This window comes from Flavobacterium sp. UBA7680 (assembly GCF_002482975.1).
In the GTDB taxonomy this organism is placed as follows: domain Bacteria; phylum Bacteroidota; class Bacteroidia; order Flavobacteriales; family Flavobacteriaceae; genus Flavobacterium.
The window spans coordinates 921-81,821 of record NZ_DLHA01000024.1 but is presented as its reverse complement, the minus strand read 5'-3'; the positions used below and the strand labels follow the sequence as shown (position 1 = coordinate 81,821).

The 80,901-nt window shown below is 32.4% G+C and carries 70 protein-coding genes and 1 tRNA gene; 39 read left to right on the top strand and 32 right to left on the bottom strand.

All coding sequences use genetic code 11. From position 1 onward, the window contains the following. Together groEL and B3C18_RS09635 are read left to right on the top strand one after the other, a co-directional pair. Window positions 1-1,131 (top strand): chaperonin GroEL (gene groEL / locus B3C18_RS09640; protein ID WP_291146034.1); only part of this gene is annotated, 1,131 nt, incomplete at its 5' end. Between the two features lie 296 nt (window positions 1,132-1,427). Beyond that, window positions 1,428-2,630, top strand: a complete 1,203-nt coding sequence (locus tag B3C18_RS09635; protein WP_291146031.1) for an ectonucleotide pyrophosphatase/phosphodiesterase — start codon at window positions 1,428-1,430, stop codon at window positions 2,628-2,630. 405 nt (window positions 2,631-3,035) lie between these two features. On the opposite strand, the gene B3C18_RS09630 is transcribed toward B3C18_RS09635, so the two are convergent. From B3C18_RS09630 to B3C18_RS09615, 4 genes are all read right to left on the bottom strand, one after another. Then, entirely contained in the window at window positions 3,036-3,875 is an 840-nt protein-coding gene (locus tag B3C18_RS09630) for an oxidoreductase (RefSeq protein ID WP_291146028.1), read from the bottom strand. 91 nt (window positions 3,876-3,966) lie between these two features. Continuing rightward, window positions 3,967-4,875, bottom strand: a complete 909-nt coding sequence (locus B3C18_RS09625; RefSeq protein WP_291146025.1) for a helix-turn-helix domain-containing protein — start codon at window positions 4,873-4,875, stop codon at window positions 3,967-3,969. A gap of 488 nt (window positions 4,876-5,363) precedes the next feature. Next, complete coding sequence (locus B3C18_RS09620) at window positions 5,364-6,893, bottom strand: SulP family inorganic anion transporter (RefSeq protein ID WP_291146022.1); 1,530 nt, start codon at window positions 6,891-6,893, stop codon at window positions 5,364-5,366. A 234-nt stretch (window positions 6,894-7,127) separates the two neighbouring features. Next, entirely contained in the window at window positions 7,128-7,340 is a 213-nt protein-coding gene (locus B3C18_RS09615; RefSeq protein ID WP_053472125.1) for a hypothetical protein, read from the bottom strand. Window positions 7,341-7,765: 425 nt separating this feature from the next. On the opposite strand from B3C18_RS09615, the gene B3C18_RS09610 reads away from it, so the two are divergent. From B3C18_RS09610 to B3C18_RS09595, 4 genes are all read left to right on the top strand, one after another. Further along, the gene (locus B3C18_RS09610) at window positions 7,766-8,764 is read left to right on the top strand and encodes a sensor histidine kinase (RefSeq protein WP_291146017.1); all 999 of its coding nucleotides are present in this window, start codon (window positions 7,766-7,768) and stop codon (window positions 8,762-8,764) included. Beyond that, entirely contained in the window at window positions 8,737-9,447 is a 711-nt protein-coding gene (locus tag B3C18_RS09605) for a LytR/AlgR family response regulator transcription factor (RefSeq protein WP_291146014.1), read from the top strand. Before B3C18_RS09610 ends, B3C18_RS09605 begins: the two co-directional genes overlap by 28 nt. A 284-nt stretch (window positions 9,448-9,731) precedes the next feature. Then, window positions 9,732-11,141 (top strand): hypothetical protein, encoded by a 1,410-nt coding sequence (locus B3C18_RS09600; protein WP_291146012.1) that lies wholly within the window; start codon window positions 9,732-9,734, stop codon window positions 11,139-11,141. 156 nt (window positions 11,142-11,297) lie between these two features. Continuing rightward, window positions 11,298-12,071 carry a hypothetical protein gene (locus B3C18_RS09595; RefSeq protein WP_291146009.1) on the top strand — a complete coding sequence of 258 codons (774 nt, stop codon included), beginning with the start codon at window positions 11,298-11,300 and terminating at the stop codon, window positions 12,069-12,071. A 90-nt stretch (window positions 12,072-12,161) separates the two neighbouring features. On the opposite strand, the gene B3C18_RS09590 is transcribed toward B3C18_RS09595, so the two are convergent. Further along, complete coding sequence (locus B3C18_RS09590; RefSeq protein WP_291146006.1) at window positions 12,162-12,587, bottom strand: DoxX family protein; 426 nt, start codon at window positions 12,585-12,587, stop codon at window positions 12,162-12,164. Between the two features lie 277 nt (window positions 12,588-12,864). Between B3C18_RS09590 and B3C18_RS09585 the strand changes: the two genes are divergently transcribed. Next, window positions 12,865-13,332, top strand: a complete 468-nt coding sequence (locus B3C18_RS09585) for a hypothetical protein (RefSeq protein WP_291146003.1) — start codon at window positions 12,865-12,867, stop codon at window positions 13,330-13,332. 245 nt (window positions 13,333-13,577) lie between these two features. Here B3C18_RS09585 and B3C18_RS09580 read toward each other — a convergent pair whose 3' ends face one another. Beyond that, a complete protein-coding gene (locus tag B3C18_RS09580; RefSeq protein ID WP_291145999.1) occupies window positions 13,578-13,970 on the bottom strand; it encodes a hypothetical protein in 393 nt (130 codons plus the stop codon). Between the two features lie 95 nt (window positions 13,971-14,065). Here B3C18_RS09580 and B3C18_RS09575 point away from each other — a divergent pair, with 95 nt between their 5' ends. The 8 genes from B3C18_RS09575 (at window position 14,066) to B3C18_RS09540 (ending at window position 21,457) form a co-directional block, all read left to right on the top strand. Further along, entirely contained in the window at window positions 14,066-14,296 is a 231-nt protein-coding gene (locus tag B3C18_RS09575; protein WP_291145996.1) for a hypothetical protein, read from the top strand. Between the two features lie 410 nt (window positions 14,297-14,706). Then, window positions 14,707-15,939 (top strand): TMEM143 family protein, encoded by a 1,233-nt coding sequence (locus B3C18_RS09570; protein ID WP_291145993.1) that lies wholly within the window; start codon window positions 14,707-14,709, stop codon window positions 15,937-15,939. 5 nt (window positions 15,940-15,944) lie between these two features. Beyond that, complete coding sequence (locus tag B3C18_RS09565) at window positions 15,945-16,250, top strand: hypothetical protein (RefSeq protein ID WP_291145991.1); 306 nt, start codon at window positions 15,945-15,947, stop codon at window positions 16,248-16,250. A gap of 56 nt (window positions 16,251-16,306) precedes the next feature. Further along, window positions 16,307-16,771 carry a DUF962 domain-containing protein gene (locus B3C18_RS09560; RefSeq protein WP_291145988.1) on the top strand — a complete coding sequence of 155 codons (465 nt, stop codon included), beginning with the start codon at window positions 16,307-16,309 and terminating at the stop codon, window positions 16,769-16,771. Between the two features lie 7 nt (window positions 16,772-16,778). Then, on the top strand, window positions 16,779-17,648 hold the full coding sequence (locus tag B3C18_RS09555) for a class I SAM-dependent methyltransferase (protein WP_291145985.1): 870 nt from the start codon (window positions 16,779-16,781) through the stop codon (window positions 17,646-17,648). Window positions 17,649-17,821: 173 nt separating this feature from the next. Beyond that, window positions 17,822-19,663, top strand: coding sequence for a TlpA disulfide reductase family protein (locus tag B3C18_RS09550; protein WP_291145982.1), 1,842 nt, complete (start codon window positions 17,822-17,824; stop codon window positions 19,661-19,663). A gap of 113 nt (window positions 19,664-19,776) precedes the next feature. After that, window positions 19,777-20,457 (top strand): metal-dependent hydrolase, encoded by a 681-nt coding sequence (locus B3C18_RS09545; protein ID WP_291145978.1) that lies wholly within the window; start codon window positions 19,777-19,779, stop codon window positions 20,455-20,457. Window positions 20,458-20,608: 151 nt separating this feature from the next. Beyond that, complete coding sequence (locus B3C18_RS09540; protein ID WP_291145969.1) at window positions 20,609-21,457, top strand: alpha/beta fold hydrolase; 849 nt, start codon at window positions 20,609-20,611, stop codon at window positions 21,455-21,457. Between the two features lie 126 nt (window positions 21,458-21,583). On the opposite strand, the gene B3C18_RS09535 is transcribed toward B3C18_RS09540, so the two are convergent. The 3 genes from B3C18_RS09535 to B3C18_RS09525 all read right to left on the bottom strand — a co-directional run bounded on the left by B3C18_RS09535 (window position 21,584) and on the right by B3C18_RS09525 (window position 24,655). Beyond that, the gene (locus B3C18_RS09535) at window positions 21,584-22,384 is read right to left on the bottom strand and encodes a zinc-dependent peptidase (RefSeq protein WP_291145966.1); all 801 of its coding nucleotides are present in this window, start codon (window positions 22,382-22,384) and stop codon (window positions 21,584-21,586) included. 115 nt (window positions 22,385-22,499) lie between these two features. Beyond that, window positions 22,500-23,645, bottom strand: a complete 1,146-nt coding sequence (locus B3C18_RS09530; RefSeq protein ID WP_291145963.1) for an acyltransferase family protein — start codon at window positions 23,643-23,645, stop codon at window positions 22,500-22,502. Window positions 23,646-23,746: 101 nt separating this feature from the next. Next, the gene (locus B3C18_RS09525) at window positions 23,747-24,655 is read right to left on the bottom strand and encodes a LytR/AlgR family response regulator transcription factor (protein WP_291145959.1); all 909 of its coding nucleotides are present in this window, start codon (window positions 24,653-24,655) and stop codon (window positions 23,747-23,749) included. A 243-nt stretch (window positions 24,656-24,898) separates the two neighbouring features. Between B3C18_RS09525 and B3C18_RS09520 the strand changes: the two genes are divergently transcribed. The 8 genes from B3C18_RS09520 to B3C18_RS09485 all read left to right on the top strand — a co-directional run bounded on the left by B3C18_RS09520 (window position 24,899) and on the right by B3C18_RS09485 (window position 37,923). Further along, entirely contained in the window at window positions 24,899-25,528 is a 630-nt protein-coding gene (locus tag B3C18_RS09520; protein ID WP_291145956.1) for a hypothetical protein, read from the top strand. Between the two features lie 121 nt (window positions 25,529-25,649). Beyond that, window positions 25,650-26,252 (top strand): dihydrofolate reductase family protein, encoded by a 603-nt coding sequence (locus B3C18_RS09515; protein WP_291145952.1) that lies wholly within the window; start codon window positions 25,650-25,652, stop codon window positions 26,250-26,252. 31 nt (window positions 26,253-26,283) lie between these two features. Beyond that, the gene (locus B3C18_RS09510) at window positions 26,284-26,478 is read left to right on the top strand and encodes a hypothetical protein (protein ID WP_291145949.1); all 195 of its coding nucleotides are present in this window, start codon (window positions 26,284-26,286) and stop codon (window positions 26,476-26,478) included. Window positions 26,479-26,669: 191 nt separating this feature from the next. Beyond that, complete coding sequence (locus tag B3C18_RS09505) at window positions 26,670-26,933, top strand: hypothetical protein (RefSeq protein WP_291145946.1); 264 nt, start codon at window positions 26,670-26,672, stop codon at window positions 26,931-26,933. A 1-nt stretch (window position 26,934) separates the two neighbouring features. Further along, a complete protein-coding gene (locus B3C18_RS09500; protein WP_291145943.1) occupies window positions 26,935-28,284 on the top strand; it encodes a tetratricopeptide repeat protein in 1,350 nt (449 codons plus the stop codon). Window positions 28,285-28,646: 362 nt separating this feature from the next. Continuing rightward, window positions 28,647-34,754, top strand: a complete 6,108-nt coding sequence (locus B3C18_RS09495; protein ID WP_291145940.1) for a M4 family metallopeptidase — start codon at window positions 28,647-28,649, stop codon at window positions 34,752-34,754. A gap of 77 nt (window positions 34,755-34,831) precedes the next feature. Then, a complete protein-coding gene (locus B3C18_RS09490) occupies window positions 34,832-35,470 on the top strand; it encodes a porin family protein (protein ID WP_291145937.1) in 639 nt (212 codons plus the stop codon). A 236-nt stretch (window positions 35,471-35,706) separates the two neighbouring features. Continuing rightward, complete coding sequence (locus tag B3C18_RS09485; protein ID WP_291145934.1) at window positions 35,707-37,923, top strand: FG-GAP repeat domain-containing protein; 2,217 nt, start codon at window positions 35,707-35,709, stop codon at window positions 37,921-37,923. 301 nt (window positions 37,924-38,224) lie between these two features. Here the strand turns inward: B3C18_RS09485 and B3C18_RS09480 are convergent, their stop codons facing one another. After that, window positions 38,225-40,684 carry a toll/interleukin-1 receptor domain-containing protein gene (locus tag B3C18_RS09480; RefSeq protein WP_291145931.1) on the bottom strand — a complete coding sequence of 820 codons (2,460 nt, stop codon included), beginning with the start codon at window positions 40,682-40,684 and terminating at the stop codon, window positions 38,225-38,227. 458 nt (window positions 40,685-41,142) lie between these two features. Here B3C18_RS09480 and B3C18_RS09475 point away from each other — a divergent pair, with 458 nt between their 5' ends. From B3C18_RS09475 to B3C18_RS09455, 5 genes are all read left to right on the top strand, one after another. Beyond that, window positions 41,143-42,261 (top strand): hypothetical protein, encoded by a 1,119-nt coding sequence (locus B3C18_RS09475; protein WP_291145928.1) that lies wholly within the window; start codon window positions 41,143-41,145, stop codon window positions 42,259-42,261. Between the two features lie 6 nt (window positions 42,262-42,267). Next, window positions 42,268-43,044 carry a hypothetical protein gene (locus tag B3C18_RS09470; protein WP_291145925.1) on the top strand — a complete coding sequence of 259 codons (777 nt, stop codon included), beginning with the start codon at window positions 42,268-42,270 and terminating at the stop codon, window positions 43,042-43,044. 126 nt (window positions 43,045-43,170) lie between these two features. Beyond that, on the top strand, window positions 43,171-44,028 hold the full coding sequence (locus B3C18_RS09465) for a hypothetical protein (RefSeq protein ID WP_291145921.1): 858 nt from the start codon (window positions 43,171-43,173) through the stop codon (window positions 44,026-44,028). Window positions 44,029-44,057: 29 nt separating this feature from the next. Continuing rightward, a complete protein-coding gene (locus B3C18_RS09460; RefSeq protein WP_291145918.1) occupies window positions 44,058-44,327 on the top strand; it encodes a hypothetical protein in 270 nt (89 codons plus the stop codon). 63 nt (window positions 44,328-44,390) lie between these two features. Then, window positions 44,391-45,548 carry a hypothetical protein gene (locus tag B3C18_RS09455; protein ID WP_291145915.1) on the top strand — a complete coding sequence of 386 codons (1,158 nt, stop codon included), beginning with the start codon at window positions 44,391-44,393 and terminating at the stop codon, window positions 45,546-45,548. 77 nt (window positions 45,549-45,625) lie between these two features. Here B3C18_RS09455 and B3C18_RS09450 read toward each other — a convergent pair whose 3' ends face one another. Together B3C18_RS09450 and B3C18_RS09445 are read right to left on the bottom strand one after the other, a co-directional pair. Then, window positions 45,626-46,870: a relaxase/mobilization nuclease domain-containing protein gene (locus tag B3C18_RS09450; protein ID WP_291145912.1), complete on the bottom strand. Its 1,245-nt coding sequence runs from the start codon at window positions 46,868-46,870 to the stop codon at window positions 45,626-45,628. Then, a complete protein-coding gene (locus tag B3C18_RS09445; protein WP_291145908.1) occupies window positions 46,858-47,250 on the bottom strand; it encodes a plasmid mobilization protein in 393 nt (130 codons plus the stop codon). The genes B3C18_RS09450 and B3C18_RS09445 overlap by 13 nt, the downstream gene beginning before the upstream one ends. A gap of 853 nt (window positions 47,251-48,103) precedes the next feature. On the opposite strand from B3C18_RS09445, the gene B3C18_RS09440 reads away from it, so the two are divergent. After that, window positions 48,104-50,791 (top strand): KAP family P-loop NTPase fold protein, encoded by a 2,688-nt coding sequence (locus B3C18_RS09440; protein WP_291145905.1) that lies wholly within the window; start codon window positions 48,104-48,106, stop codon window positions 50,789-50,791. A 131-nt stretch (window positions 50,792-50,922) separates the two neighbouring features. On the opposite strand, the gene B3C18_RS09435 is transcribed toward B3C18_RS09440, so the two are convergent. After that, window positions 50,923-51,336, bottom strand: a complete 414-nt coding sequence (locus B3C18_RS09435; RefSeq protein ID WP_291145903.1) for a helix-turn-helix domain-containing protein — start codon at window positions 51,334-51,336, stop codon at window positions 50,923-50,925. Window positions 51,337-51,509: 173 nt separating this feature from the next. Here B3C18_RS09435 and B3C18_RS09430 point away from each other — a divergent pair, with 173 nt between their 5' ends. From B3C18_RS09430 to B3C18_RS09410, 5 genes are all read left to right on the top strand, one after another. Continuing rightward, window positions 51,510-52,364: a hypothetical protein gene (locus B3C18_RS09430; protein ID WP_291145900.1), complete on the top strand. Its 855-nt coding sequence runs from the start codon at window positions 51,510-51,512 to the stop codon at window positions 52,362-52,364. Between the two features lie 13 nt (window positions 52,365-52,377). Further along, on the top strand, window positions 52,378-52,716 hold the full coding sequence (locus B3C18_RS09425) for a hypothetical protein (protein ID WP_291145898.1): 339 nt from the start codon (window positions 52,378-52,380) through the stop codon (window positions 52,714-52,716). Window positions 52,717-52,744: 28 nt separating this feature from the next. Then, a complete protein-coding gene (locus B3C18_RS09420; protein ID WP_109192068.1) occupies window positions 52,745-53,062 on the top strand; it encodes a hypothetical protein in 318 nt (105 codons plus the stop codon). Between the two features lie 274 nt (window positions 53,063-53,336). After that, window positions 53,337-53,627, top strand: coding sequence for a hypothetical protein (locus tag B3C18_RS09415; protein WP_291145893.1), 291 nt, complete (start codon window positions 53,337-53,339; stop codon window positions 53,625-53,627). Next, window positions 53,524-55,086: a recombinase family protein gene (locus B3C18_RS09410; protein ID WP_291146043.1), complete on the top strand. Its 1,563-nt coding sequence runs from the start codon at window positions 53,524-53,526 to the stop codon at window positions 55,084-55,086. The genes B3C18_RS09415 and B3C18_RS09410 overlap by 104 nt, the downstream gene beginning before the upstream one ends. Here B3C18_RS09410 and B3C18_RS09405 read toward each other — a convergent pair. The 15 genes from B3C18_RS09405 to B3C18_RS09335 form a co-directional block, all read right to left on the bottom strand. Then, window positions 55,040-55,113: transfer RNA gene (locus tag B3C18_RS09405), tRNA-Arg, on the bottom strand. The genes B3C18_RS09410 and B3C18_RS09405 overlap by 47 nt on opposite strands. 80 nt (window positions 55,114-55,193) lie before the next feature. Next, the gene (locus tag B3C18_RS09400) at window positions 55,194-55,643 is read right to left on the bottom strand and encodes a GatB/YqeY domain-containing protein (protein ID WP_073488902.1); all 450 of its coding nucleotides are present in this window, start codon (window positions 55,641-55,643) and stop codon (window positions 55,194-55,196) included. 267 nt (window positions 55,644-55,910) lie between these two features. Then, complete coding sequence (gene ftsZ, locus B3C18_RS09395; RefSeq protein WP_291145881.1) at window positions 55,911-57,893, bottom strand: cell division protein FtsZ; 1,983 nt, start codon at window positions 57,891-57,893, stop codon at window positions 55,911-55,913. Window positions 57,894-57,985: 92 nt separating this feature from the next. Continuing rightward, window positions 57,986-59,392 (bottom strand): cell division protein FtsA, encoded by a 1,407-nt coding sequence (gene ftsA, locus B3C18_RS09390; protein WP_053472098.1) that lies wholly within the window; start codon window positions 59,390-59,392, stop codon window positions 57,986-57,988. A gap of 6 nt (window positions 59,393-59,398) precedes the next feature. Beyond that, window positions 59,399-60,121: a cell division protein FtsQ/DivIB gene (locus B3C18_RS09385; protein ID WP_056204843.1), complete on the bottom strand. Its 723-nt coding sequence runs from the start codon at window positions 60,119-60,121 to the stop codon at window positions 59,399-59,401. Continuing rightward, on the bottom strand, window positions 60,108-61,457 hold the full coding sequence (gene murC / locus B3C18_RS09380; RefSeq protein WP_291145878.1) for a UDP-N-acetylmuramate--L-alanine ligase: 1,350 nt from the start codon (window positions 61,455-61,457) through the stop codon (window positions 60,108-60,110). The genes B3C18_RS09385 and murC overlap by 14 nt, the downstream gene beginning before the upstream one ends. Window positions 61,458-61,645: 188 nt before the next feature. Continuing rightward, complete coding sequence (gene murG / locus B3C18_RS09375) at window positions 61,646-62,734, bottom strand: undecaprenyldiphospho-muramoylpentapeptide beta-N-acetylglucosaminyltransferase (protein ID WP_291145875.1); 1,089 nt, start codon at window positions 62,732-62,734, stop codon at window positions 61,646-61,648. Between the two features lie 37 nt (window positions 62,735-62,771). Further along, window positions 62,772-64,091, bottom strand: coding sequence for an FtsW/RodA/SpoVE family cell cycle protein (locus B3C18_RS09370; RefSeq protein ID WP_291145872.1), 1,320 nt, complete (start codon window positions 64,089-64,091; stop codon window positions 62,772-62,774). A 122-nt stretch (window positions 64,092-64,213) separates the two neighbouring features. Beyond that, complete coding sequence (murD, locus tag B3C18_RS09365; RefSeq protein ID WP_291145869.1) at window positions 64,214-65,545, bottom strand: UDP-N-acetylmuramoyl-L-alanine--D-glutamate ligase; 1,332 nt, start codon at window positions 65,543-65,545, stop codon at window positions 64,214-64,216. Beyond that, window positions 65,546-66,778: a phospho-N-acetylmuramoyl-pentapeptide-transferase gene (gene mraY, locus B3C18_RS09360; protein WP_056204827.1), complete on the bottom strand. Its 1,233-nt coding sequence runs from the start codon at window positions 66,776-66,778 to the stop codon at window positions 65,546-65,548. Window positions 66,779-66,879: 101 nt separating this feature from the next. Continuing rightward, complete coding sequence (locus B3C18_RS09355) at window positions 66,880-68,343, bottom strand: UDP-N-acetylmuramoyl-L-alanyl-D-glutamate--2,6-diaminopimelate ligase (protein WP_291145864.1); 1,464 nt, start codon at window positions 68,341-68,343, stop codon at window positions 66,880-66,882. Further along, on the bottom strand, window positions 68,340-70,358 hold the full coding sequence (locus B3C18_RS09350) for a penicillin-binding transpeptidase domain-containing protein (protein ID WP_291145860.1): 2,019 nt from the start codon (window positions 70,356-70,358) through the stop codon (window positions 68,340-68,342). The genes B3C18_RS09355 and B3C18_RS09350 overlap by 4 nt, the downstream gene beginning before the upstream one ends. Beyond that, window positions 70,349-70,696: an FtsL-like putative cell division protein gene (locus tag B3C18_RS09345; protein ID WP_053472090.1), complete on the bottom strand. Its 348-nt coding sequence runs from the start codon at window positions 70,694-70,696 to the stop codon at window positions 70,349-70,351. Before B3C18_RS09345 ends, B3C18_RS09350 begins: the two co-directional genes overlap by 10 nt. 18 nt (window positions 70,697-70,714) lie before the next feature. After that, window positions 70,715-71,623 carry a 16S rRNA (cytosine(1402)-N(4))-methyltransferase RsmH gene (gene rsmH / locus B3C18_RS09340; protein ID WP_291145856.1) on the bottom strand — a complete coding sequence of 303 codons (909 nt, stop codon included), beginning with the start codon at window positions 71,621-71,623 and terminating at the stop codon, window positions 70,715-70,717. Further along, window positions 71,598-72,071 (bottom strand): division/cell wall cluster transcriptional repressor MraZ, encoded by a 474-nt coding sequence (locus tag B3C18_RS09335; protein ID WP_053472089.1) that lies wholly within the window; start codon window positions 72,069-72,071, stop codon window positions 71,598-71,600. Before B3C18_RS09335 ends, rsmH begins: the two co-directional genes overlap by 26 nt. A 378-nt stretch (window positions 72,072-72,449) precedes the next feature. On the opposite strand from B3C18_RS09335, the gene B3C18_RS09330 reads away from it, so the two are divergent. From B3C18_RS09330 to B3C18_RS09320, 3 genes are read left to right on the top strand one after another with little or no spacing between them, the layout of a single operon-like run. Continuing rightward, a complete protein-coding gene (locus B3C18_RS09330; protein WP_291145849.1) occupies window positions 72,450-73,214 on the top strand; it encodes an alpha/beta fold hydrolase in 765 nt (254 codons plus the stop codon). A 42-nt stretch (window positions 73,215-73,256) separates the two neighbouring features. After that, complete coding sequence (gene yihA / locus B3C18_RS09325) at window positions 73,257-73,883, top strand: ribosome biogenesis GTP-binding protein YihA/YsxC (protein ID WP_291145846.1); 627 nt, start codon at window positions 73,257-73,259, stop codon at window positions 73,881-73,883. Beyond that, complete coding sequence (locus B3C18_RS09320; RefSeq protein ID WP_291145843.1) at window positions 73,880-74,476, top strand: hypothetical protein; 597 nt, start codon at window positions 73,880-73,882, stop codon at window positions 74,474-74,476. The genes yihA and B3C18_RS09320 overlap by 4 nt, the downstream gene beginning before the upstream one ends. 82 nt (window positions 74,477-74,558) lie before the next feature. On the opposite strand, the gene gldC is transcribed toward B3C18_RS09320, so the two are convergent. Together gldC and gldB are read right to left on the bottom strand one after the other, a co-directional pair. Next, entirely contained in the window at window positions 74,559-74,894 is a 336-nt protein-coding gene (gene gldC, locus B3C18_RS09315) for a gliding motility protein GldC (protein ID WP_056204799.1), read from the bottom strand. Continuing rightward, window positions 74,894-75,847 carry a gliding motility lipoprotein GldB gene (gene gldB / locus B3C18_RS09310; RefSeq protein ID WP_291145838.1) on the bottom strand — a complete coding sequence of 318 codons (954 nt, stop codon included), beginning with the start codon at window positions 75,845-75,847 and terminating at the stop codon, window positions 74,894-74,896. Before gldB ends, gldC begins: the two co-directional genes overlap by 1 nt. Window positions 75,848-75,948: 101 nt before the next feature. On the opposite strand from gldB, the gene nadE reads away from it, so the two are divergent. Further along, a complete protein-coding gene (gene nadE, locus B3C18_RS09305; RefSeq protein WP_291145836.1) occupies window positions 75,949-76,755 on the top strand; it encodes an NAD(+) synthase in 807 nt (268 codons plus the stop codon). 92 nt (window positions 76,756-76,847) lie between these two features. After that, window positions 76,848-77,477, top strand: a complete 630-nt coding sequence (locus B3C18_RS09300; RefSeq protein WP_026730588.1) for a response regulator transcription factor — start codon at window positions 76,848-76,850, stop codon at window positions 77,475-77,477. On the opposite strand, the gene dnaG is transcribed toward B3C18_RS09300, so the two are convergent. After that, the gene (dnaG, locus tag B3C18_RS09295) at window positions 77,474-79,537 is read right to left on the bottom strand and encodes a DNA primase (RefSeq protein WP_173972093.1); all 2,064 of its coding nucleotides are present in this window, start codon (window positions 79,535-79,537) and stop codon (window positions 77,474-77,476) included. The genes B3C18_RS09300 and dnaG overlap by 4 nt on opposite strands. 127 nt (window positions 79,538-79,664) lie before the next feature. Then, window positions 79,665-80,717: a hypothetical protein gene (locus B3C18_RS09290; protein ID WP_291145813.1), complete on the bottom strand. Its 1,053-nt coding sequence runs from the start codon at window positions 80,715-80,717 to the stop codon at window positions 79,665-79,667. Between the last annotated feature and the right edge of the window lie 184 nt (window positions 80,718-80,901).

The window sequence follows — 80,901 nt, the reverse complement described above, 5'->3', positions numbered from 1 at the left end:
GCAAAAGTTGGAAAAGAAGGAGTTATTACTGTTGAAGAAGCTAAAGGAACTGATACTTTCGTTGACGTTGTTGAAGGAATGCAGTTTGACAGAGGATATCTTTCTCCTTATTTCGTAACAAATCCAGAGAAAATGGAAGTTGAATTAGACTCTCCATACATCTTATTATACGACAAAAAAGTTTCTTCTTTAAAAGAACTTTTACCAGTTTTAGAGCCAGTTGCTCAATCAGGAAAACCATTATTGATTATCGCTGAAGATGTTGACGGAGAAGCTTTATCTACTTTAGTAGTAAACAAATTAAGAGGTGCTCTTAAAATTGCTGCTGTAAAAGCTCCAGGTTTTGGAGACAGAAGAAAAGCAATGTTAGAAGATATCGCAATCTTAACTGGTGGAACTGTAATTTCTGAAGAAAGAGGTTATACACTTGAAAATACAACTATCGAAATGTTAGGAAACGCAAAAAGAGTTTCTATCGATAAAGACAATACAACTATCGTAAGTGGTGCTGGTGAAGCAGATATCATCAAAAACCGTGTAAACCAAATTAAAGGTCAGATGGAAACTACAACATCTGATTATGATAAAGAAAAATTACAAGAGCGTTTGGCTAAATTAGCTGGCGGTGTTGCAGTTCTTTATGTTGGTGCAGCTTCTGAAGTTGAAATGAAAGAGAAAAAAGACAGAGTTGATGATGCTTTACACGCAACTCGTGCTGCTGTTGAAGAAGGAATTGTTGCTGGTGGTGGTGTTGCTTTATTAAGAGCAAAAGCTGCGTTAGCAAATCTTAAAGCTGATAACGCTGACGAAGCAACCGGAATCCAGATTGTTTCTCGTGCAGTTGAGTCTCCATTAAGAACTATTGTTGAAAATGCAGGTCTTGAAGGTTCTGTAGTTGTTGCTAAAGTTTCTGAAGGTTCAGGTGATTTTGGATACAATGCTAAAACTGACGAATATGTAGATATGCTTACAGCTGGAATTATCGATCCTAAAAAAGTAACTCGTGTAGCTCTTGAAAATGCTGCATCTGTTTCTGGAATGATCTTAACTACAGAATGTGCATTAATTGATATTAAAGAAGAAAGCGCTGGCGGAATGCCAATGGGCGGCGGTATGCCAGGAATGATGTAATCGTTCTTTTCTTAAAACTTAAAACGCCAGATGAATGTCTGGCGTTTTTTTGTTTTTGTTTGCCACGAATTACACGAATTTTCACGAATTATTTTTTTTAGCCACAGATTAAAAGAATTAAAAAGATTATAATCTGTGAAAATCCTTTTAATCTGTGGCAAACTTTTTTTACACAAAGCATTCGTGAAAATTCGTGTAATTCGTGGCAAACCTTTTTATTTTAAGATTGTTTAACATTCTGTTTTTGCTGTTAAAAACTGTTATAAGTAAATTTGTGAATTCAATAAAATTCAATAATGAAAAAGCATTTTACCTCACTCCTATCTTTAGTTTTTCTTTCGCTTTCTTTTGTTTTACAAGCACAATCTAATAAAGACGCTTATGTAGTTTTAGTCTCTATGGATGGATTCCGCTGGGATTATCAAAAGCAATTTAATCTTCAAAATTTAAAGCAAATTGCAAAAGAAGGCGTTCATGCAAAATCAATGAAACCTTCTTATCCAAGTAAAACTTTCCCCAATCATTATTCTATTGTAACGGGACTTTATCCAGATCATCATGGCATCATTAATAATGTTTTTTATGATGCATCACTAAATGAATCGTTTTCATTATCATCAAAAGCAAAAAATGATTCTCGTTTTTATGGAGGAAACCCTATTTGGAATGTAGCTGAGCAGCAAGGTGTAAAAGCTGCGTCATTCTTTTGGCCGGGATCTGATATTGACAAAAGAAATCCAAGTTATTTTAAAAATTACGATAATAAAATTCCGTATGGAGCGAGAATCGATACCGTTTTAAAATGGTTACAGCTTCCAGAAAAACAACGTCCGCATTTGGTGACTTTATATTTTGATGAACCAGATCATACAGGACATAATTTTGGTCCGCTTTCTCCCGAAAACAAAAAAATGGTCATTAAAATGGATTCTATTATGGGAGAATTGTCTAAAAAATTAGATCAATTAGCCATCGGAAAACAAATCAATTTAATTATTGTTTCAGATCACGGAATGGCCGATATCAGCAATGATAAAAAAGTAGCTGTTTTAGATTATATAAAACCGGAATGGCTGGGTTATAAAGACGTAATTAATCCAATTATGAGTCTTCAGGCAAAATCAGGTTTTCAGGATTCAATCGCAAAAGCTCTAAAAAAAGTACCGCATATTAAGTTTTGGAAATCAACCGAAGTTCCGAAGAGATTACATTATGGAACAAATCCGCGAGTTCATGATTTTGTTATTGAAGCAGATAAAGGATGGAGTTTAGTTGGTAAAGAAAGTACACATATAAATGGCGGTACGCATGGTTATGACAATGATGACAAAGATATGCATGCTATTTTTTATGCGAAAGGGCCAGCTTTTAAAGTAGATAAATCAGTAAAAACATTTCAAAATGTTTCCGTTTATCCTTTAATCGCTCATATTTTAGGCTTGCAGATTGATCAGGTTGATGGGAAATTGAGTGATGTGAAATCGATGCTAATTAGATAATGTGCCAATTTGAAAATTAGATAATTTTTGAATTAATTTAATACGACCCAATTTTCTGTAGAGACGCATAGCAGTGCGTCTAACGCAACGTAATCACAATATTTGATATACGAAACGTAGACGCACTGCTGTGCGTCTCTACGGAAAATTGGAATCTATTTATTTTTCCCAATCATTAAAAATCAATTGCCTCCAGTTTTAACTGGAGGTTTATTTTATAAAATACACAAAAGGCTTTAGCCGAACTTTAAAGTTTTGGCTAAAGCCTTTTGCTTTGCTTTATTTATCCCTCCAGATAAATCTGGAGGCAATTGAAATTAGAAATCATTACAACAATCTAACTTCAGAATTAACTAATTCAAAAATTATCTAATTTTCAAATTGGCAGATTCTCTCATTGTCAAATTAAAATCCAGTTGATACCGAAACTGATTTCCATTGTTCCAATTCACTTTGAACACTTGCTATTTTTTGATTCGCCATATTGTAGGCATCCTCTCCTAAAAACAAATGTAACGGTGGATTTTGATCCTGACTTGCTTTAATTAAAGCTTCTGCTAATTTTACAGGATCTCCAGGCTGATTTCCGTTGATATCATCTTTGTGAGCGCTTTCAGATTCTCTTACGTTTTTGTATTCAGCTATTGGATTTTCTGGCAATAATAAAGAACTATCTTTTAAGAAATCTGTTCTAAAATAACCCGGATAAACGATAGTAGCGTGAACTCCAAAAGGCTTAATTTCTGCAGATAAAGATTCTGTTAAACCTGCAACAGCAAATTTTGTAGAGCAGTAAATTCCCCATCCCGGAAATTCTCCGTAATAACCACCAACAGAAGAAATATTAAAAATGTGTCCAGATCTCGCAGCACGCATATACGGCATTGTATTTCTGATCACATTCAGTAATCCGAAAACATTTACTTCGTAATTTTTTCTTGATTCTGCATCAGTTAATTCTTCTAATGTTCCTAATAAACCATAACCTGCATTGTTTACTAAAACATCAATTGTTTTAAAATGGCTTACAGCTAATTCAATTGCATTTTTAACGCTTTTCTCATTAACTAAATCCATTTCAAGAGGAAGAAAATTTTCTGATGGATTTCCTAATACTTTTACTAAAGATTCCTGACTTCTTGATGTTGCTGCTACTTTGAAACCTTCTGCCAATAATTTTTTAGCTAATTCTAATCCAAGTCCTTTTGAAGCACCTGTGATAAACCAAACTTTGTTATGTCCCATGATTTTAAATTTTTACGTTTTAATTACAGGACAAAGGTATAAGCGAAGTGCTTCTGGAAAATTAAAGTAATCAAGCAAGAAGTTACAAAAATCAAACAATTTCAGTTAAACGATAGTTTTTAGGTGAAACCTGAACATTTTTTTTGAAGAAATTGATAAAATGTGACAATTCTTCGAAGCCTAAGCACCATGCAATTTCATTAATATTCCAATTGGTTTGTTTGAGCAGAATCATCGCTTCCTGAACAATTCTTTCAGAAATTATCTGAGAAGTTGTTTTTCCTGTGGTTTCTTTTAATGCTTTATTCAAATGATTCACATGCACATTTAACTGACTTGCATATTCTGAAGGTGAACGAAAATTAACTTGCTGCGTAATCGATTCAATCGGAAACTGGCGTTCCAGTAATTCTAAAAACAATGAAGAAATTCGGATTGTCGCGTTTGATTTACTGTATAATGAAGTAGTTACAGTTTGAGTTTTGAGTGCAAGATGAATAATTTCGAAAACCAAATTTCGGAGTACGTCATATTTAAAAGCGTAATCAGAATTGATTTCGTCAAACATTCTTAAATAAACTATTTTTAAAGATTCGGCCAATTCCATAGAAATCGGAACTATCGGATTTCCGCCGGGCTGGAATAATGGATATTCTTTTAAATTGCCATATTGACTAAAAAAAGCATCAGTAAAAATGCAGAAAAATCCGGTTTGGTTTTCATCAACTTGTTCCCAATTATACGGAATCTGCGGATTGGCAAAAAACAAAGCTTGATCTTCAATAACCGATATCTTATCGGCATAATGCACTTTGTTTTTTCCGATGATCAAACTGATTTTATAAAAGTCTTTTCGAGTATACGGAAATGGTTTACAGATGCTTCCAACAAAATCATCCAATTTAAAAACATTAAAATGTCCGATTTCTTTTTTAAGATTCTCGGGCATTCCGTTTACTTTGATTGTGTAAAAATCTTCTAAGGTTTCTGTTAGTTTCATTTTACAAAGTTACGAAAATCAAACAAATTAGATAATTTGAGAATTAGAAAATTGAGGTAATCGTTTAACGCAATGCATATCCGTAGAGACGCACAGCAGTGCGTCTACGTCGCGTATATCAAATATTGTGGTATACGTTGCGTGAGCACTGCTGTGCGCCTCTACAGAAAATTGGAATGTTTAAATTGTCAATTTCTTAATCAATCATATAATGAATCGAGTGTCACCCTGAGCGAAGTCGAAGGGCGTTCCAATTAGCACGTGGGCTTCGACTTCGCTCAGCCTGACAATCTTTAGGCAATTTTTGATAATTAAAAATAAGATAATGATACCCGCAACGCATATCCATAGAGGCGCACAGCAGTGCGTCTACGTTTCGTATATCAAATATTGTGGTTACGTTGCGTGAGACGCACTGCTGTGCGTCTCTACAGAAAATTGGGACGGGAAAATTAATTCCACAATTAATAATTCACAATTCACCATTATTAAGACACTACTTTGTACGTAGGATCTTCAATTACATTGACATTAATAACAGCATCGGCATTTTTAAGTAATTGTCTGCAGTCTGGGCTTAAATGCTGTAATTCGATGGTTTTATTTTCCTGATTGTATTTTTTGGTGAGATTGTTTAAAGCTTCAATTGCCGACATATCAGAAACGCGGCTTTCTTTAAAATCAATAATTACATGATTTGGATCGTTTTGTGCATCAAATTTTTCTAAAAAAGCAGTTATAGAACCGAAGAATAACGGGCCGTAAATTTCATAATGTTTTACTCCGTTTTCATCGATAAAATGTCTCGCACGAATTCTTTTGGCACTTTCCCAGGCAAAAACCAAAGCCGAAATGATTACGCCAATTAAAACCGCCAAAGCCAAATTGTGCAATACAATTGTTATTAAGGCGACCAGAATTCCGACGAAAATATCGTGTTTTGGCATCTTGTTAATAATCCTGAAACTTGCCCATTCAAAAGTGGTAATCGCCACCATCATCATAACGCCGACTAAAGCTGACATTGGCAATTTTCCAATTACAGGCGCTCCAAAAAGTATAATCATTAAAATCGTCAAAGACGCAATAATTCCAGAAAGTCTTGCTCTTGAACCTGCACCAAGATTCACTAAAGTCTGTGCAATCATTGGACAGCCTCCCATTCCGTAGAAAAAACCGTTTAAAATATTCGAACTTCCCTGTGCAATACATTCTCGATTGCTATTGCCACGCGTTCCGGTAATTTCGTCGACTAAATTCAGCGTAAGCAAACCTTCAGTCAAACCAACAGCCGCAACAATAACAGAATAGGGAAATATTATTTTTAAAGTTTCAAAAGAAATTGGAATATTCGGAATATGAAATGGAGGAAATCCGCCTTGAACTGAAGCAATATCTTCGACTGTTTTGGTTTCGATATTAAACACAATTACCAAAGCAAAAACAATCATAATAGCAACCAAAGATGCTGGAACTGCTTTTGTGATTTTAGGAAAAACCAAAACAATCGCAACCGTAAGTGCAACTAAACCCAGCATAATATACAAAGGCGTTCCCTGAAGCCAGGAAACCTGACCGTTTACCATAGTTTTAAACTGCTCTAACTGCGACATAAAAATGACAACAGCCAAACCGTTTACAAAACCAAACATTACGGGCTGCGGCACTAAACGAATAAATTTTCCGAGTTTGAAAAGTCCTATACATATTTGCACGACACCGCCAAGTGCGACGGCCGCAAAAACATATTCAATTCCGTGCGATTTCATTAAGGCAATCAAAACGATTACCGTTGCTCCTGCTCCACCCGAAATCATTCCGGGTCTTCCGCCAAAAACTGCCGTAACTAATCCGGCAATAAAAGCAGCGTATAATCCAACTAAAGGTGGAAAACCGGCCAAAATTGCAAACGACAAAGATTCTGGAATCATCGTCATGGCGACAGTAAATCCGGCTAAAATTTCATTTTTATAATTGACCTTTTGGGTAAAATCGAAGAGTTGGAAAGCTTTTTTCATAAGGCACAAATGTAGAAAATAATGCCCAAATAGAATTAACCTTCTCTAGTGGAAAAAGTATTTACAAGAAATCGAACAGTATGCTAACAAAACTGTTTTAAAAGAAAAACGAAAACCGAAAGTATGAAACTTATCATTTTATTTGTTTAATTTTTAGAATGAATTATTACACAAAACTATTTATAAACTGATATATTCAGCTGCGTATTTCTACCTGTTTTGTTTAATAAAATGTTAATCTAAACGAATACAGGTATAACCAAGACAATTAACATAATCGATAATATTATCGCAATGCAATTCAACGCCTTCTACACGCAGTATTTTGTCGCAGTCTTCGAGGTCAAAATTGATTTTATAATCCGGAAACTGAGTCTGGATAACGGCGGTGACATAATTTTTGTCTGATTCTTTGCAGACGTTTGTTTTAAAAATTTCAACAACCATAATTATTAATTTAATTTTTAAACTGTGGGATTAATTTCGTTGAAAAAGATATAAGATGTTCTAATTCTGGCGTAAAGCAATAATCGTAGGTAGCGGCGGATTTAAATTCCGGCTGATTCAGCTCATAAACGCCTTTTAAATTTGAGGTGTTTAAATTTAAGTAAAAACTTTCAGTATTTGATTTTGTTTCTGCGGAAATTCCACTGTTTTGAAATTCGTTTTGAAATAAAAAATACTGCGACAAAATAAAATCCATGTCTTTTTTGGTTTTAGAGGATAATTAAATTCGAAGTCAAAAATACTTTAGAGTTACCTATTATAATAGGATATTTATACCAACGGCGTATCATTTATACGAATGGCGTTTGTATAAAATATTATCCTCAAATAGCTATGAACTATAATATTAAACTATTTTTGCCTTCATGAAAATCCTCAAAATTTACCAAAACTTTTTTCTAAGAAACCTCATCGTGCATACCTTCATACTTATGGTAATTTTTGCCTGTGTATATGATGAACTTCGTTTAGCTGGTCATGACTTTTGTTATATGATCACTAAAATTGCAATAGGATATTTTCCTTGTATTCTCTGGATTACTGTTTTTAATCTTTTTATAATCAAACGATTATTATTCAAAAAAAAGGTCAAAATATTCTTTCTGCTGTTTTTAACGTATTGGACTTCTTTTTACTTTTTCATTAATTGGTTTTTTCCTTTAGTTGGTTTCGGAAATTTTAAAACCCTGCAGATATTATCGCTGCTTATCAACGGAATGTTTTTCTATTTTATTCATGTTGTGATTACGAAAAAGATCATGGATGCTGATAAAGACATTATGAATTTCAAGTCTGAACTTTCATTTTTAAAGCAACAACTCAATCCGCATTTTTTATTGAATGCTATGAATAATCTTTACGGAGAAGCATTGTCTGAACCGGATAAAGTTCCAGACAGAATACTGAATCTTTCAGATTTACTGCGTTACCAAATTGAAGCTACTAAAAAGGATTATGTTTTAGTTGCAGAAGAAATTGCTTTCGTTAAAAAATACATTGAATATTACTCTTTTAGAAATGATCGTTTGAATATTACCCAGAATTTTGAAGGTGATTTTGATGAAATCGAGATTCCGCCTTTATTCTTTTTACCTTTGGTAGAAAATGCGGTTAAATTTTCTGCCGAAACTCCAATGCCTTTTATTGAATTAGATTTAAAAGTAAAATCACGAAATTTGACTTTTATTATTAAAAACAATTATCTCGAATCCGGATCACGGCTTTCGGGCACCAGAATTGGAATTGAAAATCTAAAAAGACGCTTAGAGGTTTATCGCTTAAGACATGATTTAAGCTGCGAAAAAGAGAAAAATATGTTTGTTGTAAAATTAAGTATATGGCACTTACCTACCGCTGTCTTATAGTCGACGACGAATCGCCGGCGCACAAAGCGCTTGCCTCACATATTTCAAAGTTTGACGAACTGGAACATTCCGGAAGTGCTTTTAGTGGTATGGAAGCCCTAAAACTGCTTAACGCCAACCAATATGATATTATTTTTCTGGACATTAATATGCCTGTAATTTCGGGTGTCGAATTAATGGAACTTCAGCCTAATAGACCGCTCACGATTGTCACAACAGCTTATTCTGATTTTGCACTTTCGGCTTATCAAAACGATGCGATCGATTATTTACTAAAACCTATTTCACCCGATAAATTTGCTAAAGCAATCGAAAAAGCTAAAACCTATTTTTCCGGCAACAGTCTGAAAAAAGAAAATAATACCAGCGCAAAAAACCTTTCTTACCGCCTAAACGGACAAACGATCGACATGCCGCTTTGCGATATTATTTATATCGAAAGTCTTGGCAACTACATGAAACTTTACTGCACAAAACTTAATTTACCACATATTGTTTATGGTTCGCTGTCGAGCATTGCCTCAGAAATTGATAGCACGAGTTTTGTTCAAGTGCATCGCTCTTTTATTGTAAACGTAAACAAAATCTCTGCTGTTACGTTTAAAAATCTTACTATGTCTAACGGGGAAATTATTCCTGTTGGAAGGAAATACCAGATTTTACTGGATGGTTTTTTGAAGTAGTCTTTTTTTTGTTTAACGAATTATGTAAAAACCTCAACTAAAATTAGTTGAGGTTTTTTTTTATTTTTTTTTAATAATAAAAAACCGTATAAATACGCAGCGTCGTTTTGTGGAATTTTGGTAATCTTGCTTAAACAAATGTTAAATAAAAAAGTCATACATCAAATCATATTTTAAAAAGCTTTAGTCCTAAGCGTTAAAGAATTTTTAGATAATTTCAATTACGAACCAAATCAACTTTAATGATTATGAAAACCAAGATATTCCTCCTAACAATTATATTTATGAATATCCTAATAGCTCATTCACAGGATGATGGTAGCCTAAAAAGGTTTGCAAAAAGAAATAAGGAGATTTTATCTTTAAATGCGATTGTTGCTGATAAAACCTACTATTCACAAGCTATTTTAGAATATCAAGTTATTAAAAAGATAATTGAAAAACATAGCCAATTAGATACAATCTCTCTTAAGGATATCAATGATAATAAGCATAAAAAAAATGAATACATACAAGTTTCATTATTACCATTTTTAACTCAAAAACAGTCCGATTCCATTGGATTAAGACCATGTAAATATATACTCCCTAAAAAGGTAAAGGATTTAAAAAGTGGGTTCCAATTTAGACATTATTTATTCCGGGGTGAAAATAAAACAGCTTTGCAGGCTTTTGGAATCATAAATAACGAATTCAATAAAAATGATTTATATGTTGTTATCGATTATATACAATATCAGGACTGCAGTTGCTCCGAGCTACCCAAAATTAGATATGCCGTAGGAGTTCGTTCTGAATTTAAAATATCGGGAATGAGCCTTAATAAAGGTAAAGATCCTAAAATAAACAATCTTAATATTGAAAAATTAGCCGCAAATGTTGAATTTGACAAATTAAAAGTAGACATTTCAATGAAAACTATAGGGGTTACAGGAAAACTTGCTAGATTAAATATCCCAAATAATACTTCATTTAATGTGCAGGCCTATGGAGAATATGTAAAGACAATTGATTTTATAAGAAACTCAATTGACAATGATAGTGTTACAGTACAACCCGAAATTATTCCTGTTATGGATGAATATAGAACTTCAATCTCAGATATTAATACATCCGCATTTGATGAAATTTTTGAAATTCAAAATCGCTATAAAAAATACTTAAAAAAATTAGAAAAAGACAGCAATGATCCAATCATTGATTCAATTAATAAAGTATTAAAAACTTCTTTACTAAAAGAAGTAGCAGAAAAAAACGACAAAAGGGAACAGTTAACTTCAATTGAGAAAGATCTTAGAAGTTTATCGAGATATCAAAGTATACTTAGATTTATTTCACCTAGAGAACCCATTACTAAAACCATAATTAAACCTATTCCTAATGATACTAACAAGACAAATAGCGAGGTAAAGTTTGACTACAATTCATTAAAAAAAGATTACAACGATGCGATAAATCTTATACCAAAAAATAAAAAAGAAGCAAGAGTAAGTTTAATGAGAATTTACAATATCAAAGACAATTATGGAAATGCTTTTGAGATATTAAATTTACTTGGCAATGATGAGTTAACAACTGAGAAGATTGTTGATATAATTCTTCGAAGTTATAGATGGCTACTTAATCCTGATACAATTAATAATTTAAAAAATAGTCAAACAAAAAGAAATAGTCAGTGGAATATAATACCTTAAAATTCTTTATTTATAAAACATTTGTAATAAAATGCGAATTGCTCATGCCTTCTTTTTTTACTTTCAATTACTAAAACTTTATAATTGACAGACCATACAACTTCCCAGTAAATTACAGAACAACAACAAAAATATAAAGAAGAACAAATAGAAAGGATGAGAAGTTTTGTCAAAGGTTCTAAAGATATATCCGGAGACCTTATAACAAGAATTTTCTCTCTCTCAGATGAGTATGTTATATATGAAATAAAAACACCTCATATTTCAGATAGTATAAAAATACAGATTGACACAATCATTGAAGAAGATAAAATTTTAATTGAGAGATTCGACAAGATTAGATTAAAATACAATCAAGTAAAAGGTTTATTATATAAAGTCAATGATGACACCTCTTTAAAAACAAGGATTGCACATATTCTTTCACAAGGATTAACTGCTGATACAGACTCATGCAATACAGAATTTGATAATCTTATTTATGAAATAAATATAAATTATCGTGATCAGTTTAATCATCGTTTGAGTTATATTGTAACAATAATGATATTAACCTTAATAAGCATATCAGTATCGGTTGTAATACATTGTAATAATTATTCAAATCATTTATCGATAATTAACGAGATGATTTATTTAATATCAGCTGGATGTTTAGGTGGATTTATATCTGTTTCGAGAAGATTGAATGCGATGATATTTGAAAAAGACGTGCATCGTGCTATCTATGTCATATATGGCATTGAACGGATCTTCATATCGGTTGTAGGTTCAATTATAATATACTTCAGTATTAAATCAAATCTGATATTTGGTTTAGTAAACGAGCTTGATAAACCGATCTACGGCTTTATTGTGTTTGGAGTTTTAGCTGGCTTTAGTGAAACTTTAATTCCAAATCTTTTAATAAAATTAGAAAACGATCAATAAAATAAAACTCTTAATTAGGAGAATATTGTAATGAAAAATATGATATGCTAAAATCAATATTTGCAGACAGCAATATTAAATACGGCATTTCTATTGTTGAATAATTTCTTTTCTAAAATACCCAATCGCCCCAGTCGACCACAAAGCCAGGAAAATCAAAACAGGCTGAAAAAACAATCTTATTAAACGCGCTTGATCTGTGTCGAGTCCGAAGGCGGGAGTTTGGTTTAAATATTGGGCGATATTACCCGGAAAAACCAACACATAAAATACAGCCAGTGCAATGCCTGCAAATACTTTATATTTTGTTAGAAACAGCATACTAAGTCCTAAAGCTATTTCAACAACTCCGGAAAGAATTACAACAAGATCCTTGTCAAGCGGAACCCAATTTGGAACCTGTGCCTGAAAATCGGCTCTTTGAAAAGTAAAATGTCCTATCGCTGCCGTAATCATAAAAAGCCCTAATAGAACTCTAAAGAAATTTTGGATTTTAGTTGTGTGTATATTTTTCATCTGTATTGTATACTTTATGTTATAGTCTCTATAAAAATGTTTATTCAAATTTATAACATTAAGCCCAAAACCGTTTTCTACATTTTTAACTTATGGGTTATCTAATATCCATGTTTAAAATTCAATTTTGCATACAAAGCAGTTATTTCAAAAGTTCAAAAAGTATGAATTCATTCAGGAAATCATATTCTTCAAAAAAAATACACATTCAAAATAATTTTCTTACATAAATAATTACCTTAGCGTACTAAGAAATGTTAATATAATTTGTTAGAAAATGTCCATTTTTAATTTCCTTTTTAAAAAATCAGATTTACAATGTCCCAGATGTCTTGGGAAAGGTTTTGTTGATTGGGATGATATCAGGCGTTTAAACAAACTATTAAAATGGGTTCCGGCTCCTTGCGCTTACTGCAATGGTTCGGGAAAAACTACTCCCGAAATGCTTTCAAAAGTTCCTGTAGATATAACGTACCTCACTATTGACTTACCAGAATCGGAAATTGAAAAAATAAAAAATGGAGACGAAGAAACGTTGGAAAAAGGAAGACAAAAAGAACTTTTTTTAGAAAATCTTATACAATATGCGCAGGATCATTATCTAAACAAAAACATGGATGCTGAAACTATTGCAGATTTATACCTTCGTACCGAAAGTGAAAATGCTCAATTTTCGATAGAAAAAGAAAACTTAATACAATACATTCAGCAGATAATCGAGTTAAAAAAATCCGAACTCAATTAGAGAAACCTTTGTTTCTTTGCCTCTCTGCCTCTTTGAACCTAAAAAAAACCTAAAAACAGGTATAAATACGCATTGCCAGAATTTTAATAAGTAGTAAAATTGCAAGGAATAATTTTTTCTTTTAGAATATAGTCTTCCGCAAGGAAACTTGTAAATTTTGTCAATTTTTTTGGAACAAGAAAGTGAGATTTCGTATCGCTGGTAACGATTAGAAATCTCACTTTTTCTTTTATTAGTGCTTTTTACTATTGATTGTTTTGTTTAAAAGCAGCAATCTGTTCATCCTGATGCTGAATAATCTTTTTCAGACTTTCAATTGTTTCCTTTCTGGCTTCAGCCAGATCTTTGTAGTTAATTTCGTGTTCCGCAGCCCTTTCCGTCTTTTTATAAACTTCACCTTTTTCGCGCAAAACATTCAGTTTAATCATGTCTCCCTCGCCGGTTAAAAGCCATTCTATGTCAATATCCGTATATTTTTTTAAGATATTCTCTAATTTGTCTACACCTATCGTTTTATTATGTTTTAACTGGCTCGCAAAAGAACCGTTAGACATACCCACCACTTTTTCAAAGGCACCCACTCTAATACCTCTGTAATCTAAATACTGTTTGATCCTGTTTATAGTATTTTCTGCCATAATGCGTCATTTTTATTTATAGAAATAATCTAATTTATACTCATTCTTAAGAAATATCTTACTATATTTGTCTTACTTTTAATACAAATTAAGCAATGAGCAAAAATATAAAATCTAAGCCAAGTTACAATCAAGATGTGTTAAAGATTATTAAAGAAAAACATGGTTATTCTTACGATTATATTCGTAAATCGATTCGAGGGGATCGTGTAGGCATTATTTGTGATCTAATAAAGGCAGAATATAAGAGGCTTGACAACGAATATAAGATCTTGAGAGAGAGTCAGTCCAATAGATTAAAAAAAGAAATAAACAGTAATAAATAAAGAGTATAAAGTATAAAATAATTTGGATCAAGATTTACCAAAAAGACGACCCAGCTTTTTTCTCCGGAAGCAAACAAAAACTTGAAATAGAAGAACCATAACTCTCACTCTCTGTATTTAAGTTATGTAATGGGCCAACAAGCATCTATTTATGCAATAGATACAATATTAGTTATGCAGCTGATCCTGGCATAATCTAATGTATTCCCCTAAGAAACTAAGCCGTAAAGAAATATCTTTGCGGCTTTTGTTTTTATCAAAATAAGCAAACCTGCAAAGCGTCTGAAAATCTGCATGCCAAAGCATTCTAATTTTATAAATCTTTTAGTAATAATCAATCGTTGAATTATTTACAACCTTTGTACCTTTGCGCTTCCACGCCAAAAAACAAATTAAAGCCCTGGATCGATATGACTCGAGAACATTATATTCCGTTTAATAAAGAATTTTTACTCGAACAGCAAATTGCAGCTTTCGCCGATGACAAACAAAAGGTTGATGATTTTAAAAAGTTATTCGATATTATCGAGCATTATTATCATTATGAATCTTTTAATCTTAACCGAAACTTAAAGCAAAACTACGCACTTTACGATCCGGATTTGAGCGAAAAAGAACGTGAAGATTTTATTGGTAAAAGTGATTTTTCTGTTTTTAAAGAAACACTGCTTACTGTTTTAGAACGTGGCAATTATTACAGAATCGATCAGGAAACTTTAAAAGAAGCTTTTACAGAATCTGATTTAATAGGCTTAAATCTGGCAATTGATTTTCATGCTTTTAAGGATTACGAATTGTACGTTCGCGGTCACCATAAAGCAAAAGAAACAGTCAAGAAATATTATTTCTGGAAGAAAGAAGTTGAAATCGAATATTATGATCGTGTTCTTATTTACCTCAATTACAGCGACGCCGATTATTTGACTCAGAAAAAAGTCAAGTTGGGAAAAATGCCAATTGATCCGGGATCTATTGCTTTAAAGATTTTTAAGCGCGTTCCTAAAAACGATCTCGAAACGATTTTTCCAAATGCAATTCCAAAAATGTCTTTAAAAGACAAACTGTTACTTTGGGTTCCGGGAGTTTTTGGAGGTATTTCATTATTAAGTGCCAAAGTAATTCCTGCCTTAATAAACATGTACAATGCTTATGAAACTGGAGAAACTATCGATTTACTGAACAGTAAAACTTCCTTAAATCAAGGTTTAATTGCTTTAGGAATTTTATCTGCTTACTGCTTTCGCCAATACAATAATTTCATAAACAAGAAAATCAGATATTCTAAAATGCTTTCAGACAGTTTGTATTTTAAAAATGTCGGAAACAACAGCGGTGCCTTTTATTCTCTTTTAAATTCATCTGAAGAAGAAGCTTTAAAAGAAACTATTTTAGCTTATACTTTTTTAAATAAAAGCCAAAATCCATTAACGGCCCAAGAACTTGATTCTCAAATTGAGTCCTGGTTTGCCTCTCAATTAAATACTGAATTAGATTTTGATGTAAACGATGCTTTACTAAAATTAAAAACCATTGGTTTAGGAATAGAAACTAACGGAAAATGGGGAGTTATTCCGTTAAATGAAGCGCTTGTTACAATCGATGAATTATGGGATAACGTTTTTGAGTATAATGTGACCAAATAATATAAATGAATAAATTAAAGCCTTTTTCCATTTCTATAATATTGCTTTTTGTATCTGCTTTTATAATGTCTAAAAGTACACAGCAATTTAGATATGTTGATAAATGGAGATGGCTTTATCATGTTGGGTGGATTTCATGTTATACTTTTCAAATTATTTCTTTGGTTTTATCTTTTATGTTTCTAATTTTTGTTTTGAAAAAAGATTTCAATTTAAACATAAAATATAAATTCATTTGGATTGCTCTCGGCTTATTCCCCATTTTATTTTGGTTACTAATTACGGTTTTTATTGTTGGTTTTAAGATGTAATAAAAGCTTCGGTTTTTTTTACTAGATTTACGTTAACTAACCTTAAAACCACAAAAATGAGAACTCTAGATCAATGGTTTGCAGAATATGCCGTAAGTCATCAAAACCCAAAAAACAAAGCCATACATTATATTTGTGTTCCGGCAATTTACTTTTCTATTGTTGGATTATTAATGAGTATTCCCAGCGGTATTATTGCCAATACTTTAAAACTAAATGCGCCAATTATCGAAAATTGGGCTTTTGTGGTTTTACTTTTTGTTCTTGTTTTCTACATTAGACTTTCCATTTCAATGGCCTTAAAAATTGCCATTCTTTCAGGAATTTGTTTAGTTGTTAATTATTATATCGGGCAGATTTTTCCGTTATGGATATTCTCTATTGGCGTATTTGTAATCGCTTGGATCGGGCAGTTTTACGGACATAATATCGAAGGCAAAAAACCATCATTCCTAAAAGATCTTCAGTTTTTATTAATTGGCCCGGCTTGGGTTGTTGAAAATTTGTTTTCAAGAAAATAATTTTATCATGAAAGCAGAAAAAACAAGCAGAACGGCACAATACATGGCCTTCTTTAGAGCTTTAGAAACAGCGCGCAATATAAACGACAGATTATTTTCAGATCCCTATGCGATACATTTTTTGGATTCTAAATTGAGACTGGCCGTTTGTTTATCTAAATATTCGATTGTTTCAAAATACATCAGTAATACAATTAACAAAAAGATTCCCGGTGCTTTTTCTTCGGGAATTGCCAGAACAAAATATATTGATGAATTACTTCAAACTGCCATTTCAAATGGTGCAGAACAAGTCATTATATTAGGAGCTGGTTTTGATACCAGAGCGGTGCGTCTTGATTTTTTAAAAACAATTCCGGTAATTGAAATCGATCACCCCAATACTTCTAATTTTAAAGCAGAAATCTATAAAAGCCGTATTGGTCAAATTCCTGAAAATGTACGTTTTCTCCAAATTGATTTTAATAAACAAAGCCTAGATGAATTAGCAATAGAACACAATTTAGATTTTTCTAAACCTACCGCCGTAATATGGGAAGGCGTAACAAATTATTTAACCGAAGAAGCTGTAAAAAGTACCTTTTCTTTCATTTCTAAATTTGCAAAAAACAGTTATGTCATATTTACTTATGTACATAAAGATATACTTAGCAAACCTGAATCTTTTTTAGGCGGCAAAAAACTTTTAGAAGATCTTGAAAAATTAGAAGAGCATTGGACTTTTGGTTTTATTCCCGATGAATTACCGGCGTATTTAAATCAGTTTGACATGCAGCTTTTAGAAGATTTAGGAGCGAATGAATATCGTCAAAAATTTCTTCCTGAGCGGGCTGAAAAAGGATATGAGTTTTACAGAACTGTTTTTGCATCAAAATAAATTCAAACTATTGCTTATTAAACATTTTACTCTTAAAAAACAAAATCATTTTTTTCTTCTCACAGATAATTTCTGCTAATATTTTCTTAATAAAAAATCAATACAAGGAGCAATATATACATTTGTAATTCGTTAACTATTTAAGAAATAAACTAACCAAAAACCACAAACGAATGAAAAAAATCACCATTTTGTTATTCTTTGCTCTAATTAGCAATGCATTTTCTCAAAACGGAAAAATCTATTTAAAAAACTCCAAATATACAGCAGGTGCCCCAAACACTTATGTGTACGAACCACCAACAGGTTTAGTAATAGAAACTAGCTCTAAAGCTAATATTCTATATGCTTCTGATGATGATTCTGGTGTAGATATAAGTCCATTAAAGAAAAGTGAAAAGGGCTATGAATTTACTGCAAAAGTTCCAGATGCTACCAGAACAATTTTAGTCGTAATAAGCGATTTACAAAAAATTGCAGACAACAATAATAAAAAAGGATATACATTATATTTTAAAACACAAAATGAGTCTGAATTAGGCAAAACGCTGGCGAAAGAAATCTTCCTGCGCTATTATGGCATTTCCTTATTAAAACTAGATCTGGATGAAAAATCAGAAAATCTAGTTCTTGAATATGAAGCTTTATTCAAAAAATATCCTGATTTAAAAAATGATAATGTTTACATGAATTATCTGTACCTGCTGGAAAGCGTTAACAAAGAACAGGCTAAGACTGAAACATTAGCTTTTGCTGAAAGATGCCTAAAGAAAAATACTGAAACTAGTTTAGTTAATGCCTATTATATATATGAAAGACAGGGTATGACAGCAGAAGCAGAAAAAATTAAAAAGGATATATTTAGCAGATACCCAAATGGAGAAATGCAAAAAAACACCTTTATTCGAGATTTTATGAATCATCCTGATAAGAATGAAGCTTATGTTTTAAAATCAATAAATACTTTTAAAACAAGATTTAAAGATAATTCTAAAAGATCTATAAGTTATTTATATCAAAGTTTAGCACGCATATATCTGGATAAAAAAGATCTTGAAAAAGCAAAATCAATCGAGCCTTATTTAATTAATCCCTCAAGCCTTTATAACGACATGGCCTGGGATTTATCCGGAGGATCCTTTAAAGCTCCCGGTAAAGATCTTGACTTTGCTGCAAAGCTTTCTCAAAGATCATTAGCCCTTTTGGAAAAAAACAAAAAAGAAAATTTTTATACTGAATATCAAGGTTTATATAATATGTATGCAGATACATACGCTCATATACTTTATAAAAAAGGTAAATATGAAGAAGCATTTACTTATCAGGACAGTTTAAGAAAAGTTGACGGATTAGATTCTAACGGTAAAGAATGCTACTTAGCCATTCTTGAAAAAGTTAAAAGCCAAGGAGAAGTTAAAGAATATATTGAAAATGAAATCAACAGAAATACAGTTCCTCCTGCAATATTCATTTCTAAATTAAAAGAAATATATGTTGCACAAAATCTTCCTCTTGACGGATATGAGAAATTTAAAGAAAAGGCAGATCAAAACCTTAAAGCGGCCAGAGCGAAAAATATACTGGAGACTTTTGGTACTACCACAGCAACTGATTTTGCACTGAAAAACATGGACGGAAAAGAAGTCAAGCTTTCAGATTACAGAGGCAAAGTTGTAGTACTTGATTTTTGGGCAACTTGGTGCGGTCCTTGTAAAGCTTCTTTCCCTAAAATGCAGGACTTAGTTACACAATACAAAGACAAGGATGTTGCTTTTTTATTTATAAATACTTGGGAAAATAAAAAAGAAGATGAAGTTTTAAAAAACGTTACAAATTATATAACGGAAAAAAAATACGATTTTAATGTTGTTTTTGATTCTAAATCTGAAGTGGTGGCTAATTACAAAATAAAGGGAATACCAACTTCTATTCTTATTGGAAAAGATGGAAATATTCTATTTTCAGGTCATGCTAACGGTGGTTTAGGAGAAATGATCGATGAGGAATTAAAATAGATTTACTCTAAATATTAAAGGCTAAAATGCGTAGTAAAACAACTACGCATTTTTTATTGGTATCTTTATTGAACTAAAAATCAATTGATTATTAATTCTAAAAAACATATATTATGAAACTAACGTATTACGGTCATTCTTGTTTTTCTGTTTTTGCGAATGAAAAACATCTCCTCTTCGATCCTTTTATTACGCCAAACGAATTAGCAAAACACATTAACGTTGACGAAATAAAGGCTGATTATATTTTTATTTCGCATGCGCATTACGACCATATTCTGGATGTGGAAAGAATTGCAAAAAACACCGGAGCGAAGGTTTTGGGAAATTTTGAAATTTACAACTGGCTCTTAAAAAACGGAATCGAAAACGCACATCCAATTAATCCGGGCGGGAAATTCAGTTTTGATTTTGGAACTGTAAAATGTGTGATTGCACAGCATCCAAGCAGTTTTATGGATGGAACTTATGGCGGAATTGCAACTGGTTTTGTACTCACAACCGTTGATGGAAATTTCTATTACAGCGGCGACACGGCGTTGACTTTAGACATGAAACTGATTCCGAAATTTACTAAACTTGATTTTGCCGTTTTCCCAATTGGCGACGGATTAACAATGGGAATTGAAGAAGCAATTGAAGCTTCAAAACTGGTTGAAGTTGATAAAATTTTAGGCGTCCATTATGACACTTTTGGTTTCATCAAAATGGATCATGAAAAAGCTTTAAGCGATTTTAAAAATGCAAATCTCCATCTTTATTTACCTAAAATTGGCGACACAATTGAGATATAATATTTTCTATATTTCGTAAAAACATCATTTTTTAGCGAAATAAAAATAGAAAGATAATGGCTCAAATCCTGTAAAGGTTTGATTTGTAAATAAAATTTTCAAAGGCATTAAAATTGTTTAGTAATTCATTATTAACCAAAAACTTAAAGCAATGAGCACAAAAATAAACGCTTCAAATTCAGAAACTCAGTTTGCCGAACTTTCAGGCCGAACAATCGCTTACAGATCAATTGGCGAGGGAAATCCAATTATTTTAATTAACCGCTTTAGAGGAATACTTGATACCTGGGATCCGTTATTTTTGGATCTTCTTGCAGAAAAACATCAGGTTATTACTTTTGATTATTCGGGAATTGGGTATTCAACAGGAACACTTCCAACAGATATTAAAGAAGTGACCAAAGATGTAAAAGATCTTGCCGACTTCTTAAAAATCAAAAGCGCCATTTTAATGGGCTGGTCGTATGGCGGATTGGTCACACAAGCCGCAACACACCAATATCCCGAATTGGCAACCCATACAATTTTATTAGGAACTGGCCCAATAGGGAAAAGAGTTGTACCGCTTGAACAATCTTTTCTGGACCATGCTTTAAAACCAATAAATGATTTTGAAGATGAAGTTATACTTTTCTTCGAACCAGAGTCTGAAGAAAGCAGAAAAGCCGCAAAAGCTTCTCACGACCGAATTGCTAAAAGAATTGATGTTTCTAAAATTCCTTCGACAATGGAGACTTTTCAATTGTATTTTGCCGGAGGTGAAGGCGCCGCCGAAGACAAAGATAATTTTAGAGATAAATTAAAAACGACAAAAACACCAATTTTAATAATTTCCGGAGATCACGATACTAGTTTTGCTGTAGAAAATTGGTATCCGCTGACCAAACAGCTTCCAACATCACAGTTAATTGTTCTGCCGCAAACAGGGCATGCTCCTCAGCATCAAAATATTCCACTGGTAGTAAATTACATCGATAATTTTTTACAGAATACGAAATAGATTTCCGGAAATTTCTTTTGAAAACAGGTGTCCTAGCCCAGACAGAAACGGCATCCTTTTGTGGCGGGGTTCGCCGCAAAAGATATAGTGTATGGCTGGATTAGCTCCTAAAAATTAAGCAGACGTTTAAGCTTCTTCTTTAAAGTTAATCATAGCTTTTACATGTTCATATAACTTCGGAAATTCTTTTTTAAAGATTTCCGGAGTTTCAAAAAAATGTTCCAGAATCACAGCAAGAAATTCAAATTTATTGGTGTAGGCATAATCTCTAAAATAGTGCTTTTCCTTAAGCTGATTGGTTAAATTTTCATCGTCAAAATACTTTCCGATTTCAGTAAATTCATCATAGAAAATAACGGCTCCCGGATCTGAACTTTTTCTGGAATAAAAATGCAGCACATGTCCAAACTCATGAAGTCCAAGGTTGATATTGTCTTTTGTTTGATGTCCGCTCAAAAAATCTTCCCACGAAAAAACGACTGCTTTCATCCTTGGGTTATATTCTCCTTTATGATATTCATCATTTATAGTTGAATAATATGCAGACGGATAAACGATAATGTTTTCAAATAATTCGAGGAGATAATTTCGCATTCCAAAAGTCAGCATTATGTAAGTTCCGGCAATGATTAATTTCATTTCCTGAGTAACGTCTGTATCTTTTCCGATGAAATTATAGCGTTTAATAAAACTTTTTACACGGTGTTCAAAATAGCTTTTCTTTTTATCAGAAAGGTTTAAATAATATGAAAATTCACGACGCAGGATTGCTTTGTCCTGAGGTTCTAATTTATTTAAAACCGGATACCAAAATAAAAATAAGGGTTTGTTGAACATTAATAAATAAGCCGGTTCAATAATCCTGAAAACAATTATTAAAATAAATGCTCCACCAAATAAAATTGCTATAAAAAGTAGAAAAAGCATTGTTTTAATTTCAGTTTTGAAACAGAAAACTTTGTTGATCTCTGCGTTGCTAAAATAGAAATTAAAAATTGAGAATTCGTGTTTTTTTCTTTTCTAAAAAACACGAATAGCTATATTAAATAATTTTCTTAACTCCGGGAATTAATAAAATAAGTGATCCAAATATAAAACTTACTATAACTATTAATGGCGCTGCAGCCAAAAGTTTTATTGCAGGTTCAACTGCCCAGTTTCTTAACGCGAGCGTAAAACCAACAATTACTAATGGATGAAAAATATAGACCGCAAAACTGCTGCGTGATAATTTAGTAAGCATTACAGAAGATTCATTCCATCTTTTTTTTCCTTTAATTAATAATGTTGTTAGTATAGAAATACCAATACATTGTTCCCAAACTGCATACAATAATGCCTCCCAATGAAAACCTCCGGAAAACCAGGAAGAAGGTGTATTAAGATTAAATTTGATGATAAAAAATATCGGAAAAAGCAGTAAACATGCTTTTTTTAGATCTCTGCCGGCTTTATCAGAAAGTTTATCCAACCAATTGTTTTTGGCAGCCAGTAATCCAACAATAAATAAGGCGATATACTGCGGAAAATGTCCTAATTGAAATCCGACCGGTTCAAGAACCCATCCGACGGGAAAAATAATTCTAACTAAAAAACTGATGATTCCCAGTATTACTGCAAACCATAATATGGTACAGGTTTTTGGCACTTCTACAGATTTTTCGAAACTAACTTTAAATATTTTTTTTGCTCCTGCATAAATCAATGTAAAAAGCAATAATGCCGCTACAAACCATGTAACACCTAAATCGATCCAGCTGTCAAATCCGCTTAAATATTGAAAATAAGTAATATGATGTTCTTTTGCAAAATAATATACCAAATAGCTGATAAATGGAGAAAGTATAAAGGAGTAGAATAATATTGGAATTCCTAACCTTACAAGACGATCTTTAATAAATTTTGATGCTCCTTTTCTATCATAAGAAGAACCTGTAAAGTACGCTGCCAGCAGGAAAAAAAATCCCATAAAAAAAGACTGATTGAGGCTTACAAACATTGTCATAGGAATACGTGCTCCCATAAGAGCAGTTTGTTCTGTATAATACCAGCCTTCTGAAGAACTATAGGCAATAACTGTGTGATGAAGCACAACTAATATTGTCAATAAAATTTTAATATTGTCGATGTATACTAATTTGTTTGACGAACCAGAATCCTGATTCAAAGCGATTGATGCAGATGACATAATAAATAGATTTAGTGTTACTGATGGCAAACCTACAACAAGAAAAAACAGTTGTATGAGCACATGTTATCAGTAACTAGCTTTTGTGATGAGCAACAAGCTTAGGCAGTATATTTGCTTCTGAGTTGTTCGTAACAGCTGTTAAAACTATCGATTTGTTTTCTGGAAACCGGCACTTTTGCATTCGTTTCATTAAACGACAATAAGTATCCTTGAGAATTTCCTGCTATTTTTTCGATCTTAAACATATTAACTAAATAGGTTCTGTGGCATCTAAAAAAATGAGGATAAGCAGTTATTTGGGTTTCAAATTGAGTTAGAGAAATTCGTTTTAATTCTGTCGAAATTTGAGACCCGTTTGATTTTGTTAATTCGATATAATTCCCATCCGCTTTTACAAATAATAATTCGTCTATGTCCAGACTGAAATCATCTTGCTTAACCTGAGTATTGACATAAAGTTTTGACTGAAGGTTTGTTGTTTTTGATTCAATATTTAGCTTTGTAAATTGCAATACAAACGGAGAGCCTTTTTTTGATTCAAAATAAAAGCTGGATAATCTTAGAAAAAGATAAAAGAATATACCTGCAACAAAACAATTTCTGATTTCTTCCCACAGGTAACGCCATGACCAATTGCTGGTATTGTTGTAAATCAGATCACGCATAAAAAAACTTGACAAACCTGCTAAAACCAGGACTACTCCAATATGTGAATATTCTTTGAGTAAAGTCCAATTTTCGGTTTCGCTTTTGCTTTTTCTAATATAATTAAGTCCCTCAAAATAAATAAACAGTATTAATGCGGGTGATAAGGCGTGAAGAAAACAAATAAAAAAATAATGCATTCTCATTTCTGGATCATAAACTCCAAAAGGCCTGAATAATAAAAGAAACATTAATATTAGAACAAAAACAATAGTAACACTTTTAAGTAAGTTTTTTGATTGATATCTCGAAGGATATTCAATATCATGAATCAAATGTTCTTTGTTGATGTAAAATCCCATTATTAAAGCTGCTTTTGTCTGGCATTAAAAATACGAAAAATCTTCAGGAAGCAAGATTGAATATTGGTTTCTGTTTCTTAATACAATGGGTTCATTATTTAGGCAAACATTTCTTATATTGGCCTGCCAGAAATACCATTTTTAAAACAAACAAACCTAAAACATTCTGAATGGATTCTCTTTAAGCTCAATACGCATTCTATTAAATATACCCCAAATTTACATAACCTATAAACGATTAAAATGAATCAAAAAAAATCTTCAGCTGATCCCCTAATAAAAGTTATTTTTTTACTTAAAAATTTAGGATTCTTATTTGTATTACTTCTACTATTTGCCGTTTGCTGTAATAATACATACGACAGAATTTATGGCGACAGCCATTATAAAAACAAAATAGAAAATTTATTAAAAAACGGAAAAACTGTACTTGCACAACTTGACAATGAATATGTAACAACACAAAATAAGAGTGGCAATTATTATAAATCTTCCTATGAATTTAAATACAGTTTTAAGATAAATGATAAAGTTTACAATGATACATTTACAACCGAAGAATTCATACCAAAAGATCCTAACCGATTAATTAAATATTTGACAGTACATTATTTGCCGGAAGATCCAGACGTTAATCAAATTGATGCTGAAGTAGAATATGATTATGCAAAAGAAAAAGTTGATGAACATGGGATTGGGATGCTGCTTCTAAATATTTTTGGTTTATTTATAACCTTCATTTTAATTTTATATATGATAATTGTGATCAGAGATAAAATTAAAAACATAGATCAGCCTATTGAAAACACGTATCAAAAAGCTCAATTTTATAATGAAGTTAATCAAAAAACAGATTATTCAAACTTAAGATAATTTACTTCGGTTAACTTCAATAAAAACAAAAAACCGAAAAGCTTTTTACGATTATATTCCTCTATTTATCAATATTTCTGCATAGTTAATTAAATTTGTATACACACAAAATCAATATATTATGAGAAAGATAATTGTTTTGTCAATGATTTCGCTAGATGGGGTTATGCAGGCTCCGGGCGGACCAAAAGAGGATAAATCAGACGGATTTAAATTTGGAGGCTGGACAGCACCATTTGGCGACGAAGTTTACAGTAAAGCTGTGGCAAATGAACTCAAACCTGCCGATTATCTTTTGGGTAGAAAAACTTTTGAAATCTGGGAAGAATACTGGCCTAAAAACACAGAATTTTGGCCGGGAATTAATGAAGGTAATAAATACGTTTTCTCTAAAACCAGAAAAAAATCAGATTGGAAAAATTCTAATTTCATCAAAAGTCTGTCTGATATAAAGAAACTCAAAGATTCTGAAGGATTGGACATTCAGGTTTGGGGAAGCAGCGAGCTTATTCATTTACTTTTAAAAAATGATTTGGTTGATGAACTCAAACTAAAAATTCATCCGCTATTACTTGGCAAAGGAAAAAAGCTGTTTGACAATACTGCGCATCCATCAGGATTTACTTTAACAGAAAGTACTGTAACTACAACCGGAGTTATTTTAGCCAGTTATAAACGTGCCGGAGAAGTAAAAACAGGAAACGCTGGAAAAACTATTAAATAATTAACCTTTTATAAACCAAAATATCAAATATATGGAGAACAAAAACAATGTACCGGTATTTACTTTTAGTATTGTAGCCATTATTTTAGGCGCAGCACTGTACAAACAATTTGATTTTGAAACGCTAAAATTTGAAAAACCTGCACTGGCAATTGTGTATAGTATTGTTTTTGTGTTTTCAGTTGTTGTTTTGATCAAGAACTTTATAAAACGAACAGAAAAGTAAAAGAAATTTTGTTGAAAAACCCACTATAAACAAACCTGTTTCATAAAGAAACAGGTTTGTTTGTTTTATGATATTTATTAAAATAAATTATAAGTAACATTTTATAATAATATTTTTTGAATTGTAATTTTTATAGTACTAATCTTATTTTTTTATTTAAATTTGAGATTAATCATTCAGAATTGTACTATATGAGGTTACGAATATTTTTATTGTTTTTTTCCATTATTTCATTGGATATTCATTCTCAATCTTCAACAAAAGAAATGATCGATAGTTTAAATACTATTAGTAATCACGAGAAAAAAGCATCGTTATGTAGCAAAATTGCATTAAAACTTCAAAATTCTGACTGGGACAGAGCTATAAAGTATATAGAGCTGGCTGAAACTGAAGCAAAAAAAAACAGAAAAATCAGAACTAACGCTGGCTCAGGTTTATATTACTGCTGCTAAAATGTATTCGGCAAAAGAGGTTTTAGATCTTGCTTTACAATATTATTTAAAAGCCCTTGATATTTACAAAAACAATGATAATCCGGAGGAAACAGCCAAAGTAGAAAACAATCTTGCAATTATTTACAGCCAGGGAAAAAATAAAGAAAAAGCACTACAATATTTTTTAAAAGTATATCGCTATCAAAAATCAAAAAATGATCCGGTTAAGCTTGTCAAAATTTTAAACAATCTGGGTACTAATTATTTAAACAAAAATTTAGATTCTTCATTATACTACTATCATAAAGCCCGTATAATTAACCAAACCATAAATGATGATGATTTAAAAATATATGTCTGTACCAATTTAGCAAGAGCTTATGCGCTAAAACAAGATCAGGCCAATACCGAATATTATTTTAATAAAGCTTTTTCTTTAGTAAAAAATACAGGCAATAATTTAGTTCAGATATTTGTTTATGAATCTTTTGCTGCTTATAATTTAAGCGAAAAAAAATATGATGCCGTAATTCTAAATGCAAAAAAGGCACTGGAATTATGCAGGGAAAATGAATATAGTATTTCGGGCTTAAACCTGAACAAAATACTCTATCAGGTATATATAAATAAACAGGATTATAAAAATGCCGTTTTCTATTTTCAAAAATATAATACCATCAACGACAGTATACATGTTGAAGAAAAAGCAATAAATCTGGAGAAAATTAAGCTCGAACAAGAGTATAAAGTTCGCAGTCAGATAAAATCACTTATTGAGCAAAAAAAAATGTTCAAATATTTTATAATTGGATTGATATTAATTTTAGGCACGTTAGTTTTAATTATTCTCTTAATAAAATACCGAAAAACAAATATTAAAAATCAACTCGAAAAAGAGAAACTAAGAACAAAAATGAAGGCGTTAAGCCAAAATCTAGATGCTAAAAACAAAGTTCTTATAGGAAAAGCAATGTCCGAAATACATCGTACAGACAGTATCAATGAAATCCTGAATGACCTCAAAAAAATAAAACTCAAAACCATCAGCAAAGAAGTACAGCAATCAATTGATTTAGTTTTAAAACGTTTGGAAAAAAACTTAAATACAAATAGCTGGCAGGAATTCGAAATAAGTTTTGAACAAGTCCATAAATCTTTTTTTTACAAATTAATAGTCGATTATCCTTCACTTACCCCAAAAGACCGCAGATTATGTGCTCTTTTATACCTCGATTTAACTACAAAAGAAATCTCTCAAATTACAGGGCAGTCTTTTAAATCGATCGAAAATGCCCGAACCAGACTACGCAAAAAGTTTGATTTAACTAACGAAAAAGTAAATCTCTCTACTTATTTAAATACATTGTAACTCCATTTAACAAAAAAACAAACCGAACTAATCACTTGATTTAGTTCGGTTTATTTTTTTTTGAGTGTTTTTCAGGTAACATTTTTTTACCTAAGAGTGTTTTTGTAATAGTCCTTTTTTCTTTAAAAAAATCCGTTCGTTCTATATTTACCAAACCTATTAAAAAAACTTCCACAAGTTTATTCCATTTTTCAGAAGAAAAAATTACCAAAAAGATTACCCTCCTGAAAATTCTTAAAGATTTAAAAAATCAACCCCCAAGTTGATTTTTTAAATTTTCTTTTATGGTTGTGCTATAAACTATTACTAAGCGCAATCTCTACTTACCAACAAACTATAGTATTAATTTAAAATCAAAAGAAATGAACCACATTTACTTAAAAGTCAGGTATTTGTTTATTTTGTTAAGTTTTTTTACCTGTTCCACAGGAATGGCACAGTCCATTTTTCAAAATACAAACAAAAACAACCCAAGTACGGCAGCAATGTCTGTTACAAATAATGCAGTAGAAAAAAGTACCAAGAAATCGAATTTAAACCCGCATAATGATGCAGATAATCTTTTCTCTCAAAAAGAAGAAAAGATAAATGGTATTGAACTTTCTGCAGCAGAAAGCGAATCAATCAAAAAACAAGCACAACAAAGCCAAAAATTATTTGAAAAAAAACTTGTAGGCTCTGCTGGCAAAACGCAAGATTCAGTCAGCACAAAAGTTAAATCATTTGCCAAGTCTTCCAATTTAACTGTAAAAAATATATTTGAAGTTAAAAAGGAAGACTTTGATTTAACAGGATCTGATAAAATGCAGTTAAAATCAATTTCTGATAATCATGGCAGAATCCTTGCTACTTATCAGCAGCAGCATAATTCAATTCCGGTTGAAGGAGTAATTTATAAGATTAGGGAAAATAAAACCAAAATTGACGCCTTTGGTTATACTGCTAAAAAATTACCTGCAAACAGTAATTATAAAATAAGTGCTGCAACAGCTTTACAAAATGCTCTTAAAACCGTAAATGCCAAGCAATATATTTGGGAGAGTAAAAAAATAGGTTCTATACTTAATAAAAAAATAAGCACAAAACCGCAGGGTGAACTCGTATATGTTGGGCCTGAATTTTCTCCACAATTAACAGAATATCATCTAACATGGAAATTTGATATTTATGCGACCAATCCGCAGTCCAGCCAGACAATCTATGTTGATGCCAACTCAGGAAAAACAATATTGACACTGGATTTAAATCGTGATGTTAATATTCCGGGGCAAAGTCCGGGTAAAGGAAAAGCACGATATGCCGGTGACGTCACTTTTAATACTAAACAATATTCTGACGGTTACAGACTAGAAGCCATACAAGGAAAATATAAAGTTCCCATTTTTACTTTAAATATGAACCATGCCAATCGTGCATCAGATGAAGTAATTACAGAGTTTATCGATGAAGACAACATTTGGAATGAACTCTATAATAAAAATCATGACGAAGCTGCAATAGATATTCACTGGGGCATGCAAAAAACCATAGACTATTACGCTGAAAAATTTGATCGAAATAGTGTTGATAACAACGGGATGGAAGTTATTGGCCTTGCACATTTAGGCACTAATGTCGAAAATGCGGCATGGACTGGCGGCTGGGCACAATTTGGTGACGGAAACAATAACTCGCCTTTTGTTGGTCTGGGTATTACAGCACATGAACTAACGCATGCTGTAACACAGTTTTCTGCAGGTTTAATTTATCAGGGAGAATCGGGTGCTATAAACGAATCTTTCAGCGATATTTTTGGTGTTTCTGTTGAATTTTATGTTGGAAAAGATACTAAAGAAAACATTTGGATGCTGGGTAACGAAATGTATAAACATGGAAGCATGAGAAATATGTCGAACCCAAAAGCACAAAACCAACCCGACACTTATGGCGGAAAAAATTGGGCAAATCCATTAAACACTAATTTTGATAACGGAGGTGTACACATTAACAGCGGTATTACAAATTACTGGTTTTACCTTTTAAGCGAGGGCGGTCAAGGCATAAATGATCTTAATAATAGTTATGATGTAAAAGCTATTGGTCTTGCCAAAGCAGAAAAAATCGCCTATATAACCCTTACCGAATATTTATCTCCTTCTTCTAACTTTAATGATATGCGCCAGGCAACTTTAATGGCTGTAGAAGATTTGTACGGATTAAGCTCTGAAGAATACAAACAAGTTACCAATGCATGGTACGCAATTGGTGTTGGGGCTCGATTTACAGAAAAACAAATAACACTGGTTTCTGTTCAAAAACCTATAGCCATTTGTGGCCCTTTAAAAGGTGACGAACCATTTTATGTTACAATTAAAAATACCGGATCTGTAATTATTAAAGCAAACGAAAATTTAAATTATAAATTAAGATTAATGATACCGTCTTTTGGCGGCAGGTTTAGATCTCTTTATACAAATGACAGTTTTATTAGTTTTGATAAAGATTTAGGCATAGGTGAAGAAACAACTATAAAAATACAAGATCAGATTCCTTACGAAGTAGGTGCAACAACTGTAAATTATGTCGAAGTTAAACTTGACTTTAAAGCTATTGAAGAGTTTGGCGTAAAAGATGGGGTTTCTTTTGTTTCAAATTTAGTAGTTCCTCCTGGTCAAAAAGATTTTGATCTTAAAGTCACAGGGCTAAATCTTCCGGAATATACAGGCGGCGTACTTTCGGCAAATCATCCGTTAGCTGTTACGGTTTATAATTTGGGCTGTCAGAATATCCCGGCGGGTTCTCCAATAAAAATAGGATATCATAATACACTTCAGCAAGATGAAATAATCTGGAAAGAAATTACATTAGAAACAGCCCTAAAAATGAACTCAGAAATGACAATTCCTTTTGGTGTCACTATCGATTTATCTGCAGCCGGTCTGCACACTTATGAAGCTTTTGTAACATACAGCCAAGACCCCGTAACAACTAATAACAGCATAGTCAATGCAGTTTATAACGGCATTATAACTGAATTTCCATATTATGAAGGTTTTGAAGGAACTCCTGGCGGATGGTATTCAAAATCAATACTTACAAATCAAAAATTTATATGGCAGCCAACTCCTTATTCATTTAGAGATACTAATTCAAAATATTTATGGGTAACGGTCAATCTGGCTAATTATGGCGAAAGAATGGCGCTTAATGCTGATTTTACATTGCAATCGCCAACATTTGATTTTACCAATGTTGCCTTTCCGTACGTTGAGTTTGATATAATTTCTCTATTTCATAAAGGTTATGACGGATTAATTGTTGAATATTCTGAAGACAATCAAAACTGGCAAAAAGTTACAGGCATCGATTATCCGGAAACAATACATTTCAACAACTTGTTATCCGGGCCTTGGTTTACAGGAATTAACAATAGTTTCGAAAAAGCACCAATAACAGTACATTTAAATGAGCTTTCGGGTAAAAAAGGAGCAATTCGTTTTCGTGTAGTTACAGATGATTATAATGATGGCTTTTTAGGAGCATTTATAGACAATATTGTAGTAAGCAACGCTCCTTATGATTTAGAAGTTATTGCTGCAAATATAGATGCCGGAACTTGTACTGTTAACAATAATAATGCTACTATAAAGGCTCAAATCATTAATAATTTTGCAACCACAAGCGAACAGGTAAATGTTACGGTAAAAATTTTAGATAGTGAACAAAAAGAGGTTTTTTCTAAAACTGAAAAGGCCCAATTAGTTTTTGCTAAATTCAGAGATACTATAACCTACTCTATCCCAAATATCAATTTAAAAAATATAGGCGAAAATACTATTTCGGTTTCTGTTTTTCCTGATCCCGAGAGTAAGGATATTAAGCCAGATAATAATACGTTTACTTTTAATTATGATAACTGGAGTAATAATGATATGAAAATATCTGTTCTTCCGTACATTATGGATTTTGAAGATGTTTCTAAATACAAAGGATGGAGAACATCTGAAAACAAGAACAGTGGCGGCTGGAAATACGGAACAAATACTGATTTAGATTCTCCGGGATGGCGTATTAAAGAGCATTCGCATTTTATGGCCAGCAATGATGATAAATGTAATTGTGACTCATCAAACGATATGTTGATTTCTCCCGTATTTGATTTAAGCAATTATAAAGAAGCACACTTAACATTTGATGGTTTTGGAGATGGCGCAGGACTTTCTGACGGATATGTAAAAGTAAGTACCGATGGAGGTAAAAACTGGAACACTATTTTTCAAATGCCTTATATCAATAATTGGATCGAATATCAGGTAGATTTAAGTGCTTATGCAGGAAATTCTTGTGTTCTTGTTGCATTTCAGCATGACGACAACGGATTGTTTGCCAGCGGTTTTGCAGTAGACAATATTCAAATTAAAGACACCGCCGAATATCTTCAATTGTCTAACTTAAGTGTTCCAGAAAATGTATGTGAAGATGAACCATCACATGAATTTTTTGTAAGCGCAAAAAATTTATTTTACAATACAATTGACAAGGTTACGATCGAATATCAGATTACACAAAATGGTAAAATGGTAGGTGAACCAATTGTATCAGATAGAAATACTAACTTATTGCAATATCAAACAATTGCTTATCAAATAGACGGTCTGCCAATACTTCCAGCAGGAAATTATGAGATTACAGTAAAATTAATTGTAAACGGACAAGCAAAAGAAAAAGCAGAAAGCCTTACACAAGCTTTTCAGGTTATGCCAAAAGCGCCAAACTTAGATTTTGAACCTTTTTCAAACTTATCTCAAGGTTCATTGTTTGGGTCAAAAGGATTTGTTTCCAATCAAAGTGATGAAAATTATCCCTGGCGAGCAGTTGTTCAGCCTGACAATACCTTTTTAGCACTGCCTAAAAAAGATCACACCGGCGATACTGCTGCAACTATGCTCTACAATCAGTTAGAAAATTATTCTGCTTATGGAGAATTAATAACTCCATTATATACCTTATCTAACAAAGCAACAGCATTAGAATTTTATTATGCGCTGCAAAGTAATTATCTCAATGCCCTTATTGTTGATATTAAAACGACGGGAGGTGAATGGCAGGAAGTATGGAGAGCTTCTAAACAAGGAATTTATGTTGATAAAGATTGGCAGAAAGGAACTGTGAGTTTAAACAAATATGCCGGAAAATCTGTAATGTTTAGATTTAGACATGCCAAAGCAGCCGGTTATTCTTATATGGTTTTTGATGATTTACAAGTAATTAATGATCCTCTTTTAGATGTATCTGTTCAAATTTTGTCACCAAAAGATGTGTGTGGCGGTTCTGAATTTAAAGTTAAGCTAACCAATGAAGGACAAATTGCAATAAAAGAAAATGCTATTCAATTAGATTTAGAATATGCTAATACCGCTGAAACTATTTCAGAACTTATCAATGCTGCAATTCCAGTTGGTCAAAGCATAGAATATATTTTCAAAAAACAGCCTAAGCTTGATACAAGCGGTGATTCACATGTTTTCAATGTGGTGGCAAAATTAGAAAACGATGCTATTGCGAACAATAATGAAATAAAGAATTTTATTTATCAGGAAGTTTCATCAAATTTTAAAATATTTGACAACCCAATTATATACGGATACACAGGAAAAAGCCTATACATTGATGCGGGAACTAATTTTAACATCAAAAAATTAGATGTCCTTTCCTATCAATGGAGCACAGGTGAAACTACAAACGATATAGAAATAAATAAAGCAGGAGATTATACTATAACTGCTGTAATGAAAAACGGATGTACATTAACACAGACTATAACTGCTGCATTCGATACTTTTGAATCTGAATTAGTAAGCGGTAATGTATGTGGCCCTGAAGTTGTTTTATCTCCGGGAAATTATGAATCATACGAATGGTTTAACGGCTCAACAGAACCTACTTATACTACAACAGAAAGTGGTAATTATTATGTAACGGTTTACAATGGAAATGGTATTGGAAAAACTTTCAACACCAGTATTTCTATTTCCGAAAACAATATTGTACCAGAGATTATAGCTGTGGGAGATAAAAAATTAACTTCTTCGGTCGAAGCTGCTTCGTATCAATGGTATTTAAACGACAGACCAATACCAAATGCGACCCAAAAATCGATCATTACAATTTGGGAAGGAAATTACAGCTTACAAATTATAAATAATAATGGCTGTAATAGTGCAATATCGGCGCCGTTTGATTCAAAAGGTATGATACTGGGTAAAATAACAAAAGCTTTTAGAGTATTTCCTAATCCTGTTATAGATAACCTAAACATCTTTTTAGCAGATAAGGCTGAAGGAGAAACACAAATCAAAATTTACACCACAGATGGTAAAACTGTGTTTAGTAAAACGTATGCAAGTATGCCTTCAAATATAAATGTAAGCACATTAAATCCTGGAGTTTATGTTTTAGAATGCAATACAAGGCAAAAAATATACAGCTAAAATCATTAAAAAGTAAAAATAATATAGATTGGCAGCTCTCCTGTTTCAGAGCTGCCAATCTAAAAAAACAAAATGCAATGAAAAAATCAATGCTAATTTTAAGCGCACTTTTTTTGTGTGCCACAGCTATAGCTCAAGATCAAAAAGTTAAAGTGGGGCTAAAAGCAGGTTTAAATATTTCAACCCTGACTTGCGATGAAAGTGAATTAAATTCATCATCAAAAACTGGGTTTACAGCAGGTGCAATGGTAGAAATTCCGCTTACGAAAAGATTTTCACTTCAACCAGAGTTACTTTACAGCCAGCAGGGAACCAAACATTCTTTTTCTGATAAAGATGTAATAAATTCAAACTATAATGGCACTATCGAATTGAATTACTTAAATATTCCGGTTATGCTGAAATATTTTGTTCTAAATGGATTAAGCCTTCAAGCGGGGCCTCAACTAGGAATTCTTTTTAAAGCTAAAAATAAGTACGAAGACAATTTTTTAGGGTATCGAAATAAGGAAAGTTTTGACCTGAGTGATTATTCAAGCGGTATAGATGCCTCTGTAAATTTTGGATTGGGCTATCAATTCAAAGATAAATTTTATACTGACTTAAGATATAATATTTCGTATTCGAATGTTTTTAAAGAAAGTGATGTCAATCGTTTTATAAATAATGATATGAAAAATAGGGTTTTTCAAGTCACGATTGGGTATTTTTTTTAATAAAATCATATACCTCATTTCAATAAAAAACGGCCAAATATATACTTATATATTTGGCCGTTTTTGGTAACTATGGTACGACATATTTTTTTATTCTAAAATCTTCAACGAAATATCTCATTAATAATAAGAAACATATAAAAAAAATTAAATTTGTTTCTAAAAACTCAGTAGAACTCTGGAAGTCATAAAAACTAGAGTAGGCTTTATTAACATAATTTAAGAATTCTAATTCTATGAAATTACCTTTAAATGCTAAATGCCATTTATTTATTTTTATTTTTTTGTTAGTTTGTATCAGCCAATATTGTTCTGCCCAAAATTTTGGACCTGGTGAACTAATTAACGGGCCTGGTTTCGGGTATGGGCGCATCAAAACTTTTGACGCCGATAATGATGGTGATTTGGATGTATTAGCTTTTCCATATTTGTATTTTAATGATGGTCATGGCAAAAAACAAAAAATGGTGGTTATAGGAGACAGCAAAAAAGAGTATGAACACTATAGTATTGAAGACATTGACGGCGACAAAGACTTAGATATTGTCGTACTATATAAAAGTGGTGAAATAGCGATTTTTATCAATAGCCCGAAAGGTTTCTCCAAAAAAGAACAAAAAAATAAAATAACCTATAATCCTTCTGAGTATGCTAAATTGTATTTATACGATGCCAATTCTGATGGTATTTGTGATATTATTATCTCTGGTCTAAGAGGAGTGCCAATTGCCTACATAGGCAATAAAAATCAGCAGTATACCTATTTCCAGACCTTCAACGATAATTTCCGTGATTTATCTTTTGTTTTGGGAATTGATATAAATAAAGATGGGATTCAGGAACTGCTGGTGCCAACTTATTCAAATGAAAATGGTGAGAAACGTTCTTTAAAAATCTATTCTTACAAAGGGAATAAATATGTTTTAGTAGACACCATTATCCTTACAACTTCGGGAATGGATAATTTTACGCTAATGGATATGGATAAAGATGGGGATTTGGATTTAGTGTATTCAGAAAACTATAATAATCCTGGTATATATTGGATCGAAAGAAATAGTAAAGGCGGTTTCGGAAAAACACATACACTAATTAGTTCCCTTGAACTGGAGAGTTTTGAACTTGGAGATTTTGATTCAGACGGAGATCTTGACATCGCTTATTTTACACAACAAAATCAATATACTTTTGTCAACTGGGCAGAGAATAAAGGGAATAATGTTTTTATCAAAAATCAGAAAAGTTTATTACCAAATAGTAACGGATCTAAAATATTCTTTTTTGAAGATTTTGATGGTGACAAAATAAAAGATGTATTGTTTTATGATGACGATAACGAACAAATCAGACCGCGATTCACAATGGTGCTACAACAAAAAAATGGAACAGTAAAAGAAAAACACACGTGGGTTGTAAAATCTGATTGCTCCGGCTTTCTTTTTACTGATTTAGACAATAACGGCACCAAAGATATTGTAGGCTATTATAACAATGAATTATTCTATACTTTGATAGACAATAAAGGAAAATATTCAGAAACATTAGAATTGGCAAGAAGCCCTTTTAAAATTCAAAATCTAAAATGTGCCGATATTGATAATGATGGAAAAGATGATTTAGTAATATGTTCAGAAGATAGCGAAAATGGAAAACTAGGATGGTTTAAAAATGAAGGAAATATAAAATTTAATCATTTCACCATTATACATGACGAAAAGGAAAGGCTTATAAACTTTGAAATTATTGACTATGATAATGATGGCAACAAAGATCTTGCTGTAGACTATTGGACAGATGAAATACGAGGTTTTTATATCTATAAGAATAGTGGAAATGGTGTTTTTAGCAAAAACAGAACTATGGTTACAGAAACTAAAGAGGCATTCCCTAAAATTGCTGTTTGGGATGTAAATGGAGATAAAACAGACGATTTAGTTGATCTGGATTCAAAAACGTGGTTCAACTATCTGGGGAATGAAAAATGGGAGAAAAAATCAAGTCCGTTTGAAGATCAATTTATAAAAGGCATTTATAAAGCAAAAGTAGACAATAGTAATTCATCTGACTGTATAATGTTTTCAAGCAGTCTCAAATGGTTAAAGTATAACAATGGACAATGGCAAAGTAAAGTTATCCCAGTTGATTTTGGCATTGATATAATAAGAATTGGAGATATTAATGGAGACGGTTATGACGATATTGTATGCCTGGCTAATAAATATGATTTAGCTGAAGGATTTAGCCAGGATATTGGTTTTAGCTATCAATATTCTATAATCTGCTTATTAAACGACAAGTCAGGTAATTTTACACCAAAGACTTTGTGTCCTGTACCAGATTTAAACAGTATTGAACTACAGGACATTGATAATGATGGTGATCTTGACGTTCTTGCTTCTATTAAATGGGGTAAAGCGGGTATCGAAGTATGGAAAAATTTAAGCCGTAATTGATTTTACGATTCAGGTTTATAAAATCTTTCTACATAAAAAAAAGCCTGAGAATATAAATTCTCAGGCTTTTTATTTCAAAGTGACCTTGACGGTACAGAATTCGAACCACTTGTTAGAAGATTTAAAGATTTTAAATGATGCCTAATTTTATGATTCTAACTTAATACTAAAGTGGGTTAGAGCCACCTGGAATTCCTATTTAAACAATAATATTAATACATAAAAAAAAGAGTACTTTAAGTAGTTAATTGAAAAGTATGACAGAAATGACACATTTCTAGATTCGTAACAAAATCGAAATTTAATACTGCTTGAGTTTTTCGATTAACTTATCAATATTTTCTTTAGGCAATTTATTTTTTAATTTGGAATCTATCAATCTAAGAGATTCTCCCAATTTTCCTGAGAGAGCAAGACTTTTAACCTCTAGTATATTAATGGTATTATTATATGTATTAGCTTTAGGATTCTTTGCTTTTAACTTATGCAATGTTTCAACCATTAACTCAGGTAATCTAAATTTTTCACAAATTTCAATTTTGGTTAATAATGGAAAAGGCGTATCTGGAAATCTACCAATACATTCATCAATTATAGCTAAAGCGGTATCTCGATCATTTTCGAATGTCGATATATATTCAGCTTTAACGCTGTAATACATTTCATTAGATATGTCTGTGTTAATTAATTTTAAATCATTAATTAATTCTTCAATTGTCAATTTATAATTATCTGTTTTGACTTTAAAAAGGCAGCGAATGTAAGCTAGTATATTATATGGATTAAGTTTTTCATAATCATAAATTTCCTTAGCGTATGAAAACGCATTTTCAAAATCTTCAATATCAATATAAATCTGCACTAACTCTCTTCTACCTTTTATCGAGTTTTTCTTGATATTTAAAAATTTTTCTATATTTTCTTTTGCGAGACCTATGTTACCGGATAATCTGAAATAAAAGCCAAGCAAATAATAACGATCTTCTTTTTTTAGGTTTCCTACTTCTTTAAAAAATCTATCACTGCTACCAATTCTTGCTAAAGAAAGGCACAACATGTAAGTAATTTCATTAAGTATATGTTTATCCATGAAAGTAGAATTTTCAAGTACTCTATCTGCTAATTCAATTATAGTGTGATATTTTTTTCCTTTATCGTACAACTCATTAATAGTCTTTAGAAAATGAGACGGTATTAAGTATTCATTTGGTACAGCTATTCCATTTTTTAAGGAATTTCTAATTGTATATACGACTTCAGATAAATCATTATCTGACTCTTCTATGGAGTTGACAAATGCTTCAGTATGCTTTTTAATAATATCTTTAAATTCTCGTGGCATTGATGTTCTGGTTCTTGAAATATAATCCCTAATCCCATCATTCAAGCGAATATATTCTTTAGATGCACCTAAGTGTTCGCAAATTCCATTTATGATAAATTCTTTTATTAGACCTATGTAATTTTCACTAAGTGAAATAAATTCGTTCAGAAAATCTATACTGATAAAATCAAATTCTGATAATAAAAGAAGTAAGTTTAAAGACTCTGTATTTTCTTCATATTGTTTTATAAGTTCCTTTACCTTTTCAGTATTATATTCAACGATTAAATACGAATTTTCCTTAAGATAGTTTATTCCCTGTGCTCGAATAATATCTATACAATAAAAAATTTGCTCGGGAAATCCTTGTAATGTGTTTTTAAATATATCAATGGCTTCCTCATCTAATACAATTTCAAATAAATTGGCATATCTTTTAAGAAGTCCAATTCTTTCTTTGGGGTCAAGTTCGCTTAAATTGATATGATATATTTTTTTATTTAAATTGTATGCCTTATAAAATCTATATTTTGAAATGATATTAAAGTAAAGATAGTCGTCATGCTCTGTGAAACTATTTATAATACTATCAAACCAATCAGCAAGTTCTCCTGATGGAGAAACTATGCATCCATTATCTATGACTTGAATAATTTCTTTGGCTTTGTTAATATCGATTAATAATTGATTTATTAATGAAAGCTTTTCATCAATTGTTTTAAACATCAAATTTTTAATGTCTATTTCTTCAGAAAATCCTAAATCATATAGTTTTAATATAAAATCTTCTACACTTTCATTAATATCTAGACTTATTTTTGTAAACTCATAAGATTCTTTAATAATTGAACACTTTATTAAAGCCTTCTTGTTAAAACTTTTACGTCCTATTTTCTCTAACCCACAAACAAAAACACAATTTGGCGCATTTAAATCAAAGGAATCAAATCGTTCTTCAAATTCAGAAATTTGTTGATTTCTTCCTACAAATAAATTATTCTTTTCCTTAACTAATGGATGATATTGCCATGAAATCTCAATTAACCTTTGATTTATTCTTCGAGCCGCTAATTTCGGGCGAGAGATATATTGAATGTTGTATTCTTTTCTCATCCAATCGGGAATTCTATGATCTTTATATGTGATATTCTCATCTATAATAATGGGGAAAATTCGTTGCAATTCTCCCTTTTTTAATTTGTCATAGCTATTCAAAATTTCTTTTTGAACCCATTCAGAATCCAGTGAATCGTTAGAAATAAATAGAACAAATAGGTCTGATCTATCTAAGCCACTCAAAATTTCCTCATAATTTTTCATTCCTTCTTCAAAGGATACTTCATCATAGATACATTTACTCTGCCCTAGATATTTATGAACAATTGAGACATATCTTTTTTTATCTATACTACTATGGGACAAAAATGCTTTCGCCATTTTTATTTTTTTTTAATTAATAAATATTTTTTTTGCAATAAATACTTTAAGTTCAGAAAAATATAATTTTTAATACAAATCAAAAATAAAGATAAATATGATTACACCACACGTACTTTTACCTGTTTAAATCAATTTTCGAACAATTATATTGGCTTCTAAAAACTATTATTAAAATTTGTTTATGTCTATATTCTGAAAATATTTCTGTCAATTTTTTATTTCTTCTATCTGCGCAAAATGATTGCGCACTTGATTTAAACCTTTGTATAAGAAAATTAAAAATATGATAGCAATTTTAATTCTTTAAAATAATATTTTACTGTAAACAATTAAATAAATATTTACAGCAAAAAATATGAAGAAAAAAAATAATAAATTTCTTTCTAATTTAAGTATCTTTCTTGTGTTTTAATTTTTCAAATAACTACTGATTAACCAATTAAATAATTATAAAAATGAATTGTACATATTGTGAAAGTCTACAACCAGAATTAGGATTTTTTTGTCCAACATGTTTTAAACAAACTAAATGTAAAAAATGTAATGAAAAACTACTTAAAGATGCTCCCATCTGTGTTTTCTGCGGTGAAGGAGTAGAACAGAAAAACTCCACAAATAATATTAATACAATAGAGTTTTCTGAAAATCAAACAGAGAGAAAATTTAAAGCAACTTTTACTGATACCGTAGGACAAAGCATAAGTGAATCGTTTGGAATGATTTTGTCAGGTAAAATAAATTCAAAAAATATTCTCCCTACAGCCGTTGCTACAAATGATGTGAAATATGAGCAAAATAATACAATCGATGCTGAAGTTGAAATTTTAACAACAAATATGGCAGATATTAAAGAAGATAATTCTTATCCAAACTTGAAAGAGATAAAATTACGAGATTTAGCTAAAACGGAAACTGATTGGGTTTTAGTTTATGCTTTTACAGCGTCAAAAGGAGGAACTAAAGAATTTATCAGAGAAGATATTTTACAATTATACATAGAATCTGATAGGAAGACTGATGCAAGGATAAAAGGATTATCGCAATTATTTAAAAACTGTACTAGATCAATGTATATTAAACCTGTAAATGATAGCAACTATATTCTTTTAGATAAGGGAAAAAATAAGGTTTTAGAAATTTTTCAAGGTAACTCAACATCTAAGCCATCAAACTCCTCTAATACAAAGAAAAAAAGTATAGACTCTCAAAAAGTTGGCGCGAAAACTAAAGCAAAAGTTAGTTCAGGAAATGACGCTAAATTTCTTGCGGAATTAAATTTGAGACCTAAAGATAAAGAATCTTTAAAGGACTTTTCAGCTAAGTATAAAATAAATACATCTGAAGAGGTATCACTTTTAATAGTATATTACCTTGTTGAGATTTTAAATGAAACCGTTACTTTGTCTCATGTTTTTACATGTTTAAAAGAATTAGGAAAAAAAGTTCCTACACATCTTAAACAAACATTAATAAATAATAAAAATAGTAAAAATTGGATAGATGTAACTAACTGGGACGATATCAAATTCACTACCTCAGGAATGAATTGTATTGAGCATGATTTAAAAAAATAATAAACTATGATTGAGTCAAATGAATTAAACAGTTTTATTGATAACATTCCTGATTTTTTTGATTTGAAATCTTCAGATCAGATTGATTACTTCGTTTATTTCTTAACGGTAGAAAAAAACAATCCTGACACTCAAATAAATTTGGTACGTGAATGTTTTCAAAGTTTAAATTTAACGCCTTATAGTAATATATCACAATATTTAATTAGTAATATTAAAGGTAAGGAAAAGAACACGCCCAAATTTTTACGAACTAAAAATGGTTATCAGTTACATAGAAACTTAAGAATTGCATTAGAGTCTAATATCATAAAAAACCCTGTCAAAGCAAAACTTAAAAAGGAACTAAGAGAAATTTTAACATATGTAACAAATCCAATAGAAAATGAATTCTTAAATGAGGCTATTAATTGTTTCGAAATATCAGCATATAGAGCCTCTATAGTCATGGTTTGGAATCTAACTGTTGATCATCTGTATGAATATATATTAAAACATGAATTAGATAGTTTTAATCTAGCATTATCAAAGAATACGGACAAAAGGGTTAAAATTTCTAAAATATCAAATAAGGATGACTTCAGCGAAATTCCAGAAAATAAATTTATTGAGTTTTGCAGAAGTGCTAATATAATTAGTAATGATATAAGAAAAATATTAGATGCTAAATTAGGGATCCGTAATTCTTACGCGCATCCTTCAAACATTGTTGTTACTGAAAGTAAGACTACTGAATTTATTGAAGATATAATTAAAAATGTTATTCTAAAATACAAATTATAGAAATAACTTTAAACATAAATGTTGGGTAATTAGTGGAAAGTTAGTGGGATTTTAACCACTCATTTTTATGCGAATATTGCATGTGCGTTATTATATTATCTTAATTTTTATTAAAAAAAAATTGTAATGGCAGAAATTAAACAATCTGAAAAATTAATGATCGAAAGGATTTTAGGAATGGATGGTGGATATGTTCTAAATTTTTCAAACACCTCTTTCCAAGAATTTATATTTAACCTCACTAAGCTCGATATATACAGTACGAAATATGAAATTTACGGACATTCAAAAGCTAAGAGATTGAAGGTATTTTGGCAATTGGAATCAGATTTAATTGTAGGGAAAGTAATTAAAGAACTAATTGAATATTGGAAAACTCAAAAATTGATTTCCAATCAGAATATAGATAGCAATGAAGCTCTGTTAGTTGTAGAATGTGAGAAAATTATAAATCGTCTACTAGGCATTAAAAGTAAAGAAGTTAGGAACGATGTCTCAACAATAAATGAGTTTCTGAATAAGGAATTTAAAGAAATATCACTATATAAACTAAATATTGACAGCACTGTTACAGAAATTTTAAATAAACGCTTAATTGAAATTAATAAAAGTATTGTCCACGATGCACCACTTTCTGTGATAATAATGTGTGGCAGTGTATTAGAAGGTATTTTACTAGGTGTGGCAAGTTCTAAAATGAGGGAATTTAACCAAAGTACTGCGAGCCCCAAAAATAAGGATACAGGAAAAGTTTTGCCGTTTTATGATTGGACACTAAGTAATTTTATAGATGTCGCTCATAACATAGGCATTTTAGGTCTCGACGTAAAAAAGTACAGTCATAGTTTGAGAGATTTTAGAAATTATATTCATCCTTATCAGCAGATGAGTAGCGGTTTTAATCCAGATCTAGATACCGCAAAGATATCTTGGCAGGTATTAAAAGCTGGGATTAATGATTTGACTCGAAGTATAAATAAATAATTTTAATTTTAACAAAATCTATAATTACTATGGAAATCAATGATTTTTTGAAAAACCCTGGAGAGCAAAAATTTGAAGTAGATTTAGGGCTAACTTTGATTAAAATTTTACAAATTACCAATACAAATCAAGGTTATTTGAGGTCAGTCTTAAAACGACAATTAGAAATTCAAGAATTAATTAAAGGAAATGTTGCTTCAAACGAGAATATTTCTGAAAAACTTTCCGAGATAGAGAATCTAATTTTTAAATTTTCGGATGAAGAATTTCAGAATGTCTTGAATAAGGTTTTAAAATAAAAGGCATAGATAATTTACTAAACGGACTTACTTCACTCATATTTATTGAAATTTAAGATTTTCATGGAAAAAGCAGTCGATTATGAAATAGCAAACTGGAATTTAGTACCTGTAAAATACTTAGACTTTTTTCAAAAAAAAGCAGATTATAAGATAGAATCAATTCGAGATCTAAACTATAATTGTTTAAGATTGTATTCTTTATTTAAATGTGTAGGTATTGACAAGCCAAATGGAATTTACACAATGTTTAAAGAAGGACTTCCTCTGGACAATTTAATATGGTGGGATTTTGTAGTTGAAAATGATGAAGGATTTGTTCATCTTGTAAGAACATGCAAACAATTAGAAGTTACTTTTTATCATGAAGATTCTAACTTTAATATACATACGTTTTTTCAAAAAAACCTTGAAAAATATAAAGATGAGATAAATATTCAAATTTTGAAATTTGAAAAACATATAGTTTATATAAACCATTATAAGAGCTATTTGAATTCAATAACTGATTTAATCGAAGAAGTCCGTAGTAAAAATTTGGACGAGCCATCTTTAATTAAAGGTCACATTGCCCCAAAAGAAGATATAGACATTTATCTTTCTGATCTTAAACTGTATACAGATAATTTAATCACCTTTCATCCAAAAGCTAAATCTCTATTGTTAAATACGGCTTTTATGATCGAATCTTTTATTAATATTATCATTAGAATAGGAGTAAAAAAGGAATTGTTGAATTATGAAAATGTCTTAAAAAAATATCTTAACTACAGTTTTAAGGAAAAGTTAGAAAACATAAAGTTCTTCACTCATATATTTAATCATGATATCGATATAGATAGACAAGAGATAAAAAATATTTTAGATCTAATGTCTATCAGAAATAAGTATGTTCACTTTGACGAAAATTCTAAAATAAACATTCTAGGAGAAGAATATTTTGATGATATATTTCCGTTATTTAATCTTACTAAAAAATCTTTTCAAATCGAAGTTCTAAATAAAACGTACTTAAATCCTTCAAAAGAAAATGTCGAAAAGTATTATGAAAGTGCATTTAATTTTATAGATTACATCTTTAGTTTAATTGATTATCGATACATTGAAAATATTAAAATCTTAATCGAAATAAACCCTTTGAGTTATAACACTAAGAAGAAAGTGTATTCTGCTATTTTTCCAGATGCTGGTATTGAATTTTATTTAGACCTAAAGAAATGATTATTGATAAATTTAGTTAATCTCTGAATAATTATGTAAGTTGAAAAATGGAAAAGGATAAATGTACACTCTATTAATCAAATTCCTCTCTTAATTGTTTTCTTCTTTCTTTGTTTAAATTCTCTAGATATATAGTCATTTATTTTTTCACCACGAAGGAGTATATCTGCAAGATTTTCTTTTACATGCTCTCGCGATTCGAGATTTTGAATGTTTTCTGAAACGGTTGAATTGGACTTTTGGTATTTCCTTTCAAGTGCAAGAATGTTCATTGCACAGTTTTCCTGAATTCCTTTTGCACTAAATTCTTTTCCCAGACTGCTTCCATTGAGAACCGACTGTGTTTTAAAGTCGATAAATGTAATTCCATAAAGTTTTCCCTCACTGCTTTTTCTTAAAATAGTATGAATGGCTTCATCTTTGAGCCTTTCGGATAATTTCTCGATAGAAGTAATTCTTTCATCAAAAAAAGCCTGTCTCAAAGCATTTTTAACGTGGCTTTTGCCGTATTGCTTCTTTGTTTCATTTACCCTGAATTTTTCCTCAAGAAATTTTAAGGTAGGTCTGCTATAGAATTCGCTGGCTTTTATCGGCACGCCTATCGGTTTCGAATTTTGGTCAAGTATCTTGTAAAGCAGTCCGTTGTTTTTAAAAACTCTCGATTCCTCAGTTCCTCTGTCAGCATGAACATTGTAGAGGTTTAAAACCGCGTTGAGTTCAGGCAGGCTTGAAAATTTATAGTCAAATAGAACCTTGTTTAAAACTGAATTGATTGCCTTTCGGGACTCTGCTTTTCCGTATTGGACTCTGCCGACATCTATCGGATTTAACGAAAATTGTTCTTTCTGTTTTCTTCCTTCGGCTTTTACAAGGCCGAACATTTCTTCAATTTCTTTTCGGGCAGGTTCTGATTTTCTGATCCCTAATAAATTCAGATCTATTCTTTTTCCATCTCTCTGAATGTTGTTTGTCACGATATGGCAGTGCGGATGACCCGCATCATAATGCTGATACACCAGGTAAGGCTGTCTGCCGAATCCGAGTTTTTCCATATAAGTGTCTGCAATTTCAGCCAGTTTTTCTTTCGAATGATTCTCTGAAGGATCAAAGTTGAGTGAGATATGCACTGTATTTCGCTTCGCATTGGTATTGAGTTCCGCCAGTTTTAGAAAGCGGTTTAATTTTGAAGTAAAACTCAGTTTCTCCAGTTCCAGCGGATAATTCACAGCACTGATACATTCAGCTTTTCCAATCTCAACTTTATTTTCGTTGTAATTCAGAATGCTTCTTATGGACGAGCTTGTTTTTATCACTGCAACCATTTTTCTGCTATTTTCTGGGTGTGGTCTGATACCTCTTCCATCTTATCAAAAAGTCTTTTTCTCTGTATCTCGAACAGATAAAGATGCCCTTTGAAATCGGGAACTGTTTTGAACGTGTTTATTTTTCTGGCGATTTGATTGATATTATTGCCGATTACCCGTAATTCGGAAGTAAGCAAAGCTGTCTCTTCCATCAGATCGTCTAAAGACTGATTTCTGTAAGTTGCTACAATTGGTTTGTTGAATAAGTGACTTCTGATATGGTCACTTAATTTTCGGCAGGTGCTTGCTCTAAATCTTTTTTCCAGTTCGGCATACTCCAAAGGAGTGAATCGCAGTCCCACGATTCGTGTTCTGTTTGAATTTTCTCTTTTCATCATCTTTCATTTTCATTATTATCAAACTCTTTGAATTTAAGTTTCTCCACCGCCGAGTTCCGAGGCAATGGGTGGCAAGATAGGCGGTTGTTAAACAACCGTTCATCTTGCTGATTGCAGGAACGTGGCAATCTTTGGAGATTTTTAAAAGCAGGCTTCTAATTTAGCGAAAATATTTATATGTATCATGCGCAAAATATGGTCATGATGGCTGTAGACTGTTACTATAGATAAATGCTTAAAAAAAGAAAAAAGGAAAAAAGAAAGCAGTCTTCAATTGGACAGCCAGACAGTTGAAGTGCTATAAGTCCCGAAGGGCATTTTTTGAGGAACGAAGAAAAATGTTATGCGCACTTCTCTGGCTCTGTCCAATACCTTGCTTTGCTTTTTTATTTTGTTACTTATAGTTTAAATATTTAAAAATGATAAAAATATTCTTATTTTATCCGTTAAAAGGAAACTAAAAAAATTATATTTGATTCAATTTAAAGTATAAAAGATGTTTGAGAAGTTCGAGAATTTTGTTGAAATTATATTTAGTTCATTTTCGCGTAAGAGAATGTTTTTTTTAATAGCAGTAATATTCCTTTTCTTTGCTTACCAATCGAAAATTGAAAATTTTATCGAATTAAATTTACTGATAAATAGAGACTTTTCAAATACATGGTTAGATATACTTTTACTTTTAACTTCATTTTATTTTTCTATATTTTTCTTTTATAAAATATTTAAAGACAGATATGTGCCATCGTACAATGAGATTATTTTAAGCATATTATTTATCTTTTACTGCTTTTATTATTTGTTAAAGACGTCAACTCTAGATTGGGAATTTACTTCGTCAAAAGTTTTTAATATGCCATTCAAGTATATTCATTTTATACTTATACCCTTAATTGTGTTTATTATTTCTTTTTCTTTCAGATTTCTCTATGATTCATTTTTTCTATCGAAAATTAAAGCGCCAGTTAATTTTTCAAATGACAGTGCTATTGATGATATAAATGAAGATGAACTTGATTACGATACTATAGTAAATAAATTGACAGATGTTTTAAAGAACCATAATAGTGAAAAATCATTTACTATCGGTTTAGTGGGGCCTTGGGGAAATGGTAAATCAAGTATTATAAAAATGGTCAGCTCACAATTAAAACCTAAAATTTCTTTTTTTAAAATGATGTTCAATTATTTGAAATTTGCTGACAAAGACAATCCTATTATAATTAATTTTTTACCGTATCTCAATCATAAGGAAGAAGACATAATAAGTGAATTTTTTACATCACTTAGTAAAGAGTTATCATATTTTAATGGAAAATTGGCTAATCAGATATTAGAGTATTCGAAGCGTTTAACAAATATCTATAAAGAAAACCAATTAGTTGAGTTTTTTGAAAATGTTGCGTCTAAATCGATAGAAACTCCTTCAAAGAATTTGTACGATGATATTAATATTAGACTTGGTGAAATAGGTAAAAAAATTATTGTTTTTGTTGATGACCTCGATAGATTAAGTGACAGTGAGATTTTAGAAGTTTTAAAATTAATTAGGAATACAGCGGATTTTAATAATACCATTTTCGTTGTTGCGATGGACAAAGATTATGTTGTAAGTCGGCTAAAAGTCAATAATGAAATTTTAGACTCAAAATTTATTGATAAATTTTTCCAATTAGAGATTTTATTACCCGAATTAGAAACAAAGACATTAGGAGAATATTTTATAAAATTGCTCCTGAAATCCGATTTAGCATCGATTAGCAATTTTGAAGACAGACTGAATTTTGCATTAAAAAATAAATACAATTTATTTGATTTATATGTTAAAAATCTTAGGGATGCAAAGAGAATTGCTAACCAAATAATATTTGAATATCCGTTTTTTGAAAGTGAACTCGACTTAAAAGATTTTATGAATTTCACATATTTCAAGCTGAAATTTCCAAAACTGATAAAGATCTTAAATGACAATCGAAATACTTTATTAAAAATTGATAAAACGGGACAATTTTATCAATTACCAATGGTTAAACCTTCCGACAAAAAAAAGCTATTTAATACAAATCAATCTAAGGAAACAGTTATAATAATCGACAAATTCCAGTCCTTAGACAAATATAAAATATATGAAGAACTAAAAGCTGAAGATTTGACTGTAAGGGACTTTATTAATGTTCAGAAAGATGATTTAGATTTACTTTTAAAAACTTTAGCATGTCTGTTTGGAGAAGAAAATGAAATTGAAAACAACCATTCTATAAAATTTGAAAATAATTTTAGAAAGTTAATGCAACAAAAGTTTCTCACAACAGATTTATTGGAATCTGAATACCAACTCCTTTTCCAGAACGCTGATCTGCCATTAAATGATTTAGGAACTCCCTATAATCTACCATACGATTTAATAAATGTTTTATTTGAACAGCACAAGTTAACTGAGCTTTTAAAACGATTTGATTATTTTAATTCAAATAGCATTCCTCACGTAAAATGGTCAATACTAATTCTAGGAATACTATATGAAAAAAGAGTTGATTATCAACTTAATGAAATTGAAGTTTTAAGACTATTACACTCTTTTGTCGATAAAAGGATCGAGTTAAATGCTGATAATAAAGGAGTAGGCACATGGTTATTGAACAATATGTTTGAGGAAATTTTGTCTCTTGAAAATAAACTTTTGTTGTATGGAGAAATTTGGCATAGAAGAAAAGATAGCCATTTATGGGATATTAAAAGAGAATACTTTGTAAGTCTTACTTTGGAGGCTTTTAAAGAATATGTAGCACAATTCAAGGAACAAAAAATAAATGTTGACAACTATTCAATCTATAATGTATATCATAGTATCAAATTAGTCGGAGGTATTGAAAATGAAATTAAGCAGATTTTTATTAGTCTTTGGAATGATGAAAATATAGAAGTTTTATGTGTTCAGATGACACAATTTGCTCCATTTTCAGGGTCTGGCTTCACTATCTCCGATTTTGCAAGCGAAATATTCCAAAACAAGCTAAATTTTATAAACTTTGTTGAAGGACTAAGAACTGAAAGAAATAACATCAGCATCATTCAATTTTTAATGCTATTTAATTTATGTGCTATAACAGATTTTTCAAAATATATTCTTTTTAAATTTAGAGATGACTCTATGATGATTGCAAGAGTAACAAAAGAATTGGAAAAAAATAAATTAAAAAAAATAAATGACGCAGAAAAGATCCAAGTCTTTTTTGAAAGTAATGATGAAGAAATAATAAATAAAATTATTGTAAACGAATCTTTGAAAAGTAAATATGAAATGTCAGCATTTCTTTTTAAAGAAAAACACTATTTATTGGTAGTTTTTGATGAAGTTAATGCACGTCATAATATTGGGCTCGTATTTCCCCAAGAAATGTTACGAAATGTTATACCAAATACATCTTGGGATCAGAAACCTTTTACATTAAGTAATGTTTTGAATAAAAAGCCATTCTACATTTCTGGTGAAAAATATATTGAAGTGTTTTCTATTCAACCACCTATACCTATAGCTTAAGAAGCAAACTTATGGCAGGAAAAGAATTATAATTACATGCAAGGAACGTGGTTACATATAAGTGATAATACTCCAATAAAAAAGAGACTCGAAGGTCTCTTTTTGAATTAATATATCTTTTATAGAAAAGCTTATTTGGCTTTTAGTAATTTTTCCAAATATTCAACTTTGTCTTTTTCTGCTTGAATCAAACGTTCGTATAATTTGAGTTGCTGTTCATGGGCTTCTATTAGTTTATCAAGAGGATTAAAATTACAATGACTTGCATTGAATGCTCCATTTGTAAAGCTGTTATCACCAAAAGTGTTGAAATAATTAATTACACCTTCATCAGAAAAATTTTTAATTGCTTCTACAGTTACTCCCAAGGCTTTTGCCACTTCTGCTAATTTTTCATCATCAATATCTTCACTATTTTCTAATATCGAAACAGTCTGCTGGTTTGTTCCCATAGCCTGCGCAAGTGCTTCCTGTTTCATGTCTTTCAGTTCACGGATACGGCTGATTTTGCGCCCCATGTGGTTTGGTTTTGTTAATGTACTCATAGCTCAAAGATAATAATTAAGAATAAAAAAGCGGGATTCATGTATGATACAAAAAATCTCATGTACGGTACGGAAAAATTTGATACCGTACGGTACAAGTAATTGCTTACTTGCCTGTGTGTTAAACAAAAATACAATTTTTCAGACAAGTATTAACTAAAATGAGTAAAATTATGAAAGCAATTCAAAACACCGCATCCGATTTAATTTATCGAGTTATTTCGCAGAACATCGATCCGATAGGCATTTACTGTTTTGCAGAGAAGAAGAGCAGTTATACTTTTAATGAGCCTTTTCATAAGCCTGTTAAAAAAGAAAAGCATGTTCATCTTTATCTGCTGGTCATAGCAGAAGAGTTCGAGGACAATATAGCCAATGACATTACAGATAAGATTAAGGGCAGATCGAAAGGTATGATAACCGTTACTATTCTCATGCACAGCCTGCGAAATATTGTGAAATTATACGGCGACCAGCAGTTATTCTTATGTAATATTATTAGGAACTCTCAGGCTCTGTTTATTGATGCCGAGAAGCATCCTAAAATTAACATAGATTCTGGGATACGTCATGTAAAAAGCACCACATTATATGCTGAAGACCGAAGCAGTGTTAGTGCATCTATCTGGGATCTTATTTACAATAATGACCAGTATTTTTCCTATGAAGTTAGAATGAGTTCCCTTCATCAGATCGTAGAGCAGACGTGTCTTTCACTTATAAGGGTATTTCTGGGATACACACCTAACCATTTTTCTATGGGCTACTTATTTGAACTGTGCGAATACTTTACAGGCATAACTTCTGATTACTTCCCCCGAAACAGCAGGGATGAAAAAAATATGTTCAGACTTTTGAAAAAGAATCCGAACACACTTCGATTCAGCAGAAGAAACAGCTCTGATTATCTGTACTATCAGCTGATGGAAGACAGATGCCGTGATTTTATGAAAGAGGCAGAAGCTATGATTCAGAAAGAACTGGAGAGGCTTGAGGAAATTCATCAAGAAGTGACTTTATCAGCATAAAAAAAATGAAGTTATGAAAACTGATGAAATCAAGAAACTGGAGAATATCGGGGTATTAAGCGGAAGACTGCTTAACATCCTGAAACCAGCAGACGATAAAAGAGGAATGTACAGTGCAGAGATAAGAGTTTATGATTATTATGAGCTTGTTTCAATTATAAAAAACCTGATAAAGCTCTGCATTATTGCTTTAGATCAGGACAGCGCAGAAGTTCCACGTACGATTGAAAACCAATATATTGATGTTGGGCTTATATTGGGAATTGCTCTTCAGTTATTTCCAGTTGACGAGTTTGAACTTTTAAATGAGATTGCTGATCTGTTTTCAGAAAATAAAGAAGAAACTGAATAGCCAACATTAAATTTTAATATTTAAAATTATGGAAACTGATAAAATAAAAACATTGGAAGAATTTAAAGATTTTGCATCCTATCATTTTAAACTGCTGAAACCTGCAGGGGACAAAGTCGGGGAATCAACACGCGAGATAAGATTTTATGGTTATACAGATATGACATGTCTGGGAGTGAATCTTATTAAAATGTGCTTGAATGTGGTTTATTCGGATGAACTTGATAACAGGGAAATATACATTGGCTCTGTTCTGGAGCTTGCCCTTCAGCTGATTCCAAGTGCAGAAATAGAGGTTCTGGATGAAATATACAGAATGCTCAATGAGAAGAGCGAAGATAAATGAACACTAAACTAAATAAGTCTATCCATAATGATAGAACTATTGTTATGTACATATTATGTCCATGACATTGACAGAAAAGCGACTTATCTTTATAATAATCTAAAAAATGATTAAGTTATGATAAGTAAATTTTGCTTATGATCCTCAGTGAATTAGGTTTTATATTTGTATTATCCCCACCATATTTTGATCAGGATAAAATGAAAAAAGTGTCATAACTTTATAGCGATGAATGATTGTGGAACAAAAAAGACCGAGACTCGGTCTTTTTTTAATGAAGAGGAATTGTGAAATGAGAAATGAAGATGAAAATGAAAGAGGAAAAATGACGGCAGAGCAAGCCATGAAAATGCTGAAAGATGAAAATGTAGATGTAACGCTTGAACAGGCAGGTAAAGTATTAGATTTAATACGACTACTTGCCAAAGTAACAGTTTTGAATTATTTAAACAAGAAGAGGAATGAAAAAGACAGCAGATTTATATGTGAGAGTGAGTACAGACGAGCAGGCGGAAAAAGGTTACTCGCAAAGAAATCAAGAGGAAATGCTAAGAAAGTACTGTGAGATTAATTGTATTGCTGTAAGGGATGTTATTTATGAAGATCATTCTGCAAAAACTTTTAATAGACCCAAATGGAAACTTTATCTAACAACAATTAAAAGATACAAAAATAAGACGGATTTGATCTTATTTACCAAATGGGACAGGTTCAGCAGAAATGCTGGCGATGCTTACCAGATGATCAATACTCTACGTAGACTTGGTATTGAGCCTCAGGCTATAGAACAGCCTTTAGATTTGTCTATTCCAGAAAACAAAATGATGCTTGCTTTTTATCTTGCAGCTCCAGAAGTAGAAAATGACAGACGGGCATTAAATACTTTTCACGGCATGAGAAGAGCACGAAAAGAGGGACGTTACATGGGACTAGCTCCTTCTGGTTACATAAATAAAATAACCGAGGATGGTAATAAATATATAACTTTTGACCAGCCTGAAGCATCCATCTTAAAATGGTGTTTTGAAGAAATTGCAAAAGATATTTTTAATACGGAGCAGATTTTTCTTCAGGCAAAAAGAAAAGGACTTAAAACAAGTAAAAATAATTTCTGGAGACAAATCCGCAATCCTCTTTATTGTGGAAAAATTTTAATTCCGAAATTCAAAGACGAGGAAGCAAAATACGTAATGGGCTCACACGAGCCATTAATTTCTGAGGCGCTATTTTATCTTGTTCAAGACGTTTTAGAAGGACGAAGAAAGAATTTCAGAACTAAATCTGCAATCTCCGAACCATTTCCTCTTAAAGGCTTATTTAAGTGCCCTCTCTGCGATAAAATCTTAACTGCAAGCATATCTAAAGGAAGAAACAGCCATTATTCATATTATCATTGCTATAAGGGCTGTAATTACAGAATCAGATCGTGTGAGGTTAACCGCATTTTCTATGAACAGTTACAAAAGTATATTCCAAAACCTGAAACAGAAAAGATTTACATAACAGCTGTTAAAGAATATTTTAATGATTTCAATAAGGAATCAATTGCAGAAAAGAACAGAGTAATTTCTCAGCTGAAAGAATTTGAACAGAAGATTTCCTATATCAGAGATTTGCTCGCTTCAAGAAAGATTGAAGTGAAAGATTACACTGAGATGAAAACGGATTATGACAATAAAATTCATCGACTTGAAATTAAATTAGCAGATTTAGCTGGAGAGAATATTAGTCTTTCGGATTTATTAAAAACAGGAATTAAAAATTTGATGAAGCTTAACCAATGCTGTAGCGAAGCGGATTTAACTCATTTTCGAAACATTATTGGTTCAATATATCCTGAAAAATTCACAATTGAAGAAAAGCAGTTTCGAACCGCGCGAATAAATGAGGTAGTTCATATAGTTTACTTAATTAATGAGGAATTAGCCCCAAAGAATAACGGGACAAAGAAGAAAAAATCTTCTTTGTCCCGTCAAGTGACCGCGGAGGGGTTCGAACCCCCAACCCTCAGAGCCGAAATCTGATATTCTATCCAGTTGAACTACGCGGTCAGTTGATTTATGATTTCAGAGTGTAGATTTTAGATTTCTGGTTGGAATCTAAAATCTACACTCTAAAATCTAAAATTATTTTAAACTAAAAGTTTCTTTACAATAGCTGAAATAGTTTTTCCTTCAGCAGTTCCTCCTAATTGAGCAGAAGCTAATCCCATAACTTTACCCATTGAAGCAATTCCAGAAGCTCCTGTTTCAGCGATAATTTTTGCAATTACAGCTTCTACTTCTTCTTCGCTTAACTGCGCTGGTAAAAACTTCTCGATTACAGCTACCTGAGCCAATTCTGGTTCAGCTAAGTCAGGACGATTTTGTTCTGTAAAGATTCTTGCGCTTTCTTTACGAGTTTTAACTAATCTTTGAAGTAATTTAATTTCATCATCTTCTGATAATTCTTCTTTAGATCCAGAAGCTGTTGAAGCTAATAATAATTCAGATTTAATTGCTCTTAAAGATTCTAATGCTACTGTATCTTTTGCTTTCATGGCAGTTTTAATTTCTTCCATGATTTGTGTTTGTAAACTCATCTTTTATTTTTTTATTTGAATAAGCTAATGCCTATAAATTGATATATTAACTAGGTATTTTTTATTTTAACTAATATTTCTAGGTTGTCAGGCTGAGCGAAGTCGAAGCCCTTTCCGTCAAAAACCCTTCGACTTCGCTCAGGGTGACAATATTGTCTTTAAAATACTAATTTAAAAGTCAAATTTCTAAATTCTGTGCGAAGATAAAAAAAATAACCCGAAAATTAAATCCAATTTTCGGGCTATCCTAATATTATGATTGTAAAATTAATCTACGTTGTCGTGCAAAAATGAATTGTTTGAACGCAATTGCAAATCGTTGTTACTATCTGTTCCAACCGAAATTCTTGAATTTGTATTGTTAGATTGAGAATTTGATAAATCGATTCCTAATCTTTTGTAAGCCGGCTCTTTTTCCAACTCATCGATTCTTGAAACGTTATTATGGAATTTATAATTAAATTCTTTTAGTTTCTTTCTTCTTTCTTCAGCTCTTAAACGAAGTGTTTCCTCAATTGTTAATTCCATTGGAGAAACTTCTGAAGTTGTTGTAAAATCAGGCTGACTTGCAAAATCAACTCTTGGCTTTAAAGTAATGTTCAATTCCTCAGGAACTGTATCTTCGATCACTTTTTCAACTGGTTTAGAAGCTGTTAATTCGTTTTCAACTTCCATATATTCTTCTAACGAATATTTGATAATTCCGTTATCAGAAAGTTCTGTTACCGGAACAAATGAAACTGGATCGTTTACTTTAATGTTACGAGTTTCGTTTGTTAACTCAAACATGATTTTATTTTCCTGCTCTGCAGCTGGCTCTCTTTTCACTTCTGGCTCAGATTTGAAAAGCGGTAAATCAAATGAAAAAGTAGTTTGTTCTTCTCTTTCAAAAGTTCTTTGTTGTTGTACAGGTTTTACTTCCTGAACAACTGCTGCCGGAGTTGAAATTTTAAAATCAATATCTGTAATTGGCGAAACGATTTCAAAAGTCACGTCAAGGTTTTTAATAAACTCAGACATAACTACCAATTCTTCCTGATTAATTGTTGGCGTTGTTACCGGCGCAACTGGAGTTTGAATTACGGGAGCAACCGTATCTTCCATTAACTCAAAAACTACTTTTTCTTCTGTTTTTGCAGTTGGTGTCTCTGCATTTAAATCAAAAGAAGTAAGCGGTCTGTTTGTTAAATTATGAACACTTCTTTGCTCATCTTCTAACGTGTGAATGATCTTTTTAGGCTCCGTATTAACGATTTCGTTTTGTTGTTCAACATCAAAACCAGTAGCAATAATAGTTACAGCAATAGCTTCACCAAGAGTTTCGTCTTCACCAACCCCCATGATAATATTTGCGTTGTAACCTGCTTCTGCCTGAATGTGATCGTTGATTTCTCCGATTTCGTCAAGCGTTATTTCGTTAGATCCAGAAACGATAAGCAACAATACGTTTTTGGCTCCTGTAATTTTATTGTCATTTAATAATGGAGAATCTAATGCAGATACGATAGCATCTTTTGCTCTGTTTTCTCCTTCTGCCACAGCAGATCCCATTATAGCCGTTCCGCTGTTTGCCAAAACTGTTTTAGCATCGCGTAAATCGATATTTTGAGTATAGTGGTGCGTAATTACTTCAGCAATACCTCTAGAGGCTGTTGCTAAAACTTCATCCGCTTTTGAGAATCCCGCTTTAAAACCAAGGTTTCCGTAAACTTCTCTTAATTTATTATTATTAATTACGATTAAAGAGTCAACTTGTTTACGTAATTTTTCGATTCCTAATAAAGCTTGCTCCTGACGTACTTTCCCTTCAAATTGAAACGGAATTGTCACGATACCTACTGTAAGGATCTCTCTTTCTTTTGCTAATTGTGCAATTACGGGAGCGGCACCAGTACCGGTTCCTCCACCCATACCTGCGGTAATAAATACCATTTTAGTACCGCGGTCTAACATTTTTTCAATGTCGGCGATACTTTCAATAGCAGACTGCTGTCCTACATCAGGATTTGCTCCTGCTCCTAAACCTTCTGTTAAATTCATACCTAACTGAATTTTGTTAGGTACTGAACTATTTTGCAATGCTTGTGAATCGGTATTACATACGATAAAATCTACACCTTTAATCCCTTGCTTAAACATGTGGTTAATCGCATTACTACCACCTCCACCTACACCTATTACTTTGATTACATTTGATTGGTTTTTCGGTAAATCAAATGAAATACTTCCAAATTCTGAGTTGCTCATCATCTTTTTGGTTTTTGAAATTCTTATTTAGTACATTTTTTACTTCTTGACTTGGGGCAAAAAGTAATCCTTTTCTCTTTTTATTCGGCTTATATTTACTCAGCGTTGTCTAAAAAATCTTTGATTTTATCGACATATCTATCAAAAAATGATCGTCTTATTTTTGTTTCTGTAGATTCTGCAGCAACCTTTGTCGTTTTCACTTCTCTTGGTTCTTCAAAAGTTTCTACTTGTTCAACGTAGTTTTCTTCAACTTCGTATCGCTGCACCGGCGGAGGAACATTTCTATAAACAACTTTTGGCTGTTCATTTACTACTTCCATTCTAATCGCGCTTTGTGTGCTGTTCTCGATGCTGTTCATTACTAATCCAACAGCGGTTGCAAATAACGGACTTGAAATTTCTTCGCTTGAGTTTCCTGCTAAATGCTCGTTTGGATATCCAATTCTGGTGTCCATTCCGGTAATATACTCCACTAATTGTTTAATATGTTTTAGCTGCGCACCGCCACCTGTAAGAACAATTCCTGCGATTAATTTTTTACGCGGATCTTCGTGTCCGTAAGCTTTGATTTCTGCAAAAACCTGTTCTACAATCTCCACTACACGTGCGTGAATAATTTTAGATAAGTTTTTAAGCGAAATCTCTTTTGGCTCTCTTCCTCTTAAACCTGGAATAGAAACAATTTCGTTGTCTTTATTTTCTCCCGGCCATGCTGATCCGAATTTTATTTTTAAAAGCTCTGCTTGCTTTTCGATAATCGAACAGCCTTCTTTAATATCATCTGTAATTACATTTCCTCCAAAAGGGATTACAGCAGTATGACGAATAATTCCGTCTTTAAAAATGGCTAAATCTGTTGTTCCACCACCAATATCGATAAGTGCAACTCCAGCTTCTTTTTCTTCCTGACTTAAAACTGCATCTGCCGAAGCTAAGGGTTCTAATGTCAATCCTGATAATTCGATTCCTGAACTCTGAATACATCTCCCAACGTTTCTGATTGAAGAAGCCTGACCTACTACAACATGAAAACTAGATTCTAATCTTCCGCCATACATTCCGATTGGCTCTTTTATTTCAGACTGTCCGTCGATTTTAAATTCCTGCGGCAGAACGTGAATAATTTCTTCTCCCGGTAACATCGCCAGTTTATTTACCTGATCGATTAAAAGCTGAATATCTTTTTCGCCAATTACTTCCTCCGGATTGTTACGGCTGATGTAATCTGTATGCTGAATACTTCTAATGTGTTGTCCGGCGATACCCACCACAACATCTTTTATTTTATAACCTGAATTATTTTCTGCTTCAAGTATTGCTTGCTGAATCGATTGAATAGTTTGCGTAATGTTGTTTACAACACCACGTGCAACACCTAAACTTTTGGATTTCCCAATACCCAAAATTTCAAGTTTGCCATATTCATTCTTCTTGCCTATCATGGCAACTATTTTTGTCGTTCCAATATCTAGACCTACTGCAATGTTATCTTTTTCCATTTTCTATTATTTTGTGCAAACTACTTGTTCCGTAAACCTAAGGTCAATCTTGCTGTATTTATATAACGAACTATCTAAAACTGCTTTTTGAAAAAACGCTTTATAGTTTCTAAATTTTTTATCAACATTCATTGTACGACCAAAATCTATGAAGTAATCATAGTTTCGGTTAAACATTTTTAGGCTGCCATTAGGCATAATTTGTATCGCAATGATGTTTTTTTTCAAAAACGCATCGTCGTAAATTGTGCGAAATAAAGCAGCTAAATCTTCGTTATTTTTTTCATTTATTGCCCCTGAAACAAGAGGAACTCGCGCCGTAAAATTATCTGACAAGGGCATTTTATTTCCCTCATAGTCAATATAAAAAGAGCGATCACCATCATAAACTCGCGCTATTGGTGTCTTCTGTTTTACTACCGCTTTTAGAACACCGTCGATACTTACAAAAACGTCTGACTTTTCAATCATGTCTTGCGTATCAAGGTTTTTTTCTATCTTATTCAAATCTACTTCATCTTTTCTAATACTGGAAGCGTCCCTTTTATTTTCTATCAACAATTTATTAACCGTTTCCGGTTTTACAAAAAGCGTATTTTCTCCTACAAAAACGACCATAGATTTTTTCAATTTTCTATCTCCGTTTCGGTGTTGTGCGAAAGAATATAAAAAAAGAACAAGCCCTAAAATGAGTACTAATCGAATATTTGTCCAATTAAATATTTTCATTTAGCATTTTTTTAATTGACGGTACCATTTCACCAATATCACCAGCTCCTATTGTTACAATTATTGGCGCATCACTGGCTTTGATCTGTGCTAATAAATCTTCTTTTGCAACAATTTTTTTGTTCGAATTGGTCATTTTTTCCAGCAGCCACGGCGATGTAATCCCTTCCATCGGTAATTCGCGTGCCGGATAAATATCCATTAAAAACACTTCGTCAAACTGAGATAAGCTTTCGGCAAATCCATCAGCAAAATCTCTTGTTCTGCTGAACAAATGCGGCTGGAAAATCGCCAAAACTTTACGTCCCGGATACAATTCTCTAACTGCCTGATGAACAGCATTTATTTCTGTTGGATGATGTGCATAATCATCTATATAAACTAATTTTTCAGATTTAATCTGATACGAAAAACGTCTTCTGATTCCGTTAAAAGAGGCAATAGCTTTTGCGATGGCATCGGTTGGGGTGCCATAAGTTTTTGCCATCGCAATAGCCATTAAACCATTCATAAGATTGTGTTTTCCTGGCAGTCCAAAATGAAGGTCTTTTATAATTTCTGATGGCGCCTGCACATCAAAAACATAACTTCCATCTTCAATTCGAACATTGTATGCTTTGTATACAGCATCTTCATTTATAGCACATTGAACTCCTTCAAGAGGTAATTCTTTGGTTATAAATAATTTGCTTTTATCTTCAACTTTCGAAGCAAACTCCACAAACGAAGCTTCGATAGCATCACTTGTTCCATAAATATCCAAATGGTCTGCATCCATTGATGTTACGCAGGCAATATTTGGATGTAAATGCAAGAATGAACGGTCAAATTCATCAGCTTCTACAACGGTTACCGTTTTTCCGGTTCCAATTAAATTAGAATTATAATTCTCTACAATTCCGCCCACAAATGCTGTAACATCTGCACCGCTTTCGTATAGAATATGTCCTAAAATACTTGACGTTGTTGTTTTTCCATGCGTTCCGGCAACTGCAAAACTAAAAGTGTCTTTGGTGATAATCCCTAAAACCTCGGCACGCTTTTTAATTTCGTAATTTCTTTCGATGAAATAATTCCATTCTGAATGTGTTTTTGGAACTGCAGGCGTAAAAATCACCAGCGTATTCTCCACATAATAGTCAGACGGAATTAAACTAATATTGTCTTCAAAATGAATATCAATACCACTTTCAATTAATTCACTTGTCAGCATTGACGGTGTTTTATCGTAACCTGAAACTTGTTTCCCGATATATTTAAAATAGCGGGCCAAGGCACTCATTCCGATTCCTCCGATACCAATAAAATAAACGTTTTGTATTTGATTTAAATTCATTTTTATTAAAATTGATTAGTGAATGACTCAAAGATTAAATACAATCCAAAAATAATTGATCCAAATCCTCCTATATAGCCTTTCAAATCGTTATAACCCTTTTTTCTTTTGTAAAAAACATAACAAACAATTACAATACCTATCAAAATAAAAATTATACCTCGATAAAAGTAATCCCTATCCATGTTCTATTTAATTAACTTCACAATTTCAGCCACAATATCTTGTGTTGCTTTTGGTTTTGCTAATCTTTTGATGTTTGCACTTAACTGTTTTTGTTTTCCGTCATCTTTCAGCAGCGCTTCAAAAACAATGCTAAACTCGCTGTCTAATTCAGATTCTTTCAACAAAATCGCTCCTTTAGCCTCTACAATAGCCTGTGCGTTTTTTGTTTGATGATCTTCAGCTACATTTGGAGACGGAATAAAAATTACCGGTTTCCCTACAATGCATAATTCTGAAACTGATGATGCGCCTGCTCTTGAAATAATTACATCTGCGGCAGCGTAAACAAAATCCATTCTTTCAATAAAATCAACTACTCTTACGTTTTGTTGATTGTGCTTTTTATAATCTTCAAAATATAATTTTCCGCATTGCCAGATGATTTGAACATCCTGCGAAAGAAAATTTTGCAATTCTTTTTCAATTAACTGATTGATTCTTCTTGCGCCTAAACTTCCGCCTAAAACCAATAATGTTTTTTTATTCGGATCTAAACCATAAAAAGCAATTGCTTCATCTCGTTTGCTTTCAATATCAATTAAATCCTGACGAACCGGATTTCCTGTCAAAACGATTTTCTCTTTTGGAAAAAATCTTTCTAAATTTTCATAGGCTACACAAATTGCGTTTGCTTTTTTGCTCAGCAGTTTGTTTGTAATTCCCGGAAAAGAATTCTGTTCCTGAATTACGGTTGGAATTCCTGCCGATCCTGCCGCTTGTAATAATGGTCCGCTGGCAAAACCTCCTGTTCCTATTACTACATTTGGTTTAAACTGTTTGATGATTCTTCTTGATTCTAACAAACTTGTTGCTAATTTTAAAGGAAACATCATATTCTGCAGGGTTAATTTTCTTTGTAATCCTGCAATCCAAAGACCTTTTATTTCGTAACCTGCCTGAGGTACTTTTTGCATTTCCATTTTATCTTTGGCACCTACAAAAAGAAATTCAGCATCAGGGAATTGTAATTTTAATTCATTTGCAATAGCAATTGCAGGATAAATATGTCCTCCTGTTCCGCCTCCGCTTAGTATGAATTTATACTTTGTCATATCTCATAATAGTTATCGTTAAACTATTTATCCTTTATTATTTGTTTAAAACTGCATTCATCGGATTTTTTGAATTATCCTCAATGGAATACATGGCTTCTTCTTCGTAAATTTCTTCTCTTTCATCAACCGGCAAATCTTCTTCTGCCAATTCTTTATCTATTAATCTTTGAAGTGCTTCTTTTTTTCTTTCTTTTTCTTCTTGTTCTTCGGCGATTTCTTCGTCTTTCTTGGTTACACTAATGATGATTCCAAGTGAGAAACAAGTCATCCAGATGGAACTTCCTCCTGAACTTATCAACGGAAGCGTCTGTCCTGTTACCGGCAGCAATTCTACCGCAACAGCCATATTAATCATGGCTTGAAATATCATCGGAAATCCGAGGCCGACGACGACTAATTTTCCGAATAATGTATTGGCTTTATGTGACGCAATCACAAATCGGAACAATAACAATAAATACAGTACTAATATTGAAACTCCACCTACTAAACCATATTCTTCAACTACAATGGCATAAATAAAATCGGAAGATGATTGTGGCAAAAAGTTCTTTTGAACGCTTTTGCCTGGCCCTAATCCGCCTAATCTTCCAGATGCAATTGCAATTTTTGCTTTTTCAATTTGATAATCATCTTCATCTGGTTTATCTGTGGTAAAATTCATTATACGACTTTCCCAAGTTGAAACCCTGCTAAAGAATCTTGATTCTGGAAATGCTTTTGCTACCAATAAGAAAAATGCTAACATCGCAACTCCTGACCCAATGATAAAAGCAATATATTTTAATGGGTATTTACCAATAAATGTCAGCATCATTACCATGGCAAAAATCAACGCTGTAGTCGAAAAGTTGGCTGGTAATATTAATGCCAAAGTGATAAACACCGGAACCCAAAGCTGAATAAATGAGGTTTGAAACGGCTCATTTTCTTCTTTGGTTTTCGACAAATAACGGGCTACATAAATAAACAATACGCTTGCCGCCAATGTTGATGTTTGAAACGTGATTCCAATGAACGGTACCTGAATCCAACGACTTGCATTTGCTCCTGCAATTACAGTTCCCTTCAACAAGGTGTATAATAACAATAACCAAACTACCGGAAGTGCAATTTTAGAAATCGCTCTAAAATAATGATACGGTACTTTGTGAACCCAGTAAATAATTAAGAAACCTATACAAACGTGTGCCAAATGCTTCACTAAATAACCTAATGTGTTTCCAGTTCCGTGACCGATATACGCCAGATTACTACTCGCACTAAAAACAGGCATAAACGAAAACAACGCCAATAGAGCCACGAATGACCATATTACCCTATCTCCTTTTAGTTTGTTAACTAGCTCCTTCATGTTGTTTTGTTTCAGGTTTCTTTTGTTTCAGGTTTCATGTTTCAGGTTTCATGTTTCAGGTTTCAGGTTTCATGTTTCAGCTTCAAACTTGAAACCTGAAACATGAAACTTTAAACTATTTTCTACAAGTTATGCACTGCTTGTTTGAATTGTTTTCCACGATCTTCGTAGTTTTCAAATAAATCAAAACTTGCGCAAGCTGGAGACAATAAAACAGCGTCACCTTTTTCAGTTAATTTTTGGGCTGTTTTTACAGCGTCGTTCATATTGTTCACTTCCACCATAATATCAACAACATCACCAAAAGCGTTAATAATTTTATGGTTATCAACTCCAAGACAGATAATGGCTTTTACTTTTTCACGAACCAATGGCATCAATTCGTTATAATCGTTTCCTTTGTCAACACCTCCAACAATCCAAACAGTTGGAACATTCATGCTGTCTAAAGCAAAGAAAGTAGCGTTTACGTTTGTTGCTTTTGAATCGTTGATGTATTGTACATTCTGGATTTTTAATACTTTTTCTAAACGGTGTTCAACACCTTGAAAATTAGATAAACTTTCACGAATTGTTGCATTTCTAATTTGCATCAATTTTGCTACAGAGCTTGCTGCCATTGCGTTTTTCATATTATGTTTTCCTTCTAACGCAATGTATTCTGTTTCCATTGTAAACTCTTCTTGGTTGATCTTTATTTCCATTTTGTTGTTATTTATAGAAGCTCCTTCGTCAAAACTTTTTGTCAGTGAAAAAGGAATTAATTTTGCTTTTGTTTTGTTGTTTTTTAACCATTCTGCGCTTGCCTCATCGTCTGCATCATAAATGAGATAATCGCTTTCGGTTTGGTTCATTGTTATTCGGAACTTCGAATTGATATAATTTTGATATTTATATTCGTATCGATCTAAATGATCCGGGCTGATATTTGTTATTATCGCTATATCCGGCCTATACTCTATTATTCCGTCTAACTGAAAACTGCTTAATTCAAGAACGTATGCGTCGTATTTATTTTCGGCTACCTGCCAGGCAAAACTCTTTCCTATATTTCCTCCCAAACTTACATTGAGTCCAGCCGATTTAAGCAAATGATACGTGAGCATTGTGGTGGTGGTTTTACCATTACTTCCGGTAATTCCAACTGTCATTGCTTCTGTATAAGGAGCGGCAAATTCGATTTCTGAAATCACTTTAACCCCTTTTTCAATCAACTTTTTAACTATTGGAGATTTCTCTGGAATTCCTGGGCTTTTCATTACCAAATCAGCATTTAGAATCAAATCTTCAGTATGCTGCTCTTCTTCCCAGGCAATCTTATTAATGATAAGAACTTCTTTATAGCTTTCTTTAATCTTTCCAAAATCCGACACAAAAACGTCGTATCCCTTCTTTTTACCTAGGATCGCGGTTCCAACACCGCTTTCTCCTCCGCCCAATACCACTAATCTCATCTATCTTAATTTTAATGTAACGATTGATAATATGGCTAACATTACAGCAACAATCCAAAAACGGGTCACAATTTTACTTTCGTGATATCCTTTTTTCTGATAATGATGGTGCAGTGGCGACATCAGGAAAATTCTTCGGCCTTCGCCAAAGCGTTTCTTTGTATATTTAAAATATGTTACCTGAATAATTACTGAAGCACTTTCGGCAAGGAAAATTCCGCAAAATAAAACAATCAATATTTCTTTACGAACGGCAATCGCTAAAACGGCAATGATTCCTCCAATAGTCAAACTTCCTGTATCTCCCATAAATACGGACGCCGGAAATGAATTGTACCAAAGAAATCCAATTAAAGCTCCAACAAAGGCAGATATAAAGACCGTCATTTCTCCCGAATTGGGTATGTACATTATATTTAGATAGTTGGAGAAAATGATATTTCCTGAAACAAACGTAAATATTCCGAGTGCGAGTACCGAGACTGCGGAGGTTCCGGCCGCGAGACCATCGATTCCGTCTGTTAAATTTGCTCCGTTTGAAACTGCTGTGATGATAAAAATTACAACTGGAATAAATACCAGCCAAGCCCATTTTTCATATCCGTCTCCCATAAATGAAAGTACTTCGGCATAATCAAATTCATTATTTTTTACGAAAGGAATTGTCGTTGCTGTCGATTTTTCTTCAACTGGTGCCGGCAAAACTACGGTTGTGCTCACATTTGATTTAAAAACATCGGTACGTCCTGTATCTGTTCTTACCGTTACGGCTGGATTAAAATATAGAACTGCTCCAACTATTATCCCAAGACCAACCTGACCAATTACTTTGAAAATCCCTTTTAGTCCTTGTTTGTCTTTTTTGAATATTTTGATATAATCGTCCACAAAACCAATAGTTCCCATCCATAACGTAGTTACAATAAGCAATACTATATAAATGTTATGCAGTCTTGCAAATAAGAAAACCGGAATTAACGTGGCAAAAATGATGATCAATCCCCCCATTGTTGGCGTACCCGCTTTCTCGTTTTGACCTGCTAAACCAAGTTCACGAACTGTTTCTCCAACTTGCTGGCGGCGCAAAAAGTTAATCACCCTTTTACCATAAATAGTTGACAAAAGCAATGAAAGCATAAATGCTAAAGCCGATCTAAAAGTGATGTACTGGAATACTCCTGTTCCTGGTAAATCTAATGTTTTGTCAAAATATTCAAATAAATAGTACAGCATATTTTCTATTTTTTAAATTCCAATTTTGAATGAAATTCCAATTTTTAAATCCCAAAATTCCAACGTTATATTGGATTTTGGAATTTGGAATTTTCATTTTGTTATTTTCCTAGTTGGTCTAAAATTTCTTTTACAGTCTCCATATCGTCAAAATGGTGGCGAACACCATTTATTTCCTGATAGGTTTCATGCCCTTTTCCGGCAATCAGAATAATATCATTTGGCTGTGCCAATTGACAAGCGGTTTTAATAGCTTGTTTTCTATCCGTAATTCTCAATATCTTTTTATAATTATGAGCTTCTACACCTTGTTCCATTTCATCTAAGATCACTTCAGGATCTTCGTTTCTTGGATTATCTGATGTTAAAATTGCTTTATCACTAAGATCTGTTGCAATTTTTGCCATAATTGGTCTTTTTGTTTTATCTCTGTTTCCGCCGCAGCCTACAACTGTAATCAATTGTTCGTTTTTTGTACGGATATCATCAACCGTTTTTAAAACATTTTCTAAAGCATCCGGCGTGTGTGCGTAATCTACAATTGCTGTTATTTTTGAATCGGTAACAATATATTGAAAACGACCTGAAACACTTTCTAAATCAGACAGTAAGCGTAATGCTTCCAAGCTATCCATTCCTAACTCAACTGCAGCTCCATAAATAGCCAAAACATTGTAAGCATTAAAAGTTCCAATTAGTTTTACCCAAACTTCATTGTCGTTTACTTTTAATAATAAACCAGATAACTGGCTTTCTAAAATTGTTGCTTTAAAATCAGCATACGATTTTAAGGCATATGTAAACTTTCTTGCAACCGTATTTTGCAGCATTACAGTTCCGTTTTTATCATCAATGTTTGATAATGCGAAAGCTGTTTTTGGCAGCGAATCAAAAAATGATTTTTTTACATCTCTGTATTCTGCGAAAGTGGCGTGATAATCTAAATGATCGTGCGAAAGGTTCGTAAAAATCCCGCCTACAAAATGCAAAGCTTCTGTACGTTTTTGGTGGATTCCGTGTGAACTTACTTCCATAAAACAATGCGTAACTCCAGCTTCGATCATTTCATTTAAATAATGATTGATTGTAATTGAATCTGGTGTTGTATGCGTTGCAGGATATTCTGTATCATCGACCATGATTTTTACGGTTGATAATAAACCCACTTTAAATCCTGCTTTTTGAAATAATTGAAATAATAACGATGCAATTGTTGTTTTTCCGTTTGTTCCGGTTACGCCAACTAATTTTAGTTTTGAAGATGGGTCTTCAAAATAATTAGCCGCAATAAAAGCCAATGCTGTATTGGTATCTTTTACCTGAATATAAGTTACTTCTTTCTCAATATTTTGAGGAAGTGTGTCACAAATAATAGCTTTTGCTCCTAACTGAATCGCTTTTTCAATATAATCGTGCCCGTCAGATAATGAACCGCGAATGGCCACAAAAACATCATTTGACTCTACTTTTCGGGAATCAAATTCAATTTTCTGGATACCAATTTCTGTCGAACCTGTTACAGATTCGATAGCTACTTTGTATAATATGTCTTTTAGTATTTTCACGATAATTCTAATACTATAGTTGTGTTTTTATTTATAATTTTTTCTCCTGCCTGAATAGATTGCTTTTTCACCTTTCCTACTCCTATTACTTTTACTTTAACTTTTACGTTAAGATTCTCCAGCAAAGCAACGGCATCCATTCCCGGCATTCCTTTTAAATTAGGAATTGCATTTGATTTTTTTCTTGATTCTACATCGTACTTATCATAACTGCTTTCTTGTTTTGCAATTTTAGAATCAAGTTGTTTAATTTTATTTGTTGATGGTGCGTCTGTAAATATTTTTTGGGCAATTCTTTTAAAAACCGGCCCCGCAACGTCTGCTCCGTAATAATTATTTTTTGATGTATTTGGTTTGTGAACTACTACAATACAAGAATATTTAGGATGATCTGCCGGAAAATATCCTACGAAAGAAGACGCATAATACAATGCTGATTTTCCTTCTTTTCCTCCATAATTCATCTGAGCCGTTCCTGTTTTTCCTGCCATCGAAAAATCTTTCGAATACAACTTAGAACCTGTTCCTTTTTTAACCACATTCAGCAATACTGCTTTCAGTTTTTTAATAGTCTCCGGCGAACAAACTCTTGGGTTTATAACTTCAACATCAAACTTTTTGATGGTTTTGTTCCATTCTTTAATTTCAGAAACAAATTGCGGTTTTACCATTACACCATTATTGGCAACTGAATTATAATATGCCAAAGTCTGCATTGGCGTAACCGAAACATTATATCCAAAAGCCATCCACGGAAGCGTAGTTCCTGACCAATGTTTGTCTCCAGGCTGTGGAATATACGGTCTTCCTTCTCCTTTAAAATGTAATCCTAATGTCTTATTTAATCCGTAACTATTAATATGATTCACAAACTTAGACGGATTGCTTTTGTAATTTTCATAAACAGCCTGAACCATAACTGTATTTGACGAAAGTTCAAATCCGCGTGCTAATGAAACTTTTCCATAACCACCTTTATGCGAATCATTAACAGCTCGCCCGTAATATTTAACCTGACCTCCGTGACTATCGAAAACTGTACTTGTATCGGCTACTTTATCTTCTAAAATCGCCATTAAATCAACTAATTTAAAAGTCGATCCCGGCTCATGAGATTCTGCAATTGCATAGTTTGTTGTTTCATAATACGATCCATCCTCTGCTCTTCCTAAATTTGAAATCGCTTTTACATGACCTGTTTCTGTCTCCATTACAACCACACAACCGTGATCTGCTTCGTAATCTTCCAGTTGTTTTAACAAAGCATGATGTGCAATATCCTGAATAAAAACATCTATTGTCGAAATAACATCGTAACCGTCAATTGGATCCACTTCGTTTAAATCACGAATTGGTTTCCATTGGCCTTTTGCGATTTTTTGCTTTAGAATTTTCCCGTCTTTTCCGTTCAAATAATTTTTAAAAGCCCACTCAATTCCTTTTCCAACTTCAATTCCTGTTGCCGGATCAATTTTGTCATAACCAATAGTTCTTTCAGCAATTTTCCCTATAGGGTGTTTTCTAACGGTTTCTTGTTCTACAATAATTCCACCTTTAAAAGCCCCTAAATTGAATAATGGAAAACCTTTAATTTTCACATATTCCGTATAACTTAATTTTCTGGCAATTAAATAATAACGATTTTTATTTTCTCGTGCTTTTCTTAATTCTTTTTCATAATAACCTGATGGTCTATCCAAAACAGTTTCCAAAGAATCCGACAATTGTTTTACATACTTTTCAAAAGTTTCCTTTTTTGGTGCTTTGGCATCAAATCGAATTTCATAATTTGGAATTGACGTTGCCAGTAAACTTCCATCAGCAGAATAAATATTTCCTTTGTTTGCCGGAATTACAAAATTTCTAACGGTACGCTGTTTTGCCAGTTGTCTGTAATGATCTCCTTCAACCCATTGAATATTGGTCAATTTAACAACAATAGCAATTGCCATCAAAAAGATGAAAACTGCTACGAGGTAAATTCTGTAGGATATATGTTTATCGTCTACTGCCATATTCTTTTAAAGAAACTTTTTTCTTCTTCTTTTTTAACTTCTATTTTTGTTGGAGGAACTGTCGATGGATAAATTTGCTTTTCGAGCATTTTATCTGATATCGTCGATTCCATTTTTAACTTCATCAATTCTGAACGTCGATCTACAAATTCAGATCTCAGTTCTTTTACTTCATTATTTAGTTTTGCGATTTCAAAAACCTTTTGTTCGTATCGCTGTGTATTTGCAATCATCAAAATGGCCAGCAGAATTATAAAGACAATGAATCGCCAGTTTTTTACTGCGTCATCGTTTATTAGAAATCTTGCTTTTAATATGCTGAATACTCCACCTTTCATTTTTTCTACCTATATATATTATATCTTTTCGGCAATTCTCAATTTTGCACTTCTTGCTCTGTTGTTGATTTTGATTTCAGCATCATCTGGAACAATCAGTTTTCCTATTGTTTTGAACGGTACTGAAAAATTTCCGAAGAAATCTCTTTCCGGCTCTCCTTCAAACATTCCGTTTTTAATAAATCTTTTTACCAGCCTGTCTTCTAAAGAATGGTATGAGATTACTGAAAGTCTTCCGCCTGGATTAAGAATCTCTAACGATTGCTCAATAAATTCCTTTAGAACGTCCATTTCCTGATTTACTTCAATTCGAATGGCCTGATAAATTTGGGCCAATATTTTGTTTCGAACTTTCTCAGGTAAAAATTTCTTCAAAACATCTTTTAATTCATCTGTTGTTTTGATTGGGTAATCTCTTCTGGCTTCTACAATCGTTCTTGCTAAAACCGGTGCGTTTTTCAACTCCCCATAATCAAAAAAAACACGACGTAAATCCTGTTCTTCATATTCGTTAACCACTCGGTAAGCATTTAAATCATTTTTCTGACTCATCCGCATATCCAGCTCGGCATCAAATCGGGTTGAAAAACCTCTTTCCGGAACATCAAACTGATGTGATGAAACTCCTAAATCTGCCAAGATTCCATCTACACCTTTAACACCATGAAAACGAAGAAATCTTTTTATAAATCTGAAATTCTCATTAATTAAAGTAAACCTTTCGTCCGGCAGGGCATTTGCTAAAGCATCTTCATCCTGATCAAAGGCGAATAACTTTCCGTTTGGCCCTAAACGTCTCAAAATTTCTTTTGAGTGACCGCCGCCGCCAAACGTTACATCTACATAAATGCCGTCTGGCTTAATATTTAAACCATCAACTGTTGGATGAAGTAAAACCGGATTATGATATTCCATTGTCGTCGTCATTAATATTTCCCATTACTTCTTCGGCTAAATCTGCAAAATCCATATCTTCGCCGCTTATTGATTTTTCGTATAAATCTTTATCCCAAATCTCCACAATATTAACCGCAGATGAAAAAACAACATCTTTAGCAATACCAGAAAAAGTCACCAAATCTTTTGGCACTAACAATCTTCCTAATGCATCAATCTCTACCACTTTTACGCCGGCAGTAAATCTGCGAATGAAATCATTGTTCTTTTTTACAAAACGATTCAACTTGTTAATTTTCGCCATCATCAAATTCCACTCATCCATTGGGTACAACTCCAAACATTGCTGAAAAACAGAGCGCTTCAAGACAAAACCGTCCTGAAGGGAAGAAGCCAATTGCTTTTTCAAAGGTGCAGGTATCATTAACCTCCCTTTAGCATCGACTTTACACTCATATGTTCCTACAATTGTGTTCAAGAAAAACCACTTAACATGTTATACAGCAAAAATATAAAAAAAATTACCACATATTACCACTAAATACCACTTTGTTAATAAGTTTAACCACATTTCTACCACTTCACTTAATTATTATCAAATCAACACTTTAGATATTAATCAGTTTAAGATTCGAATCCTTTAACAATTAAAAAAAATAAATAGTCTTTCTCTTAAAAAAGTAATTATAATGCAATCATTTTAACAATTCCGTAATATAGCAAAACACACTCTAAAAGCTGATTTTTAAATACTTATATATTCGACTAAAATTATGTAGTTAAAAAATGGCAGCAAAAATTCATTTTTATTTATTAAACCCTATATTTGTCGAAATTGAAATTGGCATTAAACTAGATGGACAAAAACTACAAAAAAGAAGGCAAATACAGCTATTTTGAAGCTGGCGAAGGAACCCCTATTGTAATTTTACACGGGTTAATGGGAGGCCTTAGTAACTTTGATGGTGTAGCAGAATATTTCCCAACGAAAGGATATAAAGTTGTTATCCCGGATTTGCCAATATACACACAAAGCATTTTAAAAACGAATGTAAAAAGCTTTGCTAAATACGTTAAGGATTTCATCACTTTTAAAGGTTTTGACAAGGTTATTTTATTAGGAAATTCATTGGGCGGGCATATTGCATTGTACCACACAAAATTATATCCTGAAAAAGTAGCCGGACTTGTAATTACCGGAAGTTCTGGACTTTATGAAAGTGCAATGGGAGACAGTTATCCAAGAAGAGGTGACTATGAGTACATCAAGAAGAAAGCTGAAGATGTATTTTATGACCCAAAGATTGCCACTCCTGAACTTATCGATGAAGTATACGCAACGGCTAACGACCGCATCAAATTGATTAAAACTTTAACGATTGCAAAGAGCGCTATTCGTCATAATATGGCTAAAGATTTACCAAAAATGGATGTAGAAACCTGCATTATTTGGGGTAAAAATGACTCTGTAACGCCGCCAAATGTTGCCGAAGAATTTGATAAATTATTGCCAAATTCAACTTTGTATTGGATTGACAAATGTGGACACGCAGCTATGATGGAACATCCTCAGGAATTTAATGAAATTCTTGAAAAATGGCTTACTGAGCAAAAATTATAGCCTCTAACTTTCTATTTTAAGGAGGTTTTAAAAAACAAGAATATGAAAATTAATACCGCCGAATTTATCATCAGTAATTCTGATGCATCAAAATGCCCGAAAGATTTTCTGCCGGAATATGCATTTATAGGCAGATCAAACGTTGGTAAATCATCTTTGATTAACATGATTACCAATCATAAAAATTTAGCAAAAACATCTGGAAGACCAGGAAAAACACAGCTGATAAATCACTTTAAAATCAACAACAATTGGTTTTTAGTCGATTTACCGGGTTATGGTTATGCTAAAGTTTCAAAAAAAACAAAATCAATTTTCCAGCAGTTTATTACGGATTATTTTGAAAACAGAGAGCAGTTAGTCTGCGCTTTTGTTCTGATTGATATTCGTCACGAAGCTCAAAAAATTGATATTGAGTTTATGTCTTACATGGGAGAAAGCGAAATTCCGTTTTGCATCATTTTCACCAAAGCAGATAAAATCAGTAAAGTAAAAATTGATTCGCATATTGCGGCTTACAAAAAACAAATGTTTGCCAATAACTGGGCCGAAATGCCACAGTATTTTGTAACCTCATCCACAGAATCTATTGGAAAAGAAGAGCTTTTGACTTACATTGATGAAGTAAATCAAGAAGTTTTTAAAAGCAATAGTGGGTTTACTTCATGAGAAAATTTTTCCATTTCTCACTAATCATTTTACTTTTCACCTCTTGTCTTGGACCTGATACAGCTAATTATTTTCTTTACAGCAAAGACAAAATGAATGGACTGGACTTTTCTAAAGGCAAATGGTTAATTGGTGAAATTGAAGTTAACTCATATGCCAGAACAAATCTAACCAATCTTGTTTTAGCTGATTTCAATGAATACTTAGGCGACAGGGTAAAATATTCAGTAAACGAGCGATCCTTATTATTACCAAAACAAATCCCTGTTCATCCAACTAAATCAGTAATTTTAGATTTAAAAAAGGGAGCCGACTTTGATTATTTTGTAAATATTAAATGTAAAACTTCCATAAATGATCTAAGCAACTTTGAGTTTGTAGATCATTATTATTATAAAAAACGAATGTCATATGCTCAGGTTATTTTGGAAGTTTATGATTTAAACACCGGTGAGATAATTTATTCGCAAGCATCTGGCGGATCAATTGAAAAAGTCAACACTACAACCAATAAACCTACAACTATTATTACAATAGGTTCATACAAGACAATTATAAATGATATTAAGAAGAAATCAATTAAACCTTTATAATAATTAAATAGTCAAAACATAAAAAATCCCAAACTCCAACCTTAAAATTGGAATTTGGGATTTTTTTATTTGGAATTTAAAACTACTTAGTAAGTTCCAGTTTCTCTGCAAAGTAATCACAGAAATCTTTCATGGTATCTGACATTTTTTCGTCGTCTGTAGCACGTTTAAAAGTATCAGCCATTGCAACCAATGTTTGGTGAAAGAAAATTTTCATTTCGTCTACCGGCATATCTTTTGTCCATAGATCGATACGCATTGTTTCATGCGCTTTACTGTCCCAAATTGACAACATTATAGCTTTTGCTTCTTCTGCTTGAACACCGCCGTCTTGTGCGCTCCAGGTTAATTTTTCCGGAACACGGTTTTCGTCTAATTCGACGTTGAATTTAATTTCTGATTTTATTGTATTTGACATTATTTCTTAGGTTTATATTTTGACTTTTCGAAAATTTCTTTTGCATTCACTTTTAATAATTCTGACAGCGACACATTGTTGTTTTTCATATACGAACGAACAATCTGCCAGCCAATCCACGCTCCGACTCTTCCCGGAGAATCGTTGTCTATTTCTAAATAGAATTTAGAAAATGGAGCAGGCGCTATAAATCGTGTTGTTAACTTCGGATCTAAACTGTACAACATTTCGCTTTCAAGAAAATAACGCCACATATAGTTTTCATTTTCTTCGCACCATTTTATTTGTTCGGGTGTGTAACCCATTTTTTCAGCATCTGTATAATTAGGCAAAAGCAGATCTTTTGCATACAACTGTTTCCCTTCAAAAATCATTTGAGAAACTAGGTTTTTATCCGGATAAGCCGGAATGTTTCGGTAGGTAAAACTCGAAACTACATCGGGCATAATTTGTTTTTCTTCAAAATTGTATTTTAAATACGCCGGAAACTCATAAAATTTATGATCCTTTCCTAAATATAATTCTAAAGCAACCACAACAAGACTGTCTGCATAAATTGCTTTTGCATTATAATCCATTTCACCTATTACCGTAACAACCTTTGGTGTTTTAGTTTTTGGGAAATAATATTTTACATGTTTAAAAAGCTCATTAAATTCTTCACGGACAGGTTCGAAGTTGCTGTATTTTTTTTGTACCTCTTCATAAACTTCTCTCCAAATTGGCTCTTTCATTTTTTGAAGCCAGACGTTGTCATCGTTTCCTGGAAAAAAGTATGGATATTGTTTTTTCAGCTTCGCAAGATCTTCAGGTTTAGCTTCAAAAAACGCTTTATCAAAACGTTCTACTTTTATATCTACCGGAATTTCTTCAACCTCTTTTTCAACCTTTGTTTTTTGGTCACAAGACAAAAAAAACAAGCACAGAACCACTACAAAGCGATAAATTTTCATTTTATTTTATTTAGATTTGTGTTGCTGGATTTTAAGTACTTTTCTACTTAAAAAAATAATTCTGCAAATATACATCCCTCCATCTTAAAACTTGAACTATTATGGCTAAAAAAAGCACAATTCAGACAGAAAAAGTAAATACACATATTGTTGAATGGTTAAAAAATTATGCTGCTAATGCAAAAGTAAACGGATTTGTAATCGGAATCTCAGGCGGAGTTGACTCTGCAGTGACTTCTACGCTATGCGCGCAGACTGGTTTACAAGTTTTATGTGTTGAAATGCCGATTCATCAGGCTGAAAGTCAGGTATCAAGAGGAAGAGAACATATTGATCAGTTAAAAAAACGTTTTCCTAACGTTTCGAGCGTAAAAACAGATTTAACTGACACTTTTGAGGCGTTTAAGACATCTGTGCCAACTTCAAAAGATTCAACAAAAGTTAATTTATCATTAGCCAACACAAGAGCGCGTTTAAGAATGACTTCTTTGTACTATCTAGCTGGTATTCATGGGCTTTTAGTAGCAGGAACAGGGAATAAGGTAGAAGATTTTGGTGTAGGATTCTACACAAAGTATGGTGACGGTGGTGTCGACCTAAGCCCAATTGCTGACTTAATGAAGTCTGATGTTTATGCTTTGGGAGAATTTTTAACGATTCCAAATTCAATTTTAACAGCTGCTCCAACAGATGGCCTTTTTGGAGATAACAGAACCGACGAAGATCAATTAGGCGCAAGTTACGACGAGCTGGAATGGGCGATGCTAGCCGCGGAGTCAGGAAAATCAGCAGATGACTTCAACGGGAGAGAAAAATCTGTCTTTGAAATTTATAAAAGATTAAACACCAGCAACAAGCATAAAATGGAAGCAATACCCGTTTGTTTAATACCAAAAACGTTAAAATAATTTTTTTAACATTTGTCTGCAATTAATTACAGAATTTATTTATTAATTTTACAGTTCCAAAAACATGAACAATTCTAAAAAAGGTAAAAATTATGATTAAAGTATGTCTTGCAGACAATCATCCTGTGACTCACTTTGGCGTTAAGTCTTATTTCAAAGACCACGATCAAATTTCAATTGTTGCCAACGTAGGCAATTTTTCAATGGTTAGAGATATCCTTCAAACGAAGGAAATTGACATCCTAATTCTCGATCTTGAACTTGAAGGCCTTTCAAGTATCTTCGAAGTAAAATCGATCCTGAAAAATTTCCCAAAAACAAAAATTGTAATTTTTAGTGACCTCGCTGAACAAATGTATGCTCCAAATGCAATCAAAGCAGGAGTTTCCGGGTATGTACACAAAACAGAAAAACTTGAAACTTTAGGTCTTTCTATTATTAAAGTACACGAAGGAAAAATTATCATCAACGAAACTGTGCGCAAAAACATGGCATTAATTGCTAAACAAAGCAAAAGCGAACGTTTGTACAGAAAACTTTCAAATCGTGAGATCGAAGTTTTACGTTACTTAAGTGATGGTAAGAAAAACAATGAAATCTCTAAAATCTTAAACCTGAACGAAAAAACGATCAGTACTTACAAATTGAGATTACTAACTAAATTGAATGTTACTAATTTAGTTGACTTAGTAAACAAAGCTAAGACTTTAGAAATTATTTAATGGTATCTCGACATTACTCGACCTAGTTTTTTCGAGAATGCATTAACTAATTTCGAGTAATCGACAACCATAGACAAAAGCTCTGTATTATCTGAATTATCAGGTTTTATAGAGCTTTTTAATTCTTCGATGATTTTACCCACCAAAAACCAACGCATAGACATAATTGTTTCTGTCACGTATTGCGCAATGGTTTCGTGTTTCATTTTCGAGAAAATATTCTGCCCTTCCCAATCGTGAAGCGTCAATCGCTCATCTTCCATTAAAATATCGGTAACTTCCTGAGCAAAATCAGGCTGCAAACGCATTAAATATTGCTCAAGACTGAATTTCTCATTTTGATTATAAAATGCAATTAAGTCAGTAAAGATATCACGGAATAAACTATTAGAAAGTTCTACCTCATCTTCCTGCAAACTCAAATAAATACGCTGGTACACTTTGTATGCTCTCATTTCAGAAACCATTACCACTTCACCTTCGTCATTATTCTTTAAATGTACATCTTCAAATTCTTCTGTATTATTTCCGTAAAGCAATAAAATCTCAATTACTTTTCGTTCTAAACGATACAAAATATCTACTTTTTCTGTAGGCTCTCCTACCGGATATCCCGGTTCGCCCGGATAATCTTCCGGCGGTCCAAATCTTGGATCTTCAGGATCTCCTCCAGAATATCCTGCTTGTGGCGGCGGCTGGTTTCTAAAAACTTCAAAAGGTTTTTGTTCCTGTTTTTGTTTTTTAGCCACCTCAGCAATGTCTTTTTGAATCAGCTGAGCCAAAGTACTCACCAATACCTGCTCAGAAATATCCATGATTCTGGCACATTCCTGAGTATAAATTTCGCGCTGAATACGATCCGGTATTTTAGAAATACTCACCACCATATCCCGAATTAAATCGGCTTTTTTTATAGGATCGTTTTTAGCCTCTTTCATTAAAAGAGATGCTTTAAACTGTATAAAATCTTTACTGTTTTCTTCTAAATAGGCAACAAGATCATCATGCGAAGTTTTTCGGGCAAAACTATCCGGATCTTCTCCGTCAGGGAACGCACAAACTCTTACGTTCATTCCTTCTTCAAGAATCAAATCGATTCCTCGAACAGACGCACGCAATCCTGCAGCATCTCCGTCAAAAAGAACGGTAATATTTCTCGTTAGTCGATTTATCAAACGAATCTGATCTGGCGTTAAAGCGGTTCCTGATGAAGCCACAACGTTCTCGATACCAGCCTGGTTAAATTGAATAACATCTGTATAACCCTCAACCAGATAACAATTGTTTTGTTTTGCTATCGATTGTTTGGCCTGAAAAATACCATAAAGCACTTTACTTTTATGGTAAATATCACTTTCTGGCGAGTTCAGGTACTTCGCTGCTTTTTTATCATTGGTTAAAATACGTCCTCCAAAACCTAAAACACGTCCGGACATACTTTCTATCGGGAACATTACACGGCCTTTAAAACGGTCAAAAGGACGATCCTCTCTTGGTATTGTTAAACCGGTACTTTCCAGGAATTCCAGTTTATATCCTTTACCTAAAGCTTCTTTGGTTAAAGCATCCCAGGTTTCAGGCGAATATCCTAAACTAAACTTTTTGATGGTTTCATTGGTAAAACCTCTTTCTTTAAAATAAGAGAGTCCAATTGCTTTTCCTTCTTCTGAATTTAAAAGTGTTTTATTAAAATAATCTTTTGCAAATTCTGAAACCAAATACATACTTTCACGAACATCCGTCATTGCTTTTTCGGCATCTGTCTGTTCGGTTTCTTCTATTTCAATATTATATTTTCTGGCAAGATATCGAATGGCTTCCGGATAGGTAAATTGCGAATGCTCCATCAAAAACTTGACAGAGTTTCCTCCTTTTCCTGTACTAAAATCTTTCCAGATCCCTTTTGCAGGCGACACCATAAACGATGGAGAGCGCTCATCCGAGAACGGACTTAGACCTTTATAGTTACTCCCGGCACGTTTTAAGTTAACATAATCACCAATAACCTCCTCTACACGAGCAGTTTCAAAAACAGAATCAATAGTAGCTTGTGAAATCAAAACGTAAAATATTTTTAAAAATTTGAAGTCTGTAAAAGTACACAAATGAATCTTGAAATTTGGCGATTTAACATAAAAAAAGCACCTCTTTCGAGGTGCCTATTTACTAACTAATTAAACTGCATTCTTAATTCAAATCAACTCTTATTCCTAGTGAAATGTTATTTTCTTTCACTAAATTATCCTGAAAAAGCGGATTTAAATCATATTTTGCATACAAACTAAATGCTCTGTAACCAATGTAAGAACTTAGTCCGTAGATAAAATTATTAACATTATAATCTCCTTTTATTGTTGTTTTATAATCTAAATCGTCCTGATCAAATTTCAGGATTTGTTTCGATTTTACATTAATTCCGGCGTAACCTCCAATCCCAAAACGGAAACTTCTATGGGTTCTAAAATATGTTTTTCCGTTACTTACCTGAGGTCTCGAAAAATCGAATTCTAAATGCAATGGCAGCACTATATAAACATTTCTAAAACGAGATTCATTAAGATTTACAGGATTGGTCTCTAAAACTGTCTGGTCTCCATTTACCACAAAACTTCTGTTGTCTGTTGGACGAATATTATTATACATTAACGAAAGTCCGTATTTGGCATGTAATAAATTGTCATTTTTCATTAATCTGCTGTTATAGGTAAAACCCCATTCGTAGAAATGTGAACCAATAAAACTGTAATTAGAATCCTGAAGTTTACCATCGACCATCATATTATTTAAACCCATTGCAAACACAAATTGCGAAGTTGTTCTTTTTTCTCCACGAATCGAATCCTTTCCTTTTTTACCCTCTTTCCATATTTCATCATTCCAACGAATGACCAAAGCATGCTTCATTATAGAATCTCCTTCTTTGATTTTTCCGTCCACTTTTTGTTGCACCAAATCATTAAGTTCATTTTGTGCCAATGTTACTTTTTCCTCAATAATGGTAGCTCTGGCTTCTGCCAATTCTTTCTTGCGTTTGTCTGCTTGTTCCTGAGTAATTTTTCCTTCAGACAATTGTACGTTTACAGCTTCTACTTCTTCTTTTAAGGCTGCTTTTTCTTCTTTGGTAACCTTTTCTATTTTATTGGCAATTTTCTTTGCTTTTGATTCAAAGGTTTCCTGTCCCAGCACCTTAGTAACAAATAAGAAAATAAGGGCAACGAGATAAAGTGTCAAATTTTTCATGATTGATTGATTTTTTTTAAATTGATTGTGATTGATGATGTTTTAATTATGAATTGTGAATTGTAAATTATTAATTGATATTGCCATTAAAAAATTATTCTTGTTGATTTCGATTCGCCAAAGCCACTTTTAACGTTTGGTAATTTTTATTGACTTTTGTAATCATTTTTTCTCTAAACGAAAG

Excerpts from the sequence above, each read along its gene's own strand:
- B3C18_RS09540 (WP_291145969.1), top strand. The coding sequence starts at position 20,609 with ATGAGCACAAAAATAAACGCTTCAAATTCAGAAACTCAGTTTGCCGAA.
- B3C18_RS09450 (WP_291145912.1), bottom strand. The coding sequence starts at position 46,870 with ATGGTTGCAGTGATAAAAACAAGCTCGTCCATAAGAAGCATTCTGAAT.
- B3C18_RS09300 (WP_026730588.1), top strand. The coding sequence starts at position 76,848 with ATGATTAAAGTATGTCTTGCAGACAATCATCCTGTGACTCACTTTGGC.
- B3C18_RS09525 (WP_291145959.1), bottom strand. The coding sequence starts at position 24,655 with ATGGGATTTTACATCAACAAAGAACATTTGATTCATGATATTGAATAT.
- B3C18_RS09535 (WP_291145966.1), bottom strand. The coding sequence starts at position 22,384 with ATGCTTTTTCTACTTTTTATAGCAATTTTATTTGGTGGAGCATTTATT.
- murG (WP_291145875.1), bottom strand. The coding sequence starts at position 62,734 with ATGACAAAGTATAAATTCATACTAAGCGGAGGCGGAACAGGAGGACAT.
- B3C18_RS09570 (WP_291145993.1), top strand. The coding sequence starts at position 14,707 with ATGACTCGAGAACATTATATTCCGTTTAATAAAGAATTTTTACTCGAA.
- B3C18_RS09350 (WP_291145860.1), bottom strand. The coding sequence starts at position 70,358 with ATGGCAGTAGACGATAAACATATATCCTACAGAATTTACCTCGTAGCA.
- ftsA (WP_053472098.1), bottom strand. The coding sequence starts at position 59,392 with ATGGAAAAAGATAACATTGCAGTAGGTCTAGATATTGGAACGACAAAA.
- B3C18_RS09590 (WP_291146006.1), bottom strand. The coding sequence starts at position 12,587 with ATGAAAAATATACACACAACTAAAATCCAAAATTTCTTTAGAGTTCTA.
- B3C18_RS09290 (WP_291145813.1), bottom strand. The coding sequence starts at position 80,717 with ATGAAAAATTTGACACTTTATCTCGTTGCCCTTATTTTCTTATTTGTT.
- yihA (WP_291145846.1), top strand. The coding sequence starts at position 73,257 with ATGAAAATTAATACCGCCGAATTTATCATCAGTAATTCTGATGCATCA.
- B3C18_RS09330 (WP_291145849.1), top strand. The coding sequence starts at position 72,450 with ATGGACAAAAACTACAAAAAAGAAGGCAAATACAGCTATTTTGAAGCT.
- B3C18_RS09625 (WP_291146025.1), bottom strand. The coding sequence starts at position 4,875 with ATGAAACTAACAGAAACCTTAGAAGATTTTTACACAATCAAAGTAAAC.
- B3C18_RS09600 (WP_291146012.1), top strand. The coding sequence starts at position 9,732 with ATGAATATCCTAATAGCTCATTCACAGGATGATGGTAGCCTAAAAAGG.
- B3C18_RS09615 (WP_053472125.1), bottom strand. The coding sequence starts at position 7,340 with ATGGTTGTTGAAATTTTTAAAACAAACGTCTGCAAAGAATCAGACAAA.
- B3C18_RS09530 (WP_291145963.1), bottom strand. The coding sequence starts at position 23,645 with ATGTCATCTGCATCAATCGCTTTGAATCAGGATTCTGGTTCGTCAAAC.
- B3C18_RS09500 (WP_291145943.1), top strand. The coding sequence starts at position 26,935 with ATGTATTCGGCAAAAGAGGTTTTAGATCTTGCTTTACAATATTATTTA.
- mraY (WP_056204827.1), bottom strand. The coding sequence starts at position 66,778 with ATGCTGTACTATTTATTTGAATATTTTGACAAAACATTAGATTTACCA.
- B3C18_RS09575 (WP_291145996.1), top strand. The coding sequence starts at position 14,066 with ATGAGCAAAAATATAAAATCTAAGCCAAGTTACAATCAAGATGTGTTA.
- B3C18_RS09605 (WP_291146014.1), top strand. The coding sequence starts at position 8,737 with ATGGCACTTACCTACCGCTGTCTTATAGTCGACGACGAATCGCCGGCG.
- B3C18_RS09510 (WP_291145949.1), top strand. The coding sequence starts at position 26,284 with ATGGAGAACAAAAACAATGTACCGGTATTTACTTTTAGTATTGTAGCC.
- B3C18_RS09545 (WP_291145978.1), top strand. The coding sequence starts at position 19,777 with ATGAAACTAACGTATTACGGTCATTCTTGTTTTTCTGTTTTTGCGAAT.
- B3C18_RS09495 (WP_291145940.1), top strand. The coding sequence starts at position 28,647 with ATGAACCACATTTACTTAAAAGTCAGGTATTTGTTTATTTTGTTAAGT.
- B3C18_RS09400 (WP_073488902.1), bottom strand. The coding sequence starts at position 55,643 with ATGAGTTTACAAACACAAATCATGGAAGAAATTAAAACTGCCATGAAA.
- B3C18_RS09580 (WP_291145999.1), bottom strand. The coding sequence starts at position 13,970 with ATGGCAGAAAATACTATAAACAGGATCAAACAGTATTTAGATTACAGA.
- B3C18_RS09430 (WP_291145900.1), top strand. The coding sequence starts at position 51,510 with ATGAAAGCAATTCAAAACACCGCATCCGATTTAATTTATCGAGTTATT.
- B3C18_RS09460 (WP_291145918.1), top strand. The coding sequence starts at position 44,058 with ATGGAAATCAATGATTTTTTGAAAAACCCTGGAGAGCAAAAATTTGAA.
- B3C18_RS09470 (WP_291145925.1), top strand. The coding sequence starts at position 42,268 with ATGATTGAGTCAAATGAATTAAACAGTTTTATTGATAACATTCCTGAT.
- B3C18_RS09425 (WP_291145898.1), top strand. The coding sequence starts at position 52,378 with ATGAAAACTGATGAAATCAAGAAACTGGAGAATATCGGGGTATTAAGC.
- B3C18_RS09635 (WP_291146031.1), top strand. The coding sequence starts at position 1,428 with ATGAAAAAGCATTTTACCTCACTCCTATCTTTAGTTTTTCTTTCGCTT.
- ftsZ (WP_291145881.1), bottom strand. The coding sequence starts at position 57,893 with ATGATGAGCAACTCAGAATTTGGAAGTATTTCATTTGATTTACCGAAA.
- B3C18_RS09480 (WP_291145931.1), bottom strand. The coding sequence starts at position 40,684 with ATGGCGAAAGCATTTTTGTCCCATAGTAGTATAGATAAAAAAAGATAT.
- gldB (WP_291145838.1), bottom strand. The coding sequence starts at position 75,847 with ATGAAAATTTATCGCTTTGTAGTGGTTCTGTGCTTGTTTTTTTTGTCT.
- B3C18_RS09620 (WP_291146022.1), bottom strand. The coding sequence starts at position 6,893 with ATGAAAAAAGCTTTCCAACTCTTCGATTTTACCCAAAAGGTCAATTAT.
- B3C18_RS09505 (WP_291145946.1), top strand. The coding sequence starts at position 26,670 with ATGAGGTTACGAATATTTTTATTGTTTTTTTCCATTATTTCATTGGAT.
- B3C18_RS09560 (WP_291145988.1), top strand. The coding sequence starts at position 16,307 with ATGAGAACTCTAGATCAATGGTTTGCAGAATATGCCGTAAGTCATCAA.
- B3C18_RS09345 (WP_053472090.1), bottom strand. The coding sequence starts at position 70,696 with ATGAAAGGTGGAGTATTCAGCATATTAAAAGCAAGATTTCTAATAAAC.
- B3C18_RS09610 (WP_291146017.1), top strand. The coding sequence starts at position 7,766 with ATGAAAATCCTCAAAATTTACCAAAACTTTTTTCTAAGAAACCTCATC.
- B3C18_RS09585 (WP_291146003.1), top strand. The coding sequence starts at position 12,865 with ATGTCCATTTTTAATTTCCTTTTTAAAAAATCAGATTTACAATGTCCC.
- rsmH (WP_291145856.1), bottom strand. The coding sequence starts at position 71,623 with ATGACGACGACAATGGAATATCATAATCCGGTTTTACTTCATCCAACA.
- B3C18_RS09385 (WP_056204843.1), bottom strand. The coding sequence starts at position 60,121 with ATGAAAATATTTAATTGGACAAATATTCGATTAGTACTCATTTTAGGG.
- murC (WP_291145878.1), bottom strand. The coding sequence starts at position 61,457 with ATGAATTTAAATCAAATACAAAACGTTTATTTTATTGGTATCGGAGGA.
- B3C18_RS09630 (WP_291146028.1), bottom strand. The coding sequence starts at position 3,875 with ATGGGACATAACAAAGTTTGGTTTATCACAGGTGCTTCAAAAGGACTT.
- B3C18_RS09555 (WP_291145985.1), top strand. The coding sequence starts at position 16,779 with ATGAAAGCAGAAAAAACAAGCAGAACGGCACAATACATGGCCTTCTTT.
- B3C18_RS09410 (WP_291146043.1), top strand. The coding sequence starts at position 53,524 with ATGAAAAAGACAGCAGATTTATATGTGAGAGTGAGTACAGACGAGCAG.
- nadE (WP_291145836.1), top strand. The coding sequence starts at position 75,949 with ATGGCTAAAAAAAGCACAATTCAGACAGAAAAAGTAAATACACATATT.
- B3C18_RS09550 (WP_291145982.1), top strand. The coding sequence starts at position 17,822 with ATGAAAAAAATCACCATTTTGTTATTCTTTGCTCTAATTAGCAATGCA.
- B3C18_RS09595 (WP_291146009.1), top strand. The coding sequence starts at position 11,298 with ATGAGAAGTTTTGTCAAAGGTTCTAAAGATATATCCGGAGACCTTATA.
- B3C18_RS09520 (WP_291145956.1), top strand. The coding sequence starts at position 24,899 with ATGAATCAAAAAAAATCTTCAGCTGATCCCCTAATAAAAGTTATTTTT.
- B3C18_RS09415 (WP_291145893.1), top strand. The coding sequence starts at position 53,337 with ATGAAGAGGAATTGTGAAATGAGAAATGAAGATGAAAATGAAAGAGGA.
- B3C18_RS09440 (WP_291145905.1), top strand. The coding sequence starts at position 48,104 with ATGCCATTCAAGTATATTCATTTTATACTTATACCCTTAATTGTGTTT.
- B3C18_RS09435 (WP_291145903.1), bottom strand. The coding sequence starts at position 51,336 with ATGAGTACATTAACAAAACCAAACCACATGGGGCGCAAAATCAGCCGT.
- B3C18_RS09370 (WP_291145872.1), bottom strand. The coding sequence starts at position 64,091 with ATGAAGGAGCTAGTTAACAAACTAAAAGGAGATAGGGTAATATGGTCA.
- gldC (WP_056204799.1), bottom strand. The coding sequence starts at position 74,894 with ATGTCAAATACAATAAAATCAGAAATTAAATTCAACGTCGAATTAGAC.
- B3C18_RS09490 (WP_291145937.1), top strand. The coding sequence starts at position 34,832 with ATGAAAAAATCAATGCTAATTTTAAGCGCACTTTTTTTGTGTGCCACA.
- B3C18_RS09565 (WP_291145991.1), top strand. The coding sequence starts at position 15,945 with ATGAATAAATTAAAGCCTTTTTCCATTTCTATAATATTGCTTTTTGTA.
- B3C18_RS09475 (WP_291145928.1), top strand. The coding sequence starts at position 41,143 with ATGAATTGTACATATTGTGAAAGTCTACAACCAGAATTAGGATTTTTT.
- B3C18_RS09455 (WP_291145915.1), top strand. The coding sequence starts at position 44,391 with ATGGAAAAAGCAGTCGATTATGAAATAGCAAACTGGAATTTAGTACCT.
- murD (WP_291145869.1), bottom strand. The coding sequence starts at position 65,545 with ATGAGATTAGTGGTATTGGGCGGAGGAGAAAGCGGTGTTGGAACCGCG.
- B3C18_RS09515 (WP_291145952.1), top strand. The coding sequence starts at position 25,650 with ATGAGAAAGATAATTGTTTTGTCAATGATTTCGCTAGATGGGGTTATG.
- B3C18_RS09320 (WP_291145843.1), top strand. The coding sequence starts at position 73,880 with ATGAGAAAATTTTTCCATTTCTCACTAATCATTTTACTTTTCACCTCT.
- B3C18_RS09420 (WP_109192068.1), top strand. The coding sequence starts at position 52,745 with ATGGAAACTGATAAAATAAAAACATTGGAAGAATTTAAAGATTTTGCA.
- B3C18_RS09465 (WP_291145921.1), top strand. The coding sequence starts at position 43,171 with ATGGCAGAAATTAAACAATCTGAAAAATTAATGATCGAAAGGATTTTA.
- B3C18_RS09485 (WP_291145934.1), top strand. The coding sequence starts at position 35,707 with ATGAAATTACCTTTAAATGCTAAATGCCATTTATTTATTTTTATTTTT.
- B3C18_RS09445 (WP_291145908.1), bottom strand. The coding sequence starts at position 47,250 with ATGATGAAAAGAGAAAATTCAAACAGAACACGAATCGTGGGACTGCGA.